94 protein-coding genes, 1 rRNA gene and 2 other RNA genes (1 of these 97 running past the window's edge) are annotated in these 115,343 nt (G+C 37.2%); 44 read left to right on the top strand and 53 right to left on the bottom strand.

The window, feature by feature from the left end:
• A protein-coding gene (locus AC3E9U_RS00485; protein WP_488744943.1) for a T9SS type A sorting domain-containing protein crosses the window boundary here: on the top strand, positions 1–597 show its end. It extends 942 nt beyond the left edge of the window; 597 of the gene's 1,539 nt are visible here — the last part of the coding sequence; the start codon falls outside the window, past its left edge; the stop codon is at positions 595–597.
• Positions 598–714: 117 nt separating this feature from the next.
• Here the strand turns inward: AC3E9U_RS00485 and AC3E9U_RS00480 are convergent, their stop codons facing one another.
• A complete protein-coding gene (locus AC3E9U_RS00480; RefSeq protein WP_488744942.1) occupies positions 715–1,881 on the bottom strand; it encodes a proline dehydrogenase family protein in 1,167 nt (388 codons plus the stop codon).
• Between the two features lie 98 nt (positions 1,882–1,979).
• Here AC3E9U_RS00480 and aroB point away from each other — a divergent pair, with 98 nt between their 5' ends.
• The 4 genes from aroB to AC3E9U_RS00460 all read left to right on the top strand — a co-directional run bounded on the left by aroB (position 1,980) and on the right by AC3E9U_RS00460 (position 6,180).
• Positions 1,980–3,047: a 3-dehydroquinate synthase gene (gene aroB, locus AC3E9U_RS00475; protein WP_488744941.1), complete on the top strand. Its 1,068-nt coding sequence runs from the start codon at positions 1,980–1,982 to the stop codon at positions 3,045–3,047.
• A 296-nt stretch (positions 3,048–3,343) separates the two neighbouring features.
• Positions 3,344–4,747: an arginine decarboxylase gene (locus AC3E9U_RS00470; protein WP_488744940.1), complete on the top strand. Its 1,404-nt coding sequence runs from the start codon at positions 3,344–3,346 to the stop codon at positions 4,745–4,747.
• 19 nt (positions 4,748–4,766) lie between these two features.
• Complete coding sequence (locus AC3E9U_RS00465; protein ID WP_488744939.1) at positions 4,767–5,741, top strand: deoxyhypusine synthase family protein; 975 nt, start codon at positions 4,767–4,769, stop codon at positions 5,739–5,741.
• 88 nt (positions 5,742–5,829) lie between these two features.
• Complete coding sequence (locus AC3E9U_RS00460; protein WP_488744938.1) at positions 5,830–6,180, top strand: hypothetical protein; 351 nt, start codon at positions 5,830–5,832, stop codon at positions 6,178–6,180.
• A 39-nt stretch (positions 6,181–6,219) separates the two neighbouring features.
• Here AC3E9U_RS00460 and AC3E9U_RS00455 read toward each other — a convergent pair whose 3' ends face one another.
• The 3 genes from AC3E9U_RS00455 to AC3E9U_RS00445 all read right to left on the bottom strand — a co-directional run bounded on the left by AC3E9U_RS00455 (position 6,220) and on the right by AC3E9U_RS00445 (position 8,535).
• Positions 6,220–6,744, bottom strand: a complete 525-nt coding sequence (locus AC3E9U_RS00455) for a DinB family protein (RefSeq protein WP_488744937.1) — start codon at positions 6,742–6,744, stop codon at positions 6,220–6,222.
• 76 nt (positions 6,745–6,820) lie between these two features.
• Positions 6,821–7,300 carry an Lrp/AsnC family transcriptional regulator gene (locus AC3E9U_RS00450; protein ID WP_023576701.1) on the bottom strand — a complete coding sequence of 160 codons (480 nt, stop codon included), beginning with the start codon at positions 7,298–7,300 and terminating at the stop codon, positions 6,821–6,823.
• Between the two features lie 80 nt (positions 7,301–7,380).
• A complete protein-coding gene (locus AC3E9U_RS00445; RefSeq protein WP_488744936.1) occupies positions 7,381–8,535 on the bottom strand; it encodes a M14 family metallopeptidase in 1,155 nt (384 codons plus the stop codon).
• 303 nt (positions 8,536–8,838) lie between these two features.
• Here AC3E9U_RS00445 and AC3E9U_RS00440 point away from each other — a divergent pair, with 303 nt between their 5' ends.
• On the top strand, positions 8,839–9,333 hold the full coding sequence (locus tag AC3E9U_RS00440; RefSeq protein WP_488744935.1) for a helix-turn-helix domain-containing protein: 495 nt from the start codon (positions 8,839–8,841) through the stop codon (positions 9,331–9,333).
• Here AC3E9U_RS00440 and AC3E9U_RS00435 read toward each other — a convergent pair whose 3' ends face one another.
• Positions 9,334–9,891, bottom strand: a complete 558-nt coding sequence (locus AC3E9U_RS00435; RefSeq protein WP_488744934.1) for a 1-acyl-sn-glycerol-3-phosphate acyltransferase — start codon at positions 9,889–9,891, stop codon at positions 9,334–9,336.
• A 57-nt stretch (positions 9,892–9,948) separates the two neighbouring features.
• On the opposite strand from AC3E9U_RS00435, the gene AC3E9U_RS00430 reads away from it, so the two are divergent.
• The gene (locus tag AC3E9U_RS00430) at positions 9,949–10,611 is read left to right on the top strand and encodes a spermidine synthase (RefSeq protein ID WP_488744933.1); all 663 of its coding nucleotides are present in this window, start codon (positions 9,949–9,951) and stop codon (positions 10,609–10,611) included.
• A 6-nt stretch (positions 10,612–10,617) separates the two neighbouring features.
• Here the strand turns inward: AC3E9U_RS00430 and AC3E9U_RS00425 are convergent, their stop codons facing one another.
• The 3 genes from AC3E9U_RS00425 to AC3E9U_RS00415 all read right to left on the bottom strand — a co-directional run bounded on the left by AC3E9U_RS00425 (position 10,618) and on the right by AC3E9U_RS00415 (position 13,413).
• Entirely contained in the window at positions 10,618–11,142 is a 525-nt protein-coding gene (locus AC3E9U_RS00425; protein WP_488744932.1) for a GNAT family N-acetyltransferase, read from the bottom strand.
• 2 nt (positions 11,143–11,144) lie between these two features.
• On the bottom strand, positions 11,145–11,870 hold the full coding sequence (kdsB, locus tag AC3E9U_RS00420; protein WP_488744931.1) for a 3-deoxy-manno-octulosonate cytidylyltransferase: 726 nt from the start codon (positions 11,868–11,870) through the stop codon (positions 11,145–11,147).
• Between the two features lie 121 nt (positions 11,871–11,991).
• The gene (locus AC3E9U_RS00415; protein WP_488744930.1) at positions 11,992–13,413 is read right to left on the bottom strand and encodes an ATP-dependent DNA helicase; all 1,422 of its coding nucleotides are present in this window, start codon (positions 13,411–13,413) and stop codon (positions 11,992–11,994) included.
• Positions 13,414–13,527: 114 nt separating this feature from the next.
• Here AC3E9U_RS00415 and AC3E9U_RS00410 point away from each other — a divergent pair, with 114 nt between their 5' ends.
• Together AC3E9U_RS00410 and rsmD are read left to right on the top strand one after the other, a co-directional pair.
• Positions 13,528–14,334: a DUF3822 family protein gene (locus tag AC3E9U_RS00410; protein ID WP_488744929.1), complete on the top strand. Its 807-nt coding sequence runs from the start codon at positions 13,528–13,530 to the stop codon at positions 14,332–14,334.
• Positions 14,331–14,921 carry a 16S rRNA (guanine(966)-N(2))-methyltransferase RsmD gene (gene rsmD / locus AC3E9U_RS00405; protein ID WP_488744928.1) on the top strand — a complete coding sequence of 197 codons (591 nt, stop codon included), beginning with the start codon at positions 14,331–14,333 and terminating at the stop codon, positions 14,919–14,921. Before AC3E9U_RS00410 ends, rsmD begins: the two co-directional genes overlap by 4 nt.
• A gap of 85 nt (positions 14,922–15,006) precedes the next feature.
• Here the strand turns inward: rsmD and rnpB are convergent.
• An RNA gene (gene rnpB, locus AC3E9U_RS00400) (RNase P RNA component class A) lies at positions 15,007–15,339 on the bottom strand.
• Positions 15,340–15,469: 130 nt separating this feature from the next.
• Between rnpB and AC3E9U_RS00395 the strand changes: the two genes are divergently transcribed.
• From AC3E9U_RS00395 to dnaX, 4 genes are all read left to right on the top strand, one after another.
• Positions 15,470–15,772, top strand: coding sequence for a hypothetical protein (locus AC3E9U_RS00395; RefSeq protein WP_488744927.1), 303 nt, complete (start codon positions 15,470–15,472; stop codon positions 15,770–15,772).
• A 99-nt stretch (positions 15,773–15,871) separates the two neighbouring features.
• The gene (locus AC3E9U_RS00390; RefSeq protein ID WP_488744926.1) at positions 15,872–16,183 is read left to right on the top strand and encodes a hypothetical protein; all 312 of its coding nucleotides are present in this window, start codon (positions 15,872–15,874) and stop codon (positions 16,181–16,183) included.
• Positions 16,184–16,195: 12 nt separating this feature from the next.
• Positions 16,196–17,269 (top strand): DNA topoisomerase IB, encoded by a 1,074-nt coding sequence (locus AC3E9U_RS00385; protein WP_488744925.1) that lies wholly within the window; start codon positions 16,196–16,198, stop codon positions 17,267–17,269.
• A 94-nt stretch (positions 17,270–17,363) separates the two neighbouring features.
• Positions 17,364–18,449: a DNA polymerase III subunit gamma/tau gene (gene dnaX, locus AC3E9U_RS00380; protein ID WP_488744924.1), complete on the top strand. Its 1,086-nt coding sequence runs from the start codon at positions 17,364–17,366 to the stop codon at positions 18,447–18,449.
• Positions 18,450–18,477: 28 nt separating this feature from the next.
• Here dnaX and AC3E9U_RS00375 read toward each other — a convergent pair whose 3' ends face one another.
• Positions 18,478–18,795, bottom strand: a complete 318-nt coding sequence (locus AC3E9U_RS00375) for a hypothetical protein (RefSeq protein WP_488744923.1) — start codon at positions 18,793–18,795, stop codon at positions 18,478–18,480.
• 10 nt (positions 18,796–18,805) lie between these two features.
• On the opposite strand from AC3E9U_RS00375, the gene AC3E9U_RS00370 reads away from it, so the two are divergent.
• Positions 18,806–19,144, top strand: coding sequence for a DNA polymerase III (locus tag AC3E9U_RS00370; RefSeq protein WP_488744922.1), 339 nt, complete (start codon positions 18,806–18,808; stop codon positions 19,142–19,144).
• 11 nt (positions 19,145–19,155) lie between these two features.
• On the opposite strand, the gene AC3E9U_RS00365 is transcribed toward AC3E9U_RS00370, so the two are convergent.
• Genes AC3E9U_RS00365 through AC3E9U_RS00350 form a run of 4 tightly spaced genes read right to left on the bottom strand, consistent with a single transcriptional unit; the run spans position 19,156 to position 23,734 of the window.
• Positions 19,156–20,151: a hypothetical protein gene (locus tag AC3E9U_RS00365; protein ID WP_488744921.1), complete on the bottom strand. Its 996-nt coding sequence runs from the start codon at positions 20,149–20,151 to the stop codon at positions 19,156–19,158.
• Between the two features lie 41 nt (positions 20,152–20,192).
• Complete coding sequence (locus AC3E9U_RS00360; RefSeq protein WP_488744920.1) at positions 20,193–21,083, bottom strand: Ppx/GppA phosphatase family protein; 891 nt, start codon at positions 21,081–21,083, stop codon at positions 20,193–20,195.
• A 51-nt stretch (positions 21,084–21,134) separates the two neighbouring features.
• Positions 21,135–23,249, bottom strand: coding sequence for a polyphosphate kinase 1 (gene ppk1, locus AC3E9U_RS00355; protein WP_488744919.1), 2,115 nt, complete (start codon positions 23,247–23,249; stop codon positions 21,135–21,137).
• Complete coding sequence (locus tag AC3E9U_RS00350; protein ID WP_488744918.1) at positions 23,246–23,734, bottom strand: SixA phosphatase family protein; 489 nt, start codon at positions 23,732–23,734, stop codon at positions 23,246–23,248. The genes ppk1 and AC3E9U_RS00350 overlap by 4 nt, the downstream gene beginning before the upstream one ends.
• Before the next feature lie 444 nt (positions 23,735–24,178).
• Here AC3E9U_RS00350 and AC3E9U_RS00345 point away from each other — a divergent pair, with 444 nt between their 5' ends.
• From AC3E9U_RS00345 to AC3E9U_RS00335, 3 genes are read left to right on the top strand one after another with little or no spacing between them, the layout of a single operon-like run.
• Positions 24,179–30,616 (top strand): HYR-like domain-containing protein, encoded by a 6,438-nt coding sequence (locus AC3E9U_RS00345; protein ID WP_488744917.1) that lies wholly within the window; start codon positions 24,179–24,181, stop codon positions 30,614–30,616.
• A 50-nt stretch (positions 30,617–30,666) separates the two neighbouring features.
• Positions 30,667–31,575 carry a PorP/SprF family type IX secretion system membrane protein gene (locus AC3E9U_RS00340; RefSeq protein WP_488744916.1) on the top strand — a complete coding sequence of 303 codons (909 nt, stop codon included), beginning with the start codon at positions 30,667–30,669 and terminating at the stop codon, positions 31,573–31,575.
• A gap of 11 nt (positions 31,576–31,586) precedes the next feature.
• Entirely contained in the window at positions 31,587–33,524 is a 1,938-nt protein-coding gene (locus AC3E9U_RS00335; protein ID WP_488744915.1) for an OmpA family protein, read from the top strand.
• 111 nt (positions 33,525–33,635) lie between these two features.
• On the opposite strand, the gene AC3E9U_RS00330 is transcribed toward AC3E9U_RS00335, so the two are convergent.
• The gene (locus tag AC3E9U_RS00330; RefSeq protein WP_488744914.1) at positions 33,636–34,145 is read right to left on the bottom strand and encodes a CAP domain-containing protein; all 510 of its coding nucleotides are present in this window, start codon (positions 34,143–34,145) and stop codon (positions 33,636–33,638) included.
• A gap of 747 nt (positions 34,146–34,892) precedes the next feature.
• Here AC3E9U_RS00330 and AC3E9U_RS00325 point away from each other — a divergent pair.
• Genes AC3E9U_RS00325 through AC3E9U_RS00315 form a run of 3 tightly spaced genes read left to right on the top strand, consistent with a single transcriptional unit; the run spans position 34,893 to position 42,101 of the window.
• On the top strand, positions 34,893–39,194 hold the full coding sequence (locus AC3E9U_RS00325) for an HYR-like domain-containing protein (RefSeq protein WP_488744913.1): 4,302 nt from the start codon (positions 34,893–34,895) through the stop codon (positions 39,192–39,194).
• 49 nt (positions 39,195–39,243) lie between these two features.
• A complete protein-coding gene (locus AC3E9U_RS00320; protein WP_488744912.1) occupies positions 39,244–40,152 on the top strand; it encodes a PorP/SprF family type IX secretion system membrane protein in 909 nt (302 codons plus the stop codon).
• Between the two features lie 11 nt (positions 40,153–40,163).
• Positions 40,164–42,101, top strand: coding sequence for an OmpA family protein (locus tag AC3E9U_RS00315; protein ID WP_488744911.1), 1,938 nt, complete (start codon positions 40,164–40,166; stop codon positions 42,099–42,101).
• A 119-nt stretch (positions 42,102–42,220) separates the two neighbouring features.
• On the opposite strand, the gene AC3E9U_RS00310 is transcribed toward AC3E9U_RS00315, so the two are convergent.
• The 7 genes from AC3E9U_RS00310 to AC3E9U_RS00280 all read right to left on the bottom strand — a co-directional run bounded on the left by AC3E9U_RS00310 (position 42,221) and on the right by AC3E9U_RS00280 (position 48,092).
• Positions 42,221–42,730 (bottom strand): CAP domain-containing protein, encoded by a 510-nt coding sequence (locus tag AC3E9U_RS00310; RefSeq protein WP_488744910.1) that lies wholly within the window; start codon positions 42,728–42,730, stop codon positions 42,221–42,223.
• A 154-nt stretch (positions 42,731–42,884) separates the two neighbouring features.
• Positions 42,885–43,529 (bottom strand): pyridoxamine 5'-phosphate oxidase, encoded by a 645-nt coding sequence (gene pdxH / locus AC3E9U_RS00305; protein WP_488744909.1) that lies wholly within the window; start codon positions 43,527–43,529, stop codon positions 42,885–42,887.
• A gap of 104 nt (positions 43,530–43,633) precedes the next feature.
• A complete protein-coding gene (locus AC3E9U_RS00300) occupies positions 43,634–44,539 on the bottom strand; it encodes a ribonuclease Z (RefSeq protein WP_488744908.1) in 906 nt (301 codons plus the stop codon).
• 77 nt (positions 44,540–44,616) lie between these two features.
• The gene (locus AC3E9U_RS00295) at positions 44,617–44,949 is read right to left on the bottom strand and encodes a ribonuclease Z (protein WP_488744907.1); all 333 of its coding nucleotides are present in this window, start codon (positions 44,947–44,949) and stop codon (positions 44,617–44,619) included.
• Between the two features lie 92 nt (positions 44,950–45,041).
• Positions 45,042–45,968 carry an aspartate carbamoyltransferase catalytic subunit gene (locus tag AC3E9U_RS00290; RefSeq protein ID WP_488744906.1) on the bottom strand — a complete coding sequence of 309 codons (927 nt, stop codon included), beginning with the start codon at positions 45,966–45,968 and terminating at the stop codon, positions 45,042–45,044.
• Positions 45,969–46,076: 108 nt separating this feature from the next.
• Positions 46,077–46,628 carry a bifunctional pyr operon transcriptional regulator/uracil phosphoribosyltransferase PyrR gene (gene pyrR / locus AC3E9U_RS00285; protein WP_488744905.1) on the bottom strand — a complete coding sequence of 184 codons (552 nt, stop codon included), beginning with the start codon at positions 46,626–46,628 and terminating at the stop codon, positions 46,077–46,079.
• Positions 46,629–46,754: 126 nt separating this feature from the next.
• On the bottom strand, positions 46,755–48,092 hold the full coding sequence (locus AC3E9U_RS00280) for a T9SS type A sorting domain-containing protein (protein WP_488744904.1): 1,338 nt from the start codon (positions 48,090–48,092) through the stop codon (positions 46,755–46,757).
• A 325-nt stretch (positions 48,093–48,417) separates the two neighbouring features.
• Here AC3E9U_RS00280 and AC3E9U_RS00275 point away from each other — a divergent pair, with 325 nt between their 5' ends.
• The 5 genes from AC3E9U_RS00275 (at position 48,418) to AC3E9U_RS00255 (ending at position 52,098) form a co-directional block, all read left to right on the top strand.
• Entirely contained in the window at positions 48,418–49,296 is an 879-nt protein-coding gene (locus AC3E9U_RS00275) for a pirin family protein (protein WP_488744903.1), read from the top strand.
• Between the two features lie 62 nt (positions 49,297–49,358).
• Positions 49,359–49,676 (top strand): GNAT family N-acetyltransferase, encoded by a 318-nt coding sequence (locus AC3E9U_RS00270; RefSeq protein WP_488744902.1) that lies wholly within the window; start codon positions 49,359–49,361, stop codon positions 49,674–49,676.
• Positions 49,677–49,700: 24 nt separating this feature from the next.
• Positions 49,701–50,315 carry a hydrolase gene (locus AC3E9U_RS00265; RefSeq protein WP_488744901.1) on the top strand — a complete coding sequence of 205 codons (615 nt, stop codon included), beginning with the start codon at positions 49,701–49,703 and terminating at the stop codon, positions 50,313–50,315.
• 3 nt (positions 50,316–50,318) lie between these two features.
• Positions 50,319–51,197 (top strand): pirin family protein, encoded by an 879-nt coding sequence (locus tag AC3E9U_RS00260; RefSeq protein WP_488744900.1) that lies wholly within the window; start codon positions 50,319–50,321, stop codon positions 51,195–51,197.
• A 124-nt stretch (positions 51,198–51,321) separates the two neighbouring features.
• Positions 51,322–52,098 (top strand): GH25 family lysozyme, encoded by a 777-nt coding sequence (locus AC3E9U_RS00255; RefSeq protein ID WP_488744899.1) that lies wholly within the window; start codon positions 51,322–51,324, stop codon positions 52,096–52,098.
• Positions 52,099–52,163: 65 nt separating this feature from the next.
• Here AC3E9U_RS00255 and AC3E9U_RS00250 read toward each other — a convergent pair whose 3' ends face one another.
• Positions 52,164–53,780 (bottom strand): ABC-F family ATP-binding cassette domain-containing protein, encoded by a 1,617-nt coding sequence (locus AC3E9U_RS00250; RefSeq protein WP_488744898.1) that lies wholly within the window; start codon positions 53,778–53,780, stop codon positions 52,164–52,166.
• Between the two features lie 157 nt (positions 53,781–53,937).
• On the opposite strand from AC3E9U_RS00250, the gene AC3E9U_RS00245 reads away from it, so the two are divergent.
• Entirely contained in the window at positions 53,938–55,347 is a 1,410-nt protein-coding gene (locus tag AC3E9U_RS00245) for a thioredoxin family protein (RefSeq protein ID WP_488744897.1), read from the top strand.
• A gap of 183 nt (positions 55,348–55,530) precedes the next feature.
• On the opposite strand, the gene fsa is transcribed toward AC3E9U_RS00245, so the two are convergent.
• From fsa to ffs, 5 genes are all read right to left on the bottom strand, one after another.
• Positions 55,531–56,187 (bottom strand): fructose-6-phosphate aldolase, encoded by a 657-nt coding sequence (gene fsa, locus AC3E9U_RS00240; RefSeq protein ID WP_488744896.1) that lies wholly within the window; start codon positions 56,185–56,187, stop codon positions 55,531–55,533.
• A gap of 180 nt (positions 56,188–56,367) precedes the next feature.
• Positions 56,368–57,069, bottom strand: coding sequence for a hypothetical protein (locus tag AC3E9U_RS00235; RefSeq protein WP_488744895.1), 702 nt, complete (start codon positions 57,067–57,069; stop codon positions 56,368–56,370).
• A gap of 2 nt (positions 57,070–57,071) precedes the next feature.
• Positions 57,072–57,878 carry an SDR family oxidoreductase gene (locus AC3E9U_RS00230; RefSeq protein ID WP_488744894.1) on the bottom strand — a complete coding sequence of 269 codons (807 nt, stop codon included), beginning with the start codon at positions 57,876–57,878 and terminating at the stop codon, positions 57,072–57,074.
• A gap of 173 nt (positions 57,879–58,051) precedes the next feature.
• Entirely contained in the window at positions 58,052–59,050 is a 999-nt protein-coding gene (locus tag AC3E9U_RS00225) for an enolase C-terminal domain-like protein (RefSeq protein ID WP_488744893.1), read from the bottom strand.
• A gap of 66 nt (positions 59,051–59,116) precedes the next feature.
• An RNA gene (gene ffs, locus AC3E9U_RS00220) (signal recognition particle sRNA small type) lies at positions 59,117–59,215 on the bottom strand.
• An 88-nt stretch (positions 59,216–59,303) separates the two neighbouring features.
• Here ffs and AC3E9U_RS00215 point away from each other — a divergent pair.
• Positions 59,304–60,380 carry a glutaminyl-peptide cyclotransferase gene (locus AC3E9U_RS00215; protein ID WP_488744892.1) on the top strand — a complete coding sequence of 359 codons (1,077 nt, stop codon included), beginning with the start codon at positions 59,304–59,306 and terminating at the stop codon, positions 60,378–60,380.
• Positions 60,381–60,448: 68 nt separating this feature from the next.
• Here AC3E9U_RS00215 and holA read toward each other — a convergent pair whose 3' ends face one another.
• Entirely contained in the window at positions 60,449–61,453 is a 1,005-nt protein-coding gene (holA, locus tag AC3E9U_RS00210; RefSeq protein ID WP_488744891.1) for a DNA polymerase III subunit delta, read from the bottom strand.
• A 46-nt stretch (positions 61,454–61,499) separates the two neighbouring features.
• Between holA and AC3E9U_RS00205 the strand changes: the two genes are divergently transcribed.
• The 3 genes from AC3E9U_RS00205 to AC3E9U_RS00195 all read left to right on the top strand — a co-directional run bounded on the left by AC3E9U_RS00205 (position 61,500) and on the right by AC3E9U_RS00195 (position 63,873).
• Positions 61,500–61,949 (top strand): type I restriction enzyme HsdR N-terminal domain-containing protein, encoded by a 450-nt coding sequence (locus tag AC3E9U_RS00205; RefSeq protein WP_488744890.1) that lies wholly within the window; start codon positions 61,500–61,502, stop codon positions 61,947–61,949.
• An 18-nt stretch (positions 61,950–61,967) separates the two neighbouring features.
• Positions 61,968–62,963 (top strand): glycosyltransferase family 2 protein, encoded by a 996-nt coding sequence (locus AC3E9U_RS00200; protein ID WP_488744889.1) that lies wholly within the window; start codon positions 61,968–61,970, stop codon positions 62,961–62,963.
• A 76-nt stretch (positions 62,964–63,039) separates the two neighbouring features.
• Positions 63,040–63,873: an OmpA/MotB family protein gene (locus AC3E9U_RS00195; RefSeq protein ID WP_488744888.1), complete on the top strand. Its 834-nt coding sequence runs from the start codon at positions 63,040–63,042 to the stop codon at positions 63,871–63,873.
• Positions 63,874–64,013: 140 nt separating this feature from the next.
• On the opposite strand, the gene AC3E9U_RS00190 is transcribed toward AC3E9U_RS00195, so the two are convergent.
• The 8 genes from AC3E9U_RS00190 to AC3E9U_RS00155 all read right to left on the bottom strand — a co-directional run bounded on the left by AC3E9U_RS00190 (position 64,014) and on the right by AC3E9U_RS00155 (position 73,994).
• Complete coding sequence (locus AC3E9U_RS00190; RefSeq protein WP_488744887.1) at positions 64,014–65,054, bottom strand: methyltransferase; 1,041 nt, start codon at positions 65,052–65,054, stop codon at positions 64,014–64,016.
• A 47-nt stretch (positions 65,055–65,101) separates the two neighbouring features.
• Positions 65,102–66,550, bottom strand: coding sequence for a DUF1214 domain-containing protein (locus AC3E9U_RS00185; RefSeq protein ID WP_488744886.1), 1,449 nt, complete (start codon positions 66,548–66,550; stop codon positions 65,102–65,104).
• Positions 66,551–66,648: 98 nt separating this feature from the next.
• Entirely contained in the window at positions 66,649–68,130 is a 1,482-nt protein-coding gene (locus AC3E9U_RS00180) for a DUF1254 domain-containing protein (RefSeq protein ID WP_488744885.1), read from the bottom strand.
• A 300-nt stretch (positions 68,131–68,430) separates the two neighbouring features.
• A complete protein-coding gene (locus AC3E9U_RS00175) occupies positions 68,431–68,715 on the bottom strand; it encodes a hypothetical protein (RefSeq protein WP_488744884.1) in 285 nt (94 codons plus the stop codon).
• 368 nt (positions 68,716–69,083) lie between these two features.
• Complete coding sequence (locus AC3E9U_RS00170; protein WP_488744883.1) at positions 69,084–69,704, bottom strand: L-threonylcarbamoyladenylate synthase; 621 nt, start codon at positions 69,702–69,704, stop codon at positions 69,084–69,086.
• Positions 69,705–69,752: 48 nt separating this feature from the next.
• Positions 69,753–70,379 (bottom strand): hypothetical protein, encoded by a 627-nt coding sequence (locus AC3E9U_RS00165; protein WP_488744882.1) that lies wholly within the window; start codon positions 70,377–70,379, stop codon positions 69,753–69,755.
• The gene (locus AC3E9U_RS00160; protein ID WP_488744881.1) at positions 70,372–72,702 is read right to left on the bottom strand and encodes an ATP-dependent helicase; all 2,331 of its coding nucleotides are present in this window, start codon (positions 72,700–72,702) and stop codon (positions 70,372–70,374) included. The genes AC3E9U_RS00165 and AC3E9U_RS00160 overlap by 8 nt, the downstream gene beginning before the upstream one ends.
• Positions 72,703–72,821: 119 nt before the next feature.
• A complete protein-coding gene (locus tag AC3E9U_RS00155; protein WP_488744880.1) occupies positions 72,822–73,994 on the bottom strand; it encodes a carboxypeptidase-like regulatory domain-containing protein in 1,173 nt (390 codons plus the stop codon).
• 97 nt (positions 73,995–74,091) lie between these two features.
• Here AC3E9U_RS00155 and AC3E9U_RS00150 point away from each other — a divergent pair, with 97 nt between their 5' ends.
• A complete protein-coding gene (locus tag AC3E9U_RS00150; RefSeq protein WP_488744879.1) occupies positions 74,092–74,610 on the top strand; it encodes a DUF7935 family protein in 519 nt (172 codons plus the stop codon).
• Positions 74,611–74,644: 34 nt separating this feature from the next.
• Here AC3E9U_RS00150 and AC3E9U_RS00145 read toward each other — a convergent pair whose 3' ends face one another.
• From AC3E9U_RS00145 to AC3E9U_RS00135, 3 genes are all read right to left on the bottom strand, one after another.
• Entirely contained in the window at positions 74,645–76,390 is a 1,746-nt protein-coding gene (locus AC3E9U_RS00145) for a carboxypeptidase-like regulatory domain-containing protein (protein WP_488744878.1), read from the bottom strand.
• A 214-nt stretch (positions 76,391–76,604) separates the two neighbouring features.
• Positions 76,605–78,362 carry a hypothetical protein gene (locus AC3E9U_RS00140; RefSeq protein WP_488744877.1) on the bottom strand — a complete coding sequence of 586 codons (1,758 nt, stop codon included), beginning with the start codon at positions 78,360–78,362 and terminating at the stop codon, positions 76,605–76,607.
• 60 nt (positions 78,363–78,422) lie between these two features.
• Entirely contained in the window at positions 78,423–80,489 is a 2,067-nt protein-coding gene (locus tag AC3E9U_RS00135; RefSeq protein WP_488744876.1) for a M1 family metallopeptidase, read from the bottom strand.
• A 75-nt stretch (positions 80,490–80,564) separates the two neighbouring features.
• On the opposite strand from AC3E9U_RS00135, the gene AC3E9U_RS00130 reads away from it, so the two are divergent.
• The 7 genes from AC3E9U_RS00130 (at position 80,565) to AC3E9U_RS00100 (ending at position 87,412) form a co-directional block, all read left to right on the top strand.
• Positions 80,565–81,299, top strand: a complete 735-nt coding sequence (locus tag AC3E9U_RS00130) for a Dph6-related ATP pyrophosphatase (RefSeq protein WP_488744875.1) — start codon at positions 80,565–80,567, stop codon at positions 81,297–81,299.
• Between the two features lie 51 nt (positions 81,300–81,350).
• Positions 81,351–83,453, top strand: coding sequence for an ATP-dependent DNA helicase RecG (gene recG / locus AC3E9U_RS00125; RefSeq protein ID WP_488744874.1), 2,103 nt, complete (start codon positions 81,351–81,353; stop codon positions 83,451–83,453).
• A 161-nt stretch (positions 83,454–83,614) separates the two neighbouring features.
• Positions 83,615–84,478 (top strand): bestrophin family protein, encoded by an 864-nt coding sequence (locus AC3E9U_RS00120; RefSeq protein WP_488744873.1) that lies wholly within the window; start codon positions 83,615–83,617, stop codon positions 84,476–84,478.
• A 17-nt stretch (positions 84,479–84,495) separates the two neighbouring features.
• Positions 84,496–85,521 carry a proline iminopeptidase-family hydrolase gene (locus tag AC3E9U_RS00115; RefSeq protein ID WP_488744872.1) on the top strand — a complete coding sequence of 342 codons (1,026 nt, stop codon included), beginning with the start codon at positions 84,496–84,498 and terminating at the stop codon, positions 85,519–85,521.
• A 95-nt stretch (positions 85,522–85,616) separates the two neighbouring features.
• Positions 85,617–86,246, top strand: coding sequence for an NAD(P)-dependent oxidoreductase (locus tag AC3E9U_RS00110; protein WP_488744871.1), 630 nt, complete (start codon positions 85,617–85,619; stop codon positions 86,244–86,246).
• A 41-nt stretch (positions 86,247–86,287) separates the two neighbouring features.
• A complete protein-coding gene (locus tag AC3E9U_RS00105) occupies positions 86,288–86,851 on the top strand; it encodes a DUF4256 domain-containing protein (protein WP_488744870.1) in 564 nt (187 codons plus the stop codon).
• Positions 86,852–86,884: 33 nt separating this feature from the next.
• Positions 86,885–87,412, top strand: a complete 528-nt coding sequence (locus AC3E9U_RS00100) for a hypothetical protein (RefSeq protein ID WP_488744869.1) — start codon at positions 86,885–86,887, stop codon at positions 87,410–87,412.
• Positions 87,413–87,424: 12 nt separating this feature from the next.
• On the opposite strand, the gene AC3E9U_RS00095 is transcribed toward AC3E9U_RS00100, so the two are convergent.
• Together AC3E9U_RS00095 and AC3E9U_RS00090 are read right to left on the bottom strand one after the other, a co-directional pair.
• Positions 87,425–88,492: a ligand-binding sensor domain-containing protein gene (locus AC3E9U_RS00095; protein ID WP_488744868.1), complete on the bottom strand. Its 1,068-nt coding sequence runs from the start codon at positions 88,490–88,492 to the stop codon at positions 87,425–87,427.
• Between the two features lie 66 nt (positions 88,493–88,558).
• The gene (locus AC3E9U_RS00090) at positions 88,559–91,024 is read right to left on the bottom strand and encodes an AsmA family protein (RefSeq protein ID WP_488744867.1); all 2,466 of its coding nucleotides are present in this window, start codon (positions 91,022–91,024) and stop codon (positions 88,559–88,561) included.
• Positions 91,025–91,158: 134 nt separating this feature from the next.
• Here AC3E9U_RS00090 and pheT point away from each other — a divergent pair, with 134 nt between their 5' ends.
• A complete protein-coding gene (pheT, locus tag AC3E9U_RS00085; RefSeq protein WP_488744866.1) occupies positions 91,159–93,588 on the top strand; it encodes a phenylalanine--tRNA ligase subunit beta in 2,430 nt (809 codons plus the stop codon).
• Between the two features lie 135 nt (positions 93,589–93,723).
• Positions 93,724–94,440 (top strand): hypothetical protein, encoded by a 717-nt coding sequence (locus tag AC3E9U_RS00080; RefSeq protein ID WP_488744865.1) that lies wholly within the window; start codon positions 93,724–93,726, stop codon positions 94,438–94,440.
• A 52-nt stretch (positions 94,441–94,492) separates the two neighbouring features.
• Here AC3E9U_RS00080 and AC3E9U_RS00075 read toward each other — a convergent pair whose 3' ends face one another.
• The 10 genes from AC3E9U_RS00075 to AC3E9U_RS00030 all read right to left on the bottom strand — a co-directional run bounded on the left by AC3E9U_RS00075 (position 94,493) and on the right by AC3E9U_RS00030 (position 112,086).
• The gene (locus AC3E9U_RS00075; protein WP_488744864.1) at positions 94,493–97,522 is read right to left on the bottom strand and encodes a DUF7619 domain-containing protein; all 3,030 of its coding nucleotides are present in this window, start codon (positions 97,520–97,522) and stop codon (positions 94,493–94,495) included.
• A 153-nt stretch (positions 97,523–97,675) separates the two neighbouring features.
• On the bottom strand, positions 97,676–100,576 hold the full coding sequence (locus AC3E9U_RS00070) for a T9SS type A sorting domain-containing protein (RefSeq protein ID WP_488744863.1): 2,901 nt from the start codon (positions 100,574–100,576) through the stop codon (positions 97,676–97,678).
• Positions 100,577–101,182: 606 nt separating this feature from the next.
• Positions 101,183–102,946 (bottom strand): 30S ribosomal protein S1, encoded by a 1,764-nt coding sequence (rpsA, locus tag AC3E9U_RS00065; protein WP_488744862.1) that lies wholly within the window; start codon positions 102,944–102,946, stop codon positions 101,183–101,185.
• Between the two features lie 492 nt (positions 102,947–103,438).
• Positions 103,439–104,692 carry a nucleoside permease gene (locus tag AC3E9U_RS00060; RefSeq protein ID WP_488744861.1) on the bottom strand — a complete coding sequence of 418 codons (1,254 nt, stop codon included), beginning with the start codon at positions 104,690–104,692 and terminating at the stop codon, positions 103,439–103,441.
• A 133-nt stretch (positions 104,693–104,825) separates the two neighbouring features.
• Complete coding sequence (cmk, locus tag AC3E9U_RS00055) at positions 104,826–105,515, bottom strand: (d)CMP kinase (RefSeq protein ID WP_488744860.1); 690 nt, start codon at positions 105,513–105,515, stop codon at positions 104,826–104,828.
• Between the two features lie 10 nt (positions 105,516–105,525).
• Entirely contained in the window at positions 105,526–106,545 is a 1,020-nt protein-coding gene (porQ, locus tag AC3E9U_RS00050) for a type IX secretion system protein PorQ (RefSeq protein WP_488744859.1), read from the bottom strand.
• A gap of 114 nt (positions 106,546–106,659) precedes the next feature.
• The gene (gene lon / locus AC3E9U_RS00045) at positions 106,660–109,110 is read right to left on the bottom strand and encodes an endopeptidase La (RefSeq protein ID WP_488744858.1); all 2,451 of its coding nucleotides are present in this window, start codon (positions 109,108–109,110) and stop codon (positions 106,660–106,662) included.
• A 194-nt stretch (positions 109,111–109,304) separates the two neighbouring features.
• A complete protein-coding gene (locus AC3E9U_RS00040; protein ID WP_488744857.1) occupies positions 109,305–109,829 on the bottom strand; it encodes a lipocalin-like domain-containing protein in 525 nt (174 codons plus the stop codon).
• A gap of 61 nt (positions 109,830–109,890) precedes the next feature.
• A complete protein-coding gene (locus tag AC3E9U_RS00035) occupies positions 109,891–111,204 on the bottom strand; it encodes an MFS transporter (protein ID WP_488744856.1) in 1,314 nt (437 codons plus the stop codon).
• 66 nt (positions 111,205–111,270) lie between these two features.
• Positions 111,271–112,086, bottom strand: coding sequence for a M48 family metallopeptidase (locus AC3E9U_RS00030; RefSeq protein ID WP_488744855.1), 816 nt, complete (start codon positions 112,084–112,086; stop codon positions 111,271–111,273).
• 198 nt (positions 112,087–112,284) lie between these two features.
• Here AC3E9U_RS00030 and AC3E9U_RS00025 point away from each other — a divergent pair, with 198 nt between their 5' ends.
• The 4 genes from AC3E9U_RS00025 to AC3E9U_RS00010 all read left to right on the top strand — a co-directional run bounded on the left by AC3E9U_RS00025 (position 112,285) and on the right by AC3E9U_RS00010 (position 114,660).
• A complete protein-coding gene (locus AC3E9U_RS00025) occupies positions 112,285–113,139 on the top strand; it encodes an alpha/beta fold hydrolase (RefSeq protein ID WP_488744854.1) in 855 nt (284 codons plus the stop codon).
• A 70-nt stretch (positions 113,140–113,209) separates the two neighbouring features.
• Complete coding sequence (gene msrB, locus AC3E9U_RS00020; RefSeq protein WP_488745489.1) at positions 113,210–113,620, top strand: peptide-methionine (R)-S-oxide reductase MsrB; 411 nt, start codon at positions 113,210–113,212, stop codon at positions 113,618–113,620.
• On the top strand, positions 113,617–114,009 hold the full coding sequence (msrB, locus tag AC3E9U_RS00015; RefSeq protein ID WP_488744853.1) for a peptide-methionine (R)-S-oxide reductase MsrB: 393 nt from the start codon (positions 113,617–113,619) through the stop codon (positions 114,007–114,009). The genes msrB (AC3E9U_RS00020) and msrB (AC3E9U_RS00015) overlap by 4 nt, the downstream gene beginning before the upstream one ends.
• Positions 114,010–114,012: 3 nt before the next feature.
• Positions 114,013–114,660, top strand: a complete 648-nt coding sequence (locus AC3E9U_RS00010) for an endonuclease III domain-containing protein (protein WP_488744852.1) — start codon at positions 114,013–114,015, stop codon at positions 114,658–114,660.
• A gap of 406 nt (positions 114,661–115,066) precedes the next feature.
• Here the strand turns inward: AC3E9U_RS00010 and rrf are convergent.
• Positions 115,067–115,176, bottom strand: a 5S ribosomal RNA gene (gene rrf / locus AC3E9U_RS00005).
• Positions 115,177–115,343: the final 167 nt, after the last annotated feature.

Here is a 115,343-nt window from a genome sequence, read left to right as displayed (position 1 = left end):
TGTTTAGGAGGCACTCGTACAGAAATTGCAAGATCTATTCGACAAACTACAGATGGCGGTTATATTATTGCAGGCAATACTTCGAGCGCTTCTCCATATATAGCTTCCGATTTATTGCTGATAAAACTATCTAAATCAGGAAATGTACAGCAAGAGCAAACCTTTGGTACTGCCGCTGGTTATGATTTTGCGCATTCAATGGACGTTACGGCCGATGGAGGTTGTATAATTGCAGGAGTCTCCAGTTCAACGTATGAAAATGGTACCGGAACTCATGGAGGATGGGACGGTTGGATACTTAAATTGGGCACAATAGAAAGCAGATTAAATACAACACAATCCTTTACTGAAAAATCCATCCCGGATAGTTCGATCAGTATTTATCCCAACCCGGCAAGCAACGAAATCAAGGTAAATACAGTAGAAAACATGCGGGATCTGCCTTACATGGTCTATGACCAATCGGGTAAATTGGTGTTGAGTGGCAAACTCAATGAAAATCAGACGATCATAACAATCAGTAATTTTTCTAAAGGGATTTATATATTGAGTATAGGGGGCAACAATAAAATCAACAGAAAAATTATAAAGGAATAGTACTCATTTAAAAAACAGATAGCTTTTCACCAGCTGCATAAAAGACTCTACCACCAAAAAGTTTGTAAAAATAAAATGAAAGAGGCTGTTTCAAATCGAACAGCCTCTTTTAATTTCTTATAACTTTCTTCTTTTCTTTTCAGTTTCCAGAAGCATCAATTCTCTTCCGGTTTGTCCGGCCACTGAAGTATTTTCCTGAGCTCTGCGGATCAAATACGGCATGACGTCACGTACAGGCCCGAAAGGAAGGTATTTAGCCACATTGTATCCTTTTTCAGCTAAATTGTAGCTAATATTATCGCTCATCCCATATAACTGACCAAACCATACACGATTATCACTTTTTGATATCCCCCTCTGCTCCATCATTTCCATCAATTTGTACGAACTCAATTCGTTATGTGTTCCTGCGAAAATTGCCATAGTTTGGATATTGTCCATCATATAAGCAATACACTGATCATAATTATCGTCTGTTGCCTGTTTTGAAGGACAAATAGGATTTTTGTATCCTTTTGCTTGGGCTTTCTCGGCTTCTTTTTCCATATAAGCGCCGCGAACCACTTTCATTCCAATATGAAATCCTTCAGATTTTGACTGTTCATGAAGTCTTTTCAGATAATCCAAACGATCCCAACGGTACATTTGAAGCGTATTAAAAATCAAAGCTTTTTCTTTATTGTACTTGCGCATCATTTCTGTAACCAAATCATCAGCAGCATCCTGCATCCAACTTTCTTCTGCATCAATCAGCAACATTACATCTTTTTCATAAGCTGTTTTACAGATCGTTTCGACACGCGATACTACTTTGTTCCATTCTGCTTTTTCGGCATCGGTAAGCTCCTTCTTCTCTCCTACTTTCTCATAAAGATCGATGCGTCCCACTCCTGTAGGTTTAAATACGGCAAAAGGAATGGCATCTTTGGCTTTTGCAAATTCAATGGTTTTTAAGGTCATGTGTAAAGCAGCATCAAACTGAGCTTCTTCTTCTTTTCCTTCCACGGAATAATCCAAAACCGAAGACACTTTTTTAGTATACATTTTGTCGACCACTTTTAAGCAGTCTTCTTCACTAATGCCACCACAAAAATGATCAAAAACAGTACTGCGGATTAATCCTTCTACCGGAAGATGAAAATTTAAAGCAAAATTAGTTAGTGAAGTCCCTATTTTTACCAATGATGGATTTCCAATCATTTTAAAAAGAAAATGTGCTCTGTTTAATTCATTGTTGCTTTTCAGGGCAAAAGCAACCTCTGTATTATTGAATATTTTTTCCATTGTATTTTTATAAATCGGTTTACAAATATACACAGGGTTTGAGAATAATTGATAAAAATTGCCTTATTTTGCTTCATTATTAACAACTCTTTAAAAAAATGCAGACAATAAACGCAAACGGATATTCGGTCTTTTTTAATGATTTAATTTACAACTATTTAAGTTCAATTTTGGACAAAGACGTTTATTCCAAACTGTTTATTGTTGTTGATAGTAAAACCAGTGAATATTGTCTTCCAAATTTCATTGCTAATCTTGCTACGGAAGTTCCTATCGAAATTATCGAATTTGAATCCGGTGAACAGTTTAAAAACATTGAGACCTGTTTTGAAATCTGGTCAGCCTTAACTGAACTTGGTGCAGACCGAAAAAGCATCTTAATTAACTTGGGTGGCGGCGTTGTTACCGATTTAGGCGGATTTGTAGCTTCCACATTCAAAAGAGGTATTGAATATATTAATGTCCCCACTACTCTTTTGTCAATGGTTGATGCATCTATAGGCGGTAAAAACGGAGTCGATTTAGGTAGTCTTAAGAACCAAATCGGAACTATTACTAATCCTAAAGCCGTTTTGATCGACACAGGATTCTTATCGACCTTACCACAAAACGAAATGCGCTCCGGTTTGGCAGAAATGCTAAAACACGGATTGATTCAGGATAAAATTTATTGGACGAAATTTAAAAATTTAAGTGGTTTAAGTACAGATGATTTAGATGTTTTAATTCACGAATCAGTTCAGATAAAAAATAACATTGTTACACAGGATCCTACTGAAAACGGAATCCGAAAAGCCTTAAATTTTGGTCACACTTTAGGGCATGCCATCGAAAGTTATTTGCTGGAAAATGAAGAAAAAACTGCGTTACTTCACGGAGAAGCCATTGCTGTGGGAATGATTCTCGAGAGTTATATTTCAATGGAAAAATCATTGATTTCAAATGAAGAATACGCGGAAATTAAATCCGTAATCAGTGCTATTTTCGGTTTGGTTGAATTCTCCCAAAATGACATCGATGAGATCATAAAACTACTGATACACGATAAGAAAAATGAGTTCGGAAAAGTGCAATTTGCCCTTTTAAACGGAATCGGTGATATAAAAATCAATGAATCCGCTTCAAATGAGCTGATTTTTAAGGCTTTTGAAGATTATAAGTGCTAATCTTTTTTTATAAAATTCTTTTTTTAATCGCTGTAATATTTTTTTACATTTGTGCCAATGAAAAAAACACAGAATACACAATTTCGTACAGATAATAATAGCAGGCAAAACAGACTACTGTTGCGTTTGCAGCGGATTGTGTTTTCAGTGAAGAGTATTCAGAATTTTGATGTTTTTGAATTTGCTAACCCACTACATGATGAACTTCAGATAGTATATGCAAATATTAGAGTTTGAAAAGCAAGTTGTTTTAAATAAAAAATAGTAATTTTATAATCTAACAACTTATTATTCAAATGAATACAAAATATTTTGACTTAATCAATCAAACATTCTATTTTCCTCAGGAAGAATTCACTCTAAATAAAGACAATCTTCAGTTTCATGGCATCGACTTAATGAAATTGGTTGAGCAATACGGTACTCCTTTAAAATTCACTTATTTACCGAAAATTTCCCAGAACATTAACAAGGCCAAAATGTGGTTCCGAAATGCGATGGAGAAACATAATTATGAGGCAAAGTACTTTTACTGCTACTGTACCAAAAGTTCTCATTTTGAGTTTATTTTAAATGAAGCTTTAAAAAATAACATCCACATTGAAACTTCTTCTGCATTTGATATTGATATCGTAGAGCGATTGATGGAAGAAGGAAAAATAAACAAGAATACATTTGTTGTCTGCAACGGTTTCAAACGCGACCAGTATGTTATTAATATTGCACGTTTAATCAATAACGGACACAGAAATACAATCCCTGTAATCGATAATTTTGAAGAATTAGATTTGTTACAGGAGCAAATTGAAGGAAAATTCAAAATCGGAATTCGTATTGCCGCGGAAGAAGAGCCTAAATTTGAGTTCTATACTTCACGTTTAGGAATCGGATATAAAGACATCGTTCCTTTTTACCGTAAACAAATCCAGGACAATAAAAAAGTTGAGCTTAAGATGCTTCACTTCTTTATTAATGCCGGTATTCGTGATACAGCTTACTATTGGAACGAGCTTTTAAAGTGTATGAAAGTTTACATTGCACTGAAAAAAGAATGCCCTACCCTTGACAGTTTGAACATTGGAGGCGGATTCCCTATAAAAAGTTCATTAGCATTTGAATACGATTACCAGTACATGGTGGACGAAATTCTGAACCAGATTAAAATTGCGTGTGACGAAGCAGAAGTTCCGGTTCCACATATTTTTACAGAATTCGGTTCGTTCACAGTTGGTGAATCAGGTGGTGCTTTATATCAGGTTTTATACCAGAAGAAACAAAATGACCGTGAAAACTGGAACATGATCGATTCTTCTTTCATCACTACTTTACCGGATACCTGGGCAATCAACAAGCGATTTGTGATGCTGGCTGTTAACCGTTGGAATGACACTTATGAGCGCGTTCTTTTAGGTGGTTTGACCTGCGATGGTGATGATTATTACAATTCCGAACAACACATGAATGCCGTTTATCTTCCAAAATACAACAAAGAAAAACCGTTATACATCGGTTTCTTTAATACGGGAGCTTATCAGGAGACGATTGGCGGTTTCGGAGGTTTAAGTCATTGCATTTTACCCCAGCCGAAACACATTCTTATCGATAAGGATAAAAACGGAATCTTCGCCACTGAAGTTTTTTCAGAGCAACAAAGAGTTGAAGAAGTTTTAGAGATTTTAGGATACAACAAGAAAAAATAATTTCATAATAGAAACAAAAATGAGTAAAGGACCAATCAGTCAGTTTATTGAAAAACATTACCTTCATTTTAATGCTGCTGCACTTGTAGATGCTGCGAAAGGATATGAAGAACATTTATTAGATAACGGAAAAATGATGATTACGCTTGCAGGTGCGATGAGTACTGCCGAGCTTGGAAAATCATTAGCCGAAATGATTCGTCAGGACAAAGTACATATCATTTCATGTACGGGTGCAAATCTTGAAGAGGATATTATGAACCTTGTTGCTCATAATTCATATAAAAGAGTTCCAAACTACCGCGATTTGAGTCCGCAGGAAGAATGGGATCTATTGGAAAACCACTACAACCGTGTAACTGACACTTGTATTCCTGAGGAAGAAGCATTCCGTCGTTTACAACAACATTTATTTGATATCTGGAATAATGCTGATTCAAAAGGAGAAAGATATTTTCCACATGAATTCATGTATCAGATGATCAATTCAGGTGTATTGGAGCAATATTATGAAATCGATCCTAAAGATTCATGGATGGTAGCAGCAGCTGAGAAAAATTTACCAATTGTAGTTCCGGGATGGGAAGACAGTACAATGGGTAATATTTTTGCCTCTTACTGCATTAAAGGCGAGTTCAAAGCTACAACCATGAAAAGTGGTGTGGAATACATGATGTGGTTAGCAGATTGGTATACTAAAAACTGTGAAGGAAAAGGAATTGGTTTCTTCCAGATCGGTGGTGGTATTGCCGGTGACTTCCCTATTTGTGTGGTTCCGATGTTATATCAGGATATGGAAATGCATGACGTTCCTTTCTGGAGCTATTTCTGCCAGATCTCTGATTCAACAACAAGTTATGGTTCTTACTCGGGAGCGGTTCCTAATGAGAAAATCACTTGGGGTAAATTAGACATAACTACACCTAAATTCATTGTGGAATCAGATGCAACAATCGTGGCACCACTAATGTTTGCTTACGTTTTAGGGTGGTAATTTTTTGAAAAAAAAAAGAAACTTTTTATTTGAAAAATAGAATTTAGGTTATTACATTTGACCACATACAAAGATTAAAACACAACGAATGAAAAGAGTAATTGTAGATTACGCTAAGTTAACAAATGAGATCTTAACCTTATTGGTTGAGAAGTTTCCTGACGGATATGACGATTCTGACATTGTCCGTTTTAAAAATGCTAAAAATGAGACAATTGAAGCAGTAGAAGTACGTACAGAAGATACTATCTACTTAGTAAAGGTGAGCATGAAATTAGCAGATAGAATCGAGAATTATGATGACGAAGATGATGATATCGATACAGGAGAAGATTCATTGGATGCGTTGAAAGAGTTGGATATCGAAGACAATTCAGACGACGAAGAAGAACAAAAAGATGAACCGGTTGACGAAGAAGAAGATACCGATGAAGATTAAATAAAAAAAGGAACTCGAATTGAGTTCCTTTTTTGTTTACTATAAATAACGTTCTTTAAAAACATTTACGTGATGGTTTTGATGTCCGATAATAACAAAACCTGCTGCCCTAACCGACATTGGGTTATTAGAAGCAATTCCCTTTTTAAGCAAATCTTCTACAGTAAAACTTTTGAATAGCGCAATTGTTGCGTGACGGACAGCTGTAAATTCAGTGAGCAGGTCTTTTAAATGGCGCCTGTTTGCAATTGGATTAACTACCTCTGCAAACTTATTTTCATCAAAGCTCGGCAATGGCGTTGCATCGTTTCTTGAAAAGCGCAATGCACGGTAAGCAAAGACGCGTTCCGCATCAATTATATGCTGAATAATTTCTTTAATTGTCCATTTTCCCTCGGCATAGCGATAATCGAATTTATCCATTGGAATATCCTGAATAAAGTGAATCGTTTTATGCAGACTGATTTCCAATTCGTCTAACAAATCAGAATCTTGTCCTACCGCTTCAATATACGGTTGGTAGTGAGGAGCGTATTCGTCCGGTGTAAGTTGTTTCGGGCTCATGTATCAGAATTAAGTTAGGAGTAAATTTAAAATAAAAAACCCGAAGCGCTAACTTCGGGTTCTTATTTTTTACGGATTACATATCTTTAAAAATCGTATGCATCAAACGTTTTTTGTCATTAATGCTTTCTTCAAGAGAAATCATCGTTTCTGTTCTGTACACGCCGTCGATATCATCGATCATGTAAATTACTTCTTTAGCATGTTTAGTATCTCTGGCTCTGATCTTACAGAAAATATTAAATTTTCCTGTAGTAACATGAGCAACGGTAACAAACGGAATTTCATTGATTCGCTCTAATACAAATTTAGTTTGCGAAGTATTGTGAAGAAAAACACCCACATAAGCAATAAAAGAGTATCCAAGCTTTTCATAGTCCAATGTTAAAGAAGATCCCTGAATAATTCCCGCATCCTCCATTTTTTTAACACGTACGTGAACTGTACCCGCAGAAATCAACAATTTTTTTGCGATATCTGTAAAAGGAACTCTCGTGTTATCAATTAACATATCTAATATCTGATGATCTACTTCATCTAAACGAAACTTGCTCATAATAAGATTTATCTATTTGTTTTAAAAAGTCAAAATTAAGAATAAAAAATTAATTTTTTAGCAATAAAACTTTTAATTTTTTATTTTTTCAGCAATCCATTAACAATTTTATTGTCGATTCCTACAATAAAATTAGCTTCTGAATCCAACTTTGGTGAAATATCCTTTTGATTTTCAAATAATTGATTTTGGAAATCAAAAGTATAATGCCCGAAATTCTCATCCAACCCGTCTATTTGTCTGATTGTTGCTTTAAAAACAATAGTTTCATCTAAAAGGATTTCGTTGTAATGGGCTGCAAAATTAATACTTTTTTCAAGATTATCAAGTATTACTTTGACATTTTTATAAATAAAGTCATAAAAAATAGCTTTATTTTGAGGAATATTGAAATATTCTATTGTTTTATTAATAAGAATATCTTTTTCAGAAATTGCCTGTAAACCCGATAAATAGGATATAAAGATCATTTTTCGGGTCACCTCGCGCTGGTAATCGTCTTTAAAATGGCCTGCTTCAAATAAAATAGTTGGGACGCCTAAATATTGGAACATATCTCCAATACAATTGATATTGAACGAGTCATCGAAACGTCCTACCTGATTTGGAATGTGCTTTTGCAATTCCTCATTCATCGAAGCAATGATGTTTATTGCTTTTTGTCGCACATCATTTACTTCCCGCTGCTCATTATAAGAAGGCGCTAAAAAAGAAACCGTGGCGGGATTACTGGTATTTCCTGCTGCAAATATCGTACGTTGATCGTGCAGATTGAAACAAAAATCCGGCTGAAAACTCTCAAATAGCTGTCTAAGTAGTTTGCTTTCCGGTTGTGTCAGATCTTTTGAATCTCGATTTAAATCTATTTCATTGGCATTTACACGAGTATACGCCTCTGCTCCATCGGGATTTAATATTGGTATACATAAAAAGGTAAAAGTTCTTTTTAGATTTTGAGCAAGATCCGAATCAGAATTAAGCAGGTTTAAAAAATCAAACAACGCTTTAGTGGTCGTCGATTCGTTTCCGTGCATTTGCGACCACATATAAATTTTGATTTTACCGGTTCCAACTTTAACAGTATAGATCGGTTTTTCTTTAACTGATTTTCCTGCGATCGAAACTTCGAAATCCCGTGTCAGTTTTTCCAATAATGGTTTGATGTGCTTGTTGGTAACGTATCTACCAAAAAGATTTTGTTCTTTAAAAGTGTCAAATAAAATAGTGAAATCCATGGCTTACTTTTCGATTTACAAAAGTAAACATCTTATTTTTTACAATTGTAAACATAAAAAAACTGCGATTAATTTACAATTATAAACAGTCAAAGTAAAAGAACTTGACCGTTAGTAATAGAAGTATATTTAAAGAAACCGATTTGTTAAATAACAAATTAAAGTTATTTATTATCAAGTATTTGCATGCATCTATTTAAAGTTATTTAATAACAGAATAAGTGTTTTAACAATTGTAATTTTGGCAGATTGAAACCAATTGTTTACATTTGTAACTCTGCGGATAAATAATTAAAATTTACAATGGTAAACACTGATGATTTTGTAAAAAGACTTGAAACGGTACTGGATTATTATGGTTTATCCGCTTCCGGATTTGCTGATAAAATTGGTGTGCAACGTTCGAGTTTATCTCACCTACTCTCCGGTCGGAACAAACCTAGCCTTGATTTTATTATGAAAATAATTCAGGTTTTTCCTGAAGTGGATTTGTATTGGATTCTAAATGGAAAAGGAAATTTCCCTAAAAATGAATTCGAAGAGAAAATCATCAGAACGGAAACTCCAGCCACGCCATCTACCCTATTTTCAGAAAACCGATCCGAAGAAGTAAAAAATGAAATGAAACCCGATTTGTTTTCTGCTGAACCAGACATCGAAAAAAATCGCGTATTTGAAAATAAAAATAATTTTTTCTCAAATACGCGAAATTTGGATCTAGCACAAAACGATCAGGAAATTGACCGGATTGTGGTCTTTTACAAAAACGGAACTTTTAAAAGTTATATGCCTGAATAATTAGGCTTCCGGTTCAAAACTGTTTTGGGGTACCTTTCCTACTGCTCCTTTAAAATTACTTTGCAGAATTTTAAAATCGGCGTCCTTGTTACCGGTTGGCTGGAACGGTTCCAAAATTCGGACTTCCTTTTTACCCCAGTCAAAAGCTACCGGTACTATCGGAACATTTGCTTTTAAGGCTATGTAGTAAAAACCCGTTTTCCATTCGGTTACTTTCTTTCTTGTGCCTTCCGGAGCAATTGCTAATCTGAAAATTTCAGAACTCTCAAAGATTTCTGCAATAGCATCTACTTTATTTTCGGTTTTTTGTCTATCCAATGGAGCTCCGCCCATCCATCGGAAATAAGCTCCAAACGGAAAACGAAACAATTCTTTTTTGGCAACAAAGTTAATGTCTATTTGCAAAATCCCTCTTGTGAAAAGTCCGACGTAAAAGTCGTGCCAGCTGGTATGCGGCACTACTATCAGTACACATTTCTTAGCATTGGGCGGAATGATTCCTGTGATTTTCCATCCCATCAATCTGAAGAATATAAACTTGTAAAGAATTTGCTTCATTGAAAATAATTTGGTCCAAAAATAGCATTATATTTACGAATAGAAATGCGAAGCCTGATGATTAAAAAGATTCTGAGTTATTTTATACCTATAAATATATACCGAAAAAATTCCGAAATCAATAAAACACTTGAAGTAACCTGGACAAATGGTGAGTTAGTGCTCGATTCCAAAAACACCAATTATTCTTATGGGAGTTTGCAGCGTATCCTCAGAAAAGGGTTGCTTTTTATAGGTTTTGATCGTGTCCAAAAATTTGAGAACGTTCTGGTACTAGGTGTTGCAGCTGGCAGCGTGATCAAAACGCTTGTCGATGAAATTAAATTTAAAGGAAAAATTATTGGAGTTGAACTGGATCCGAACGTCCTTGAAATAGGCAATACTTTTTTTGGTCTGGATCAGATTCCGAATTTGAAAATTTTTAATGAAGATGCTTTTGAATTTGTACTGAAATCCAAAGACAAATACGACCTGATCATCATTGATATCTTTCAGGATACAAAAATGCCTAACTTTTTATTTGAGAGTTTTTTTATTGACAGAGTCAATTTCTTATTGAATGTCAATGGTTTCATCTTATTCAATACCATGACACTGAATAAAAAAGACAAGGAGCGAAATATCACTTACCGTACCCGATTTAATGAAGATTATTCGGTGAGAATGTACCCAAAAGTGGAAGATCACAACGAATTGTTTACCATTAAAAAACTCAGGTAATTGTAGTTATAGCGGTAATCTAAAACCGAAAACTTCCAAGTCGCCTTGTTTGAAATCCAGGTCTTCGGAACGCTTAAATCCTAAACCTTCATACATTTTCCATGCTGGTTTCATAGCGTTGGTCGTGTGGATTATCATTTGTTTTTGGTTCTGATTTTTTGCTTTATCCAAACAGGCTAAGGTCAGTAGTTTACCGATTCCTTTCCCTCTTGTAGTATTATCCACAGCCAGAAGTCGGAATCCCGCAGCATTTTTTTCCGCAGTTGCAGTCCCGCCGGAACCGTAATATTGCATATCTCCGAAATACACAACTGCGCCGGCAATACTTTCGTCTGATGAAACCGCTACCAAAATTTCAGTATCAGGTTTGCTTGTCAATTGACCGACATTCGCAAGAAACTCATAATATTTTGGTTGTTCATCTGGCTTTGGAAATCCTTCTAAAGAAGCATACACCTGAACCATCAGTTTACCAATAGATTCAAACTCCACAGGTCTGGCGTTTCGGATGCTGTATTCCGTATTACTCATAATTATACAAGTTTACGTGCTTTTTCAAGGTCTTCCAGCGTATCGATACCAATACTTCCGTGATCGGTTTCCACCATTCGGATTCGTTTACCATATTCCAGATAACGTAGTTGTTCCAGTTTTTCAGACGCTTCCAAAGACAACATCGGCAGTCGATAAAAATCCATTAAAGCTTCTTTTCGGAAAGCATAAATCCCGATGTGTTTCATATAGCGAACGCCTGCATTTTCCTCCCTTGGGTAAGGAATCACCGAACGTGAAAAATACAATGCAAATCCTTGTTGATCAACGATAACTTTTACATTATTAGGATTTTCAATTTCTGATTTATCCGTAATCTGAAACATAAGTGAAGCTAAATCCACTTTCTTTTCAAAATCACTTTTGAAGATTTCGATAACCTGTTCCAATGGTTTTTTGTTGATGAAAGGCTCATCGCCCTGAACATTGATCACAATGTCAACATCCATATTTTCAACGGCTTCCGCAATTCTGTCGCTTCCGGATTCGTGTTCCTTACTACTCATAATCGCTTTTCCTCCGTTATTCACAATTTCATTGTAAATCAAATCGGAATCGGTAACCACAAAAACATCATCAAATAATCTGGTTTCCAACGCAGCTTCATAGGTTCTCAAAATCACGGTTTTGCCTCCCAGATCCTGCATCAGTTTGGCAGGAAAACGGGTTGAAGCATATCGGGCTGGAATTACGGCTATTATTTTCATTTTCTAAAGTAGCTAAGTTGCAAAGTGGCTAAGTTACTGAGTTTTTTTAAAAAAAGTAACTGAGTGGCTAAGTTGCTAAGGTTCTGAGTCTTTCTTGTTTCTTGTTTCTTGACTCTATTTTCTAATCTTCAAAACAATCATCCTTAAAACCAATAAGATACAATTTGTCTTTCGCACGTGTAACGGCTGTGTATAGCCAACGAATATAATCCCTGTCAATGCCATCCGGTAAATACGGTTGTTCTATAAATACTGTATTCCACTGCCCTCCCTGCGATTTATGACATGTAATGGTGTATGAGAATTTCACCTGAAGCGCATTAAAATACTCGTTGTTTTTTATCTTCTGCAACATACGGTATTTACTGGTTTCATCCTCGTAATCCATCATTACTTCCTGATAAAGTCTGTTCGATTCTTCATAAGTTAAGGAGGGAGATTCACTGGTCAAAGTATCCAGAATCAAAACCGTTTCCAGCGGAATTTGGTCCGGATAATCAATCATTCTGATCTTTACTTTGGCAAATCTAAAACCGTACAATTCTACAAAACGGAAGATTTCCAATACCTCGATGATGTCACCATTAGCAATAAAATCTACCTGATCATTATCTTTCAGCCAGAAATAATTGTTTTTTACCACCATCAGAAAATCTCCCGCCGAAAGTTCACTTTCCTTGTCCAGAATTTTAAGTCGGATCTGCTGATTATACTGATTAGCACGTTTGTTCGAACGCACAATAAAACAAGTGTCTTCTATGCTGTAATTGGAGTATGCGTGATGGATAGCATCCTGAATATCATAGCCGTCAGTCAGTCGGATTACATCTTTAAAACCACGTAACTGAAACTGAAATGTGTCAATAAACTGTGATTTCAATACCTCACGCAATTCGGTTGCATTGTATAAAATACCCGATTTTTCAGACTGACGCATTACTTCATCCAATTCAATATGCGGTACTTCCATGTTGTAATTCATGGATAGTTTGTTGATGTCGAGCGCCGGACTCACATCCATTCCAACCGGAGGAAGCTGAGCAGTATCCCCTACTAAAATCATCTTGCAGTTATGGCCCGAATAAATGTACATTATCAGATCGTCCAGCAAGGAACCATTCTCGTACATGCTTGATTCAGTTGGCGAATCCGAAATCATCGATGCCTCATCCACAATAAAAATCGCATTTTTGAATTTATTGGGTTGCATCGTAAAAGTCACTCCGCCTCCACTCTTTTTCGGAAAATAAATGCGTTTGTGGATGGTATGCGCCGGTTTTTCAGAATAATTGGCGATTACTTTTGCTGCTCTACCAGTCGGGGCCAACAAAACATACTTTTTATTGATTTCTTTCAGCTGGTTTACAATGGTGGAAATCACCGTTGTCTTTCCTGTACCTGCATATCCTTTCAATACAAAAATCTCATCCTGATTCTCATTCGTAGCAAACGTAGCGATCTGCTGAAAAAAGATATCCTGCTTTGCTGTCGTTTGAAAAGGGAAATTTTGTTTGAGTAAGGAATAAAATTTGGCTGAAATCATTTGGTTCTTTTCACACCTATATAATGTGATGTGCCAAAGATAACAATGAATTTATAGTCAATCTTGGTTTCCGCATGAAAAAAAATGTAAATTTGCGCTAATCGGATCAAACGTATGACTACAGCTACAATCGCTTCCAAAAATTACAAAAAATTAGCACTTCAGGTTGCTTTAAACGGGCTTTCCTATTGTGTTTTTGATACTTTAAACGGAAGTGTACTCGACATACAGGAAGTGAAATTCAATTACACGCAATCGCTGGAGGACCAGTTATGGCGCACTTTTGTGGATTTTTCCAAGTTGACGAAACCTTACGACGAGATTGTAGTTTTGCACGACAACAGTTTCAGTACGTTTGTGCCAAAGCCTCTTTTTGACGAGGAATGCTTGGGCAGCTATCTTCAGTACAACACCAAGGTTTTTGAATCGGACTTTTTTGCTTATGACGAAATGGATACCTATGAAATGAACAATGTGCATGTTCCTTTTGTAAACGTAAACAACTTTCTGATTGATCAGTTTGGTTCGTTTGACTATAAAAACGTTAATACGGTTTTGGTTTCCAGATTGTTGGAATTATCAAAAAACAAAGAAGAAAGACAGGTTTATATTCATTTGCAGGAAACTCATTTTGAAATTGTTATCACGCATAACCTGAAGTTACTGTTGTATAATTCTTTCGAATATAAAACCCCGGAAGACTTTGTGTACTACCTGCTTTTTACTTTAGAACAAATGCAACTTAATCCTGAAACTGTTTCGGTATTTTTATTAGGTAAGATTTCAGAAGACAATCCTTGTTATGAAATCGCTTACCGATATATCCGTACTATTTCATTATTAGACGTTTCGAACTTAACAAACAATTACTCGCTGTCTCAACAGGACGCATTACAACATTATATTCTGCTTAATTCATGAGAATAATTTCCGGAAAATATAAAGGAAGACGCATCAGTCCGCCAAAAAACCTGCCTGTTCGTCCTACTACGGATATGTCGAAAGAAGCCTTGTTCAATATTCTGAATAACTATTTCAATTTCACCGAATTAAAAGTGTTGGATCTGTTTGCCGGGACCGGAAATATCAGTTATGAATTTGCTTCACGGGGTTGCGAGCCAATTACCAGTGTTGACGCAGATATGGGATGTATCAGCTTTATAAAAAAAACAGCGCAGGAATTCGAATTCGATATCACGGCCATTAAAAGCGATGTGTTTAAATTTCTGGAAAAAAGCAAAGCGAGTTACGATATCATTTTTGCCGATCCGCCCTACGGAATGGAGCAAAAGGAATTTGAAAAAATAATCGAATTAGTCTTCGAAAACGAACTTTTGGAAGAAGACGGAATGATGATTGTAGAACATTCCAAACATTCGAAACTGGATCATATGAAAAACCACGCTTTTGACCGAAATTATGGTGGTTCTGTATTCTCTTTCTTCGAATATGAACAAAACGAGGAAGAAATTGATGAGGAAGACGAAGATGATGAGTTTGAGAGTTGAGTAACTGAGTGACTACGTTTCTTAGTTCTTATATCAGTTATCAAGTGACAAAATAAAATTCTTTTACTTAGTTACTTAGTAACTGAAAAAAAGCAGACCTGTAAGCCGGATTCTGTATTCCGATAAATCGGAACCCTTATCATTTATCTAGCCCCGACATTGCTATCGAGATCAAGCTGCCTACCCTTCAGCATCGAACGAGCCGCTCTTATTCCGGAAAACCGGAAACTGCTGATATACTTGGCATTTCACCGCATAGAGTTTACCTGGTTTCACTACAGCATTACCTGTACATACTTTCTGTTGCACTTGTCCTCATCTTTCAATGGACGGGCGTTACCCGCTATGCTGCTCTATGGTGTCCGGACTTTCCTCCCTTCCGATTATTCATCGGAACGACGATAAGGCGGTCTGCGGTGCAAACTTACGATAAATAATCATCTGTTGATAGATTTTACAGAAGTACTTTAACATTAATTTCTAAAAGAATTGCATATAAAAATCGTACATTTAATCTTCATTACTAAGAAGCTAATTGTTCCAATATCATGGCACATACTTATAATTATGCAAGCGCTTCCACGGCTTTAAAAGAACTCAAAGAGCTCGGGTTTGACATTGATTTTAACATTCATAACAGTGAATTCAGAACCCATCCGCATGATTTTGAGATAGTGCATATTTATCGGTATGAGGGTGACTCAAATCCGGATGATGAAGCTACTGTATATGGAATAATATCCAAATCAGGCAAAAAAGGTGTTTTTGTATCTGGTTTTGCAGCAAATTCCGAATGTGATGCAGCTCGTTTCTTAATTGGCCTTTCCATTAAATCAAGAAAAGGACTTTAATGCCGGGAAGTTTGAATATAAATGACTTTTTGTATTCAAATTGATTAATAGTAATCATAAATTACACCCTGTAAAATGTTTAACTAAAATAGTTTGATTATGGCTCATACATATCATTACGCAACCGTGTCCGAAGCTTTGGATGAATTAAATGAAAATGGTTTTACCCACGATTTTAATAAGGACGAAAAGGATATCGTAGCACATCCCGAATATTATGAAATTGTTCATATTTATCGCTACGAAGGTGATTCAGATCCGGATGATGAAGCTACCGTCTATGGAATAAAATCCGTTAAAAACGGAAAAAAAGGAGTCTTTGTGGCAGGTTTTGCTGCGAATTCTGAAAACGATGCTGCCCGTATCCTTAGTAATCTGTCAATAAAAGCCAGAAAGGAAACAGGGAAATAAAAAGTATTCCCGATGAATCGGTTACAAGCGAAACTGGAGAAAATTGGCAGTGACCTGAAAAGCACTGCTAAATCAGTCGGTTTACGATATTCGCCCAATTCCGAAAAGGGTTTTTATCGAATCCGGAATAAAAATCATTTTTCATATCGTGATGAGAATAAGAAAGTAGTACGAGACAAAGAAATTTTGGATCGGATAAAAAGTCTTGTAATCCCTCCGGCCTGGGAAAATGTGTGGATTTCGCCATTTGACAACGGTCACCTGCAAGCCACCGGAAATGATGTGAAAGGCCGAAAACAATACCGCTATCATCCCTATTGGAGTAAAATCAGAAATCAATCAAAGTTTTACAGGTTGCGAAATTTTGCTTTGGCTTTGCCTGTCATTCGTAAAACCATTGATGCCGACTTAAATAAAAAAGGACTGCCTTATGAAAAGATCCTTGCTTTAGTGGTAAAACTCATTGAAATGACAAACATCCGGGTTGGCAATGATGCTTATAAAAAAATGTATGGTTCCTTCGGACTGACAACGCTTCAGGACAAACATGTGAAATTTGACAAGCAGCAACATCTTTATTTTGAATTTGTGGGAAAGAAAGGTATTAAGCATAAAATCAGGCTTCAAAGCAGAAAATTAGCTAATCTGGTTAAGAAATGTAAAGAAATACCGGGACAGGATTTATTTCAGTATTATGATCATGAGGGAAATAAAAGAGTTGTAGGTTCATCGGACATCAATAATTATCTCAGGGAAATTTCAGGTGAAGATTTTACAACAAAAGATTTCAGGGTTTGGGCTGGAAGTGTAAATGCATTATGCCTGTTTCTTGAAGCTGAAGTTCCTGAAAACCAATCACAATCGAATAAAAAAGTCATTGAAGTATTAAACAATGTTGCTTCGAAGTTAGGCAATACACGAGCGGTTTGCAAAAAATATTACGTTCATCCTACTGTAATCGCAGCCTATGAAAGAGGCTCGATCTGGAACTACAAACCCAGAAAAACAAAAGGAAGATTAACACCTGAAGAAAAAGCGCTGGTTAAATTATTAGAGAAGGAAACAATTGCTGAAGTAGTTGGCTAATTGTTGATAAAATCTCCAAAAACCGGCAATCTTTCATCCTTCAAATTTTCCATTATTTAAATTAAAAACTATATTTGCTATCCAATAAAACCCTATGGAACAATTTATAGTATCAGCCCGTAAATACAGACCCCAAACGTTTAAAGACGTAGTTGGACAACAGGCTATTACCAATACTTTGCTTAATGCCATAGAAAACAATCACCTGGCTCAGGCTCTACTTTTTACAGGCCCACGTGGTGTTGGAAAAACGACTTGCGCGCGTATTCTTGCCCGTAAAATCAATCAGGAAGGTTATGATGATCCGTATGAAGATTTTGCATTCAACGTATTTGAATTGGATGCTGCTTCAAACAACTCGGTTGATGATATCCGAAATCTGATCGATCAGGTTCGTATCCCGCCACAAACAGGAAAATTCAAAGTGTATATCATTGACGAGGTGCATATGTTGTCTCAGGCTGCTTTCAATGCCTTTCTTAAAACATTGGAAGAACCGCCACGTCATGCTATTTTCATTTTAGCTACTACTGAGAAACACAAGATCATACCGACGATTTTATCCCGTTGTCAGATATTTGATTTCAAACGAATTACCGTTAAAGATGCTAAAGAACATTTGGCTGAAGTAGCGGCAAGTCAGAATATTATTTTCGAAGACGACGCTTTACACATTATTGCGCAAAAAGCAGATGGTGCAATGCGTGATGCTTTATCGATTTTCGACCGTGTCGTTTCCTTCTGTGGAAGTAATCTTACACGTCAGGCGGTAACTGAGAATTTGAACGTACTTGATTTTGAATATTATATCAGAGTAACCGATTTGATTCTGGAGAATAAAATTCCGGAATTGTTATTGGCTTACAATGATATATTGGCGAAAGGTTTTGACGGACATCATTTTGTAGCTGGTTTAGCTTCTCATTTCAGGGATTTATGGGTTTGTAAAAATCCGGCGACTTTGATTTTACTGGAAGCTGGCGAACATGCACAGAATTTGTACCGTGAGCAATCCCAAAAAGCCTCACAGGAATTCCTTTTACAGGGAATTGAAATCGCCAATGATTGTGATTTAAAGTACAAAGCGTCACAAAACCAACGTCTTTTGGTTGAACTTTGCCTAATGCAGCTTGCCTCTATCACTTTTGATGGAGAAAAAAAAAAGCTGAGTCCTTTATAATTCCAGCTACTTATTACAGAAATTCTGCTTACTCCATTACTGAAGTTAAGCCTAAAGATGAAATTCCTGCTAATGATTCCCAAATTCCTACGCAGGAGGTAATTAAGGAAAAAGTCGAAGCATCGGAAGAGGTTTCAAACAATATTATTGCTGCTAATGCTGTACCAGTTGCAGAAACCGCAAAACCTGTACTTCCAGAAATTAAACCGGTAATTACTTCAGAACCGATAAATGGAACTAAAGTTTCCGCTTTATCATTGGCCAGTATCAGAGCGAAACGAGAATTGGAAGCTTCGCAGAAAGCTACGATTAAACACCATGACGAACTGCCAAAAGAGCCTTTCACAGAAACGGAAATGCTGCTGCAATGGAATAACTTCGCCCAAAAGCTGAGCGACAAAGGACAAAAGATCATGGCAACTTATATGCTTATCAATGATCCTACTTTGGAAGGTTTTACCATAAAACTGGAATTACCGAACGAAGGTTCTAAAGTGGATTTTGATGCCAGTAAAAATGAATTGTTGGGTTATTTACGCGGAAAATTGCACAATCACGACATTGTAATTGAAGTTCATGTAAACGAAGTAACAGAAACCAAATACGCCTTCACGCCTCTTGAAAAGTACGAAAAACTGAAAGCGATCAATCCGGCAATGGAGTTGTTACGAAGAACTTTTGATTTGGATATTTAGAGGTAAAAAGTTTACTCTATATTGTATAGGAACGTCACTTCAATTCTAATTATTCTTCGATTATTTAGTACAAAGAGAATATGGCCTTTACTATCGGCTAATTTAACCAGGCAATCATAATTTCCTTCACTATCCGGAAAATAAGTTTTTTGATTTTCTATAAATTTTGTCGAATTAGGGAATTTTTTGATTAATTTTTCTTCATTATCTCCAATTTTGATATCGTTTAACATGATGAAAGGCAGTTCATCAGGATATTGATTTCCCTCCTCGTTAATTTGTTTAATAATTATTTTATTAATCGGGTTGTCATCATTAAATTGGTACTCATTATAAGAATCCTGATTCGAATTATAACAAACATAAGAAACCTTCCAATTATCATATAAGGAAGACTCCGTTTCCATTGACCAAAAGCCACCTGCCAAACTATCAACCTGTTTTCTTGTTAGTCCATAAAATTCTTTATTATTGATTTTTAAATCATCAATATTTATAGAATCGACAGGACTATCATAGGTTTTTCGGAATATATCATCATAATCAATTTCAAAAAATCTACTTATCTCATTATTCTCTTTTAACAGCAAATTCAACTCGTCATTATCATCAGTGTACTCTTTATGATTTCTAAAGTCGATTATAGTTTTTTCCGATTTGTAATCATTAAAATAGAGCGTATCAATAAGCTTATTAAATTCAAGCACTATCATATTTTCAATTGATGAACAACCGATAAAACCTTCTTGACAGCACAATTCCGTATACTTCCTTGTTCTTAAATCATGTTTTAAATTCAAAAACTTTAATACTAAACTATCACAATCCGTAACTTTTTTAGATATTATTGAAGCACCTTCTTTATTAATAAATGAATTACATGGCCCATCATTCGGCTCATTATAAATTTTAGATACTGTTATGCTTGTTCTATTCTCAATTTTAATCTGTGAAAACAGATTGAGTGAAACAAGCATCATCGAAAAAACACTTAAGGATTTCAGCATAACTAAGCTTTTGATGTTTAAACGATAAGATGAAAATCTTATTATATCTTACCGTTATACATCGCTTTCACAACACCGTCTGAAAGTCCGATTTTCGGTACGTAAATATTTCTGGAGCCACTCCATTTCATTGCTTTTAAGTAAATGCGAAGCGCGTGGATAATAACGTCGGCACGGTCTGTGTTTAATCCTAATTCGGCAATACGTTCTTCATAGCTTAAAGCGTTCAGTTTTTGGTATTCGGCATTCAGATAAATATAGGAAAGTGGTTTGTCCTGCGCTTTACCCGATAATTTAAAGATCTTGTTGATGTTTCCTCCGGAACCTATAAGTGTTATATCATCATAAGGTTCTGTTTTAGCTTTAATCCATTTCTCGATTTCCTCCCAAACCACTTCGTTTACCATATTGTTAAGCAAACGTACGGTTCCGTTTTTGAAGGACTTTGAAGCAACCATTTTTCCTTCGGAGAACAATGAAAATTCGGTACTTCCACCTCCAACGTCTACATATAAATACGTCTGATCAGTTTTTATAAAATGATGTAAATCGGAAGAAGCAATAATGGCAGCTTCTTTTTTACCATCGATGATTTCAATTTTTATATCGGCTTTTTTCTTAACGATTTCAGTAACTTCTTTTCCGTTATATGCCTCACGCATAGCAGAAGTAGCACATGCCATATAACGTTCTACTTTATATACTTTCATCAGTAGTTTGAACGCTTTCATGGCATCAATCATACGATCGATATTCTCTTCCGTAATTTCTCCAACGGTGAACGCATCCTGCCCTAAACGAATCGGCACACGAATAAGTGCACTTTTATTAAACTGCGTTTCTTTACCGGCCTGTTCTACTATGTTCATTATCAGCAATCGCATCGCATTGGAACCGATGTCTATTGCCGCATATTTTTTTATTGAAATCATCTTAATTGATTCGGTTATTCGTTCATCAGAAATTAAACACTGAGAAATACATTAAATTTTTTCAGTAACCACTTCTAATTTATCGCAGTAATACTTATACATTTCCTGTTGGGCGCGGAACATTTTCTGATCCGGTTGTTTTCTGTACTTATTGTCAAGTTTTTCGGAATGCAGACGGGCCTTTACATTGGCTTTCCATCCTATTTCAAAAGTATCTAACAACTCCTGTTTAATATCCTGATCGTAAATCGGACAGGTTACTTCTACTCTGGCATCCAGATTACGCGTCATAAAATCTGCCGATGAAATATAAATCTGTGGGTTTCCGTCGTTTCCAAAAATATACAAACGGGAATGCTCCAGATAATTATCAACAATACTGATCGCTTCAATATTCTCACTCATCCCTGGAACGCCCGGAATCAGAGAACAAATACCTCTGATAATTAATTGGACTTTTACTCCCGCTCTACTCGCTTCGTACAATTTATCGATCATCTTCAGATCCGACAAACTGTTCATTTTCAATTTAATGTAAGCTTCTCTTCCGGCCAGCGCATGTAAAATCTCGGTATCAATCAGTTTATAGAATTTGGAGCGCGTATAATGTGGTGAAACGAGCAAATGCTTGTAACGATACACACGGTAATTCACATCAAAAAATTCAAATATCTTTGAAATATCACGCATGATCTGTACATGACTGGTAAACAAGGTAACATCTGTATAAACTTTTGCTGTGCTTTCATTGAAGTTTCCGGTAGAAACCAAACCGTATCGCTTGATCTTACCTTCTTCCATTCGTTCAATCACACAAATCTTACTGTGAACTTTCAAACCTTTTACCCCGAAAATCAATTCTATTCCTTCGGTTTGCATCATTTCTGCATAGGAAATATTACTGGCTTCATCAAAACGGGCCTGTAATTCAATCTGAACCACTACTTTTTTTCCGTTTTTAGCAGCATTGATAAGCGAACTGACAATTTGTGAATTTTTGGCCAGACGATAAAGTGTGATTTTAATCGAAACCACTTTCGGATCTAAAGCTGCCTCACGTAAGAACTTGATCACATATGAAAAAGACTGGTACGGCGCATTAATAAGGTAATCTTTGTGTTTGATTTTCTCCAGTATACTTCCTTCCAGATTTAACCCAACCACCGGTAATGGCGGATTTGGTTTCTTCAATAAATCATAGCGTCCCAAATTTGGAAAATCCATATAATCACGACGGTTGTGGTAACGGCCGCCCGGTATTAAACTATCGGTCGCATCAATTCCCATGCGTGTCAGGAAAAAAGCTAAAGTATCTTTTTCAATGGACTGATCGTAAACAAAGCGTACCGGCTCTCCTATTCGTCGGTCTTTTACACTCGACGAAATTTTCTCCATGAAACTTTTGTTAAGATCAGCATCGATATCTAATTCCGCATCACGGGTAATTTTGATCATATGTGCCGAAATACTTTCGTAATCAAAAATATTGAAGATATTATACAGATTATAACGGATTACGTCGTCAAGAAGAATAATATATTGTTTGTCTGAACTAGACGGAAGCACTACAAATCGGTTTATGGTTTTAGGGATTTCAATAACCGCATAACGCGTTTCCTTCTTTTGAACTATTTTGGAAAGAATTGTATTTTGCGCTTTTGGTTTCATAACCAACTTGACAGCCAAATAGCCTGATGTGTCTTTAAGTAAAGGGAATTCATCCAGATCATTAAGGATGATGGTGATTAATTCAGGGCTAACCTTTTGAATGAAAAAATCCTTGATAAAGTTCTGCTGTTCTTTATTGATTTCGTTTTCATTGATGATGAAGATGTTCTCTTTCTCCAGCATTTTTTCAATAACAGACAACGTCCTTAAACTTTCGGATTGTTGTTCAATTACGATTTCGGTAATTTCTTTAAGTAATTGCTCGGCGGAAATTCCTCCAAGGATCTTTTCTGCGGAAATACCTTCTGAGTTTAACCTGCGGATGGCAGCATAACGGACACGGAAAAATTCATCCAGATTGTTAGAAAAAATACCCAGAAAACGAAGTCTGTCTAATAACGGAACCGTTTCATCCGCTGCTTCCTGGAGTACTCTTGCGTTAAACGCTAACCAACTTTTCTCTCTGTCTATATATCTGTTTTCCTGCGTAATACTCATAATTTTAACTGACTCGGAAAGATCGTTTTTATGATTTTTCCTCTTTGTATATTTTTCCACTCTTCTTCTTCAAACTTTAAGGAGACAAATCCCGATGTGGGAACATTATCTATATAGGAATCTCCAAATTTATTAACAAAATTTGTTATTGCCTCATTATGTCCGAAAAGAATTAAGTTATCATATTTATTTTCGCAATTTTTTATAGTGTTTTCCAGACTTCTTTCATCGAAAGTGTATAAATCATCCTTGTACATTATAGTCTCCAATGGAATTGCGAGGTTCTGTGCATATATCATGGCGGTTTCTTTAGCCCTTTTTGCAGGACTGCTCCAAACTATAAAGGTTTTGGGTAAAAACTGATCGATTGCATGAGAAGTTAAATGGGCATCTCCTATACCTCTTTTAGACAATGGTCTGTCCATATCTTTTAATGGAGCATCCCAACTCGACTTCGCATGACGAATAAGAATTAAATTTTTCATAACTAGATGTTTAGCTTTATAAAGTAAGTCAAAAAAATCCAGAAAAGCCAGAGAAGAATTGTCAAATAATTGTTAATTCACGGATAAAACGCCCACTTTCATCGAAAATACATTCAATTGTTATCTAAGCAAGATTTATATTAAATAATTTAGACGTAACAAATTATCGAATTACATTTTGAATTGAAATACAAGGTTGTTTAAATCTTAATACCACACCAAGATTTACAATGACCTTCAAGTCAACTTGTGCTTTGTTTATATCAAACAGTGCGGGCATAATCATGCCCTAATTTTTCCAACAAATTTTTATTGCCGTGTAAATTTCAGGGTTCAGAGCCGTATGCTTCTTCGTTTGTCATGGAATGGAGGTTTCTGATCGCTGGAATTAGTGTTTTTTATTATTAGAAGATTTATTGGATTTCAATTATTAAACAAATGTCCATGAAACCAAAAATTACCTTACTAGTGTTATTTTTCCTTATCGGAATAAATAACATGTTTTCTCAGTTTACGCCTCAAAGACCAGACTTACGTTTATGTGGTTCTCCGCCTACTTATTATGAAGGGTACTTTAACTGTACTTCAAATAATTATACGTTGAACAACGTTTTCATCAGTCTTACCAATGTAAATGGGGTTCCTCTATCAAATACAACCTGTCAGCCGGGAGATACCGGACAAAGGTATGTAATGCTGAATTACACCTCAAATGCCAGCAGCACCATTTCACAAACGAGAGTTTTTGCCGACTTATCTATTGATGGAGTTATAATTCCTATAAACGCCTATCTTGGAGAAGTGACTCCTGGAGCCGGTCAACGACAGATTTATGGGCCATTCAACTGGACTTGTGGTCAACAGTTGAGATTATGCCGAATTTTGACAGTATGGCAAACAAGTGGTACCCCGGGTGATCCTGAGTATAGTTCATACAATTGTAATACCTACAGCAAATCGCAGTGTGAATTCGCCTCCTGTATGCTTGTGGCCGCGCCTTTAGCGGTTCGTTATACGTATTCGGGTTGTAATAACAATGGAAATCAGTCCGCTATATCATTCCAGGATCATACAACAGGAGGTATTGCTCCTTATACCTATTCATGGAATTTTGGAGATGGCACACCACTCTCAACGCAACAAAATCCCATACACAATTTTGCTTATCCGGGAGGTCCTTATACCGTTACTTTAACGATCACGGATTCAAACCTTCCGACACATCTTGTCAGTACTTACACCCAGGTTGTTACGCCAATGGGACCAATTACTATTACAGGAGATACGAATTCAGCAAGTTGTGCCAATCAAAGTAATGGCTCCATTGATGTATCGGTTTCCGGAGGAACAGCACCTTACACCTACTCGTGGAGCAATGGTGCAACTACCCAGGATCTGTCAGGACTTGCTCCCGGCGTTTATACCGTTACCATAACTGACGCTGTTGGATGTGTTAAAAGTCACAGTTTTACAATAAATAGTGGAGATACAAGCAATCCGGTTGTAACTGCTCCTAATGATGTTACAATTGAAGGTTGCGGAACAGGTGCTATTACAGGATTACCTTTTTCCAGCACTGAAACAACTATAACATTGGCTCAATTTACAACAGTCGGTGGTACATATACTGATGCCTCTTCATTAGCTACAATTACCTATCAGGATATTGCGTCAGGCAGTTGTCCAACTATAGTTACCAGAACTTTCAGATTAACTGACGTTTGTGGAAATACAGGTACCGATCAACAGATTATAACTATCAACGATACAACTCCGCCAGTAATTGCTGCATTACCGGCCGAATCAACCATCAACTGTCCTAATACGCCTCAATTTACAGTAGCTACAGCCTCTGATAATTGTTCTGTATCTACGCTGACATTTAATGATGTAACAACTCCGGGACAATGTGCCGGTTCATATTCTGTTACCAGAACCTGGACCGCTACAGATGTTTGCGGAAATTCATCTACAGCGTCACAAACAATTAATGTTCAGGATGTAACAGCTCCTGCAATTGCAGCACTTCCGGCTCCATCAACGATCAATTGTCCTAATACGCCTCAATTTGCACAGGCTACTGCAACTGATGGATGTAGTTCAGCTTTTACATTAACTTACAATGATGTGACAACGCCAGGATTATGTGCAGGATCTTATTCAGTAACAAGAACATGGACAGCACTAGATGCCTGCGGAAATTCAGCTACAGCATCTCAGACCATAAATGTTCAGGATATATCCGCTCCGGTTATTGCTGCTTTACCGACTCCGTCAACCATTAACTGTCCTAACACGCCTCAATTTGCACAAGCAACTGCAACTGACGGATGTAGTTCGGCATTTACATTGACTTATAATGATGTCACAACACCAGGACTTTGTGCCGGATCTTATTCTGTAACCAGAACCTGGACAGCATCAGATGCCTGCGGAAATTCGGCTACTGCATCACAAACCATCAATGTTCAGGATGTAACAGCTCCGGTTATTGCGGCCTTACCTGCTCCGTCAACCATTAACTGTCCAAACACACCGCAATTTGCACAGGCAACTGCAACTGACGGATGTGCCTCAACATTTACGCTAACATTTAACGATGTAACAACACCTGGACAATGTGCCGGATCTTATTCTGTTACCAGAACTTGGACTGCAAGAGATACCTGTGGAAATTCATCAACAGCATCACAAACTATAAATGTTCAGGATGTAACGGCTCCTGTAATTGCAGCTTTACCGGCTCCAACAACCATTAACTGTCCTAACACTCCTCAATTTGCGCAGGCAATTGCCAATGACGGATGTGGTTCAACATTCACATTAACTTATAATGATGTAACAACACCGGGACAATGTGCAGGATCTTATTCAGTAACAAGAACTTGGACTGCTACAGATACCTGTGGAAATGCATCTACGGCATCACAAACTATCAATGTTCAAGACGTCACAGCTCCTGTAATTGCAGCACTTCCGGCGCCATCAACCATTAACTGTCCTAATACACCTCAATTTGCACAGGCTACTGCAACTGATGGATGTGGTTCTGCTATTACATTAACTTATGATGATGTAACTACACCAGGACAATGTGACGGAGCTTATTCAGTGACCAGAACATGGACAGCACTTGATGCATGTGGAAATTCATCTACAAGATCACAAACTATAAATGTGCGAGACATTAGTGCTCCTGTAATTGCAGCTTTACCTGCTCCATCAACCATTGATTGCCCTGCAGTACCTCAATTTGCACAGGCTACTGCCACTGACGGATGTGGTTCTGCATTTACACTTACTTATAATGATGTGACAACTCCAGGACAATGTGCCGGAGCTTATTCTGTGACAAGAACATGGACAGCACTTGATGCCTGCGGGAACTCATCTACAAGATCACAAACTATAAATGTACGAGACATTAGTGCTCCTGTAATTGCAGCTTTACCGGCCCCTACAGCCATTAACTGTCCAAACACACCGCAATTTGCGCAGGCAACTGCTACTGATGGCTGTGGTTCTACATTTACGTTAACATTTAACGATGTAACAACACCTGGACAATGTGCCGGATCTTATTCTGTTACCAGAACTTGGACTGCAAGAGATACCTGTGGAAATTCATCAACAGCATCACAAACTATAAATGTTCAGGATGTAACGGCTCCTGTACTTGCAGCTTTACCTGCTCCAACAACCATTAACTGTCCTGCAGTACCTCAATTTGCACAGGCTACAGCTACTGACGGATGCGGTTCAACATTCACATTAACTTATAATGATGTAACAACACCGGGACAATGTGCCGGATCTTATTCAGTAACAAGAACATGGACAGCGCAAGATGCCTGCGGAAATTCAGCTACAGCATCACAAACGATCAATGTTCAGGATATTTCATCTCCGGTTATTGCAGCGTTACCGGCTCCGACAACTATTAATTGTCCTGCAGTACCGCAATTTGCCCAAGCTACAGCTACTGATAATTGTGGTTCCGTTTTCACGCTGACTTACAATGACGTTACTACTCCCGGAAGTTGTGCAGGTTTTTACTCTGTTACCAGAACATGGACAGCTACTGATGCTTGTGGTAATTCATCTACAAGCTCACAAACTATCAATGTACAGGATCTAACTGCTCCTGTTCCTCCTCAAGCTCCTGCCACTGTAACTGTTGGTTGTAGTGGTGATATTCCGCCTATGATTTCATTAACTGCCAATGATGCATGTGATGGAGCCATAACTGTGACAGGTACTGATGCTATAACCAGCGGAAATTGCTCCAGCAGTTTTACTGTAACAAGAACATGGACTTTTGTTGATGGTTGCGGAAATACATCTTCGGTTAGTCAGACAATTAATGTTTCTGACACATCAAATCCTGTTTTACCAACTCCTCCGGCAAACATTACTGTTTCCTGTGGTGATGAAGTTCCTCCAATGATTTCTTTGTCTGCCACAGATACATGTGCCGGCACAATTACAGTTGAAGGTGAGGATGTTACAACTACAAGAGACTGTCTGAATTCATACATAATCACACGTACCTGGATATTTGCAGATCCTTGCGGAAATACAGCTTCTGTATCGCAAACTATCACTGTTTCCGATACTACTAATCCAGTAATCACTGAGCTTCCGGCTCCTTCTACAATCAATTGTACTCAACAGCCGCAGTTTGCTCAGCCTACCGCATCAGACAACTGTACTGCGCCGGTAACATTAACTTATGCTGATGTAACAACACCTGGACAATGTCCCGGATCTTATTCAGTAACAAGAACATGGACTGCTGTGGATGTTTGTGGCAATTCATCAACTAGATCACAAATAATTAATGTACAAGATACTACGGCTCCTTTAATTGCAGATTTGCCCGGATTGACTAAAATTGATTGTACAGCAACAATTCAATTTCAACAAGCGACTGCAACTGACGATTGTAGTTTACCAATAGCACTGACATTTGTAGATGTGACAACTCCGGGCGATTGTCCAGGCTCTTATTCTGTAACAAGAACATGGACAGCTATGGATGCGTGTGGAAATTCTTCAACAGCTGCGCAAACAATCAATGTAGAGGATATAACTCCGCCTGTATTTGTAGCTTTACCTGTTCCAACAACTATTGATTGTACTGCGGCTCTTCAATTTGAACAAGCTGTTGCTAATGACAATTGCAGTGCACCAATAGCATTGACTTATGAAGATGTAACAACTCCTGGTCAATGTGCGGGTTCTTATTCAGTAACAAGAAACTGGACTGCTGTGGATGCGTGCGGAAATACATCCTTAGCTTCACAAACCATTAATGTTCAGGATACAAGTGCACCGGTATTCGAATTACTACCTGAGCCTACAACAATCAATTGTCCGACCCAGCCTGAGTTCGCCCAAGCAGTTGCAACTGACAATTGTAGTTTGCCAATCAGAATGACTTTTGCTGATGTTACTACCCAAGGTGATTGTGGCGGAGCTTACTCTGTAACAAGAACATGGACTGCCGTTGACGGTTGTGGAAATACTTCTCAAATTTCGCAGACCATAAATGTACAGGACGTAGATGCACCGGTTGCACCGCAAGCTCCTGCAGATATTACAGTTTCCTGTGGTTCTGGGATACCTACAATGCCATCTCTGACTGCCGAAGACAATTGTGTTGGAGGTATAACCGTAGAAGGTGTTGATGCAGTAACGCCTGGGGAATGTCCAAATTCATATACTGTAGTCAGAACATGGACATTTATAGATGCTTGTCATAATACATCTTCCGTTAGCCAGACAATTACAGTTTCAGACCTTGTACCACCAGCCCTTCCGCAAGCGCCTGCAGATTTACATCTGTCTTGTGCATCTGAAGTTCCGGCGCCTGTTTCTTTAACTGCAGTAGACAATTGCTCCGGAAACATTACCGCTGAAAGTGTAGATACAATTGTGCAGGGAGATTGTCCTAATTCCCTTGTGGTAACCAGAGAATGGACATTTATTGATCAGTGTGGTAATACTTCGCTTTTAACACAGATAATAAATGTTTCTGATGAGACTCCACCGACATTGACAACTAATATAAGTGATGTGATAACAGCTTCGTGTTCAAATATTCCGCTTCCTTTGGAACTTTCTTTCACAGATAATTGCGGCGGAACAGTAACTGTAACTTTCGAGGAACACATCGATCCTGCAACCCAAACAGAAGAAGCTTATGACATAATCAGAACCTGGACAGCTACAGACAGTTGCGGTAATGTAACCGTGATCACACAAACTGTTCATGTGAATGTTGGAGATTTCTTCAGTGCTGATAATCCGAATTTATGTAAAAACGATTCTGCGTATGCTACTTTCAATCTGATGTCGCTTCTTCCTCAGGGAACTGAACCTGGCGGTCAATGGGTTGGGCTTAACATACCGATAGCATTGTTCAATTTTGCTAATAACACTTTAGATGTTACAGGATTACAACCGGGGTATTATACACTGCAATATATACTTACAACCGATCAGACTACCTGTCCTAGAAAACTTGAATTCTATGTTCATGTGGTTAACGATTGTGGCGTATTAGCAGCTTGTACAATAAACGTTTACAACGGCTTCACTCCTAACGATGACGGTAACAATGATGTTCTTGTAATTGACGGATTAGAATGTTATCCGGAAAATAACATACAAATATTTAACCGATGGGGAATATTGGTATTCGAAAAAAGCGGTTATAATAATACAACGGTCGTTTTTGACGGAAAATCAGAAGGAAGAGCGACTCTTAACAAAGGCGAGCTATTGCCTGGCGGAACCTATTTCTATATCTTGAAATATAAAGATAACGAGACAGGGCAATGGAATGATAAATCTGGTTATTTATATTTAAGCAGATAATTCTCATACATCTATTAATTATTTTACTAAATTAATTTAAATTAGTGAACATGAAAACAAAATTAATAACACTCGTTTTAGGATTAATAGGTATGATGGGTTATGCGCAACAAGACTCACAGTATACACAATATATGTATAATACCATTACCATTAATCCTGCATATGCCGGTTCCCGAGAAGTTCTGAGTATCTTCGGATTGTACAGAGCCCAGTGGGTCGGTTTAGACGGTGCACCGACAACAAGTACATTTTCAGTAAACTCACCGATAAATGATTCAAGTTTTGGAGTTGGTTTATCCTTTGTGAATGATAAAATCGGACCAGCCACTGAAAGTAACATTTCGGCTGACCTATCCTATTATGTTAATCTTTCTGAAAATTACAAACTGGCATTCGGTTTAAAAGGGACAGCGAATCTTTTCAGTATTGACGTTAATAAACTGACAATCCAAAATCCGGATGATCCCCGTTTTCAAAACCTTGATAACGATTTTAGTCCGAATGTCGGAGCCGGAGTCTATCTGAATTCAGATAAATTCTATGCCGGTTTATCGGTTCCTAACTTCTTCGAAACTAACCATTACAAAGACAATTCTGTTTCGATTACAAAGGAAAAAATGCACTACTATTTCATAACCGGTTATGTTTTTGATGTTGGAAGCAACTTAAAAATCAAACCTTCAATTCTTATGAAAGCAGCCGAAGGAGCACCGATTCAGGGTGATGGTTCTTTAAACTTTTTGATTTATGACAAACTAACTCTGGGAGCAGCCTATCGATGGGATGCTGCCTGGAGTGCAATGGCCGGATTTCAAATATCGCCGTCTGTCTTCTTAGGATATGCGTATGATATGGAAACTACTGATTTACAGAATTACAATTCAGGTTCTCACGAGATATTTCTGAGATTTGAATTATTCAATAATTCTAAAATGTTAACTCCTCGTTTCTTCTAAATTGAATCGTTATGAAAATAAAAACACTACTTATAATTGCCATTTTCAGTATTGGTAATCTATATTCTCAAATTGGCAAAGAAGCAAAAGCCGACAAAAAGTATAACAATTATGCTTATATCGATGCAATTAAAATATACGAAAAAGTCGCGGAAAAAGGTCATAAATCAGTAAATCTCTTTGAAAAACTGGGCGATGCCTACTATTTTAACGGTGAATATGATAAAGCCGAAAAATGGTATTCGCAATTGTTTGCAATGCCTGAAGCTGCAGATGCTGCTCCTGAATATTATTTCAGATATGCACAGTCCTTAAAGTCTGTCGGTAACTACGCTAAAGCGGATGAATATCTGACGAAGTTTTTCCAGAAAACCAATAATCCTGTCGGTACAGAACTGATGAACAATAAAAATTACTTGGCTGAATTGCGAAAAGATTCAGACAGATATAAAGTTGAAAATGCCGGTGATATCAATACCGAATACTCGGATTACGGATCGATGTTCAAAGGAACGGATGTGATATTTACGTCCGCCCGAAAAAGCAAAGATGTATTCCAGAGAAAACACAGTTGGACAGGTCAGAATTTCACCAGACTTTTCACAGCTAAAGCAGCAGAAGACGGTAAACTCAGCGAGGCTAAGGAATTCTCGAAAGATATTGATTCAAAATTCCATGAAGCAACACCTGTTTTCACTAAAGACGGTAATACCGTTTATTTTACAAGAAATAACTATAATGACGGTAAAAAGAGAAAAAGTGATGATAAAGTCACCAAACTTAAAATCTATAAAGCCACTTTAAAAGACGGAAAATGGGGCGATATAAAAGAACTTCCGTTTAACAGTGATAATTACAGTGTAGCCCATCCTGCTTTGAGTGCGGACGGAAAAACATTGTACTTCTCCTCTGATATGCCTGGAACTTTAGGACAATCGGATATTTTTAAAGTAGCGATTAATGAGGACGGAACGTTTGGTACTCCTGAAAATTTAGGAGATAAAATCAACTCTCCGATGCGCGAAACATTCCCTTATCTGGATGATAAAAATGTCTTGTATTTCTCTTCCGATGATCATTTAGGCATTGGAGGTCTTGATGTTTTCGAATCTAAAATGAATAAAGATGGATCGTTTACAGTTATTAAAAATGTCGGAGCTCCGGTAAACAGCCAAAAAGATGATTTCGGATACATTGTAAATACGGAAAGCCATATCGGGTATTTTACATCAAACAGGGACGGCGGTGCAGGTTCTGACGATATTTATAAATTCAAAGAAAGCATTTGTGTTCAGGTAATAAAAGGAAAAGTAACGGATATAGCTACTTTCCAAGCTTTGGCTGGTGCGACAGTGGTATTAATGGATTCCAATATGCAGGTAATAAAAACTATAGATGCTGATGCGTCCGGAAACTTTGTCTTTGAAGAAGGTATTGAGTGTGATAAAAAATACTATCTAAGAGCTGGATATCCGGATTATGAAACTAAAGAATTTGGTGTAGCAACACCTCTTTTCAGCGGTGAAACAATAGCAGATATCGGTTTAGTGAAAAAAGCACCTCCCATTGTTGTAGGGACCGATCTTGCAAAACTACTGGATCTTGGCATTATTCTTTTCGATTTAGACAAATGGAATATTCGTCCTGACGCTGCTGTGGAATTAGAAAAAGTTATTGCGGTTATGAAGGAATATCCAAACATGAAAGTCGATATCCGAGCACATACCGACAGTCGTGCAACTGCTAAATATAACCTTAAACTTTCAACTAACAGAGCAAAATCAACTTTAGAATATATGGTTAAAAATGGTATCGATCGAAGCCGATTAACTTCGAAAGGATATGGAGAATCTAAACTGTTAAACCGATGTGCAGATGGCGTAAAATGTTCTGAAGAAGAGCATCAGAAAAACAGACGTAGTGAATTTATCGTGGTGAGTATGGAGTAATTCCATTCTTATATTACAATTCGTTTAATCAAAAAAAGCATTCACCTTGGTGAATGCTTTTTCATTTTGGATTATTTAAACCCAGAAACTAAACACATATTTTAACTTCGATTATTTTCTGATAAACATGTTGGTAAAATACATCTTGCCATCTGAATTAGTTCTGACAGAAATTCCGAAATGCGTATAATTACCTTCCATGTTAGCTTTATGACCCGGACTGTTCTTCCATGCATCCACCACAGATTGTGCGGTAGAATAATTGTAAGCCAGATTTTCACCAACAGCGACAGCTCCTAAAGTAGCTCTTAAATTCTCCTCTCTTTGGGCAAAAAGGGCGTGAGTTAACGTATTTATCGAAATCATATATTCGTCATGACTTTCGGAAACATTGGAAATATGATTTATTTTTTCAAGCGGGTTCAACCCTTTGCTTACTCTATATTGATTGATCAGATTGGCTACTTCCAATTCGATTGCACTATAATTATAATTGTTATTTGTTACGTATTCTGAAGGTGTGGTATTTTGAGGTGTTTCCTCCGCACTCTCAGCTGAGCAAGATGCAAAAAATACCGCAAGGGAAAGGACAAACAGGGGACGGAAAAAAGTCATCTTCATAAATCAAAATTTAAATGTAAAGCTCTGTTTTTGGAGTAATCAATTCTTGTAACTATTTGATTACCAGAGTAAAGTTACTTATTTATCGATTATCTACAAATAAAATCGACAAAATGCACTAATTTTTAACATTTAAATTATGTATAATGAAATTTTAAGGCGAAAGTCTTTCGATTTTCCAATCAAAACCATTTTTTAACTCATAACGTATGCGGTCATAATAACCTTTTTTAGGACAGCTTTTTTTTAGATATCTTGCAATTTTTTCAACAAATCTTGTTAACAAAAAAATAGCTAATTTTTTAATAACTAGACATTTATCTATAATAATCTAGTCAAAAAGAACATAAAAGTCAGAGAACAATTGTCAAAACATTGTTAATTAACGGATAAAAATCTTACTTTCATCGAAAATACCTTCAATTGTTATCTAATCAAGGCTTTTATTAAATAATTTAGATATAATAAATTATCGAATTACATTTTGAATTGAACTACAAGGTTGATTAAATCTTAATACCGCAAAAAGATTTACACTAAACCTTCAAATCAAATTGTGCTTTGTTCATAGCGAACAACGTGAGCAAAGTCATGTCTTTTATTTTCCAACAAATTTTTATTGCCGTGTAAATTTTAGGGTTCAGAGCCGTATGCTTCTTCATTTGTCATGGTATGAGGTTTCTGACTCCTGAAATTAGTTTTTTTCAACACCAGATTTATTGGATTTTAATTAATAAAGTAATGTCCATGAAACCAAAAATTACCTTAGTAGTGTTATTCTTCCTTATAGGAATAAATAACATATTTTCACAGTTTACGCTCCAAAAACCAGATTTACGCCTATGTGGTTCTCCTCCCAATTATTATGAAAGTTACTTTAACTGTACTTCTAATAATTATACGTTGAACAATGTTTTCATCAGTCTTACCAATGTTAATGGTGTTCCGTTATCAAACACAACCTGTCAGCCTGGTGATAGCGGGCAAAGATATGTGATGCTGAATTATACATCTAATGCGAGCAGCAACATTTCACAAACGAGAGTATTTGCTGACTTATCCATTGATGGGGTTATAATTCCGATAAACGCTTATCTTGGACAGGTGTCTCCTGGTTCCGGTCAGCGTCAGATTTATGGGCCATTCAATTGGACCTGTGGTCAAGAGTTGAGATTATGCAGAATTTTGACCGTCTGGCAAACAACCGGTAGTCCAAGTGATCCGGAACTAAGTTCATACAACTGTATGACTTACACAAAATCACAATGTGAATTTGCTTCATGTATGCTTGTAGCCGCACCTTTAGCGGTTAATTATACCTATTCAGGTTGTAATAACAACGGAAATCAGTCCGCTATAACATTCCAGAATCATACAACAGGAGGAATTGCTCCTTATACATATTCATGGAATTTTGGAGATGGCTCTCCGCTGTCGACCCAGCAGAATCCAGTACATAATTTTGCGTACCCGGGAGGACCTTATATCGTTACTTTAACAGTCACGGATTCAAATCTTCCGACACATCTTGTTGGTACTTATAGCCAGGTCATTACTCCAATGGGACCAATTACCATCACCGGAGCAGTAAATACAGCAAGTTGTGCCAATCAAAGTAATGGCTCCATTGATGTATCCGTTACAGGAGGAACAGCACCTTACTCCTACTCGTGGAGTAACGGGGCGACCACCCAGGATTTGTCAGGACTTGCTCCGGGAGTTTATACCGTTACCGTAACTGACGCTGTTGGATGTGTTAAAAATCAGAGTTTTACAATAAGTAACGGCGATACAAGCAATCCGGTTGTAACTGCTCCAAATGATGTTACTATTGAAGGTTGCGGACCGTCAGCTATTACAGGATTACTATATTCTGCTACTGCAGCCACTATTACTTTGGCACAATTTAATACTGCAGGAGGTTCTTATGCTGATGCATCTTCACTAGCTTCTATAACTTACCAGGATGTTGCTTCAGGAAGTTGTCCAACCATTGTTACCAGAACTTTCAGGTTAACAGATGTGTGTGGAAATGTTGGTACTGATCAGCAGATTATAACTATCGACGATACTACTCCTCCAGCAATAGCAGCATTACCGGCCGCATCAACCGTTAACTGTCCTAATACACCACAATTTGCAGTAGCTACAGCCACTGATAACTGTTCTGTGGCTACATTGACATTCAATGATGTGACAACACCGGGACAATGTGCTGGCGCTTATTCCGTGACAAGAACCTGGACTGCAACAGATGTTTGCGGAAATTCATCAACAGCATCACAAACGATTAATGTTCGAGATGTTACGGCTCCGGTAATTGCAGCACTTCCGTCTGCAACAACCATTAGTTGTCCTAATACACCTCAATTTGCGCAGGCTACTGCAACTGATGGATGTGGTTCATCGTTTACATTAACCTTTAATGATGTGACAACTCCGGGACAATGTGCAGGATCTTATTCTGTGACCAGAACATGGACAGCGCTTGATGCCTGCGGAAATTCGGCAACAGCATCTCAGACTATCAATGTTCAGGATGTAACTCCTCCTGTTATTTCACCGCTACCTGGTCCAACAACCATAAACTGTCCTGCCGTACCTGAATTTGTACAAGCTACAGCAACAGATGGATGTGGTTCCAGTATCAATTTGACTTATATTGATAAACACGTACCTGGTCAATGCGCGGGATCTTATACTTTAGTCAGAGTTTGGTTAGCGATCGACGGTTGCGGAAATTCATCTACTACCTCACAGATAATCACCGTACAAGACGTCTCCGCTCCTGTAATTGCAGCTTTACCGGCTCCGACAACCATTAACTGTCCTGCCGTACCACAATTTGCGCAGGCCACCGCTACCGATGCCTGCGGATCTGCATTTACACTGACCTATAATGACGTAAGAACACCTGGTAATTGTGCCGGATCTTACTCAATAACAAGAACATGGACTGCACTTGACGCGTGTGGAAATTCATCTACGGCATCACAGACAATAAATGTTCAGGATATCACTGCTCCGGTGATTGAAGCTTTACCGGCTCCAACAACAATTAACTGTCCGGCAGTACCCCAATTTGTACAAGCTACAGCATCAGATAATTGTGGTTCAGCTTTCACACTGACATTTAATGATGTAACTACTCCAGGAGAATGTACCGGTTCTTATTCCGTAACCCGAACTTGGACCGCAACAGATGCCTGCGGAAACTCATCAACAGCATCTCAAACTATTAATGTAAGAGATCTAACAGCGCCTGTCATTGCGGATTTACCGGCTGAATCAACCATTAGTTGTCCTGCAGTACCTCAATTTGCACAAGCTACTGCTACTGATAATTGCGGTTCAGCTTTTACGCTGACTTATAATGACGTTACTACTCCCGGAAGATGTGGAGGTTTTTACTCTGTTACCAGAACGTGGACCGCTACCGATGCCTGTGGTAATTCATCTACAGCATCTCAAACTATCAATGTTCAGGACATAGTAGCTCCGGTTATTCCACAAGCTCCTGCCGATGTAACTGTTGGTTGTAGTGGTGACATTCCTCCTATGATCTCATTAACTGCTGAGGATGCGTGTGAAGGACCTATAACCGTAACAGGTACGGATGCAATAACGGGCGGAAGCTGTACCAGTAGTTATACCGTAACAAGAACATGGACTTTTGCTGATGCTTGCGGAAATATGTCATCTGTTAGTCAAACAATTAATGTTTCTGATACGTCAAATCCTGTTTTACCGGCTCCACCAGCGGATATTACTGTTTCCTGTGCAGGTGAAGTTCCTCCAATGATTTCTTTGACTGCGACAGATACTTGTGCGGGAGAAATTGCTGTAATGGGAACGGATGTAATCGTGGAAGGAAATTGTCCAAATTCTTATGTGATTACACGTACATGGAGATTTTCTGACCCATGTGGAAATTCAAGTGAAGTATCGCAAACTATAACTGTACAAGATCTTACGGCTCCGGTTGTACCTGAAATACAGACAGTTTTAAATCTTTCTTGTGCATCTGAAGTTCCGGCGCCTGTTTCTTTAACTGCAATAGACAATTGTTCCGGAAACATTACAGCGGAAAGTGTAGACACCAGAGTTGAAGGTGATTGTCCAAATTCATTTGTTGTAACCAGAACATGGACATTCACAGATCAGTGTAATAATATTTCGGTTCTGACACAAACGATAAATGTTTCTGATGAGACTCCACCAGCGTTAAACGGAGATGTTCCTTTGGAAATTACAGCTTCATGTGGCGCCATTCCTCCTGCTGAACAACTTACGTTTACAGATAATTGCGGAGGTGATGTAACGGTTACTTTTGAAGAACATGTAGATCCTGCATCAGTAACGGAGCATTCATACAATATTATAAGAACCTGGACTGCCACAGACAGCTGTGGAAATGTGACCGTGTTTGTACAAACAGTTCATGTAAATGTTGGTGATACTTTCAGTGCGGATAACCCGGATTTGTGTAAAAACGATTCTGCGTATGCTACTTTCAATCTGATGTCGCTTCTTCCTCAGGGAACTGAACCTGGCGGTCAATGGGTTGGTGTTAACATACCGATAGCATTGTTCAACTTTGCGAACAACACATTAAATGTAACACAATTGCCGGTTGGTTATTATACATTGCAATATATACTTGCAACCGAAAATTCTACATGCCCGAGAAAATTGGAATTCTATGTTCATGTGGTTAACGATTGCGGAGTACTGGCAGCATGTGCGATTATCATTAACAATGGATTCTCTCCAAATAATGACGGTGACAATGATGTTCTTATAATTGACGGATTAGAATGTTATCCGGAAAATAAACTGCAGATTTATAACCGTTGGGGAATCCTGGTATTCGATAAAAGCGGTTATAACAATACAACGGTCGTTTTTGACGGAAAATCAGAAGGAAGAGCGACTCTTAATAAGGGTGAACTATTGCCTGGCGGAACTTATTTCTATATCATGAAATATAAAGATAACGAGACAGGGCAATGGAATGACAAATCTGGTTATTTGTATTTAAGCAGATAATTCTCATACATCTATTAATTATTTACTAAGTTAATTTAAATTAGTGAACATGAAAACAAAATTAATAATACTCGTTTTAGGATTAATAGGTATGATGGGTTATGCGCAACAAGACTCACAGTATACACAATACATGTATAATACCATTACCATTAATCCTGCATATGCCGGTTCCCGAGAAGTTCTGAGTATCTTCGGATTGTACAGAGCCCAGTGGGTAGGCTTAGACGGGGCACCAACAACAAGTACATTTTCAGTAAACTCACCGATAAATGATTCAAGTTTTGGAGTTGGTTTATCCTTTGTGAATGATAAAATCGGACCGGCCACTGAAAGTGCTATTTCAGCTGATCTGTCTTATTACATACAAGTTTCTGAAAATTATAAACTGGCATTCGGTTTAAAAGGGACAGCGAATCTTTTCAGCATTGACGTTAATAAACTGACAATCCAAAATCCGGATGATCCCCGTTTTCAAAACCTTGATAACGATTTTAGTCCGAATGTCGGAGCCGGAATCTATCTGAATAATGATAAATTCTACGCCGGTTTATCGGTTCCTAACTTTTTCGAAAACAATCATTATAAAGACAATTCTGTTTCGATTACAAAGGAAAAAATGCACTACTATTTCATAACCGGTTATGTTTTTGATGTTGGAAGCAACTTAAAAATCAAACCTTCAATTCTTATGAAAGCAGCCGAAGGAGCACCGATTCAGGGTGACGGTTCTTTAAACTTTTTGATTTATGACAAACTAACTCTGGGAGCAGCCTATCGATGGGATGCTGCCTGGAGTGCAATGGCCGGATTTCAAATATCGCCGTCTGTCTTCTTAGGATATGCGTATGATATGGAAACTACTGAGTTAAAGAACTATAATTCAGGTTCTCATGAGATATTCCTGAGATTCGAATTGTTCAATAATTCGAAAATACTAACTCCTCGTTTCTTCTAAAATGAATAGTTATGAAAATCAAAGCACTACTTATAATTGCCATTTTTAACATAGGTAACCTATATTCTCAATTTGGCAAAGAAGCAAAGGCTGACAAAAAATACAACAATTATGCTTACATCGATGCAATTGAAGTATATGAAAAAGTCGCCGAAAAAGGTCATAAATCAGTAAATCTCTTTGAAAAACTTGGAAACGCGTATTACTTTAACGGTGAATATGACAAAGCCGAAAAATGGTATTCGCAATTGTTTGCAATGCCTGAAGCAGCAAATTTGGCTCCCGAATATTATTTCAGGTATGCGCAGTCTCTGAAAGCTATTGGGAATAATGACAAAGCCGATGAATATCTGATTAAATTTTATCAGAAAACCAATAATACAGCAGGTGAAGAGTTGGCTGGCAATAAAGAATATCTGGCAGAACTAAGAAAAGGTTCCGACCGCTTTAAAGTTGAAAATGCCGGTGATATCAACACCGAATACTCGGATTACGGATCGATGTTCAAAGGAACGGATGTCATATTTACTTCGGCACGAAAAAGCAAAGATGTTTTCCAGAAAAAACACAGTTGGACCGGGCAATATTTTACACAACTTTATACTGCCAAAGCGGCTGAAGACGGAAAACTAAGTGACGCGCAGGAGTTTTCAAAAGATCTTGATTCGAAGTTCAATGAAGCTACTCCTGTTTTCACTAAAGACGGAAATACTGTTTATTTTACCAGAAACAACTATATTGATGGTAAAAAGAGAAAAAGTGATGATAAGGTAACTAAACTGAAGATTTACAAAGCTATTTTAAAAGACGGAAAATGGGAGGACATCAAAGAACTTCCGTTTAACAGTGATAATTACAGTGTGGCCCACCCTGCTTTAAGCGTGGATGAAAAAATGCTGTATTTCTCATCTGACATGCCGGGAACATTAGGTGAATCTGATATTTTCAGAGTTGCCATCAATAAAGACGGTTCATTTGGAAAACCGGAAAATTTGGGAAGTGGTGTTAATTCCCCCTTACGCGAAACGTTCCCTTACATAAATTCCAAGAACGTACTGTATTTCTCTTCGGATGATCATGTTGGAATTGGAGGTTTGGATGTTTTTGAATCAAAAATGAATAAAGACAGTACTTATACCGTAATTAAAAATATCGGAGCACCTGTCAACAGTCCGAAAGACGATTTTGGATACATCGTAAATGCTAAAACGCACGTTGGATATTTTACATCTAACCGTGAAGGCGGCGCAGGTTCTGATGATATTTATAAATTTAAGGAAAATGTCTGTGAGCAGATGCTGAGAGGATCCGTGTCCGATAAGTTGTCATTGGTTCGTTTACCGGCAGCTAAAGTATCAATCTTTGATGCGGATATGATGTTGCTTAAAACTGTTGACGCAAACGAAAAGGGAGAATTTGTATTTGAAGATAGTATAGAATGTGACAAAAAATACTATATCCGGGCTGAGCATCAGGATTATGAAACCAAAGAGATTCCCGTTTCAACACCTTTAGTTACAGGAGAAACAAAAGCGGATATTGGTCTTGACAAAAAACTGGTTCCTATTGTTCCGGGACTTGACCTTGGTAAAGTGCTTGATGTGAGTATCATCTATTTTGATTTGGATAAATACAATATCCGTGAAGATGCTGCGGCAGATTTACAAAAAGTCATTGCTGTAATGGAGAAATATCCTAATATGAAAATTGATATCCGTTCTCACACCGACAGCCGCCAGACACATAAATACAATGAAAAACTTTCTGACAACAGAGCAAAATCAACTTTAGAATACATGGTTAAAAATGGTATCAATCGAAGCAGGCTAACTGCTAAAGGATATGGAGAAACGCAATTGATTAACGGTTGTAAAGACGGAGTAAAATGCTCCGAAGAGGAACATCAGAAAAACCGCCGCAGTGAATTTATAGTTTTAAGTTTAGATTAATTATTTATTTCCTTCTTTTTTACAATTCGTTTAATCAAAAAAAAAGCATTCACCAAGGTGAATGCTTTTTCATTTTGGATTATTTAAACCCAGAAACTAAACACATATTTTAACTTCGATTATTTTCTGATAAACATGTTGGTAAAATACATCTTGCCATCTGAATTAGTTCTGACAGAAATTCCGAAATGCGTATAATTACCTTCCATGTTAGCTTTATGAGCCGGACTGTTCTTCCATGCATCCACCACAGATTGTGCGGTAGAATAATTGTAAGCCAGATTTTCACCAACAGCGACAGCTCCTAAAGTAGCTCTTAAATTCTCCTCTCTTTGGGCAAAAAGGGCGTGAGTTAACGTATTTATCGAAATCATATATTCGTCATGACTTTCGGAAACATTGGAAATATGATTTATTTTTTCAAGCGGGTTCAACCCTTTGCTTACTCTATATTGATTGATCAGATTGGCTACTTCCAATTCGATTGCACTATAATTATAATTGTTATTTGTTACGTATTCTGAAGGTGTGGTATTTTGAGGTGTTTCCTCTGCACTCTCAGCTGAGCAAGATGCAAAAAATACCGCAAGGGAAAGGACAAACAGGGGACGGAAAAAAGTCATCTTCATAAATCAAAATTTAAATGTAAAGCTCTGTTTTTGGAGTAATCAATTTTTGTAACTGTTTGATTACCAGAGTAAAGTTACTTATTTATCGATTATCTACAAATAAAATCGATAAAATGCACTAATTTTTAACATTTAAATTATGTATAATTAAATTTTAAGGCGAAAGTCTTTCGATTTTCCAATCAAAACCATCTTTTAACTGATAACGTATGCGGTCATGCAGGCGATTTGGTCTTCCTTGCCAGAATTCTACAGAAACAGGGCGTACCAAATAACCACCCCAATTCGTAGGACGGTGGATTTCTTTGTTGTGAAGTTCTTTTTCCAATTCCTTAAGATTTTCTTCCAGAAAAGCCCGTGAAGGGATCACATCGCTTTGAGGGGAAACAATAGCGCCTAACTTACTTCCTTCCGGTCGGCTGTCAAAGTAGTTATCAGAAACCGACTCTGATGTTTTTTCTGCTATTCCTTTTATAATTACTTGTCTTTCCATGGAATGCCAGAAAAAAGAAAGACATACATTTGGGTTCTTTTCAAGCGCTTTTCCTTTTTCGGAATTATAATTTGTGTAGAAAATAAAGCCCTCTTCATTGAACTTTTTAAGTAAAACTACTCTCGATTTGGGAAATCCGTCAAGACCAATGGTAGAAACGGTCATAGCATTCACCTCCTCTATTCCGCCTAAATCCTCGGTTTCATGAAACCATCTGTGGAATAAATTGATCGGATCTTCTGGAATATTGCTTTCCAAAAGTTCACTCTTCTCATATGATTTTCGGTAATTGCTTAAATCGGACATTTTAAAAAGTTGCTGAGTTACTTAGTTGCTAAGTTACTAAGTTTTTTTAAGTGAATATGAAAATGATTATGATCTAAAAACTATGTTACTCGGGAATTCACAAACTAAAATTCAAATTCTCTGCCATCATCACCCAGAAGAATATTTGGAAAAACGGTTTCGGCTTCTGTTTTAAAGCGCTCAATCGAATCATAACGGGTTGAGTAATGACCTAAAACCAATTGCTGGACGTTAGCTTTTTTTGCAATCAAAGCCGCTTGTTTAGCGGTACAGTGCATAGTTTTTTCTGCTAAATGTTCTTCTGAATCCAAAAAGGTACTTTCATGATATAAAACGGTCGCATCCTTTATAACAGGGATTATATTTTCATCGTAGACTGTATCTGAGCAAAATGCATAACTGCGTTCGGGATCCGGATCGAAAGTCAGCTTTTCGTTTGGAATGACCCTACCATCTTCTAAAGTAATATCACCTCCGTATTTTATTTTCTGATAGTAAACAGTTTCAATATCATGATTCAAAATAGCATCTATATTGAGCTTTCTTTCACGGTTTTTCTCCTGGAACAGAAATCCGTTTGTGTAGACTCTATGTTTAAGAGGGATAGTTTTTACAATGACTTTCTCATCTTCATAAATCACTTCACTTTCTTTGCTTTCCAATTCATGAAAATAAAGATTGTATCCTGTGTAAGAATTTGATAATCTGAGTTGTAGAAGGATTACCTCTTTAACTCCTTTAGGTCCGTAAACATGTAGATCGGTCTGACGGTTGAGGAGCATAAATGTAGATATCAGTCCTACTAAACCATAAAAATGATCACCATGAAGGTGTGAAATGAAGATATGTTCTATTCGGGAAAACTTGATCTTATTTTTACGTAGCTGCACTTGTGTCCCTTCTCCGCAATCAATAAGAAACATGCGGTTTTTTATTTCCAGAACCTGTGAAGTCGGATTAGTAATTGTTCTCGGTGTAGCTGCATAACAACCCAGGATTGTCAGTTTCATAGTTTACAGTGTTCAGTTGCAGTGTTCAGTTGCAGTGTTCTGTCGCAGTATTGCAAACTGTGACTCACCTACTGATTTTAGAATCCCAAATCACGTTCGATTTCTTCCATTTCAATCATATCATGCGCTTCCAAAAGTGTAGGTACAACCAACAAAGACGCGGGAACATCATTAAAATCAATATTATCAGCAACGATAACGAATGACTTTTTGGCTTTTTTGTGTTTCTTGGATAAATCCAAAAATGTTTTAATTGCTTTTACGTCAGCGGATTTGTCATGCGATACATCCAAAATGAGATTACGCTCTTTAAAGGATTCGTACTGCTCTGTTACTTTCTTCAGAAATTCAGAAATATTTCCTTCTGTATCCTTAAGTATTGTAGTGTGTATTTTATGATCTACTTTCATATAAAGCTGCTTAGTGACTGAGTTGCTAAGTTACTGAGAATTTTACGATCTGTAATAACTTTTCCCTTATCTCTTTTTCCTTGTTGCTCCAACTATTTAATCTTCTGAGCCAATAAGTAAATCACTGCCATACGAACAGCAACTCCGTTTTCCACCTGATTCAGGATAACCGATTGCGAGGAGTCCGCCACATCAGAAGTAATTTCCACTCCTCTGTTAATTGGCCCCGGGTGCATGATAACTATTTCTTTGCTCAAAGAATCCAATAATGCTTTGTCAACTCCGTATTGTTGTGCATATTCACGTGTTGAGGGGAAATAATTCACATCCAAACGCTCATTCTGCACACGTAACATGTTTGCTACATCACTCCATTCTAAGGCTTTACGTAAATTCGGTTCATACTTCACTCCCAATGACTCAATGTATCTCGGAATTAATGTTTTAGGTCCGCAAACCATTACTTCAGCACCTTGCATCTGTAAGGCAAAAATATTGGAAAGCGCTACACGGGAATGCAGAATATCTCCAACGATTACAACTTTCTTCCCTCCTACGTCACCTAATTTTTCACGGATGGAATAACTGTCCAATAACGCCTGAGTAGGATGCTCGTGTGCACCATCACCGGCATTTACAATACTTGCTTTCACATTCTGTGATAAGAAATGAGCCGCTCCCGGATTTTTATGACGCATTACAACCATGTCTACTTTCATTGAAAGAATGTTGTTCACGGTGTCGATTAACGTCTCTCCTTTTTTAACTGAAGATTGCGCTACGGAAAAACTCATCACATCTGCCGAAAGACGTTTTTGTGCCAATTCAAATGAAAGTTTGGTACGCGTACTGTCTTCAAAAAAGATATTAGCGATAGTGATGTGTTGTAATGAAGGTACTTTTTTAATCGGACGGTTGATTACTTCCTTGAACTGATCGGCAGTTTCGAAGATTAAATCAATATCGTTTTTGTTGATGTATTTTATTCCTAATAAATGATTGACGCTTAGTTCTTTCATCTGAAGATTATATTAAATTTTTGGACAGATGGAACGTTCATTGTTGCTATGTCATTTTGTATGGTCGTTAATGAACGTTTCATCGTTATTGTTGTGTTGTTGTAATTCTTAGTTGTTCGTTGTTTTAGCTACTAAAAGCACTTGATCTACTCCATCGTTTTCTTTCCAGTTTACCAGAACCCTTTCGTTATTGATGGCATCCACCTGTCTTCCGCGATAATCCGGCTGAATGGGTAAATCACGACTGAAACGTCTGTCAATTAGCGTTAAAAGTTCTATTCCGGATGGTCTTCCGAATGATTGGATTGCTGTTAATGCCGCACGAATACTTCTTCCTGTGTACAAAACATCGTCTATAAAAACCACTTTCTTATCTTCTACTAAAAAGTCGATTTGGGTTTTGTTAGCCTCCATAGGTTTTTCAGTTCTTCGGAAATCATCCCTGAAGAAAGTAATATCCAAAAAGCCAAGAGGAATGTCTTTAATGTTGTAGTCTTCTTCCAATATCTGCTTGATTCTCTCAGCAACATATTTACCGCGAGGCTGAATCCCGATAAGGATAGTGTTTGAAAAATCGAGATGTTTTTCGATTAACTGACAGGCCAAACGATGCAGGATGATATTGACTTCTTTTGAAGTGAGCAATACTTTTTGACTCATAAATGAAGTGTTGTGTTTGGTGTGTAAAAGTACAATTTTTTTGTTTATAAAAAATGCTTCGCTACAGAGTTTGCATAAAAAAAGACCGCTGTTGATGCGGTCTTTTAAAATTGTTTTTGAATGGAATTATTCTTTTATGAATCGTAATGTTCTTACAGAACCGTCTTTTGCGATTTTAATAAAATAAACACCCGCCTGATACTGAGACATATTAACTGCTAAATCCATTTCAGATGTAACTTTAACATCTTTGATTGTTTGTCCTAAGCTGTTGAATATTACGAAATTGTCCGGCAATTCAGAATTAGACAATGCGATATTAATGATCTCATTGGTAGGATTCGGATATAACTGAACTGAATTAAGCAAATCAAATTGCTGTGTGGAAAGCGGAGCCTGGCACGCATTTGATGTTTTCAATGATGCTCTTCTAAGAGAATTATTCATTACTGCTGTAACTCGGTCTTTCTGATTAATTGTAAATATATTCATGCATGAATCATCCGTATAGTCCATATAATTCTGAACCATTTCGTTTCCGGTACTTGTACAGTTTGTTACTGTAGGACATCCGAAATTAGAATCATGCGCTACCGGTGTATCTGCACAATAATCATCTCCACAAGCAGCATCTCCCCAAATATGCAACAATCCGAAACAATGTCCGATTTCATGGGTAGCTGTTCTTCCTAAATCATATCCAGTATAATAAGGTCCGGCCGCAATTGTTGCAGATCCGAAACATCTGTAATCAACTACCAAACCATCTGTAGTTCCGGGTCCTTCATCTGAATTTAACCCTGAAAGCCCTGACGTACTTGGAAATTGAGCATATCCTAAAGTACCGTACATTTCCTGATTGGAATTACTTGTAAAGTTCACGGTCCAAATGTTAAAATATTTTGTAGAATCCCAAATCGTAGCTGCTTTCATTGTCTCCGTAGCATTGAAAGTGTTATAAGTCGCACTGGTTCTCGTTACGCGATCAATACCGGTTGTTGCTGTACCGTCCGGTTTTCTTTGCGCAAGGCAAAATTCGATCTCGATATCAGCTCCGACAGGATTTGTGTTATACCCCGGAGTTCCCAACATTTTTCGGAAATCCTGATTTAAAACGGTGATTTGCGATAAAGCCTGAGCATTTGAAATGTTTTCGTTGGTACCGATTGCATCACCATTACTGATAATATGTATTACAACAGGTACCGTAATTACAGTTTTGGCTGTCGAACTTTCTCTGTTTCTCTTTACCTCTTCAATTTTAGGAGCCAACCAGTTTTCAAATTCCTTAGACGTAGCTCTGTTTGGATAGTTTTCTTGCAAAAGAGCTTCATACTCGGTAGTTGCACATCTGATATGCCCGGATGGTGTTCTTTTAGAAAACGTCGTTCTGTTCTGACTGAATCCTGTATAAGACACAAGCATACACACTGCTAATTTAAGTAGGGTAGTTTTTTTTCTCATTGATTATAAATTGTTTATTGGGTTAATCCTCTTATTCTCACAATGCTTAAAATAAAAGGGACGCAAATATATTGTTTTATTTGTGACAATTACCCTATTTTTTGTTGTAAATTTTATGTTATTTCAAACAAAACACTAATATTTAACAATTTGTAGTGGTTTTTTCCCATAAGACATTGATTTCGAATGTTCTGAAAATGATTTCATTCAAACCAACATAGAGAGCGAAATAGCTGGGTGCATTTAAATGATTTCTTAATCTAAATTAAGTGCTTTGACAACATTGTAAATTAACTTTGTTTATCAATTTAAATGAAATAGTACGATGGCAACAAAAAATATTGAATTAGTGTCTGCTCCAAAAACACCTCATTTTGTAGGTGATGGCTTTAGAGTACATAACTTCATTCCGAGTGGTTATCATTTGGATATGGAACGTATGAGCCCGTTTATTATGTTAGATTATAATTCCAAATACAACTTCCCTCCTTCTGAAATCCCAAAAGGTGTTGGTGTTCACCCGCACAGAGGTTTTGAAACCGTAACCATTGCCTACAAAGGAAAAGTAGCACATCATGACAGTGCCGGCGGTGGCGGAGTTATCGGCGAAGGTGATGTACAATGGATGACCGCAGCATCAGGTGTATTACATAAAGAATATCATGAGGAAGAATTCAGCAAAACCGGCGGCGAATTCCAAATGGTGCAATTATGGGTAAACCTTCCGGCGAAAGATAAAATGTCTACTCCAAAATATCAGGGAATTACAAATGACCAGATCAGCAAATTTGAACTTCCTGATAACGCAGGAGTTATTGAGGTAATCGCAGGAAATTATAAAGACGTAAAAGGCGCAGCATCAACGTTTACGCCTGTTCATCTGCAAAATGCAAAACTGAACGCAGGCGGAAAAGCTACTTTCTCATTTCCGGCGAATTACAATACCGGATTACTGGTTATAGAAGGAAATATAAAAGTTAACGGAGATGAAGTGGTTCCAACCGACCACTTTGTACTTTTCGAAAACGAAGGCGAGGAATTTACTATTGAAGCCTTGGAGAATGCTATCGTTTTGGTATTAAGCGGTGAACCGATCAACGAGCCGATTTTCCCGCACGGACCTTTCGTAATGAATACACGCGAAGAGATTATTCAGGCGATTGACGATTTCAACAACGGAAAGTTTGGTTTCTTGGCAGATTAAAGTCAAAAGATCCACCAAATAAGAAATATTTACACTAACTTTAAATTTTTCAATCAAAAAATATGAAACCGGAATTCCAAAATATCCCTCTTCAGAAGAACGAAGAAAATCATCGTTTTGAGATTACATTTGAAGGTCACAAAGCCTTTATCGATTATAAAGAACGACCGGGCAAAATCACTTTGATTCATACTGAAGTGGAACCGGAACTTGAAGGAAAAGGCGCTGCGACAGCCGTAATCGAAAAAACACTGGACTACATTGAACAAAACAATTATAAACTTGTTCCGCTCTGTCCGTTAGTATTTGCTTACATCAAAAGACATCCGGAGTGGAAACGCATAGTCGATGAAAATTTTGAAAGTTATAATTCATTATAATTCAACAATTTAATTTTTTTAATTATGAGCAGTATAGTGCCTATCCGCGATCCAAAAAGCGATCATTTGTTAAGTCCCGAAAATTCAGCTCTTATTATTATTGACTATCAACCGGTTCAGGTTTCTTCAATTAAATCGATGGATCGAACCTACTTAGTGGAACAGATTGTACGTCTTGCCAAAACCGCAAAAGTGTACAATATTCCGGTGATATTATCAACAGTAAATGTACAAACAGGCAGAAATCAGGACACTATTGCGCCATTAAGAGAAGTTTTGACAGACGATACTTCCTACGATCGTACCAGTATTAACGCTTGGGAAGACAAGGAATTTTACGAGGCTGTGAAAGCAACCGGCAGAAAAAAACTGATTATGGCAGCACTCTGGACGGAAGCTTGTCTAGCCTTTCCCGCATTAGATGCGTTAAAAGAAGATTTCGAAGTTTTTCCGGTGGTCGATGCCGTGGGTGGAACTTCATCTGAAGCACATGATACTGCGTTGAGAAGAATGGAGCAAGCCGGTGCTCAACTGATTTCAATAAATCAATTGCTTTGCGAATTGCAGCGTGATTGGAACCGCGAGGAAACCGTGCCGGGCTTTTTTCAGGTATTGTTTAAAGATGGAAAAATACATTAAGCTATGTCAAACATACAATTAATTATCGAAGAACGGGCTGCCGATATTGGAAACTTTATGGTGGGTCGTCTTTTGCCTTTTCGACAGAAAAGAGCTGTAGGTCCTTTTGTGTTTATTGATCACATGGGTCCGACCTATCTAAGTGATTTCGAGAATTTTGACGTAGCACCGCATCCGCATATAGGGCTTTCTACCCTAACCTATCTGTTCCGGGGACGAATCATGCACCGTGACAGTTTAGGTACCGAAATGGAAATCAAACCCGGTGCCGTAAACTGGATGACTGCCGGAAAAGGAATCGTTCATTCAGAACGAACGCCTCAGTACCTTCGGGGTTTTGAAAAAATGCTTCATGGCTTGCAAATTTGGGTAGCGCTTCCGAAAGAACTGGAGGAAATGGAACCGAATTTCACGCATATTGAAGAAAAGGACATTCCGGAATGGACGGAAAACGGATTAACATTTAAACTAATCGCAGGAGAAGCATTCGGGCGAAAATCGGGAGTACCGGTTTATAGTCCGCTTTACCTTATTGAAATAAAAAGTACACATCCGCAGAAAGTAAAAATCGGAGATGACTTGTTTGGTGAAAGTGCGCTGTATATCCTGGAAGGAACCATTAAAAGTGATGAAGTGGTTTTTGAATCCAAGCAGATTTTAATTGCCAAAGACACTAAGCTTTGCGAATTCGAAATGGGTGAAAACTCAACCGTTTATATTTTTGGAGGAGAAGCTTTCCCTGAAGAACGATTCATTTTCTGGAATTTTGTTTCTTCTGATAAAGATCGGATTGAAAAAGCAAAAACGGACTGGGAAAACCAAAATTTCCCGGCTGTCCCTGGAGAAACAGAATTTGTCCCTTTACCAAATCCGAATCCTTAAAGGAAATAATTCGCTGTAATTGTTAATAATATGAAATCCGCAGGTTTAAAAAACTGAGCGGATTTTTTATTTTTGTGATTAATTACTTACAAATAAATTAATCATTAAAAGCAATTCTAGAGATATGAAACAATCCTTATTAATCCTTTTTTTAGCATCAGCGTTCTTTTCCTGTGATTCTTTAACAAAAACAAACCCATCGGATTTAGCATATGCAGAAACAATGAGTCCGGAAATATCCAAACCCGATGTAGGAACGGTTATTGAGCAAAACACTCCGGTTTTTGGTATCGATATCTCACATTTTCAAGGTGATGAAGCAGATTATCTAAACAAAAATAGCGATCGGTTATCTTTCGTAATCTGCAAGGCCACGGAAGGCATAACCTACATTGATCCAGATTTTAAAAATAACTGGTCGATGATACAGCAAAAGGGTTTCACACGGGGTGCCTACCATTTTTACCATTGCGATGATGATCCGAAGCAACAGGCAGATTTTTTCCTGTCAGTCATAGGCAAACTTTCCACAACCGATTTTCCGCTTATAGTTGATTTTGAAGAAAACAGTATCGCCAAAGGATGCAATACTGTCGATATCCAAAAGAACTTATTATTATTCTTAACTATTCTGGAACAACGAACCGGAAGAAAACCGATTTTGTACACCGATGTCAATATCGGAAATTCACAAATAAATAATGCTGCTTTTTCAGAATACAGTTTATGGATAGCAGATTATGACACCGAATCAACACCAAGAATTCCGTCGGTATGGAAAAACAAAACATGGACGATCTGGCAAAAGAACCCAATCTATTCTATTGGAACTTATTCCGATGATTATGATATTTTCAATGGAAGCACCGCTGATTTTTCAAATTTTATAAAAGGAAATTAGTATCTAAAATCAATCAGATACAACTGCAAATAAAAAATCCCGCATCAAGCGGGATTTTCATTTATTTAAGAATACATTTTCTTTCTCATTTCCTGAATCTTATCATCTTCAAGATATTCATCGAAGGTCATATATCGGTCAATTACTCCGTTTGGTGTGATTTCCAAAACTCGATTGGCAACCGTTTGTGCGAACTCATGGTCATGTGTTGTAAACAATACGGTTCCTTTGAAGTTTTTCAATGAGTTGTTGAAAGCTGTAATCGATTCCAAATCCAAGTGGTTTGTTGGTTCGTCCAGCATTAATACGTTGGCTCTCATCATCATCATTCGTGATAACATACAACGAACTTTTTCACCTCCTGATAATACTCTTCCTGTTTTCAAAGCTTCTTCTCCGGAGAAAATCATTTTTCCTAAGAAACCGCGAACATACACTTCATCTCTTTCCGGTTCAGTTTTTGCCCATTGACGTAACCAGTCTACTAATGTTAAATCATTTTCAAAGAAACTGTGGTTGTCGTTTGGAAGGTATGATTGTGTGGTTGTAATCCCCCAGTCAAAACTACCGGTATCGGGTCTTAGGTTATTATTCAGAATTTCATAAAAAGCAGTTGTAGCACGGGCATCTTTAGAGAAAACAACTACTTTGTCTCCTTTTGCCATGTTTAGATCCACATTTTTGAATAAGATTTCACCGTCAATTGAAGCACTTAAATTCTGTACGTTCAAAATCTGATCTCCCGCTTCTCTCTCCTGTTCGAAAATAATTGCAGGGTAACGACGACTTGAAGGCTTGATTTCATCAAGGTTCAGTTTATCGATCATTTTTTTTCGGGAAGTAGCCTGTTTTGATTTTGCCACGTTCGCAGAGAAACGACGGATAAATTCTTCTAATTCGGCTTTTTTCTCCTCCGCTTTTTTGTTTTGCTGCGCTCTTTGTTTAGCGGCTAATTGAGAAGATTCATACCAGAAAGTATAGTTTCCTGAGTAATGGTTGATTTTTCCGAAGTCGATATCCGAAACATGCGTACAAACCGCATCCAGGAAGTGACGGTCGTGAGAAACCACCAATACAGTGTTATCATAATTTGCAAGGAAGTTTTCTAACCAACCAATTGTCTCGAAATCCAAATCGTTGGTAGGCTCATCCATGATCAGTACATCAGGGTTTCCGAATAGCGCCTGTGCCAATAACACACGTACTTTCATCTTTCCTTCCATGTCGCTCATCATCGTATAGTGAAATTCTGCACCAATGCCTAAGTTGGACAGCATGGTTGCAGCATCTGATTCTGCATTCCAGCCATTCATCTCATCAAACTGCAATTGCAACTCCCCGATTCTGTCAGCGTTTTTATCATCATAATCAGCATACAAATCGTCCATCTCCTTTTTAACAGTAAACAACGTTTTGTTCCCCATCATAACGGTTTCCAAAACAGTATGTTCGTCAAACATGTTGTGGTTCTGGTTTAAAACCGACATACGTTTGCCCGGCTCAAGAATTACACGCCCTGATGTAGGATCGATATCTCCCGATAATATTTTTAAGAAAGTAGACTTTCCTGCACCGTTTGCTCCTATAATTCCGTAGCAGTTCCCTTGTGTGAAGGTTACGTTTACTTCGTCGAACAAAATTCGCTTACCAAACTGAACTGATAAATTTGAAACTGTTAACATTGATTTTTTGATTTTTTATAAAAGTGTTGCAAAAGTAGAAAAAATAGCGGAGTTTTGACCCGTTATTGTGAGAATGTTCATTTTGTCATTTTAACTGTACATTAACAGCAAGTTAAGTCGTACACACCTATATTTGTTTTGAATTAATTTTGATTAAATGTTCGCCTATCTAAAAAATCTACTATTACCTATCTCGTCTGTCGTGCTATGCAGTCTTTGTTCTTGTAATAAAGAGTTCAAAGACGATAACTATACGGCTTATTTTGGTGGTGAAATAATCAATCCAAACAATCGCTATGTGCTTCTTTTGAAGGATAATGAAGTGATTGATTCTTTACTATTGGATGATAAAAACCGTTTTTTCAAGAAGTTCGATTCATTAGCGCCCGGAATGTATACTTTCAGACACGAACCGGAATACCAGTATGTCTATTTTGACAAAAACGACAGTATAATGCTTCGGTTAAACACAAAAGAATTCGACAATTCACTGGTGTTTTGCGGTCGCGGTGATCAAAAAAACAATTACCTGATCGAAATGTTCCTTAAAAACGAATCGGACAGAAGTTATGATGTTTTTGATAAAGACTATAAACCATTCGCAAAAACCATTGATTCTTCCTATGCAGCGAAAAAATCATTCTACTTAAGACGAAAAACCGAAATCGGCTGGAATGAAAAATTCGATGTTTTTGCAAAAGCCACTCTGGATTTAGATTATCTGGCAAAAAAAGAAATCTATCCGATCGCGCATAAAAGAAGAAACGGAGAAGACATCTGCAAAGCTTTACCAAAAAATTATTATGCTTTCAGAAAAGACATTGATTACAACAATGAAGATCTGACCACCTATGTGGATTTTGTACGCTATATCACGGCCATGCTTAATAACATCGCCTATAAAAACTGCACAACGGAAAGAGATTACGAACAAAGTGCCTTGGCATCGAACATAAAAAAGCTGAACATCACAGATACGCTTATCGAAAATCAGAAAATAAAAAATGGTGTTTTGAACAACATCGCCTTTATGTATCTTCTTGAAGATCAAAACATGGCAAACAACAAAAAGTTCTTAGACCGTTACTTCCAGCTTTCTACAGATAAAAGCAAGCACAATGAAATCCGAAAAATATCTAGTGCAGCACAACTTTTAAAACCGGGAAGTGTACTTCCGCCGCAAACCTTCTTCAACCCGAGTAATGAAAAGATCGATTTCAATTCAATTGCAAAAAACAAAGGAGAAACTATCGTTTTCTTCTGGACATTAAGCGCAAAATCACATTTGGAAGGTGTTCATAAAAAGGCACACGATTTAAAAATGAAGTATCCTGATCTGAACTTTATCGGTATCAACATGGATGACTCAAAAGAAGACTGGGTAAAAACGATCAATTCTTATAATTTTAATGACAGCGTTGAACTTCATGCAACGGATATACAAAAATTAAAAGAGGAATGGGTTATCACAAAAATCCATCGTGTATTACTCCTTAATCCGGACGGTACAATCAAAAATGCTTTCGTGAGCTTATTCGACGCTGACTTTGAAAAATACCTTAAGTAGCTTTCAGATTGCAGATTGCAGAAGGCAGTGGTCAGATAGCAGATTAAAAATATTATCCGCAAATAAAAAAAGGATTCAATTATTGAATCCTTTTTTTTTATACTAAAATAAACTATGCAATCTATCATTTGCATCCTGCGTCCGACTTCTTAAATCTGCCTTCTGCTTTCTGCCTTCTGACCACTATTTATTCCCTTTCTCGTAATCCGCAACAAACTGAGCGATTCCGATGTCTGTCAAAGGATGTTTCAATAATCCCAAAATAGACGATAACGGTCCTGTCATAACATCTGCTCCGATTTTAGCACAGTTCACAACGTGCATTGTATGACGCACAGAAGCCGCTAAAATCTGAGTTTCGAAAGCATAGTTGTCATAAATCTGACGGATTTCGTCGATAAGATTTAGACCATCTGTGGAAACATCATCCAAACGACCTAAAAACGGAGAAACATACGTAGCACCCGCTTTAGCCGCCAAAATCGCTTGACCTGCAGAGAATACTAATGTTACATTCGTTTTGATCCCGCGATCAGAGAAATATTTACAAGCTTTAATTCCTTCTTTTGTCATTGGTAATTTAACCACGATTTGCTCGTGTAAATCAGCCAACTCCTCCCCTTCTTTGATCATGCCTTCAAAATCCAAGGCGTTTACTTCAGCGCTAACATCGCCATCAACAATATTACAGATATCTACATAATGTTTAAGAATGTTGTTCTTTCCGGTAATTCCTTCTTTTGCCATTAACGACGGATTTGTCGTAACACCATCCAAAATACCTAATTCCTGTGCTTCTTTAATCTGCTCTAAATTAGCTGTATCAATAAAAAATTTCATATGTCTTTATTTTTAAATCGTTGTATTTTTAATTTGGGCGTAACCCTCCTCCATACTTCCGGAGGGTCAGGCTTTACGTTGCAATCTTTTTTGTTAGAACCTATGGTTTATAAATACGCCTTTGATTTTAAACAAAAAAGGATTTCCACTTCAATCCTTTACGCGATTACGAATTTACAACTAAAATTTAATTCTTGCTGCTATTGATAAATCTATTCTTGATAGACTCTCTTTTTCGTCTTCTGCAAGATCCAAATTTTCGTGATACCTGTTTGGTCCGTCTATTTCAGCTGAACTCAACTTTCCATAAAGTACACCTACTTTAGGACCGAAAGAAAAACCATCGGAAATCCTAAAATGATAACTTCCTGATGCGTAAGCTCCCAACGTTCCCCCTGTAATTTTATAGTCCTGAAGAAAAACTGCTTTGTCTTTATAATGTATGTATCCCAAACTAACATCAACGTTAAATTCATCTCTATTTACAGTTTCTTTACAGTACAAATACGAAATTCCGTAAAAAGCTATCGTAATATTATTAGAATAATCACCATATCCTTCCTGTCCGTTAGGTGCGTAAACATAAGCATCATCGACCACAATTCGCTTTTTAAAAGCATTGTGCTTGAAACCTATGAATGAGTTTTTATCTTCAATTAATCGGAAATACAAACTCACATCATAACTAAATCCGGACTTCAGGCTCTTCGCATATTGTTTATCCAGATAATCTTCCCCGGAAAGCTCACCAATACGTTCAGCAAAACCGGCAGTAATATCTAAAAAAACACCTCGTTTCCTGACCGTTGGGAGTTCTGTACTTTGCTGCGCATAAAGGAATACTGAACATAACAAAAAAAGTAGCGCATAAGCGTTTTTCATAACTATTTTAACTTATAATGATTCATTAACAATTTCTCATACATTTTGTCCGGAAGAACTCGCTTCAATACAATCGAAAACCTTTGCATGAACGCACCTACTTTATAATGAACGTTCGGCTTCGGCGATTGTATAATGGTATATATTGCCAATGCCATTTCATTGGGATTGCTACCACTGTCAACATGATCATCCATGGTCTTTAACGTATTTCCATAAGGAATCTCATAAGCAGAACCTTTAACCAGCGGCGCATGATAGCGACCCGCCGCGATATTTGTCGCAAAATCACCAGGTGCTACATTCGTAATATGAATTCCGAAAGATTTGGTTTCCATTCGCAAGGCTTCTGTAATTAACTCCAACGCCCCTTTTGACGCAGAATACACGCTTCTATAAGGCAATCCCATATAACCGGCAATCGACGTCACATTAATGATCAATCCCGATTTCTGAAGACGCATTTGTGGTAAAACAGCTTTCATTACTTCAATGGGGCCGAAAAGATTCGTTTCGAAATTGTTTTTGATTTCTTCGGCAGGAATTTCTTCAAGCGGACCTGTAATTCCCACTCCGGCATTATTGATAACAATATCCAATCGTCCGGATTTGGCAATCACTTCAGCAACAGCATTTTTAATACTTTCCGTATTTCTGACATCCAAAGCGACCAACGGAAAAACGGAATTTTCAACACGCTCCGGATTTCTGCTTGTGCCATAAACGATAAAACCTTTCTGATGCAGAAATTCGCCAACAGATTTCCCAATTCCGGATGAACCTCCGGTAATTAAAACTACTTTACTCATTTTTATAAGATTAAAGAATAAAGAGCAGAGATTAAAGAATAAAGAACAAAGATGATAAAATAGGGAGTAAAAGTTTTTTCTATTCTCCATTTTCTATTCTCTATGTTCTATTCTCTATATTCTATTCTCTTAATTTCTCGGGCGAAAATACATATTTTTTAAAAGTTTTCCGACTATAAAGCCTGAATACCCAATCCGGATTTTTCGGAAAGATGAATGATTCCGTTTACCACACTGCTTCCTTTGGCAATATCATTGGCAATTAAATTGGCGCCGTCCAAATCGGCAAAATCAACTAAAGGTGCTAAGGCAGCTCCGGCAGAAATCCCAATGGTAGATTCGGTCATGCAGCCAATCATTATTTTAAAATTCAATTCTCTGGCATTCTTAATCAGTTCCAACGCAGGTGTTAATCCGCCACATTTCACCAATTTGATATTTATGCTTCGGTAATGCGGCTGCAATGTTTTTAAATCGATGTTTTCCTGACAATCTTCATCCGCCATCCAATTTGGAAATCCATCAGATTTTAGGGTTGTAAAATTTTCTTCACCTGGTTTCATCGGTTGTTCAACATAGGTGAAATTCTTTGCTTCCTCAAGATTTTCCAGCCATAGGCATTGTTCACCCGTATAACTTCCATTTGCATCCAAAGCGACAGACTTCCCTGTTTGCAATAGCATCTTAATCTCCTTTTCATCAAAATGATTGCATTTTACTTTGAATTTACGCCACGAAGAATTTGCAATTTTATCAAGCTGGATTTCAATTGGTGCCGCACTTATTGTTATTGAAGATTGTGGAACAAAACCAATTTCCATAGCATTTAAGTCCAAAAAACTTTTGCTTTCCAGTTTCCCGAACAGATCCCAATACGCACAATCCAATGCTGAACGCAGAAAACTGGAAAGGTTTAATGATAGTAGGAAATTATAAAAACCAGTTGGGTGACTAATTTTTTGGGATTCGATTTTTTCTTTGATTTCATGCAGGTTTTTATCGAAATCAGGCAAACTAATATTGTAATAGTCAATTCCGGTGCATTCGCCGTAACCTTTTTCTCCATGCGAACTTAACACAACGACAAGCGCTTCCCTGAAAGCATAATTACCATAAGATATTGAGAAAGTTTCTTTTAGATTAAGTCGGACAATTTGCCAGGATAGCTTCATGGGTTGGATTTGTATGCCCTAAAAATAAAAAAATCTCCACAAAGGGAGATACATTATAAAAAGAAAAAAAGGCAAGCGACCTACATCGCACCGCTACAACCGCGTACCTTTGCTGCGTTCCCACCCTGGAGGAGTCTGCAGGAGCTGGTCGTGTAGGACTTGCCGGTGCAAATATACAATCTTTTTATTTTTTTCCAAGGCAATTCTAGATATAAAAATAAGATTGTATATTGCCTCTATCAATTTTAAAGCAATGAAAAAACTTAACTTATTAGCATTCATTTTATTAGGAACAGTAATTATTTCCTGCAACAGTGGAGGAAAACCTACAGAAAATTCATTTTCTTTTGATTCAAGTCAGTTTAAAGAGCAATATCAGCCTCAGGAATCACTTTCTTTGGCCTTAAAAAATCCTGAAAACAAGAAAATCGACTCTATTGTTTATTACATCAATGATAAAAAAATAGGAACTGCTAAAGGAAGCGATAAAATGAACTTTGCTTTTGCTGATCAGAAACTAGGCTATCAAAACATTAAAGCACTGGTTTATTCTGAAGGAGAAAACAGTGAAGTGACTGCACGCGTAGAATTAGTTTCTAATATTGAACCGAAAATATTAAAATACACGATCGTAAATACTTATCCTCACGACTTAAAGGCTTACACTCAAGGATTGGAATTCTATCGTGACACCCTAATCGAAAGTACAGGAAACGGTACCGGAAACGGAACAGGGTTAAAAGGAATCTCATCCCTACGCAAAACCGATTATAAAACTGGTAAAGTATATAAAATTGTAGAACTTCCGGAAAGTGTTTTTGGTGAAGGCTGCACGATTTTAAACAATAAGATTTACCAGATTACATGGCAAAACGGCGAAGGTTACGTTTATAATGCCGACACCTTTAAAAAAGAAAAAACATTCCCGTATTTCAAAAAAATGGAAGGTTGGGGATTAACTAATGACGGTAAGAACATTTTAATGTCTGACGGTTCTGAAAAAATCTATTTCGTAAATCCTGCTGATTTTACAGAAACAGATTATATCAATGTGTATACTGCCAGTTCAAAAATCAAAGCCGTAAATGAAATGGAATGGATCGACGGTAAAATCTACGCTAATATTTACACCATGGATGCTATAGCTATTATCAATCCTAAAAATGGCGCCATAGAAGCTGTGGTTAACTTGGCCGATCTAAAAACTAAAGTTACCCAACACCCTGATGTTGACGTATTAAACGGAATCGCATACAACCCAAAAACAAAAACCATTTTTGTTACCGGTAAAAACTGGGACAAAATGTTTGAGATCAAAATCAACGAATAACCTCTTAGTCAAGAATAAAAAAAAGTCCCGTCATTACAACGGGACTTTTCTTATCGAATAAATATTGTCTAATTAAAAATCTTCACTAACATTTCCTTCAGCAAATCGTGCTGGGGTATATTATTCGCTCCTACTCCTTTACTTTTAACGTCGATATCACGAAGGGTGCTCACAATACCACTCACTTTTTTCATGGGATAATTCTTCAAAGCCACATCGTAATCCTTAACGAAATATGGATTTATTTTCAGTGTTTTAGCCACATTCGCCGGACTTTTATCTTTTAGACCGTGATACTGTAATAACTGTGAAAAGAAACTGAACACTAATCCAATCGTCAGCACAATTGGATTGTCTTTTGGATTCTGGGCAAAATAATCGGCAATCTGATAGGCTTTTAATTGATTTCGTTCACCAATGGCTTTACGCAATTCGAATGGGTTAAAATCTTTGCTGAAACCAATATTCTTTTCAATGATTGCAGGTGTAATGGTTTCGCCCGGTTTTAATATAATGGCTAATTTGTCAATCTCATTAGCAATCCGACTCAAATCCGTCCCCAAAAAATCCACAAACATTGCTGCAGCTTTGGGTTCAATGCTGAGTTTCTTACCGGCTAAAACCCTTTTCAGCCAATCCCCTACCTGATTTTCATACAGTTTCTTGCTTTCGAAAACCACGCCAGCTTTATCAATTGCTTTGGTGACTTTCTTACGCTTGTCTAAAGTTTTGTATTTATAACAGATTACCAAAACCGTAGTAGGTTGCGGGTTTTCGACATAAGACTCCAATTTTTCGATGGTTCGGGACAGTTCCTGTGCTTCCTTTACGATAACCACCTGACGATCGGCCATCATCGGAAAACGTTTGGCATTCCCAACTACATCCTCAATTGTAACATCCCGACCATACAACACAGTCTGATTAAAATCACGTTCGTGTTCCTGTAAAATATTTTCTTCAATATATTCCGCCAATTTATCAATGTAATAAGGTTCTTCACCCATTAAAAAATAGATCGGCTTAATATTTCCGGCTTGTATGTCTTTGATGATTTTTAAAACTTCGTCCAAAATGCTTTGATTTGGTTATTTGGTTATTTGATGATAGCTTTGTCAAATGCAAAAACTGAATTTTCCTGCTTATACGTTTCGGTTCAAAAATAGTGAAAATAAACTCGCTGTGTTTGATGAAATCCGGAAAAAATTTGTAGCTCTGACTCCCGAAGAATGGGTCCGTCAGCACGTAGTCCAATTTTTACTGCAGCAGAAAAACTATCCGAAATCGTATGTAAACGTCGAAAAATCAATTAAAATAAATGGTTTAATTAAACGGTATGATACTGTTGTATTTCAGCCGGATGGAAAAATATTCCTTTTGGTGGAATGCAAAGCGCCGGAAGTACCAATTTCTCAGAACACTTTCGATCAGATTGCACGTTACAACATGATATTGGAAGCTAAATATTTAATGGTGACCAACGGACTAAATCATTATTTTTGTCAGATGGATTTTGAAAACGAAAAATATCAGTTTCTTCGGGAATTACCTGATTTCATTAGCCAATAACCAAATCCGAAATCAACCTTGAAAAAAATAGCAGTCGTTATCCTTAACTGGAACGGTGTTAAATTACTTGAACAGTTTTTACCATCCGTAATCCAATATTCGCCGGAAGCAAAAATATATGTAGCCGATAACGCTTCAAGTGATACTTCAGTCGCCTATCTAAAAACCAATTTTCCATCGGTTACCATTATCGAAAATAAAGCCAATTTCGGTTTCGCACAAGGTTACAACGAGGCTTTACAATTTGTTGAAGAGGAAATTTATGCTTTAGTCAATTCGGATATAGAGGTAACTGAAAACTGGCTGCAACCCATCATCAGTTTATTCGAAAATGAACCACATACAGCGATAATTCAACCGAAAATTTTGGATTATAAAAACAAAGCCAGTTTTGAATATGCAGGTGCAGCTGGCGGATTTATCGACAAATATGGTTTCCCGTTCTGTCGCGGACGTATTTTTGAAACAATTGAAAGTGATTTAGGCCAATACAACGATACGACAGAAATCTTCTGGGCGTCGGGTGCCTGCTTTTTTATCCGAAAAGAAATTTTCAGAGAATTAAAAGGTTTTGATCCTGATTTTTTTGCGCACCAGGAAGAAATTGACCTTTGCTGGCGCGCTTTCAATAAAGGCTATCGCGTCAAATACTGTGGGAAATCGACTGTTTACCACGTGGGCGGAGCTACGCTTGCATCCGGAAATCCAAGAAAAACATTGCTGAATTTCCGAAATTCGCTTTGGATGATGCTTAAAAATCTTCCTGCTTCAAAATTGTTTCCTGTAATTTTCATCCGTATGTGCCTTGACGGCGTTGCGGGTATACGTTTTCTTTTGCAGGGAAAACCAAAACATCTATGGGCCATTTTAGAAGCACATTATTACTTTTACGCTCACATCTCCAGGTTTTTAAGAAAGCGGGAAGGTCAACAATCTAGAAAATACTACAAAACGAAATCCATTATATACCGTTACTATTTAAAAAATGGTAAGATTTTTGATGTTAATCTTTAACATTTGTTTATCATTTCAAATTTTAAAACTTTTTTAATAAGAAGTAACTTTGTAAATATCCTAAAAATCATTAATCATGAAGAAACTACTCATTTTAATTTCTGTAGCCGCTCTTACCCTAACATCATGCGGATCAAAGAAGAAAATAGCGGAGTTGGAAGCCAAAAACAAAGAGATTCAGGATTTACTGAATACCTGTACCGTTAAACTAAACACTTGTCTTACCGAAAAAGACGCTTTAAACAGTCAAAACGAGTATTTAAAGAAAAACAACACCGATTTGATAAACAGTTCGAAAGAGATGACAGTTCTGACAACGAAGGGTGCACAGAATCTTGAAAAGTCTTTGGAGAGTCTGAAAGAAAAAGACCTTAAAATTTCTCGTCTTCAGGATGCTTTAACCAAAAAAGACAGCGTTACGTTGGCATTAGTTACCAGTTTAAAGCGTGAAGTAGGAATTGATGATCCGGATATCAATATTAATGTTGAAAAAGGAGTGGTAATGATTTCAATTGCCGATAACCTTTTATTCAAATCAGGAAGTTATGAAGTAAGCGACAAAGCCAAAGGTGTTTTGAGTAAAGTTGCCAAAGTAATCAACAGCAAGCCTGATTTTGAATGTATGGTGGAAGGACACACAGACAACGTGCCTATTAAAAACGCAGTATTACTGGACAATTGGGATTTATCTGTTAAAAGAGCTACGTCTATCGTGAGAGTATTGCAAAAAGACTTAGGTGTAAATCCGAAGCAGTTAATCCCTGCAGGAAGAAGCTCTTACATTCCGCTTGTTGAAAACGATACACCGGCTAACCGAGCTAAAAACAGAAGAACAAGAATCATCATCATGCCGAAAATAGACCAGTTCTATGACCTGCTTGAAAAAGAGATGAAGACTTTAGGTAAATAAATAGATCCTTAGTGAGATGTAATGATCTTAAAACTGGATTCAAAATAAAAAAAGGGTTTCAATCGAAACCCTTTTTTTATTTAATTGGATTTATGATATGACTCTTCAAATAATATCCGTCCAATTAAAAACACACTTTACTATTTGACCGCTATTGCTGCACTGGTCGGTCCTGCTAAAGGCATCATCGACGTCGATTTGAATCCGACTTGAGTTGCCCATTTATTGAAATCGGCAAGTGTGTAATCAAATCCTGTTCCTGTTTCTATCAGCATGTTAAGACTCATCATCAAACCGAAAGCGTTTTTATTTCTATCTTCGTCTATTACGTTTTCAACAGCTACAAAAACACCGCCTTCAGGTAAAGCTTCATACGCTTTTTTCATGAGCATAAGTTTGGTTTCCTCATCCCAGTCATGCAGAATATTACCCATCGTTACGATGTCCGCTTTCGGGAATTCATCCTTAAAGAAATCCCCTTGAGCTGTTTTAACACGATCCTGAAGCTGGAATTTCTGAATGGTTTGATCGGCAATTGGCGTAACAGCAGGTAAATCCCACGTAATACAACTCATGTTCGGCTGGTGTTTGGCCACCATCAACGATAATATTCCTGCCGAGCCCCCAACATCCACAAGTGTTTTGGATTTTGAAAAATCCAATTTCTGCGCCAAAGCCATGAATGCCCCCATCTGAACACCACTCATTGCATGAATAAATTCTTCCAACCTTGCTGGATCTGCGTACAGTTTATCAAAGAGATTTTCTCCATGAATTGCTTCATTTTGTGGATTTCCTGTTAACAATCCTTCTTCAAGATTTCCCCAAAAACCATACAGTCTGTTATTTAGCATTTCAAGCAATCCTCCTATATAGGAGGGTTTGTTTCTGTCCAGAAAAAAATCGGCATCGACACTATTGCTGTATTTCGCAGTTTCCAGTATCCCTTCACGATTTAAGAAACCAAAAGCCGTAAGCGCATCTAAAAAATCACATACATTCCTGTCGGAACATTTGAAACCTAAAAGCGATTTGATTTCGTGGGCCGACATGCTTTTTCGTTCGGCCAGCGTTGTGAAGATTTGAAATTTTACTGCGCTCAAAAGAATTTTTGAAGCCCAAAAGCCTGAGGCAATTTGAAGGATACTTTCAGGGGTCGGATGATTTTGTGTGTTACTCATTATTTCTATTTATTTGTTATTGATTATTCTGAGCGGTTTTCAGTTCACTATTTCACTTCCTCGATATCCCCCATCTTCCATGATTTATCGTACAAAGCTTTCTGAGGACCGTAAAAACGTGCGAGTACTTCGAATTGTCCTTTAGCATCCGTTGGAATCCAGTTTGACTCGCCACTTGACGGAGGAGTTGGTCCGAAGTAAATATCCACGGAACCATCGCTGTTTTTCTGAATACCGGGAGTTTGCGAAGAACGTGCCATCCATTTTGCATTGCGGATGAAGGTATGTGTATGTCGGTTATATACCGTCATTGACCAATATTGGGTCACCGGTACGTTCGCAGGTACAGTCAATTTATAATGTTTGCTGCCGTCGAACGGTTTTTCATCCTTATCTTGCAATGTCATCAAATAATATTGTGACTCACCAATATGTTTCGCACTAAAAAAAGCCATCGTATAAATCACCCCGCGATTATCTACCGGATACGAATCGGGAACTTTGAAATCGTTTATGATACTTTGATGTGTTTCTTCCGAGGCCGGAAAGAACCAATGAGCATCACCATAATATTTTGGCATCGACTCATAGTTAACATCGAGCCATGCTTTTGCTGATTTGATTGCATGATTTAAAATTTCTTCAGTTCGTGGGTTGGGATTAAAAGGTTTTCCTCTTTCAATACCAATTGTTTTTAAAAGATCAATCATCGCCTTATCACGCTCAAGCCACGGCTCCGCTTGAACCATAATATTGAGCGATTTAAAAAATCTGATATCATATGGGATGGAAGAATCATACACCACATTGCTTGCATCCAGAAAAGTAGTCTGCGGTGATTGGCTTGCCTGTGATAAAGGGTAAAGTTTGATTCGTTTTGAATATTCGATGGCTGCCGTAACATCAGCAGCGCTTCCGCTTTTAAGAACGGAACGGATCAGAGCATAACCCTGGTACGTATTAGAAGCAAGCGGGATATAACCTTTCGGAACCTTATTTACGTCATAATCCGGAGGGAGAAACAGATATTTTCCTCCTTTGCCTTTATCAACTCCGCCAGGTCCAACATCTTCAATAGCTGCCTGCCAATAGTTCATTACACTTCCGTTCAACACTCCCTTATCAGCAGGCGGAATTTCCAAAACAATAGGACCAACATCTTTTGTATTGAAAAAAGGCATGATATAGATGACATCGGGATTGGGCGTAAGTGTCTGATTTCTCCAATCCAAAAGTTTTGGCCAGATAACAATCTGATTAAAATTGCCTTTAAGCTTAGTTGCCATCTCCTGATACATAAGTTGGTAATTTACTACAGGCATACTCCATATCGCTGTTGTGAGGGCACGACTGTAAATCATTTCTTCCTGAATATTTTTGGGTTCGAATGTACCAACGGCTGAATGTGTCTTTTCTTCAGTATTTGATTGCTGCTGTTGCTTATTACAAGAACACAAAAACAGAATGGACAAAAATGATAGTAAGATATTTTTCATAGCAGTTTATTATGTATTGTATTATTTTTTAAAAAAACTAAAGACTAACTTCTCACCTCCCATCAGTTTCAAAAGGGTGCCACATTTACTTCATCAACTTATTTCACTTTTAATACAGCAGGCGGGTTCCAGCTATCATTTAATACACTTTCATCCGGCCAATAACATCTCACATATAATGAAAACGTTTCTTTAGGAGCAGGCAACCAATTACTCATTTTATCCTCGGTCGGCGGTGTACTTTGTACATACAGCGTCAAAGATCCGTCTGCATTGTATTTAAGGTTTTTATTTTTTGTACCGAGTGAATATCTGTTCAGCTGGTTCGGTACAAAAAAATGCTCCTTGCTGTACATGGTAAGCGACCAGAATCCTTTTACGGGCGGTATTTGATCTTTCGTAAAAGTCACAGTATACTTATCATTACCATTTAGTCTTGCACCTGTCTGATCCAAATCCTGATAAAAATATTTCGTTTCATTAGGTTTGTTCACGAAAATATTTGCTTTGGCACAAGACGCACGTGTGAGATAATCAAATCCAAACTGTGCTCCATTGCTTTGTGTATTCCAATTATTTTTTATGGGATATCCCACATTAACAAATTGAAATAAAGGTGAAATAAGATTTTTCTCTGCGTCTGTTGCTGCTGTTTTTGCTACCTCTTTCAATTTTGGATTCTTAGCTATTCCCTTGAGTAAACCGTCAATCTGAGCATACAATGCTTCTTCTCCCGCCAGGGGCGGCACTTCTTTGATGATAATGGGAAGCTGGTCGAAGAAAGTTCCCGGCAATACCCATTTTGTTTCTCCTCCTCCTGAATTGTCGGGCGGTGTGCTTTTAGTTTTTGTCCAGTCGGTTATTTTCATCTTTCCATCGAACTCACTAAGCGGGTACATGGTAATTTGATTGATTAATGGCTGAACCGCCTTTTTATCGGCAGGATCATCTGTTTGAAAAACGCGAGGGGCAACGAATCCCAATGCAGTTGAACATTTAAATACGTCCGTTATGCCATCAGGAATTTTACCATTCCAATCTGGACCCGTAAACAGGTAAAAGCCAGGTTTCGAATTGTACATTTTTCCGAGTTTGGCAAAACCATCCGTTCGCTGGTCTGCCACTTGGTATACCCAAAAACGGTCGCCAAAATCCGGTACCTGGATCACTACAGGTCCCTTGCGTAAATCCAGCGGACCTGCTCCATACACTACATCCTGGTTTGGACAGGCAACGACTCTTTGTTCCGCCTTCATGTAGTCGGTGAGCATGCAAATACGGTTTATTGGGCCTCCTGGCAAAACACCACCAATATACATAGGCTCTTTTAACTGTCTGAACATCGCCACCCTGTTATGTACATTGACCATGGGCCAGCCCCATAGGTATATAAGGTTGGTCATGCTTCTCACGTACTCTTCCGTCATCATGGTGTTAGGAACGATTCCCGAAGCCATCTTTCCTTCTGTTGAAACCACTTCTGCATCTGATGAATCTGATTTAGTCGTTTTATCCCGATCGTTACATGATGCATCTAGTAGCATTGCAGTGAATGCCATAATTATTAAATGTATTTTCATAATTAATGTTTTTGATAGCTACTTATAAATAAATATAGATTTGCATAAGTAAAATGCGCTCATTTACAATATTGATAGTCCAATTCACATCATAACGAGATACTATTTACTTCCTATTTTTCAATACATTACTGAAATATCATACAAATTTTTGTAATACTTTTTGTATTCAATAAATTAATCGTTGTAACAAATAAAAAAACCGACAAGTATTAATTGTCGGTTGTTGAGTTTTAAGAATGAATTTTGAATTTAAATACAATTCAGGATAGTTTTAGGTCAAACCTTCTTCCTTCTATTTTACGATCCTGCGAACGGTGTTCCGAAGATACCGACAGCCAATTCAATCCAAATAAGTGCAAGTACCACGAGAAGTGCTGTACATAGCGCTACTTTATGTTCCGTTTTACTCACCTTCCTCATTACAAGTTCGCACATGAGTCCGGTGCCGAGCAATAGAACACCAGCAACAATAAAATCAAATAGAGTCCAATTTACTTCCTCGGTAAACTGCATTGCTGTAAACGGAATCAACAATAAAATTGCTACCGTTAGCACAATTCCTAAAAGCCTTTTGTTTTGCATAATAATAAATTTATGTTTTTGCTAATTATCTTGGTATTAATCTATTCCGAAAGTCCATTTCTTTTATAAGTTTAAATGACTTACCTCCTTACCTCCAGAGTTCTATCACAAATATAATAAACTTTGAAATACAAAGTACTTTTAATATAGAAAATATTTTTTTTAATTAGGTCAGGTACTCTTTTACAAGAAAGAATTCGGTGGTTAGAAAAATATATTAATTTGCATCGGATGAACTCCTCGAGGATTAGAAGTCATTCTGAATGGTGCAGAGTCATTTATGCAGGCAGTTAGTTTACAGTCATGGTAAACAAAAAAAGCCTTGAAAATTCAAGGCGTTTTTTATATTAATCACTCTTCATTAATTCTTATAAAACATCCAAACTTCCTTTTCCTTCACGGACAACAACAGGTTCTCCTTCAGATAAGTCAATAATGGTGGAAGCTTCGTTATCACCATAACCACCGTCAATAACCAAATCGACAAGGTTTTGCCATTTTTCAAAGATTAATTCAGGATCAGTAGTATATTCAATAACTTCATCGTCGTCATGAATTGATGTAGAAACGATTGGATTTCCCAGTTGGCGGACAATTTCCAAAGCGATTTCATTATCAGGCACACGAATACCAACCGTCGTTTTCTTTTTAAATTCTTTCGGAAGATTATTGTTTCCCGGAAGAATAAAAGTATATGGCCCTGGTAAAGCTCTTTTCAGTATTTTAAATGTAGACGTGTCAATCTGCTTTACGTAATCGGAAATATTACTTAAATCATGACAAACGAACGAGAAATTGGCTTTTTCCAGCTTAACTCCTTTAATTTTAGCAATACGTTCCAGAGCTTTGGTATTGGTAATATCACATCCCAAACCGTAAACCGTATCCGTTGGATAAATGATTAAACCACCATCACGAAGTGTTTTTACCACTTTTGCGATTTCTTTTTCACTTGGGTTTTGCGGATATATTTTGATGAATTGTGCCATATTTTATCGGAATATACTGTAAAGATACTTGAAAAATCCGACATTTCCTTACTTCTTGATTAAATCCCAATCTTCAAACACATAATGATTCCAAACTCCTTTCCTTACTTTTAAAACAATAGTGTAATCATCAGGATCTTCCTCTAAGTACGGCTTTATTGTTTGATGTTTAAGAGGAATCGATTCAAGGTTATTTTTAAATCTAAAGTATATTCTATCACTGCCTTTTCCGCGACTTTCACTAAAGTCATATACTGGCAAATAAAATACCTCCACATTATTTATTTTAGATTCGGATAAATTTATGGTATTCCAGACTACCCGTGCTGTAAAACCGAATGTCAAATAGGAAAACACCAGGTTCATCAGTAAAAAGAAAATCGGATAATAAACCTTAAAAAAAATATTCTTTTCCTTTTTTAAGTCGGAGAACAATTCCTTCCAGCTGAGTTCAAAAACATTAAGTGCAGACACAGTAATGCACCCCAATATTATCGGAATCCAAAATATAGAAATATTATACCTGATGTCCTGTCCAAACAGCAAAGGTTCGAAGAAACAATAGTAAATTACATTAGCAATCGCGAATCCTATAAAAATCCTATACTTGATTTTTTCAGATTTTTTCTTCTGCTTTACATTTACTTTTGGTCTCTTTTTAACTGAATTACCCAATAACTTCCAGTTTTGCAAATCGAAGCAATAATTTCTTAATTCCGCCAACTTCAAATTTGATTTCGGCTTTTTTGTCTGCCCCTGCTCCTTCTAAATTAAGAATCTGTCCTTTTCCAAAACGTTCGTGCATTACGATGTTCCCTACTGCTAAATTACCGTCAAATAAATTGGCTTTACCACTTGGCACCGCGCCAGAAACAGGCTTTAATTTACGAATATTTAAGTCCGGTTTTGGCTCATTATCTGTAATATATTTCGGAGGTGTACCTGCAACCGGTTTTGACAATCGAAGTTTTGATTTATCCACATCCCCGAAAATATCCGTATTGATCATCGGTTTGTAACGATAATTGGTTTCCACCGGTGTCAGATATTCCAGATACTGTGGGTCGATTTCTTCTATAAAACGCGATGGTTCACTGTCAACCAGTTTTCCCCAACGATAACGGGATTGAGCGTAAGTCAAATACGCCTGATGTTCGGCACGAGTCAGGGCTACATAAAACAGTCGGCGTTCTTCTTCCAGTTCGCTTCGGGTATTCATACTCATTGCACTTGGGAACAAATCTTCCTCCATACCTACGATAAAAACCGTCGGGAACTCCAGTCCTTTTGCCAAGTGAATGGTCATTAATGCGACTCGGTCGTCATCACCTGTGTCGTTATCTAAATCCGTCGCCAAAGCCACATCTTCCAGGAATTCCGATAAAGCACCACGGGCACCGTCCACTTCTTTTTGCCCTTCGATGAAATCCTTGATACCACCCATCAGAACCTCAATGTTTTCAATACGGGCAATACCTTCCGGAGTGGCATCTTTTTTGAGTTCCTGAATTAAACCTGTTTTCTTGGTTACATGATCCGTCAGATAAAGAGCGTCCTGATTTTCATTGATCACCTGAAAACTCTTAACCATCATTACAAAATCCAGTAACTTATTTTTGGTCCCTGAATTTAGCTTTAAATCGATTTTTTCAATGTGTTCCATAACTTCGAAGATGGAACGCTTATAATGATTCGCGGCAACCGTTAATTTTTCAATCGTAGAATTACCAATTCCTCGTGCAGGATAATTGATTACACGGATTAAAGCTTCTTCGTCTTTTGGATTAATAACTAATCTCAAATAACACAAAACGTCCTTAATTTCTTTACGTTGGTAGAATGATAAACCTCCGTAAATTCGGTAAGGAATATCTCTTTTACGCAACGCATCCTCCATTGCTCGGGACTGTGCATTGGTACGATATAAAATAGCAAATTGTCCGTTCATCATCTGCTTTTGCATCTTCTCTTCGAAAATAGTGGAAGCTACAAAACGACCTTCTTCCCCATCAGTCAAACTGCGGTGGATCTTGATCTTCGGACCAAAATCATTAGCTGTCCAAACCACTTTGTCTAACTTGGTTTTATTCTTGTCGATGATGGTATTAGCGGCTTCTACAATATTTTTTGTCGAACGGTAATTCTGCTCCAATCGGTAGGTTTGAACGCCATCGTAATCTTTTTGGAAGTTTAGGATATTGTTGATATTCGCTCCGCGGAAAGCATAAATACTCTGCGCATCGTCACCTACTACACAGATATTCTGGAATCGGTCCGATAACGCACGAACAATCAGATACTGAGAATGATTGGTATCCTGGTACTCATCCACCAAAATGTAGCGGAAACGGTCCTGATACTTAGCCAATACATCTGGGAAACGATTCAATAATTCATTGGTTTTCAATAGTAAATCGTCAAAATCCATGGCGCCCGATTTAAAACAACGCTCCACATATTGCTGGTAAATTTCACCCATACGCGGTTTTTTACTCATCGCGTCGGCTTCTATCAGCTCCGGATTATTGAAATAAGCTTTAACGGTAATCAGGCTGTTTTTATAGGATGAAATTCGACCGAAAACCTGCTTTGGTTTATAGACATCCTTGTCCAACTGCATCTCTTTTATAATCTGTCCGATCAGACGCACGGAATCCTGAGCATCATAGATTGTGAAATTACTTGGATAGCCTAATTTATCCGCTTCAATACGCAAAATCTTGGCAAAAACCGAGTGAAAGGTTCCCATCCAAAGATTTTTGGCTTCCGGACCTACGATATCCGTAATACGTTTTTTCATCTCACGTGCCGCCTTGTTGGTAAACGTAAGCGATAAAATATTGAAGGCATCAACACCCTGGTGAATTAGATTGGCAATACGAACTGTAAGCACACGTGTTTTTCCGGAACCGGCACCCGCAATCACTATCATTGGTCCGTCTTTTTGCAGTACAGGCGCGCGTTGAGCTTCGTTAAGCTGATTTATTATCTTTTGCATTTTATTGGAATCACTGAGTTTCAAAACAACTGAGTTTCTTAGTTTTTGGAATTATAATCCACAAAAATAACTAATAAAAAAAGACATTCAAGTTTTGAATGCCTTAGATGTAAAGTTTTCTATAATTTGGAAGCTAAATTCTCAATAATTTGTTTCTCTTCTTCCGTCGGAGTTAAACCGGAATCGAATTCCCAGTAATTGGTCAAGATGGTATTTCGTTTATTGAATAAGGACTTTTCCTTGTAGACATCGCTTTTATCATATGGAACCGGCTTGGTACTGAAATTTGTGGTTACAAGGTAATTTTTCACTTCAATGCGCTCTTCTTCTTTCTTTTTGTTGGTTGTTTTGAAACCAATCTCTTCTTTGGAACTGGCTAAATAATAATTTTTACCTTCATATTTATACGTCGCATTGAAAACCGAATTAAATATCTTTCCCTTAATCACTAAGAAATCGGTCACGCCTTTAAATTCATAACGCTCTGTCAGTACCGAAGAATTGATTTCAATGATGATGTTTTTTTTATAATCATACACAACGAAGAAGTCAGGATAATAACCATCGACGTTTGGCAGTGGTCTGATCTTCATAATGTAGTAATCGTCGTTGTTGGGATAGGTTTTAATTTCGTAATCGTATTTTTTCTTTGAATAAGCTTCAACCACTTTACTCAGATATTTAAATTCGTAGTAATTGCCAATGATGTCATTTAGATTATAGCCTAGCGTACTTTCATCCACTTCGTCATTAATTAGTCCGTAGAAACGGTTCTGTTCCACCAATATATCCGTTTTGACATTTGTCGGCCTTCCCTGAATATAAAAATTCAAAAGGCCGTCATTAAAGGAAGTATACTTGTCATTTTTCTTAAAGAATTCGCGAACATAAATTTTGAGATTCACCGGAATCGTCAGTTTATCGCTTGAGTTCTGAACCAGTTTCTTTAAAATCTCCTGTGGGTGCTTTGTCGTAATGATGACCTCTTCCAAAGTTTTGGTATTGCGGTCCATATAAATTATATTTTCCTTCAGTTTTAAAGAAGCCGAATTGACAGTAATGGTCTTATACGACGCGTGAGAAATCTTAATTTTCGAAGGCTTGTCCAAAGAAAGTTTAAAAATTCCATCACTGTTACTTATAAGTCCCTGATTGGTGTTAAGTACCGTAATGGAAGCATCTTCAATGGGTAAATTGGTTTCATAGTCTTTTAGGGCTACTGTAATCTCCACATTTTGAGAAAAAACGCCTAAGTGGATAAAAAACATAAAAACCAGTAATAACTTTTTCATATTTTTACTGTCTTGTTAACAAAAATAAGGAAAAAGATGTCAAGGATACAACCTAAATTCTGTTATTCTTTTACTTTTGTAAAAATTAAACCCAAAAATGGATTACACTAAATTAATTGATATCGCAGCGTATACATTACCCTCAATAATAACAGGCGGTGTAGCGTATTACTTTTTTCAGTCTTATTTGAAAAACGAAGAAGGCCGTCGACGTTTTCTTTTACACAAAGAATCTCAGAAAACCGCGTTGCCATTGCGTTTACAAGCCTACGAGCGTATGGCTTTATTCCTTGAGCGAATCAACCCCGGAAAACTATTGGTGCGCATTGCTCCGCTTTCCAACGATAAAACGGATTATGAGTCTCTTTTGATTCGTCATATCGAGCAGGAATTTGAGCATAATTTGACGCAACAGGTTTATATTTCGGATGAATGCTGGAACATCATTCTTACTGCAAAAAACACCGTTATCCAAACCATCCGAAAAACAACATTGCAAGTTGAAAACGCTGATAAACTGCGTGAAAAACTTTTAACCGACTTAATGGAAAGCCAATCGCCAACCGTTTTGGCGCTGTCCTTCATAAAAAATGAAATCACTGAAATCCTAGGATAATATTTAAAGCCCTGTTAATTACAGGGCTTTTTTATTAATTGTCTCTTACCACGTGAACTACACCATTAATTGTGTGCGTTCCGGTCGTATCCGAATAAGTCCCGTTGAAAGTCATATCTATATACTCACCTATTGCTCCAAAATGACTTAAATTAAAAGATATCGTATTTGGAGTTCCGTTCCCTATAAAACCGACGAGTGAACCCTCGATAGAATAAATACTGGTTGTATAAATACCCGGAGTATTTGAATTTCCCCAGATATAAAGTCCAAACTGGTTTTGGTTTGTACCGCTTACCTGCAGATAATTAGGCTGGGCATTGGGACCAAGGCCTCCCTGTAAATTTTCGATTAATAGTAGTACATCGCCATTGTCGATTTGATAAGAAATGAATTCCGAAATCGTATTGCAGGCCGATACATTTCCAATAGTAGTCGTTGGAGTTACAAAATTATAATTTATGACCTCTGTCTCTTGAAGGTTGTCATAATCAACTCCTTTCAGTTGAAAACTTGTATCATTGTCACAGTATAGGATATGAAAACTAAAATCTCCATTAGAAACCGAAGCTACCATAGGAGAATGTCCGTCTCTTATAAGCATAACATATCCATTAGAAACATCTGTGCCGTCGCATTTTAATAAATTTCCAATTACTTCAGAAGTTAGAATCGAACTGCTAATAGTTATTGTTGGCAAAACGGTATCCATTGAAAACGGACCAATGGAAGAAGAATAAATAACACTTCCACCGCAAAGATCATTAACCTGAAGCGTTAGCACCTCATTTGACGGCACCAATCCGGATACCTGTCCAGCCTCATCTGTAATTCCGTGGGTTCCTATATTATTAGCTGTTCTTATGATTTGCACAGATACATTTGACAAAGGATTTCCATTTTGATCCACTATATTTACTGTCAGAGATATGGTTGGGAATTGCGCATCACAATTCCACCACGAAAAATGAGAAACCGTTCCAACGTAATTATTTCCAACTCTGGTGGCACTTCCTCCTTCTCTCCAATACCCGTTTAATTCATCAAAATGCCATAACGGAATCGTGTTTGGAGCTGTGCCCAATTGCGAACCATCAATGGGCATTGTTATTTGTGCGGTATGCCCGCTTTCAAGTTGTAGTGCCTGTCCTCCGGATCCTCTTAATTCCACATTCATCATCCCGAATGTTTCCAGAATTTTTTCGTTGCCACTTCTGTCTTCGGCATAGAGCATTCCAGGCATTAAACTGTTCAGATTTTCATTTGTCGGTTCTAAATGGAACACAGAAACCTGAACTGAGCCTGAATAACCGTTCCCGTTTTCATCTTTAAAAGCACCATCAAAATTTACTTTGGTCCCGTTTGGTAAGATCACCTCACTTGGTACTCCCGATTGAATGTTTTCCACAGGAGTATTTGGTATCATCATTATTTTTACATTATTCTTTCCGCTCGTGGGAACAAGGGCACGGGAACCGTCAATATAACCAGCTTTTTTTACAACAATGTAGGCAAACTGCTTATAAACACTTGCGCCATTAATCATAAAAACACCATTACTATCAGTTCGGGCAGTGGAATTCCCGATCTTTACTTCGGCATTCTGAATGGGATTTTGATTCATGTCAACTACCTGACCAATAAAATCCCTTGAAACCTGACTTCCGAAATTTTGAGAAAAATCATTTGCAGCAGATGAAACATTATCATCACAATCACTGCAACCCGTCAAAAATCCTAAAACCAGTAATCCTGCAAAAAACGATTTCACTTTTCCCATAAAATAACGCTTTTGATTTACATAAAGATAACTTTTTAATTGATTGGTTGTGCCAGAAAATAACGAAATAATTCGCACAGAAAACCTTTATATTTCATTTATGAAACCTTAAAATTAATTCCTTTAGTAATAGTATAGTGCTATTAATTCTTTCTTTACTGCAGACAATAAAAAAAGCCCTGAAAAATTCAGGGCTTATATAGAAAATTGATATTTACTGATTTCTAATAATATGCACCGTCCCTGTTATTAAGTGGGTTCCCGTTTGATTCGTGTATGTACCACTGAAAGTCATATCAATAAGCTCGTCAAAAGTTCCAAAATTAGTTAAATTAAAGTTTATCGTATTGGGAGACCCAATAGTTATATCACCTGTCTCAGTTCCTCTAATTTCATAACCTGACGAATTTGTTGTATGGATACCGGGAGTATTGCTATTACCGGAAATATTTAATTCTATATCTCCACCATTGTAGCCAGAGATATAAAATTGAGGCCCATATGGTTCCAGATCTCCCCCTCCTAAATTTTCGTATAAATATCTTACAGGACTATTGTCTATCTGGTATGAAATAAACTCGGTCATTGTAGTACAAGCCACAATAGTTCCAACATTCGTTATTGGGGCACTGAAATTATGATCTGTAATTGTCGTAGCCATATTATTGTCATAATCGATACCTTTTATGCGGAAAGCTGAATTATCATTACAATAAGACATATTGAAATTGAAATATCCAGTAGAAACCGAAGCTATCAAAGGAAGATATCCGTCTCTTATAAGCATAACATATCCATTAGAAACATTTGCCCCGTCGCATTTTATTAAATTTCCAATTACTTCGGAGGTTAGAATCGAACTGCTAATCGTTATTGTTGGCAAAACTGTATCTGCTGAAAACGGACCAATGGAAGAAGAATAAATAGCGCTTCCATTGCAAAGATCATGGACCTGAAGTGTTAACACCTCATTTGATGGGACCAATCCGGATACCTGTCCTGCATTATTGGTAGTTCCATAACTACCAACATTATTAACCGTTCTTATAATTTGTACAGATACATTTGACAAAGCATTTCCGCTATGGTCAATTATATTTACAGTTAAAGAAACAGTTGGGAATTGCTCATCACAATTCCACCACGAAAAATGTGAAACATTCCCAACATAGTTATTTCCAACTCTGGTGGCGCTTCCTTCTTCTATCCAATAGCCTTTCACCTCATCGAAATGCCATAGCGGAATCGTATTGGGAGCCGTTGCCAATTGTGTTTCATCAATAGCCATAGTAATTTGGGCTGTATGTCCATTAGCAATTTGCAGTTTCTGACCGTTGTCTCCTCTCAACTCTACATGCATCATTCCGTACGTTTCAAGTACTTTTTCTTCACCATTACTGTCTTTTGCATACAACATTCCCGGCATTAAACTGCTTAGATTTTCATTAGAAGCCTCTAAATGAAACGCCGCAACACTTACATTACCCGAATAAGTGTTACCGGATTCATCCTGAAATGCCCCGTCAAAATTAATTTGGGTTCCATTGGATAAAATAACTTCGGTTGCTTGACCAGATGAAAAATAATCATTGTGAACTTGACTACTGGACATCATCATGATTTTCACATTGTTCTTCCCTGTGGTAGGCACCATTGTTCTGGAACCATTAATATAACCGGCTTTTTTTGCGGTGATGTATGCAAAACGCTCATAAACAGCAGCGTTGTTTATTATAAAAACTCCATTAAAATCCGTTTGAGCAGTTTTTGATCCAATTTTTACCGTCACGCCTTTAAGAGGCTGGTTAGATTCATTAACTACCTGACCAATAAAATCACGGGTAACGGAATTACCGAAATTTTGAGTAAACGGATCATTTGAAGTAGTTCCTGAACCGTCGTCATTTGGATTACAACTTACCAGTAACAGTACCGTAAGCAAAGCTGCAAATAAAGCAAGATGTTTTTTCATAGTAAAAGATTATACTTACAAAGACGCAGAAAAAACACATTGGTTGCGTAAGAAAAATTGTTAAAAAAGTCGTTCCAGCTGAACCTTCTCATTCTCAGGTAATGACGGTAACAATTCCTTAAAATATTTTTTAAACGCATCCTGTTTTAGCATTTCCCTGATTTTTTCACGGCAGAATTTGGTAAACTGCCATTTAGGATGCGTCAATCCGTTTACAAGATTGGGCAGCACGTTTTGGTCAGCTTTGTTTAGGAATAACATATTCACGATGGCACTCTGTCTTGTAGTGGCTTCGAAATCAGGTGAAGTATAGGCCAATAATTCATCGTAAAACTTCACTTTATTTTCGGTTTGATAGTCTTTTGTGGCCAAAGCCAAGGTCAACCAGGTAATCCGCAAATTCTTATCACTGAAACCAACCCAGTCTTTGGTCTGATCTAATAATGAAAACCGATCTTCCGGAAATTGTGCCATTACATTTTTAAATGCAAGTTCTCTTGTGAAATAGGATTTATCATTCAGCAATGTTAGGTATTCCGTTTTAAAATCGACCGGAATTTGCGTTGTGGTAACCGCAATTGCCTGTCGCACTTTGATATCATTTGTCTGCATCGCTTTCACAAGCAGCTCTTTTTTCTCTTCAAAAGAAACTTCCTTCATCTGGTAAATCACTTCTTCTTTAATCGGATAAAAAGCATCCGAATTCAAAATGGCTTCAAAACGATTTTTCTTTTCTGCAAAAGGCACTTCCGATTGTTCTACCAACGTTAAATATTCAGAAATAAATTTATTTTTTTTCAAAATAGCCAACGCCTCCTTCACTTGAAATCCGGAAGCTTCCAGCCAGTTTCTTTTAAATGCATTAGTATCAAATTTGGAAACTTTTCTGATCTCAGACAGGAAATCATCCGTATTCACATTTTCGAAACCGTACTTCTTTAAATAGCGTTTAACGGCTTTTCGAAAATTCTTATCACCAATATTTTCTCTTAAATAATGCAGCGCCCACGCTCCTTTCTGATAAAATGACAGTGAACTTGCTTTTTCATTCAGAAGCGGAATCGTATCTGTTTTTGAAGCTCTCTGAAGTGTTTCTGCCATCTGATACAATTCGTAATTAAAATGATCTTCCCCAAAAAGTTCCTTTTCCGCCAACAAAGCATAATACGTGGCAAAACCTTCCTGCAGCCAATGATGTTTTCCGGTTTGGGCCGTTACCATATCGCCAAACCACTGATGCGCCAGTTCATGAGCATTGACGTTCACATAAGTACGATCGTTAAATCCAATTTCATCCACCACAAAATCCTGAGCAAAAATGGTTGAAGTAGTATTTTCCATTCCGGCATACAGAAAGTCCATTGCCGGAACCTGACGGTATATCTCCCATGGATACTTCACTCCTATTTCATGTTCAAAGAAATCGAATATCTTTTTTGAATGTTTATAGGTGGTTGAAAATTTGTCGTTATCCTCTTCCTTCAGATAAAACTCCAACGGTGTGCCTGATTCTGACGTTTCAGTTTTCTTCGTAAATTTTCCTATGGCGAACATTACAAGATAAGAACTCATTGGCTTTTGCATCTGATAGTTCCAGGTTTTGATGTTTCCTTTGCTGTTATAACCAGTGGATTTAAGTACTCCGTTTGAAAGCACTTCAAAGTCATTTCTGAAATTGATTGAAAGATTAAAAACCACTTTCTCGTTCACATCATCAAAACTTGGCAGCCAATGTGAAGTGTATTTCCCCTGACCTTGTGTCCAAATCTGACCTGAACCCGTTGAAAAATCCCCAACAAAATACATGGTTTGTTTTGGCTTAGCCGAATAAGAAAATTCCAATTTGTTCGTCCCTTTTTTAAAACCTTCGTAAAGATTCAGACTTTTTCCCGAGTTTTTGAATTTAACCGGATTTCCGTTGATTTTTACATCGCTGAATTCCATTCGGATCGCATCAATTTTTATGGTATCGATTTTTGATTTGACTTTAAATTCATACGTCACCTTTCCACTGATTGATTTTTCCAAAGCGTTTGGATTCAGATCAGCATGCAGCGATGTAAAATCGATTTTTTCGGTTTGTTGTGCAAAAGTAAATGAGGAAACGAGCAGGAATAAATATTTCATATTTTTCAAATCAGGAAACCAAAAATACAAAGGAATTTCGGACTTTTTAGTAAGTTTACGGTCAAATTAATTTCCGTGAAAAAGAAAGCCATTTTCAACTGGAGCAGCGGCAAAGATTCGGCTCTGGCATTATATAAAACACTTCAGAATCCTGATGTTGAAATCGTCTCGCTTCTGACAAGTGTAAACAAACAATACAACAGAATTTCCATGCATGGTGTACGCGCCGAACTCTTGGAACAACAAGCCGAGAGCATTGGTTTGCCACTCTATAAGATGGAAATCCCGGAAATGCCAACCATGGAAGTTTATGAGAATGTGATGAAAGACACGCTTACTTATTTTAAGGAAAAAGGTGTAACTCATTCCATTTTTGGGGATATTTTCCTTGAAGATTTGCGTAAATACCGTGAAGATAAATTAGCCGAAATGCAGTTAGAAGGTATTTTTCCGCTTTGGAAAATTGACACTAAAGATTTGATTCATGAGTTTTTGGATCTTGGTTTCAAAACAATAGTAACCTGTGTTAACGAGCGCAATCTGGACAAAAGTTTTGTGGGCCGGATTATAGACGAGCAATTCATAGCGGATTTACCGGAAAATGTTGATGTTTGCGGCGAGAACGGCGAATTCCACACTTTTACTTTTGACGGACCTATTTTCTCAAAACCAATCGATTTTGAAATTGGTGAAATCGTCTATCGTAAATATGAAAAACCAAAACAGGAAGCTTCAAATGACGCTTGTGATTCAAATGATTCGGATGCTTTTGATTACGGATTCTGGTATTGTGATTTGATTCCGAAATAGAAATCATTTCAAAATTAAGTTTTATATTCGCTTTACGATTTACAAGCCAAAATGAATAACTTACTCGACACTTCCATAGAATATCTAAAAGGCGTTGGCCCTCAGCGCGGGGATTTGTTGCGCAAGGAACTTAACATTCATCGTTACGGCGATCTACTTAATTTATATCCGAACCGATATATCGATCGTACCCGTTATTACAAAATCAATGAACTGCAAAACAGCAATTCCGAAGTACAGGTTGTCGGAAGAGTAATTCATATAAAATCGGTCGAACAGAAAAAAGGGAAACGTTTAGTAGCCACTTTTGTGGATGATACCGGCGAAATGGAACTTGTTTGGTTTCAGGGGCAGAAATGGATACGCGAAAGTCTGAAATTGAATACTGTGTATGTAATTTTCGGAAAAACCACTTCATTTAACGGCCAGTTCAATATGGCGCATCCGGAAATGGAATTGCTTGAAGAACACAAAGCTAATTTGCGTTCAGCCATGCAAGCGGTCTATCCGAGTACCGAAAAGTTAGCCAATAAAGGAATTTCGAACCGAGTCATTAGCAAAATGATGCAACAGCTTTTCATTGAAACGCATACTTTGTTTACTGAAACACTTCCTCCTTATTTGATGGAAGAATTAAAACTGATTCCGAAGAATGCGGCCTTGTTCAACATTCATTTTCCTAAAAGTCAGGAGCTTTTGACTAAGGCGCAATTCCGCTTAAAATTTGAAGAATTGTTCTTTATCCAATTGCAATTGATTACCAAAAACCTTATTCGCAAACATAAAATTAAGGGGCATCCGTTTGAAAAAGTAGGCGATTATTTTACCACTTTTTACAACAATCATCTTCCTTTCGATTTAACCAGTGCACAGAAAAAAGTGCTGAAAGAAATCCGAAATGATCTTGGCAGTAATGCGCAAATGAACCGACTGCTTCAGGGTGATGTTGGTTCCGGAAAAACGATTGTAGGATTAATGAGCATGCTTTTGGCAATTGATAATGGCTTTCAAGCCTGTTTAATGGCACCTACCGAAATTCTTGCTTCACAGCATTTTATCGGGATTACAGAATTAGCTAAACATTTAAATATCAATATAAAACTACTGACCGGTTCAACCAAAACTGCGGATAGAAAAATCATCCACGAAGAACTTGAAAACGGTTCTTTACATATCATAATCGGAACACACGCTTTATTGGAAGATAAAGTACAATTCCAAAATATTGGTCTCGCAATTATTGATGAACAGCATCGCTTTGGAGTAGAGCAACGCAGTAAATTGTGGAAGAAAAATGAAGTTCCGCCACACGTTTTGGTAATGACGGCTACTCCCATTCCGCGTACTTTGGCAATGAGTTTATATGGTGATCTGGATGTTTCCGTGATTGATGAATTACCGCCTGGAAGAAAACCGATCCAAACCGTTCATCGTTTTGACAGCAACCGACTGAAAGTATGGAAGTTCCTAAAAGATGAAATCGCGAAAGGAAGACAGATTTACATTGTTTATCCGCTGATTCAGGAATCTGAAAAGATGGATTACAAAGATCTGATGGATGGTTATGAAGGGATTTCACGTGATTTCCCTTTACCGCAATATTCCGTTTCCATTGTGCACGGACAAATGAAACCTTCCGAAAAAGACGCCGAAATGAAACGCTTCTCCGAAGGTAAAACTAATATCATGGTAGCCACTACGGTTATCGAAGTCGGTGTAAATGTCCCCAATGCCAGTGTGATGATCATTGAAAGTGCGGAACGTTTCGGATTATCGCAACTGCATCAGCTTCGCGGTCGTGTGGGACGTGGAGCGGAACAAAGTTACTGCATCCTAATGACCGGCCATAAATTAAGCAACGACACTAAAACCAGAATCGAAACCATGTGCGCGACCAATGACGGATTTGAAATTGCGGAAGTCGATCTAAAATTGCGCGGTCCAGGCGATATCATGGGGAAACAGCAAAGTGGTGTTTTAAATTTGCAAATAGCTGATTTAATTAAAGATAAAGATGTCCTACTATTAGCAAGGCATCATGCCATCAGATTACTTAAAGATGACGCAGCAATGGAGAAACCGGAACATCAGGCATTACGAAAGGCTTTCATCGAAATAAGCAAAAAGAAAACAATCTGGAATTATATTAGTTAGCAGTAAGCAGTAAGCAGTAAGCAGTAAGCAGTAAGCAGTAAGCAGTAAGCAGTAAGCAGTAAGCAAAATTAAATAATATTCGTAATACAAGAAATTTTAAACTTTTAAACCCAACAACTGAGTAACTTAGCTACTTAGAAACTCAGCAACTCTAAATAAACATGGTACAATACAACCCAAAAGACTGGATTACTTTCATTTTCAGATTTCACAAGGCAGATACTTTTAGGCTCTTATTGCCTCTAATGATTTTTATAGGCATTTATTCAGGCTTCATCGGATATTTAGAAGTCAGTTATTTAAATCTTCCGGAAAACAGTTATGTGAGAAATCTTGGGGCCATGCACGGAATGCTGGGTTTTGTAATTTCATTACTGTTGGTTTTCAGAACGAATACTGCTTACGACAGATGGTGGGAAGGCCGAAGAATGTGGGGCAGTTTAGTTAACAACAGTCGCAATTTTGCCATGAAACTATCTGTGATTTTAAAAGATGAGCACGACCGGGCTTATTTCAGAAAAGCCATTCCCGGTTATGCTTCAATTTTAAATAAACACTTGAAAAATGAAGAAACCAGTTTAATGCTTTTTGATGGTTTGGATTTAAAAATCGATCACGAAAAACACAGACCAAATCAGGTAGCTAAAATGATGTTCGAAAAGATCAATGATTTATACAACTCAGGTAAAATCACAGGGGATCAATTAATCATTCTGAATACAGAAATTCAGTCGTTTACAGAAATCTGCGGAGCATGCGAAAGAATTAAAAACACACCCATTCCCTACTCTTACAGCGCTTTCCTTAAAAAATTCATTTTCTTTTATGTGATGACTTTACCCTTCGGATATGCTTTCACGTTAGGCTATTATGTAGTTCCGGTTGTGGTTTTCATCTTTTATGTACTTGCAAGTTTGGAGCTTATTGCTGAAGAAATCGAAGATCCGTTCGGAAATGACGAGAATGATTTGCCAACTAAGAAAATATCGGAAAATATAAAAAAACATATCGTGGAAATTCTTTAATTTTATAAGAAAATACCATGAAAAAAAGTAGTCTGCTTATACTGTCTGTCTTACTATTATCTTCCTTGTTCTTCGGCTGTAAAGAATCTTCGGAAAAACAAATCACCGAAACCAATACGTACTTCCAAAAAAGCGATGCCGCAATCCAAACCGGAGGCATCACGATGGTCCCGATCGAAACACCGAAAGGAACATTCAAAGTCTGGACAAAACGCATCGGAAATAATCCGAAAATCAAAGTTCTATTACTGAACGGCGGACCGGGCGCTACGCACGAATATTTTGAATGTTTTGAGAGTTTCCTTCCGGCTGAAGGTATTGAGTTCATTTATTATGATCAGTTAGGTTGCGGGAATTCAGAAGATCCCAAAGATGTTGCTATGTGGGATTTACCCCGATATGTGGAAGAAGTGGAGCAGGTTCGAAAAGCGCTTCACCTCGATAAAGACAACTTCTATTTGTTGGGTCATTCCTGGGGAGGAATTCTGGCCATGGAATATGCCTTGAAGTATCAAAGCAATATGAAAGGATTAATCATTTCCAATATGATGGCTGATGCTGTCGCTTATGGTAAATATGCCGATGATATTCTGGCCAAACAAATGGATCCCGCAGTTTTAAAAGAACTTAGAGATATCGAATCAAAAAGCGACTTTGCCAATCCGCGCTATATGGAATTGCTTATGCCTAATTTTTATGAGAAGCATATTTTGCGAATGCCTTCAAAAGACTGGCCGGAACCGGTACAACGTTCTTTTTCAAAAATGAACCAATCCCTTTATGTTACCATGCAAGGGCCGAGTGAATTCGGAATTTCGGGCAAACTTGAAAAATGGAACCGTCTGTCTGATCTCAAAAACATCACAATCCCAACATTGGTAATTGGCGCCCGTTATGATACGATGGATCCGAAACATATGGAAGAAATGGCAAGAACTGTTAAAAATGGAACTTACCTGTTCTGTCCAAAGGGAAGTCATATGGATTTCTACGACGATCAGGATGTTTATTTTAAAGGATTGATTTCGTTTCTTAAAAAATAACAATCTTGATATACTCACTATATTTATAAGAAAAGGTTTACTATATTTGAAAACCTAATTGTTTTCAGGTAGTACTTCCATAAAAAACATAAATTATGAAAATATTACTTTTTGGCGCATCGGGGTTAACAGGATTATCCCTGACCCAACAGGCTTTAGATAAAGGACATAATGTCACTGCCTTTGTCAGAAGGCCTGAGAATTTTCATTGGCAACATCCCAACTTAACCATTTTTAAAGGTGATGTAACTGATAAAAACGCTGTGGAATTAGCTGTTGAGGGCCATGATGCGGTTATTTGCGTGTTAGGAGCCAAATCTCCTTTTAAGAATGATCCAAAACTCGTCGATGGTATTTCAAATATTGTGAAAGCGATGGAATCAAAATCGGTAAAAAGATTTGTTTATCTCTCCTTCGTTGGCGTGGATGAAAATAAAAAAGGACTAGGATTTATAGCAAATTGGATCATGCCGATTGTTCTGCAGAAAGTAATTGAAGATCATAAAGCTAAAGAGCAAATAATCCTCAGGAGCAATTTGGACTGGACAATTGTTCGAGCTCCGAAGTTAACCAATGGAAAATATACCGGTAACTATAAAGTGGGTGAATCTATTGTCCCAAATTCACCATTCTTTATGATTTCACGAAATGATTTAGCCGAATTCATGCTGACAGCGGCTGAAGATAATCAATATAGCATGAAGAAACCCCGAATTATGTATTAATCCCATTCTCTATTTTCTAACCAAAATCACACGTTACTACAATGGCAACTAAAAAACAATTATCGCAGGAACATCAAGAGGAACTATTCAAAATACTGAAAACCCGTTTCGATAAAAACATGAATCGTCATGAAGGTCTTGAATGGAATAAAGTACAGGCAAAACTGGAAGCCAATGCTGAAAAACTATGGTCGCTCGATGAAATGGAAGAAACCGGTGGCGAACCTGATGTTGTTGGTTTTGACGAGAAAACCGGTGAATATGTTTTTTATGATTGCGCAGCTGAAAGTCCTAAAGGAAGAAGGAGTCTTTGTTATGACCGAGACGCATGGAATTCGAGAAAAGAACACAAACCTGCAAATAATGCCCTTGATGTGGCCTCTGACATGGGTATTGAAATTTTAACCGAAGAGCAATACAGAGAACTGCAACAATTTGGAAAATTTGATACAAAAACATCCAGTTGGGTAAAAACTCCTTCCAATATCCGAAAACTTGGCGGTGCCGTTTTTTGTGATTTCCGTTATGATACCGTTTTCCTTTATCACAATGGTGCGGAATCGTATTATGCTGCGAGAGGGTTTCGTGGTTCTTTAAGGGTGTAATTATTTGATTGTTTAATTATTTAACTTGCATCTATGAAACAAAAATTCCTTATCATTCTGATTCTGTTTCTTTCGTTGAAAAGTTCCGCACAAAAATCTAAAGAGGAAAATAATTTCAAATTAGAGAACAAAACATTGATTGCTGAAATATCGCAAGAGAATAAAGTTGTTTTTTGGGCAGATAAAACCATTTTGCTGAATACCATCAACAAAATGCTCAATAGTAAAGATAAAAACTTCGACGAGATCAATATCCGATTCGGAAATCATCCTCAGGAAAATTTCCGATATTATTATCTTGAATTAAAATCCAAAACTTCTAACAGGACCTTCGTAAAATGGCTAAAGAACACTAACAACCAACTGTATTATGAAGATACTGAAGAAGATAAATATTCCAATCTGAATTTTTTCGTTATATGTGAAGGAAATGAAAAATGTTTCCCAAGGTTATTTTTTGACGGAAGTAAATATTTCTGGATATGTAGAGATACGCCTGTTTGTGTAACTAAGGAAGAAGCAATAAAAAACCCTTGCTCGCAAACGACTGGAATCTTTTAATAAACTGCGAATTTATTTTTCAGGAAATGAGAATTCCGTAAACGATTTCCCATTGAATTTGCAAATAGCTTCGCCGTTCGTCACAAACAGCAATTCTCCTTGGTTGTTTTTAAATATGCCCCAAATTGCATTACCTGTAAGTCCGTCTTTGGTAGTATAGTTCGTCAACTTAGTACCGTCATATTTCCATAGTCCGGCGTCTATCGTTCCGATCCAAAGATTTCCTTCCTCATCTTCATTTAGTGCCCAAACCCGTCCAATCGTACCAAGTTTATCAACTATTTTTTTGTCTTTTAAAAAATCAGCATTGCCCAAGCCTTTCTCATTAGAAAAATTGGTTAATTTTTTTCCATCATAACGAAACAAGCCTGCCCCATTATTACCAAACCACATATTTCCAAGTTTATCCTGAAAAATAGTACGTACGGCTGCCGTATCTAAACCTTCTTCAGTTAGAAAAGTAAATGATTTTCCGTCATAACGACAAACACCTTTTTCCTGTGTTCCAAACCATACAATCCCGGATCTGTCAACAAAAGTATAATAAACACTGTAAGGTCTGTTCATATTGGTTGGATCCGGTTTATAGGTAGCAGGATGAAATGCAAAATTAGTAAACGTTGTCCCGTCATAGTAACAAATTCCGTTTTGATGATTAAAGAACAAACCGTCTTTCTTATATTGAAAAGTTCCAAAAGGTGCCTGCTTTACAGCGTCTGTGAAATCGGTAAACGATCTTCCGTCAAAATAACAAACGCCGTCACGCGTCGAAAACCATAAATTACCATTTTTATCCTTCTGAATATTGTAAACGAAATCATTGCAGAAACCCTCTTTGTTATCGATATGAAACAGGTTTTTACGCTTATCGGTAAATAGAAATACACCTTCACCATTACTTGCAAACCAATAGTTATCCTTCTCGTCCTGTAAAATGTAGTCGATATTTTTACCAAGTTTTGTTACAGCATTCCCAATAGTATACTCTTCGTTTTTGGTTCTTTGTGCTTCTTGATTTTGACCTTTACAGGTCGTCATAAATGTCAGTAAACCCGAAAATAAAATTATTTTTATAGTCATTCCTATAAATTTAATTTTTAAATAGTTAATTGCTTTTACTTTAATATTTAGTTTCACTAACATAATTTATTTAAGATTAACGGTTCGGAGTTTCATTTTTACTTTTCCATCCGGACCGTCAATAGCCATTAAATGTACTGATAAACCTTCTTCCCTCCTTTTCTTTTTCATAAATTTAGGCTTCTTATCATTCTTGTCTTTTTGAGGGTCACGCAAATAAACATCTACCAAAAGATTCGTGCCTGTTTCAAGAGCATAAACTCCGCTCAGATCAAAATTTAAAACACTGGTGTTGACTTTCATCGGACTAATGTAAACCTTTCTGTTACTGATTTTAAAATTACCATTTAAATTCTCAAAAGTTACTTTTTTGAAATTTCGCTTTGGAAATACTTTTTGCCCTACATTCTCAATGGGCTTGAAATTGATAAAGGCACCGTTCTTCAATATGAAATTAAGATTTCCGTTCAATGAATTTCTTGCTATGCCTCCTTTATCTGTGAGGATACCATTAAGATTGGTGTTAAGATCAATGATGCCGGTGATGTTTTTATAGTTAATCGTAGATGATCCGAAATTATCAAATGAATACAGCAAATCCCTGATATCCAATTTCGATACGTTCACAGTCAGATTAAAATCATCATTTTTACCGGTGCGATCAATTATTCCGTTTAGGTTGATAGTCCCATTTCCTTTGCGAATAGCCACTTTCTCGATGTTTATATTGTCACTGGACGTTTTAATCTTAGCAATCGCATTCGTTGCCGTAAATTTTTTGTACGTCAGTTTATCTATATTCAGATTAAGATCCAGATTGCTTTTATAAATTGCTTTCTCCAAGAAATCGGATCGGCTCCTTGTTTTTACTGTTTTCTTTGCTGTTCCCTGCTTATTCTGCTTTAGCATAAAATTAAACTCAGATAAATCAATTAAAGGACAATTGATATCCAGATTCAAAACAATTTCTTCAGGGTTATCATAATACAAATTCATGAAATGGCCGGCAGAGCCTTTCATGTGGAACTCGCTGTTCTGAGTTTTAAAACCAAAATCTTTGATATCGAGCTTATCCTGAGTGAATTCCATTTTTATATTGCAGTCACTGATATTGACTTTATGACCATAATTAAAATTGGCATCAGAAACATTTACATTTCCCACAATAAAAGGCTTGGAAATTCTTAAATCAACCACATCCGCTTTAAACTTAACGGAAAAATCCGCTTTCCCGCTTGTAAACTTAAACAGGTCCTTTGAAAATACGCCGTTTAATGCCACTGCATCAAAATTGGTCTTTACGGATCCGGAAGCTGTTGGTTTTTTCAGATTGAAGATCATCATGTCCTTTGTAGTAAATGGGATTCCTTTGTAATTTCCCTTAAAATCGTGCAGAAACACAGCCGAATTAGGATCACCGAAGATTCCGGTCTTCACATAGTGGTTGATAAATTCCCCTTTAAAACTACAATTGTCAATGACTTCATTTTTTGTAATCAGCTTATTGTTTTTCATGTTAGCAACCACATGAATGGAAGGATTTCCTCTTACTTTAAGATTGCCTTTAAGAGTACATCGCACATCAAAAGGCTCTGATAAATTGAATTTATCCAATTTTGTTCTGACATTGTTAGCCAACAAAGATGAAGCTTCTCTCCATTGAATCGACGGACAAAAAAGCGTTATTTTGAAAAGCGAATTGGTCTTGGAAGTTCCAAACGTAGCTTTAACTTCGAAAGGATTTCCGCCGATAATAAGTTCCTTTGAATAAGCGCCTATTTGTTTTTTTTCACTGTTGTAAACAATACCTATATTCCCTTTAATGATTTTCTTTTCAGCATAACTGCCTTTTACGGTATTAAATGTCATACTGTTTACAAAGGTTTCCAAATCAACGGTTGCTTCCCACCCTATGTCATTACGGGAAATCTGCATCTCCAGATCCGATGTTTTGAAATTGAAATTTTTCTTCTTGATTTGATTCTCAGAAATGAATGCAACTTCTTTAAAGTCAATTTCATCAATATTTACTTCTAAAGCTGATTTTTCCTTTTCCTCCTCCTTTATCTCTTTCTTGAAATCCGTAAAAACAGACACATTGCTGTATCCATTTTCATCAACATAAATATCAATAACCGCATTTTTAATGGTCAGATTATCCACCAAAATTGTTTTCGTCAAGATCGCCCAAGGTGAAACTTTCGCATAAACATTATCTGCTTTGACAAGTGTTCTTTTATGAACATCCCACAAGCTGTCTTTTACAATTACATCTTTGATTTGAATGGTTAAGCTTGGAAATCCCTGAAATAAAGACACTTCCAAATCTCCTATTTTCATTTCTCCACTACTCTTCTCATTGATTAATTTGGTAAGATTGCTTTTGATTTTATCTTCATTAGCGGAAAGATAAATGTCTAATCCTAAGTAGGCCAGAGAAAACAAAAGTAGCAGTACGCCAAACCCTTTTAGCAGCATAAAAAGAACCTTATTCCTTTTAATCTTACTATATAAACCTTCTTTTGTTTCCAAAATGTAAGTGTTTACACAAATTTAAGAATTAATTGAGTCATAAAGCTTTAATTTTAGGGATAATTGCCTTTCATTTTGTAGCAAAAAATAGCAGACAATTACTATCTTTGCAACCTTATAAAAACGATACAGAAATGCGCATATCCTACAATTGGTTAAAACAATTCATAAAATTAGACTGGAACTCGGAAGATACTTCTGCACTTCTTACTGACTTAGGTCTGGAAGTGGAAAGTGTAGACAAATACGAAAGCCTTAAAGGCGGACTGGAAGGTGTTGTGGTTGGTCACGTGCTGACATGCATCCCACATCCGAATGCAGATAAATTAAGAATTACCACTGTTGATCTGGGCGATGGAAATCCGCCGGTTCAGATTGTATGTGGTGCGCCGAATGTAGCTGCAGGACAGAAAGTCCCGGTGGCGACTATCGGAACAAAATTGTATGACCAGGAAGGAAACGCTTTTGAAATCAAAAAAGGAAAAATCCGCGGAGAAGAAAGTCACGGAATGATTTGTGCCGAAGACGAATTAGGTCTTGGCGAATCGCATGACGGGATTATGATTCTTGCAGAAAATCTTGTGCCGGGAACTCCTGCTTCTAAAGTTTTCAATATCGAAACGGATGAGGTTTTTGAAATCGGATTGACACCAAACCGTGCCGATGCAATGAGCCACTTAGGTGTTGCCAGAGATTTGCGTGCAGGATTAGTCCAGAAAGGAATTAATCATTCTGAACTGATGACGCCTTCTGTAAGTAAATTTAAAGTTGAAAAGCGTACACTGAAAATTGACATAAAAGTTGAGGATACAAAACTGGCTCCGAGATATTGCGGAGTTACCATTTCCGGAATTACGGTTAAACCGTCTCCGTCTTGGTTACAAAACCGTTTAAAAGCCATCGGATTGGCTCCGAAAAATAACGTTGTTGATGTTACCAATTATGTTTTGCATGAATTGGGACAACCGTTGCACGCTTTTGACGCTGCTAAAATCAGAGGAAATAAAGTGATTGTAAAAACACTTCCCGCCGGCACAAAATTCACCACTCTTGATGAAGTTGAAAGAATTCTTCACGAAGAAGATTTGATGATTTGTGACGAAAGCGGACCAATGTGCATTGCAGGTGTTTTTGGAGGAAAAAATTCTGGCGTTACTGAAAACACAACAGCAATTTTCCTTGAAAGTGCCTATTTCAATCCGGTTTCGATTAGAAAAACTGCTAAAAGACATACATTAAGCACAGATGCTTCTTTCCGTTTCGAGAGAGGAATCGATCCTACCATTACGGAATATGCGATGAAACGTGCTGCTCTTTTAATTCAGGAAGTTGCAGGTGGTGAAATCACGTCGGACCCTATAGATATTTATCAGAAAAAAATTGAGGATTTCCCTATAGTGCTGAATTTTGCGAATGTAAATAAAATTATCGGACAGGAAATTCCGAAAGAAACCATCAAGAAAATATTAGTTTCTTTAGATATCAAGGTAAACAGTGTTTCTGACGCCGGTTTAGGATTGACAGTACCTGCTTACCGTGTGGATGTACAACGTGAAATCGACGTAATTGAAGAAATTTTGCGCGTTTACGGCTACAATAACATCAACTTTACAACTAAGTTGAATGCTTCAATTTCGAATTCATCACGTACTGAAGATTATAAAGTACAAAATGTAATCGCAAATCAATTAGCGTCACAGGGATTCAATGAAATGATGGCGAACTCGCTGACATCTCCTCAGTACGTTAGTTTATCTGAGAAATTGAGAGAAGAGTTTAATGTGATGATGCTGAATCCGTTGAGCAATGATTTGTCTGCTATGCGCCAGTCGTTGTTATTCAGTGGTTTAGAAGCAGTTTCTTATAATATCAACAGAAGAAAATCGGATCTTAAATTATTTGAATTCGGAAAATCGTATCATAAAATGCCTTCGGGTTACACAGAAATAAAGCATTTGACTTTGTTCGTAACCGGAAACCGTTTGATGGAGAGCTGGACAACCGCTGAAAAACCATCTGATTTCTTCCTTTTCAAAGGATATATAACAGCAATATTGTCCCGTTTGGGAATTGAAAAAACTACGACGCAGCCTTTAGAAAATGATGTTTTTGCAGAAGGTATTGCGCTTACGGTGGGTAAAGAAACGATTGTTGAATTCGGAACCGTTAAAAAATCGATTTTAAAACACTTCGACATCAAACAGGAAGTTTTATTTGCCGATTTCAACTGGGGTGAAGTTTTAAAACTTGTTTCGAACAAAATCAAATTTGTTGAAATTCCGAAATACCCTGAAGTACGAAGAGATTTGGCTTTGTTGATCGACAGTAACGTTCAGTTCGAACAAATCTATTCCATTGCAAAACAAACCGAAAAAGGATTGTTGAAAGATGTGAATTTATTCGACGTTTATGAAGGAAACAAACTACCTGAAGGAAAGAAATCCTATGCGGTGAGTTTCACGCTTCAGGACACTTCAAAAACGCTTACGGATGCTCAAATCGATAAAATCATGAGTAAACTGCAGCAGAATTTCGAAAAAGAAGTTGGCGCAACCTTACGATAATCATTACTATCAAAATACTTCAAAATCCTGTAAGACATTGTTTTACAGGATTTTTTGTTTCTTAAAATTATCGCAACGACTTGATTATCAACTCATAAATCCCTAACTTAGAGTAAGTTTTGAAACAATCATGAGATGTTACTCAAAAGAACAAATATTCATGAAAAACTGATTTTAAGCAGAAAACAATCAGGTGAAATTGCAGATCAGATTGCATCTGTAAGGGAGATTTTGGCTAAAGAGGAACTACTGCGCCAATCGATCCGAAAACGATTAAAATCCCACTCGCCTACTTCAGAGAATGATTTCGTTTTTGACCTTTTGGAAACTGAGAATATTTTCCACATTGATCAGATAAAAGCAACCTGCATTGATTACCGCTTGCGATTTTTAGACAGTGAATTGTATAAAATTCCGTTTCCGGAAGAAGTGGTGACCAAAATCAAATATCTTGAAAAAGCGCATGACACCCAATTGAGTGGCTTTAAATTAATGGCACCATCTAAAGTCTTTCAGTTGAAGAAATACAACGACCCGATTTTATTTGCTCCCATCGGAAACGACTATTACTATCTGATCCATAAATGGGGCGATGATTTACAACCCATGAGAAAATGGCTCGTATTGCCTTTTAGAAATTTAGGAACATTGCTATTTACGATTCTACTGATTAGTTTGATCTGTTGCTTTATGGTACCGGAGAACTTTTACGGTAAAGCGGAAACTTCTACCATGCGATTGATTTCTTTTCTCTTCATATTTAAGTATTGGTGCGCAATCGCAATTTACCTTTTCGTCTGGAGAGGAAAAAACTTCAATTCCGCCATTTGGAACAGCAATTTTGGCGGATAAAAAATCCCGACCACAACCTGCAATCGGGATTTTAAAATATAAAAAATCTAAGTTACTGTTTGATAAACTTCGTATTCGATGTTCCTTTATCCGAATTGACCTTGATGAAATAATTTCCGGAAGACAGAGTAGAAACATCCACTTTTGAAATATCCTCCGCATTCGGAACCACCAACACCAATTGTCCCAATTGATTGTAGATACTTACAGAATTCAATTTGATTTTCTGATAGGTTTCAATATTCAAAACATCTTTCACCGGATTTGGATATACGATAAAATAATCCGAAAAGCTGAAATCCTGAGCTTTTAGCGCCTCAATGGTTGTTGTTGCCGTATTGGTTACGATCGGGAAATTATAATCAAAGTATATACTGGCTGAATTACTGAACGTATCTCCGTTAGTCAGCGTAGGTTTCGTTTTGATTTTAAAAACAACATACCCATCATTATTGGCATCATCAAAAGGAAGGTTAACGTTTTCGAAGATGAATTCCACTTTATTTTCCTTGATGCTCGTATAAAAATCATGACTTCCTTTTACCGGAACCAAAGAGCTTACATCGAATTTTGCCGTATCAATCATATCTTTCACCACAATATTCTGAGCCTGATAAGTCCCGGTATTTTCGAAACGGATCATGTAATGGACATAATCCCCTACTTTGTCCGGGGAAATCGTTGCGCCTTCCAGACAGATTTTATCATTTGGATCCATTGAATTAACCACTGTCTGATTTAATTCAAAAGTATTATCTTCAGGAGTTTCATCAACCATTGGTGAAGAGATGGTTACCAGGTAATTCAACACATCGCCGGCATTTACCGGAGGTGTATCCGTTGGAGAATTAATTCCTGTTGAGAGGTATATTGCTCTGCTTTCAAGCGGTTTCAAATCCGTAAAGTTCAATGGCATACTGCCTATATTTGATGTTTCGTCAAAAAATATGGTAACCGTTCCGGATTGCGTATAATTTCCCTTATTTTTAAAAAGAACGATATATTGGGCAGAAAAACCGGGAACCGCTGCAGATGTAGGAATCATTGAAACTTCCAGATCATGATGGATACCATTTGGCGTATAGCAGAATGGTATGTTAAACGGACTTGACTGCGCCGGAAATGTAAAGGTTACTGCTGATGGTGATACATTGAAGTAAGCCGGATTTTCTAAAACCGGAGTGATTGTATACGTCCCTGCTTCTAATGAAAGATTATACTCCCCTGAAGCGTCACCAATGATTGTATTGGTCGTTGCACTATTTGCAATTGAAAATTTGGGATTGGCAAGTTCCATATCTGCTGCGTCACAGCCGTTGGCATTGAAATCAATTTTGTTATTTCCATGAATGGTATAAACTGTACCACCAGGGACGAATGAACAATAACTGTTTATGTTACAATTGGCAATATCACTCATGTTGACTGCCATCTCAACATCTGATAACTGAAAATCGTCGACACAAATAAATGCAAGTCCGGTGTTACCAAAAACTTCCAGTTCTTCGGCACTGCCATTTTTAATAAACAGCGAGGTTAGCTGATTGCCCGAAACATGTAGCACCGTTAAATTATGCAGGCTGTTAGCATCGAATGTAGTCAGTAAATTGTTTTCAATGTGCAGAACCTCCAGATTTGGAAAATCTGCTGCATTTAATGCTGTTAATTGATTATTGGAACAATGTAGTTCGCGCAGATTGGTGATTCCGTTTAAATCTAAAGATGTTAAGAAATTATTGGAACAACGCAGTTTCTGAAGATTTGTTAAACCGCCGATATTTAATACAGACAACAGATTTCCTCTGCAATTCAGGGATTGTAAATTAGTGAAACTTAAGATACCGTCCAGAGAAGCAATACCGGAAAGTTTTACATCTAAAGAACTTACCTGTTCTGCTTCGGATTGTTGAATTTCGGCATCGTTGTTTGCGTCGATGGCAAAATACTCGCCGGCCAGATTTTTAGCAATCAGATTTGAGGCATTGGATGCTAATAGCGTTGCTTTAAAACTGGCATCGGGTATGGCAACAACATCGGGATTACCAGACGTACAAAGCGCATCAACTACGCAAGTGACGTAACCGTAAGAAGTTGCCTGTGCCTGAACACTGGCAATCTGTGAAGCATCTGCACAAATATAGGTCAGACCCGGATTATCAGCAAATTCCAAATTTCCTTCATTGACCCCGTTTTTGATATATAGAGACGTTAATTGATTACCCGAACAGTTCAGATTCTGAAGACTGGATATCGCATTTACATTTAGGGTAGTCAGAAGATTATTTGTAATTTCCAGAGTGACAAGACTAGGCAAACCGTTTAAATTTAAGGACGTCAACTGATTTTGCGAACAATGGATTTGTTGTAATCCCACGTTATCTGAGCAATCCAATTCCTGTAAATGGGTTAATCCGGTCACATCAACGGCGGAAAGTACTGAATTTCCTGAGCAAACCAACGATTCGAGATTGGTCAAAGTGCTAACATTCAGCGTTGGCAGATTATTGAGTCGGCAATTTAATGTTTGCAGATTGGTCAAACCGCTTACATTTAAGCTTGATAATCCATTAAATAGACATATCAAAATCCTTAAATTGTTCAAACCGCTCACATTTAATGAACCGCCGAACTGATTCCCTGTTCCGGCAGTAATTAACTCTTGCAAATTTGTTAAACCTGTGAGATTGATCGATGCTAACTGATTTAATGAACAATCTAATTTAATAAGGCTCGCTAAACCATTTAGATTTAAAGAGATTAACTGATTATTTGCGCAATTTAATTCCTGCAGATTGGTAAAACTCAGAATCCCTTCCAAAGAAGTTATAAATGGGTTGGATGGGGAGGAGAAATCGTGTTGAACGTCTAGATAACTTACTTGCATTGCTTCGGAGATTTGAATCTCGGAATCGTTATTGGCATCTATCTTAAAAAAAATCCCACTTAGATCTTTGGCTATAGAATTACTTGGATCTGCTTCCAGTAATTTAGCTTTAAAATTCGCATCGGGGAAAACAACAACTTGTGATGAAACACATAAACATGTAAAAAGGGCGGCGAATAAATAGTATAACTTTCTCATATTCAATAAATTAAAAAGCAAAATTACTTAAAATAGCCCGATAAACCCTGCGATTGTGCTGTCCGTTGACCTTGGAATTAGGGACATTGTCGAGAAAACAAAAATCCCGACTACAAACTGCAATCGGGATTTTTAAAGTATGAAAATTGTAACTTATTGTTTGATAAACTTGGTATTTGATGTTCCTTTATCCGAATTGATTTTGATGAAATAATTTCCTGAGGATAAATTAGAAACATCAACCGATTTTGTTTGATTCGCATTGGGAATTACCAATACCAATTGTCCCAACTGATTATAGATATTGATGGAACTTAATTCGATAGTTTGCTTGGTTTCTATGTTTAAAACGTCTTTCACCGGATTCGGGTACAGCATAAAATAGCTTGAGAAACTAAAATCCTGATTGCTCAACGCAGCAATGGTAGTTGTAGCGGTATTGGTTACAATCGGGAAGTTATAATCGAAATAGATACTCGCTGAATTGCTGAATGTATTTCCTGCCGTTAATGTTGGTTTCGTTTTGATTTTAAACGCTACATACCCATCGTTATTGGCATTATCAAAAGGTAAATTGATGTTCTCGAAAATGAATTCCACTTTATTGCCTGAAGTTATATTGGTTACAAATGAATGGCTTCCTTTAATCGGCACTAAAGAATTGATATCAAACTTGTTCGTATCGATCATGTCTTTTACCACGATGTTTTGTGCATTGGCAGTACCATTATTTTCAAATCGGATCATGTAATGCACGTACTTCCCTACTTCACTTGGTGCAATTGTTGCGCCTTCCAGACAGGTTTTGTCGTTTGGATCGTACGAGTTGACTACAGTTTGATTAAACGCAAATATATTATCAGTCGGTGTTTCATCAGTAGCTGCAGAAGTAATTGTAGCAGTATAGTTTAAAATATCTCCGCTATTTACCGCCGGTGATTCCATTGGAGAGTTTAAGTTTAACGTTAAAGCGATTACCTTGGTCTCAAAGAGTTGTAAATTGATAAAATTCCAAGATAAATTATTAACGGCTTGGTTTGACACAACAGGATTTGCTGAAACAAGATCCAAAACTGCATCATTAAACGTTAAGTTAACCGAGCCTGTTTGAGCTTGATTACCTTTGTTTCTGTAAATTATTCTATATAAAGCATCCGATCCAGGTATTGCAGAATTAGCTGGCAATATAGAAACCTCTAAATCAGGATGAACCCCATTTGCAGATACGCAGAAAAATTGATTAAATGGACTTAATTGTGTTGGAAAAGAGACAGTGACAGTTGATGGCGAAACACTAAAATAGGTTGGATTTTCAAATACAGGAGTAATAGTGTGAGTTCCTGCCTGAACCGGGATTGAATAATTTCCAGTAGTATTTGAAATCATACTTTCTGAATTTGTGCCGTCTGTAATGTTGAATTTTAAATTTGGAAAATCTGAATCGAAAGCGTCGCAACCATTGTTCGTAGCATCAAATTTATTATTTCCCTGAATAGTGTAAAAAGTCCCCCCTGGAACAAAGGAACAATAAGAGTTTAAATTACAATTGGTATAACCATACTGAATTATCAAATTTTGAATAGAAGTAAACTGGCTTTCATCAGCACAGATATACTGCAAATTCGGATTGTCTGAAAATTGCAATTCTTCATTTCTTGAATTTTTTATATATAGAGAGCTAAGCTGATTATTACTGCAATCTAAAAAGTTCAGTCTATTATTAGAATTTAAATTAAGGGTAGAAAGCTGATTATTTCCACATGTAAGATACCTCAAATTGATGTTTTCAGACAAATCTATATTACTTATTAAATTATTTGAAAAAGAAAAAATATCTAAAACTACACTATTGCTAACATCAATGTTTGTTAAAAAATTAAATCCACAATTCAACGTGTCCAATAAGGAATTCTGACTTACATCTAAGAATGTTAATTGATTGTCCGAACAATTTACACTATTTAAAAGAACATTGTTGGTAAGATTAAGAATCACTAAATCATTGTAACTACAGTTTAATTCTTCTAATTGGGTATTTGTATTTAAATTGATGGAACTAATATTATTATTTTCAAAAGATAAAATTTTCAGTAAAGTATTAGTAGTCAAATTTAGGTTTGAAATTTGATTAAGACCACAAGCTAGTCTTAGTAACAAAGTATTATTAGTAAGATTCAATGATGTCAATTGATTTTCACTACAAACAAAATATTTAAGATTAATTAAATCAGCTGTATTAATATTTACAAGCAAATTACCACTAATATAGAAATCAGTCAAATTTGCCAAACCACTAACATCTATGGTAGGTAGTACATTTCCAGAACAATTTAAATATTTTAAATTCGTTGCTCCTTTAAGTGATAATGTTGATAAACTATTATTAAAACATTCAAGTCTTTCCAGATTAAACAAACCACCAACATTTAAAGTTGTCAATTGATTTTGATAACACTGGATATACTTTAAATTTAACAATCCACTGACATTTAAATTCAACAATTGATTGCTCTGGCATTCTAAATTTTGAAGGCTGCTTAAACCGCTGATGTTAACAGAACCCAGCCGATTATTATTACAAATTAAATTTTGTAATTGCAATAAACCTGATACATTTAAAGATGTCAATTGACTTTGACAGCAATTTAAATATTTTAAATTTGTAACACCTGAAACATCTAATGTTACTAATGGATTGCTGTAACAGGTAACCGATTGAAGATTTAACAGTCCGTTTAAGTTCAGTGAAGTCAAGTTATTTTGAACACAATTTAGCGAAGCGATATTACTAAAGCTTAAAATACCTTCAAAAGAGGTTGCTTGTGTATTGATTATATACAAATCTTTTACGTTTAAAGCCTCACTTACCTGAATTTCTCCATCATTGTTGGCATCGATTTTAAAATAATTTCCGCTTAAATTCTTGGCAATAATATTAGAAGGACTTGCTTCTAATAGTTTCGCCTTAAAATTAGCATCCGGAAAGTTAATAATCTGTGCCTGAGAAAATCCTATAAAGCAAAACAGCAGAAGAAAAGAATATAGATTTTTCATAAAAGTAATTTAGTCACGTAAAATTATTGAAAGAAAAGACTTAAAAAGTATTTTTCTTACGAATTTTTGTGATATTTCCAAAATAAAACCAATTCATGTAAGGAAATTACAACTTATTCCTCTGTGTAATAAATGGCGTTCCTAACATACTTTAATACGTCACCCAACGTATTAAAACTGGTTCCTGACATACTTTAATACGTCACCCAACGTATTAAAACTGGTTCCTGACATATTTTAATACGTCACCCTACGTATTAAAAGTTGTTCCTGACCTATTTTAATACGTTACCCAACGTATTAAAAGTGGTTCTCAACGTATTTTAATACGTCACCCTACGTATTAAAACTGGCTCTCAATGTATTTTAATACGTCACCCAACGTATTAAAAGTGGTTCCTGACGTATTTTAATACATCACCCAACGTATTAAAAGTGATTACAAACGTATTTTAATACGTCACCCAACGTATTAAAAGTGGTTCCTGACGTATTTTAATATGTTACCCAACGTATTAGAAGTGGTTACAAACGTATTTTAATACGACATAAAAAAAATCCCAACCATTACCGGTTGGGATTTTAAATTTATTTGAATCTAAAAGATTACTCTCCTTTATCCATTTTAGCTTTCAATTCAGCTAAAGCGTCTAAATCACCTAAAGTGGTTTTTTCAGCCTGAGTAGAAGTTGATTGTGTAGACTCAGAAGCTTTCACGTTTTTCTCTTCTTCTTCACGGAAGATAGCAGTGTGAGAAGCAACTACTCTTTTGAATTCTTTGTTGAACTCAATTACTTTGAAGTCTGCAGTTTCACCTTTTTTCAATTTCTTACCGTCTTCTTTTTCTAAGTGACGAGTAGGAATGAAAGCAACGATATCGTCACCGAATTCTACAGTAGCACCTTTGTCAACGATTTCAGAGATAGTTCCGTTATGAACAGTTCCAACTGCGAAAGCATCTTCGTATTTATCCCAAGGGTTAGCAGTAGTTTGTTTGTGACCTAAAGATAATTTACGTCCTTCTACGTCTAATTCTAATACGATAACATCTAATTTGTCACCTACGTTAACGAATTCAGATGGGTGTTTGATTTTCTTAGTCCAAGAAAGGTCAGAGATATATACTAAACCGTCGATTCCTTCTTCTAACTCAACGAAAATTCCGAAGTTAGTAAAGTTTCTAACGATACCAGTGTGTTTAGAACCTACAGGGTATTTAGAAGTAATATCAGTCCAAGGATCTTGAGATAATTGTTTGATACCTAAAGACATTTTACGGTCTTCTCTGTCTAAAGTTAAGATAACTGCCTCAACAGTATCACCAACTTTTACGAAATCCTGAGCACTTCTTAAGTGAGTTGACCAAGACATTTCAGAAACGTGGATCAAACCTTCTACTCCTTCAGCAACTTCGATAAATGCACCATAATCAGCGATTACAACTACTTTACCTTTAACTTTATCACCAACTTGTAAGTTAGCATCTAAAGCGTCCCATGGGTGAGCGTGTAATTGTTTTAAACCTAATTGGATTCTTGTTTTCTCATCATCGAAATCAAGGATTACCACGTTAAGTTTCTGGTCTAATTCAAGAACTTCAGATGGGTGGTTGATTCTTGACCAAGATAAGTCAGTGATGTGGATTAATCCGTCTACACCTCCTAAGTCAATGAACACACCGTAAGAAGTAATGTTTTTAACAACACCTTCTAATACTTGTCCTTTTTCTAATTGACCGATGATTTCTTTTTTCTGTACTTCAATATCAGCTTCGATAAGCGCTTTGTGAGAAACAACAACGTTTTTGAACTCATGGTTGATTTTCACAACTTTGAACTCCATAGTTTTGTTTACATATTGATCGTAATCACGGATAGGTTTAACATCGATTTGAGAACCTGGTAAGAAAGCCTCAATACCAAATACGTCAACGATCATACCACCTTTAGTTCTGCATTTTACGAAACCGTTAACGATTTCTCCAGACTCATTAGCAGCGATAACTCTATCCCAAGCTTTGATTGTACGTGCTTTTCTGTGAGATAATACTAACTGACCTGATTTGTCCTCACGAACGTCGATTAATACTTCTACTTTGTCTCCAACTTTCAAGTTCGGGTTGTAACGGAACTCGTTTAAAGAGATAACACCTTCAGATTTAGCGTTGATGTCAACGATTGCGTCTCTTTCAGTGATTCTAACAACTACACCTTCTACTACTTCTTCAGCATCTGTAGAGATGAACGTTTTAGCTACTAATTCTTCGAATTCCAGTAAGTTTTTTTGATCTACTGCATCAATACCTTCTTCGAAGTTGTGCCAGTTAAAATTCGCTAAAAACTCTTCTTGTGTTTTGTTTACTTCAGACATGTCTGATAAAAAATTTGTATGCCGTGCCTCTTGAGTTTCTTAATGTGATAGAAAACAACAGCAGTGTTTTACATAAATAGTTGATACCTAAAGGAAACTCTTATCCACCAAAAGGTGCGCAAAATTAACAATAATTATTTAATTACCAAAGTTTTATTGAGTGATTGTCAGACAGCTTAGATTATCGTGCTGATAAATTAGATAAACTGCATCAATAACCGAATTACCAAACGGTTAGAACTAAAACCCGTGAAATCTAAGTCGTTTTAAAATCAAGTTCAAACCAGGAAGGCTGAAAGGGAGCGAATGGCTCGGGCATTTTTGGAAACGCAATTCCCGCTTTCAGTCGCACACGGTGCTTCCTCCAAACACATAGTGTTCATTGAACACCAAAACAAATAAGCTACCGTGAAATAATCGGGGCTACGAGATAAACGTCCTGATTATCAGTAAACAAAAAACCCGATGTAGTTCATCGGGTTACTGTATATATTAATGTGTTACGCTTTCCACGTCTTTAGGATTGTGCTTGTGCTTGAACAACACTGCAAACGCAATTGCAATTATCAAAGCATAACCCGCAAAAGCTATCCAGATATTATGCCAGTCTCTTTGGCCGTTCACCGTAAAATAAGTATCGATAACATAACCACTGATGATTCCGCCGAAAAACGCACCGAAACCGTTCGACATCATCATGAATAATCCCTGAGCAGAAGAACGAATCTTGGAATCCGTTGTAGTTTCCACAAATAATGATCCGGAGATATTAAAGAAGTCAAATGCCATTCCGTAAACAATACACGATAATATGATCATCCATAATCCTCCCGCAGGATCGCCGTATGCAAATAGTCCGAAACGCAATACCCACGCCAGCATACTCATCAGCATCACATTTTTAATTCCGAAACGTTTAAGGAAAAATGGAATCGCCAAAATAAATAAGGTTTCAGAAATCTGGGAAATCGACATGATGATCGTGGAATATCTTACCACGAAAGAATCAGCATATTGAGGGATTTTTTCAAATTCAGATAAATACGTGTCTCCATACATATTTGTTAACTGCAATGCTCCTCCTAAGAACATCGAGAAAATGAAAAACAAGGCCATTTTATAATTCGCGAAAAGCTTGAAAGCATTCAGTCCCAATGACTGCATTAATGACGAATCTTTTGATGTTTTATTCTGAGGAACGCAAGCCGGCAATGTAAAGGAATAAATTCCCAAAACCACCGCAGCTAAAGCCGAAATATAAAACATATTTACTGAAGCTTTGTTTCCGGTTAAATTAGTGATCCACATGGCTACGATAAAACCAACAGTACCCCAAACACGGATCGGTGGAAAAACTTTTACGACATCAAAATTATTATTCTTAAGAATCGTATATCCGATTGAATTTGACAAAGAAATCGTTGGCATATAACACAGCATCGCGGCAAAAATCACCCAGTAAAAAGTCATCGGATCATTCACCTGAGGTAAATACGCTATAGCTAAACCTCCTAAAATATGTAATATACCATACAGTCTTTCGGCGTTAACCCAACGGTCGGCAATAATTCCCGTTAAGGCCGGCATTAAAATAGAGGAAAGTCCCAATGTCGAAAAGATAGCTCCAAACTCGGCACCGCTCCATTGTTTTGTTCCGAACCAATAATTCCCAACAGTAATCAGCCACGCTCCCCAAACAAAGAATTGGAGGAAACTCATTAAAACAAGGCGGTTTTTCATATTCATAGCTTCTCTTTTGTGATATTAGGTTCTTAATTTTTTAAAAAGCCGGTAAATCTAACACTAAAAACAAAAAATCCAAAATAATTTAAACCATTCTCGTAGTTCAAATCATTTTGGATCAATTTATAAGTCGTTGTTACGCTGTAACAATATCTTCAACTAAATTTAAAACCAACTGAAACTGTTCTTTCCTTGTCATTGCAGAATTATCAATTTCAACTGCATCAGCAGCTTTTACCAGAGGGGAGTCTTCACGATGAGTATCAATATAATCCCGTTCGTTTACATTTTCCAAAACATCCTGAAATGTAACTTTCTGCCCTAACTCAAGAAGTTCGTCATAACGTCTTTGTGCTCTTGTTTCAGGGCTGGCGGTCATGAAGATCTTCAATTCGGCATGGGGAAACACAACCGTTCCGATATCTCTTCCGTCCATAACTATCGCCTTGTTCTTTCCCATTTTCTGCTGTTGCTCGACCAATTTGGCTCTGACTTCCGAAATTTCAGCAATTTTACTTACCAGACGGGAAACATCCAACGTTCTGATATCCGTTTCAACATTTTTACCATTTAGAAACATTTCGGCAAAACCCAAGTCCGGGTTAAATTCAAAATGTAAATGCAGGTCCGGCAGACTCTCAACCAGTTTAATTCTGTCCAAATGATCTTCGGATACATAATGATGCTGCATGGCAAAAACGGTCACAGCACGATACATCGCGCCGGTATCGACATAAACATAACCCAGTTTCTTTGCCAATTGTTTAGCAAGGGTACTTTTTCCGGTCGACGAAAATCCGTCTATAGCTATGGTAATTTTTTTCAAAATCTAATCGTTATTGTAAATTTATAGTTAACCCGAATAAGCTCATATTAGCCGCCACAGTATATCTTGAATACGAATAGTCAAATTTAACTTTATTGAATCGCAATCCAAAACCTACAGAGATTCCCGAAAAGTTTCGTTGATCAACAATTTTCAACTCTTCGCCTCTTCTGAAATTATAACTCAATCTTATATTAAATGCTTTTTTCGGAAACAGTTCTGCTCCAAAAATCACGTGTCGGAAAGCATTGCTGAAAAAAGTCACTTTCTCTTCTTTAGCCTCACCGTCAATCGTTTCTTCTGCCCTGTTCGGATTACTGAAAGCGATATTCCATTGTTGAAGATTTTCTAAAGTCAGATGCCATCTAAGCGGCACATTTTCCAATTCCTGCGAAATTCCGGCAATTATTTCCATCGGCAGTTTCTCCCTGTCTCCGGCGTAAGTCGTGATTTGTGTTCCGACATTCCGTACTACAAGCCCAATGTTGATATCATTTTTATCGTCAACATAAACACCACCGATATCTGCAGCGACACCAAACGAACTGTAACTCTCCAACGTCGAAGAAATCAGTTTGACATTTGCACCTACGTAAATTGGCGTCCATGGAATATTATAGGCATATCCTCCGGAAAGCGCAATTTCACTGCCTGTAAAGTCACTTGTTTTTTCTCCGTTTTCGTCATATCCTTCAAACTGACCGTAATTTACATAATTTACGCCAACATGCAATGTCTGCACGTGACGATCCCAGGTATAAGCATACGCACCCGTACCATAAGCTACTTCTCCAAAATAACTACCATAATTTAATGAAAGATGATTATCCATTTCAGCATTAATGGTTGCCGGATTATAGATTCCCTGGTTTACATCCTGATCGTAAATGGTAACGGTTTTCCCTCCTAAGGCAGCCTGTCTTGGCGAAGTCACTAAACTCAGAAACTGATAAGTATATTTTCCACCTATCTGACTGTAACTCACAGTGCAAATCAGCAGTAAAAAGAAAGTCAGAAGTTTCTTGTACATTTATTGGTTCTCGTTTCTGGATGAATAACGCAATTGCGAAGATAAAATTATAAACGGGATTACACAAAAAAAGAAATTCCAACTTATTCTAAATTGGAATTTCCGCTTTGCAGTTTATAACTTTTTAGGGTTTTTCACTTTCTGATTTGTTATCGCGATATTCAGAACTTCTTCCATCGTATCGACATAATGGAATGTCAGTCCCTCAATGTATTCCGGTTTGATTTCATCAATGTCAAATTTGTTTTCCTGACAAAGGATAATTTCTTTAATATTAGCTCGTTTCGCAGCCAGGATCTTTTCTTTGATCCCTCCTACCGGCAATACTTTTCCTCGAAGTGTAATTTCCCCTGTCATTGCCAGGCTTTTCTTCACTCGCCTTTGCGTAAAGCTGGAAACCAAAGAGGTCAACATCGCCACACCGGCACTTGGTCCGTCTTTCGGAGTAGCACCTTCAGGTACGTGAATGTGAATATTGTATTTCTCCAAAACTTCAGAATTGATGCCTAATTTTTCAGCATTGGATTTAATGTACTCCAAAGCAATTGTTACGGATTCCTTCATAACCGTACCTAAGTTCCCGGTCATGGTCATCCCTCCTTTTCCTTTTGAAATGATGGATTCGATAAATAGGATATCGCCCCCAACACTGGTCCAAGCCAAACCTGTAACTACACCGGCCGTTTCATTATTTTCATATTTATCGCGCTCTAAACGTGGCGCTCCTAACACTTTAATGATATCTTCATCAGTTACTTTTATATTGTATTCTTCTTCCAAAGCAATGCTTTTAGCCGCGTTTCTGACTACCGATGCGATTTTTTTCTCAAGGGAACGAACCCCTGATTCTCTGGTATAGCCTACAACAATTTTTTCAAGTTGTTTTTTGCCGATCTGCAGGTTTTTTGAGGTTAAACCATGCTCTTTTAATTGTTTTGGCAACAAATGTTGTTTGGCAATCTCGATTTTCTCTTCAATGGTATAACCGGTCATATTAATAACTTCCATTCGGTCACGCAAAGCAGGTTGAATACTTGTCATACTGTTTGAAGTTGCAATGAACATCACTTTAGACAAATCGAAGCCCATTTCAAGGAAATTATCGTAGAAATCCGAGTTTTGTTCAGGATCCAATACTTCCAATAATGCTGATGACGGATCTCCGTTGAAACTGCTTGATAATTTATCGATCTCATCCAAAACGAATACCGGATTGGAAGTACCGGCTTTCTTCAGACTCTGAATGATTCGCCCTGGCATTGCTCCAATGTAAGTTTTTCTGTGACCTCTGATTTCAGCTTCATCGCGTAAACCTCCCAATGAAATACGCACATATTGCCTGCCCAAGGCTTCAGCAATTGACTTTCCGATAGACGTTTTTCCGACTCCCGGAGGCCCATACAAACAAAGAATCGGCGATTTCATGTCGTTACGTAATTTCAAAACAGCAAGATGTTCGATGATACGTTTTTTAACATCGTCTAAACCAAAATGATCCCGATCTAGTATTTTCTGAGCATTTTTTAAATCGAATTTATCAGCAGAGTATTCATTCCATGGTAATTCCAGAAACAATTCCAGATAATTTCGCTGGATGCCAAAATCCGGACTCTGTGGATTCATTCGCTGTAATTTTGAAATTTCCTTATCAAAATGTTTTGCTACTTTCTCTTCCCACTTTTTTGTTTTGGCTTTACTGCGCATTTCTTCAATTTCCTGATCGTGCGAAACACCACCCAATTCTTCCTGAATGGTTTTCATCTGTTGATGAAGGAAATATTCACGCTGCTGCTGATCTAAATCGAATCGTACTTTTGACTGAATATCATTTTTCAATTCCAGCTTCTGAAATTCAATATTCATATAGCGTAATGTCTCTAATGCTCTGTCTTTTAAATTATTAACAGACAGTAATTCTTGTTTTTCTTCAACTGAAAGATTCATGTTGGAAGAAACAAAATTGATCAGAAACGGATCGCTCTCTATATTTTTTATCGCAAACGTAGCTTCGGTCGGAATATTTGGACTTTCCTTAATAATCTCAATAGCCAGTTCCTTGATGGAATCTATTATGGCAGTAAATTCTTTATCCTTACTTTTAGGACGAATTTCTTCAACTTCTTTAACTTTAGCTTTAAGATAAGGTTCGTCAGTTGTAATGGAATCGATTTCAAAACGTTTTTTACCCTGCAAAATAACCGTTGTATTTCCGTCAGGCAGTTTTAAAACACGAAGAATCTTTGCAACAGTTCCCACCGAATGTATATCCGCAACCGTAGGCTCTTCTACATTTTCATCCCTCTGAGCAACAACACCAATGATTTTATCACCCATATTGGCATCATTGATAAGTTTAATGGATTTGTCTCTTCCGGCAGTAATTGGAATTACAACCCCCGGAAACAGTACAGTATTTCGCAAAGGTAATATCGGCAATTCACCGGGAAGGGTTTCATTATTCATCTCTTCTTCATCTTCGGGAGTTAACAACGGAATTAATTCTGCATCCGTGTCGATTTCCTGAAGTGACAGATTGTCAAGCGTAAGTATTTTTTGATGTGGCATAATATTTTTAGGACTTTTTGTCATTAAATAATAAGGAGTAGTTTTACATTTATACAGATGTATAAACGCTAACTTGTTGTATATATGTACAAATTTACGTTTTATTAAAATTCTTTCTTTGTATTAGTCAATCTTTATGCCAATAAAAAAAGCCTGAAAAATTTTTCAGGCTTTTTCATTCTTTATGTAAAGAATTATTGTTTTGTATAAATCATCGTTATACCTGAAGAAAGAAACTCCGGTGTATCAATAGGAATACCTACAATAGTTCCCATATCTTCTCTTATGATAAGTTGATTTCCTGATAATGTGTAACTATCAGTATAAGACACACCTGCATCTGTGTAAGTCAAAGTTACAGTACCTCCTGAGTAAGCCCAAGTCCCTGTAATCAAAGGATCAGTAAAACACTGAAGCGCATCAACAGTAGAAATATCAACACCTTTAGAATCAGCGGTAAAAGTATTATCATCATTCAATGTTAAAAACATATTGTTAAAACACGTTGTTTCATTCATCTGATTAGAAGAAGCTTCACCATCACGATTTAAATCAGTCTGAACATCCGTATTAAAAGCTGTCAATTTGTATCTTCCTGCGATTTCATCATCCGTAGTTCCTGTTAGCACAGCCGGATCAACGGGCTCCGTATCTCCACAAGATGTAAACAAAACAGCTGAAAACATTGTCATTGCTGCTAAAAGTGTAATTCTTTTCATAATTATTTTTTAGAGGTCTTTTGTAAATTTTTCCAAATATAATATAATTTTATTTTAATCATCATTTTTTAGGAACTCTTGTAAGCAAGAAAATCCCTGAGGCAAAAAACAGCGCTAAAAAAACAATTGAATTTCGCATACTTCCCGTTAACTGGTCAATCAGCCCATACAAAAACATTCCAATTACAATTCCTATTTTTTCAGATACGTCATAGAAACTGAAAAAAGAAGCTGTATCCTTAGTCTCAGGTAAAAATTTTGAATAGGTTGAACGGGACAACGACTGAATTCCGCCCATCACCAATCCCACAAAACCGGCAGTAATATAAAAATGAATGGGTAATTTTACAAAGAACGCACATATACAAACCGCCATCCAGATGGCGTTGATCGCAATTAATGTATTAATGTTTCCGAATTTCTCAGAAGCTCTTGAGGTAATTACGGCGCCTAAAACAGCAACCAGCTGAATTACCAATATACTTATGATTAATCCCATAGTTCTTTCCCCATCAGATGCCCAGGCAATTTCCTGTTCGCCAAAATAGGTCGCAGCAAGCATAACCGTCTGAACAGCCATACTATAAATGAAGAAACTTATAAGATATCTTTTTAAGCGAAGATCTTGTTCTAATAAAACCCACACTTTCTTCAATTCTTTAAAACCATTAAAAACAACGGCACTATGCATTTTTTTATCTCCGTTGGTTCCTTTTGGTAAATAACGGAAAGCGTACTGACTAAAAACAATCCACCAAACGCCAACCGATACGAAGGAATATTGCATCGCTTTTTTTGTAGCCTCACTTTCGTCACCTTCAATCCCAAACAAATTTGGTTTCATTACCATTACGAGATTAATGATCAATAAAATAACACTTCCCAGATATCCCATTGAATAACCACGGGCACTTACCCTATCCTGTTGCTCCGGAAAAGCTATATCGGGTAAATAGGAATTGTAAAATACAAGACTGCCCCAAAATCCAATCAGACCAAAGAAATAACAAGCCAAACTAAAGTAAATGTTATCCAAATCAAACCAACAAAGACCAATGGTCGATAATGCGCCCAAATAACAAAAAAAGCGCATAAAGGATTTCTTATTTCCCGCATAATCAGCAATACCGGAAAGAAGTGGTGAAAAAAAAGCAACCATTAAAAAAGCAACTGCTGTAGTAAAACTTATCAAAGCCGTACTTTTCAAAGTTGTTCCGAAAACTTCGATATAGAGCGTACCTTTTTCTTTAAATAGCAGGCCATAATAAATCGGAAAAATCGCAGAAGCAATTACCAGACTGTAAACTGAGTTTGCCCAATCATAAGACACCCACGCATTTAATAATTTTGAACTTCCTTTGTCAAGTTGCATCATAATACTTTTTTGAATAAAAAAAATCCCGACTTACATCGGGATTCGAATATACATATTTTTTCTTACTTAAAATTTAACACCAAATTTCGCTGCTTCTTCTTTTGCTTTTGGTACCAGTTTTTTCAGATTGGCAATTCTCGTTTCATCGGAAGGGTGCGTACTCATAAACTCCGGCGGCTTATTTCCACCTGCATTTGCCGACATTCGCTGCCAAAATTCAATAGCTTGATCCGGATTGTAACCCGCAACTGCCATAAGTGTTAAACCAATCATATCGGCTTCGCTTTCATGAGAACGGCTGAAAGGCATCATAGCACCATACTCAGTTCCAACTCCGTAAGCTGTCATAATAGCTGTTTGTGTTTCTTTACTTTGGCCACCAGCTGCAACACCTAATCCAACAGCCCCCAATTGCTGTAACATTCCGGCACTCATACGTTGTTGCCCGTGATTGGCCAAGGCGTGTGCAACCTCATGACCCATAACGGTAGCCATCCCGGCATCATCTTTACAGATTGGTAAGATTCCGGTATAAAAAACGATCTTTCCTCCCGGCATACACCAGGCATTAACTTCTTTACTGTCAACTAAATGATATTCCCATTGGTATCCATTCAGATAGCCCTCATTACCATTGGCTTTCAGCCATTTTTCAGCCGCTACTTTAATCTTCATTCCTACACTTTCAACACGTTCAGCATCTTTGGTTCCTTTAATTACCTTATTTTCTCCTAAAAACTGATTGTATTGTTGAAAAGATGATGGAAAAATTTGACTATTCGGCACTAAAGCCATAGTGTTTTTTCCGGTAAAGGGATTCTTTGCACAGGAAATTACAACTATTAGTGCGGCCATTACTATTATGCGGATTTTCATATTCATAATGTCAGAATTTTATAAAAACAAATTTAAAAAATTACCATGAAAAAACGTGTTAATTTCACCTCAAAATTAGCTTCTACTAAAATTACACGTAAAAGAAAGAACAGTAAAAACTCCTATTTTCTAACTATTTTTAAGAATAATTTATAACGGAATACACCATTAAAGAAGTAACTTGCAGTATATTCTTTACAGAAAATGAAAAAACCAAAACACCAGCAAACAATTAAAATTCCCAAGGTAATTCTTTATACTGCAAAGATATTGGAGAGCATTTCCCCGAATCTGGCAACAAATTTTGCTATAAGATTATTCACTACACCTATACGCCATGCACTGCCGAAAAGAGAAATGGAAATGGATGCAAAAAGTGAACAGCAATTAATTACTGTAAAAAAGATCAATAAACAGATAATGTTATATCGTTATGGTAATTCAGACAAGAAAATTCTCTTGGTCCACGGGTGGTCCGGAAGAGGAACACAGTTGGTAAAAATCGCTGATGAATTTATAAAACTCGGCTATTCAACCATCAGTTTTGACGCGCCGGCTCATGGAAAATCACCCGGAAAAACAAGTAATATGACCGAATTTATCGCCGCTGTTCTGCAACTTGAAAAAGATTTTGGTCCATTTGAATTTGCTGTTGGCCACTCTTTAGGAGGCATGACGATTATGAACGCAATTAAAAGAGGTTTAAATGTAAAAAAAGCTGTGATAATCGGATCTGGCGATGTGGTTCAGGATATAATGGACGATTTTGTACTAAAACTTGGTCTTAAACAGGAAACAAGCAACAAAATGCGGGCAATATTTGAAAATAAAATCGGGGAAACCATGAACAGTTATTCTACGTATATAGCTTCAAAAGAAGTTACTGTTCCTGTTTTGGTAATTCATGATGAAGACGACGATGATGTTCCCGTTTCAGCTGCACATCACATCCACAAAGAATTAGCAAAAGGTCAAATACTGATTACCAAAGAATTAGGACATAGAAAAATTTTAGGCGATGCGAAAGTAATCAGAAAAATTGTTTCATTTATTCAGTAAAAAGATGAAAAAAATAATTGTCATATTAGTAATTGGTATGTTTATTTCCTGTAGTGGTCAGGAAAAGAAAATGGAGACGAAAACGGTTTCCGTACCAACCGTGGAGGACCAATGGAAAGCCAAATTGACTCCCGAACAATACGAGGTTTTAAGGGAAAAAGGAACTGAGCGACCTTTCACCGGTAAATATTGGAAACATTTTGAAAAAGGTATTTACGTTTGTGCGGCCTGCGGAAATCCATTATTTACTTCCGATGCCAAATTCGATTCAGATTGCGGATGGCCATCTTTTGATCAGGCGATAAAAGGATCTGTAAAATACACAACCGACACCAGTTTCGGTATGGAACGAATAGAAGTTACCTGTGCCAAATGTGGCGGGCATCTAGGACATGTATTTGATGACGGTCCAGCCGAAACAACAGGAAAACGTTTTTGTACAAATTCAATTTCAATACAATTTATTCCCGCGAAGCAATGAAATATACTGTTGAAAAATCCGAAGCTGACTGGAGAAGTCAATTAGGAGAAGAGAAATATAGAATATTACGTCAAAAAGGAACCGAATATCCACACACCGGAGAATATAATCTCCTTTTTGAAAACGGAACCTACTGCTGCGGTGCATGCGGCGAACCACTTTTTGAAAGTGAAACCAAATTTGATGGGCATTGTGGCTGGCCTTCGTTTGATGAAGCCATCCCCGGAAAAGTGGAATATCTTAAAGATACATCTCACGGAATGTTGCGAACAGAAATTTTGTGCGCAAAATGTGGCAGCCATCTCGGACATGTTTTTAATGACGGACCAACAAAAACAGGAATACGTTATTGCGTAAATTCCCTATCTTTAGATTTCCATAAAAAATAAAGCATGAATTTATTCGAAGAACAAACCGATTGGGCTGTTAATTTAAAGCCATTAATTGAAAAATATAAAGGTAAAAAGCATCCTTTAGACTATCAAAATGTTTACCAACTAATGATTATGGTAATCCTTTCGGCGCAGGATTCGGACGCTAATATCAACAAGATTGCTCCTGCCCTTTTTGAAGTATATCCCAATCTTGAAAGTTTGGCCGTTTCAAATGTTGATGCTCTGATTCCGCATATCACTAAAGTCCGCAATTTTGGAACTAAAGCAAACTGGATCATTGAAATAGCACAGCTACTTAAGAAAGATAAAAATATTCCGTTGAATATGGAAGATTTAGTTGCGTTGAAAGGCATCGGAAGAAAGTCAGCTAATGTAATCATGAGGGAAGCCCATGTCCCTGCGGAAGGAATTATAGCAGATTTGCATGTAATCAGAGTAGCTCCGCGAATTGGATTAATCTCAGAATCCAAAGACGGGAATAAAGTAGAAAAGCAATTAATGCAAATACTACCGAAGGAAATTTGGGGCGAAATCGGTATGGCACTATCCTTTTTAGGTCGCGAAATTTGTCGTCCAACGAATCCGAAATGCGAGATTTGTCCTGTAAATCATTGCTGTGATTACTTTAGAAATTTAAAGAAGTAATTCATATAAAACACTTAAAAACAATTCATTACGGATTATTTTTTTGGCGTGTCCTTTCAGGCCGGGCTGTCCGCTGTATCTTTTTTGCCAAGACGTATCAGTTGATACTTAAATAATGCCATGGCAAAAAAGGATGCCGCTTCCATCCCTCACGCAAACTCCCATTAAAAAACAAAAAACCCTCATCACATAGTAATAAGGATCTCCTAAAGCAAAGCTGCAACATAGTCTGCCGCGGGTTAGCTCTGGTTTTACCTCTATTTTTCTTAAAATAAAACCGGTATAAAACAAAAAACCCTATCCGTTTGGATAGGGTTTTCAAAAGAAAGGCGGCGGATCGAGCCCAAAGGGCGACACGCTGCACCTATAAAAAAATAACCCCGGCTTTTCAGCCGGGGTTACTAAAGAAAGGCGGCGACATACTCTCCCACAGGTTTGCAGTACCATCTGCGCAGGCGGGCTTAACTTCTCTGTTCGGAATGGGAAGAGGTGAGCCCCGCCGCAATAACCACCTTAAGTCGTTTTTGCAAGGGTAATCAGCTTTTGCTAACTAACATTACACTAATATCTTAACATACTGAGATAAAAATCAGATTATTTTTAGAAAGTTTCCTGCGCCCGCACAAGGCGGACGCAAGCGTGTACATAAGCTTACGGGTTATTAGTACTACTCGGCTATGACA

Source organism: Flavobacterium sp. 21.1 (genome assembly GCF_057801535.1).
Note: the sequence above shows the minus strand (reverse complement) of the source record. Positions and strands in the feature narration are given on the sequence as shown.

What these genes read in the sequence shown, in the direction of transcription:
- AC3E9U_RS00480 (WP_488744942.1), bottom strand. Translation starts at nt 1,881, where the DNA reads ATGGAAAAAATATTCAATAATACAGAGGTTGCTTTTGCCCTGAAAAGC.
- aroB (WP_488744941.1), top strand. Translation starts at nt 1,980, where the DNA reads ATGCAGACAATAAACGCAAACGGATATTCGGTCTTTTTTAATGATTTA.
- AC3E9U_RS00470 (WP_488744940.1), top strand. Translation starts at nt 3,344, where the DNA reads ATGAATACAAAATATTTTGACTTAATCAATCAAACATTCTATTTTCCT.
- AC3E9U_RS00465 (WP_488744939.1), top strand. Translation starts at nt 4,767, where the DNA reads ATGAGTAAAGGACCAATCAGTCAGTTTATTGAAAAACATTACCTTCAT.
- AC3E9U_RS00460 (WP_488744938.1), top strand. Translation starts at nt 5,830, where the DNA reads ATGAAAAGAGTAATTGTAGATTACGCTAAGTTAACAAATGAGATCTTA.
- AC3E9U_RS00455 (WP_488744937.1), bottom strand. Translation starts at nt 6,744, where the DNA reads ATGAGCCCGAAACAACTTACACCGGACGAATACGCTCCTCACTACCAA.
- AC3E9U_RS00450 (WP_023576701.1), bottom strand. Translation starts at nt 7,300, where the DNA reads ATGAGCAAGTTTCGTTTAGATGAAGTAGATCATCAGATATTAGATATG.
- AC3E9U_RS00445 (WP_488744936.1), bottom strand. Translation starts at nt 8,535, where the DNA reads ATGGATTTCACTATTTTATTTGACACTTTTAAAGAACAAAATCTTTTT.
- AC3E9U_RS00440 (WP_488744935.1), top strand. Translation starts at nt 8,839, where the DNA reads ATGGTAAACACTGATGATTTTGTAAAAAGACTTGAAACGGTACTGGAT.
- AC3E9U_RS00435 (WP_488744934.1), bottom strand. Translation starts at nt 9,891, where the DNA reads ATGAAGCAAATTCTTTACAAGTTTATATTCTTCAGATTGATGGGATGG.
- AC3E9U_RS00430 (WP_488744933.1), top strand. Translation starts at nt 9,949, where the DNA reads ATGATTAAAAAGATTCTGAGTTATTTTATACCTATAAATATATACCGA.
- AC3E9U_RS00425 (WP_488744932.1), bottom strand. Translation starts at nt 11,142, where the DNA reads ATGAGTAATACGGAATACAGCATCCGAAACGCCAGACCTGTGGAGTTT.
- kdsB (WP_488744931.1), bottom strand. Translation starts at nt 11,870, where the DNA reads ATGAAAATAATAGCCGTAATTCCAGCCCGATATGCTTCAACCCGTTTT.
- AC3E9U_RS00415 (WP_488744930.1), bottom strand. Translation starts at nt 13,413, where the DNA reads ATGATTTCAGCCAAATTTTATTCCTTACTCAAACAAAATTTCCCTTTT.
- AC3E9U_RS00410 (WP_488744929.1), top strand. Translation starts at nt 13,528, where the DNA reads ATGACTACAGCTACAATCGCTTCCAAAAATTACAAAAAATTAGCACTT.
- rsmD (WP_488744928.1), top strand. Translation starts at nt 14,331, where the DNA reads ATGAGAATAATTTCCGGAAAATATAAAGGAAGACGCATCAGTCCGCCA.
- AC3E9U_RS00395 (WP_488744927.1), top strand. Translation starts at nt 15,470, where the DNA reads ATGGCACATACTTATAATTATGCAAGCGCTTCCACGGCTTTAAAAGAA.
- AC3E9U_RS00390 (WP_488744926.1), top strand. Translation starts at nt 15,872, where the DNA reads ATGGCTCATACATATCATTACGCAACCGTGTCCGAAGCTTTGGATGAA.
- AC3E9U_RS00385 (WP_488744925.1), top strand. Translation starts at nt 16,196, where the DNA reads ATGAATCGGTTACAAGCGAAACTGGAGAAAATTGGCAGTGACCTGAAA.
- dnaX (WP_488744924.1), top strand. Translation starts at nt 17,364, where the DNA reads ATGGAACAATTTATAGTATCAGCCCGTAAATACAGACCCCAAACGTTT.
- AC3E9U_RS00370 (WP_488744922.1), top strand. Translation starts at nt 18,806, where the DNA reads ATGCTGCTGCAATGGAATAACTTCGCCCAAAAGCTGAGCGACAAAGGA.
- AC3E9U_RS00365 (WP_488744921.1), bottom strand. Translation starts at nt 20,151, where the DNA reads ATGCTGAAATCCTTAAGTGTTTTTTCGATGATGCTTGTTTCACTCAAT.
- AC3E9U_RS00360 (WP_488744920.1), bottom strand. Translation starts at nt 21,083, where the DNA reads ATGATTTCAATAAAAAAATATGCGGCAATAGACATCGGTTCCAATGCG.
- ppk1 (WP_488744919.1), bottom strand. Translation starts at nt 23,249, where the DNA reads ATGAGTATTACGCAGGAAAACAGATATATAGACAGAGAGAAAAGTTGG.
- AC3E9U_RS00350 (WP_488744918.1), bottom strand. Translation starts at nt 23,734, where the DNA reads ATGAAAAATTTAATTCTTATTCGTCATGCGAAGTCGAGTTGGGATGCT.
- AC3E9U_RS00345 (WP_488744917.1), top strand. Translation starts at nt 24,179, where the DNA reads ATGAAACCAAAAATTACCTTACTAGTGTTATTTTTCCTTATCGGAATA.
- AC3E9U_RS00340 (WP_488744916.1), top strand. Translation starts at nt 30,667, where the DNA reads ATGAAAACAAAATTAATAACACTCGTTTTAGGATTAATAGGTATGATG.
- AC3E9U_RS00335 (WP_488744915.1), top strand. Translation starts at nt 31,587, where the DNA reads ATGAAAATAAAAACACTACTTATAATTGCCATTTTCAGTATTGGTAAT.
- AC3E9U_RS00330 (WP_488744914.1), bottom strand. Translation starts at nt 34,145, where the DNA reads ATGAAGATGACTTTTTTCCGTCCCCTGTTTGTCCTTTCCCTTGCGGTA.
- AC3E9U_RS00325 (WP_488744913.1), top strand. Translation starts at nt 34,893, where the DNA reads ATGAAACCAAAAATTACCTTAGTAGTGTTATTCTTCCTTATAGGAATA.
- AC3E9U_RS00320 (WP_488744912.1), top strand. Translation starts at nt 39,244, where the DNA reads ATGAAAACAAAATTAATAATACTCGTTTTAGGATTAATAGGTATGATG.
- AC3E9U_RS00315 (WP_488744911.1), top strand. Translation starts at nt 40,164, where the DNA reads ATGAAAATCAAAGCACTACTTATAATTGCCATTTTTAACATAGGTAAC.
- AC3E9U_RS00310 (WP_488744910.1), bottom strand. Translation starts at nt 42,730, where the DNA reads ATGAAGATGACTTTTTTCCGTCCCCTGTTTGTCCTTTCCCTTGCGGTA.
- pdxH (WP_488744909.1), bottom strand. Translation starts at nt 43,529, where the DNA reads ATGTCCGATTTAAGCAATTACCGAAAATCATATGAGAAGAGTGAACTT.
- AC3E9U_RS00300 (WP_488744908.1), bottom strand. Translation starts at nt 44,539, where the DNA reads ATGAAACTGACAATCCTGGGTTGTTATGCAGCTACACCGAGAACAATT.
- AC3E9U_RS00295 (WP_488744907.1), bottom strand. Translation starts at nt 44,949, where the DNA reads ATGAAAGTAGATCATAAAATACACACTACAATACTTAAGGATACAGAA.
- AC3E9U_RS00290 (WP_488744906.1), bottom strand. Translation starts at nt 45,968, where the DNA reads ATGAAAGAACTAAGCGTCAATCATTTATTAGGAATAAAATACATCAAC.
- pyrR (WP_488744905.1), bottom strand. Translation starts at nt 46,628, where the DNA reads ATGAGTCAAAAAGTATTGCTCACTTCAAAAGAAGTCAATATCATCCTG.
- AC3E9U_RS00280 (WP_488744904.1), bottom strand. Translation starts at nt 48,092, where the DNA reads ATGAGAAAAAAAACTACCCTACTTAAATTAGCAGTGTGTATGCTTGTG.
- AC3E9U_RS00275 (WP_488744903.1), top strand. Translation starts at nt 48,418, where the DNA reads ATGGCAACAAAAAATATTGAATTAGTGTCTGCTCCAAAAACACCTCAT.
- AC3E9U_RS00270 (WP_488744902.1), top strand. Translation starts at nt 49,359, where the DNA reads ATGAAACCGGAATTCCAAAATATCCCTCTTCAGAAGAACGAAGAAAAT.
- AC3E9U_RS00265 (WP_488744901.1), top strand. Translation starts at nt 49,701, where the DNA reads ATGAGCAGTATAGTGCCTATCCGCGATCCAAAAAGCGATCATTTGTTA.
- AC3E9U_RS00260 (WP_488744900.1), top strand. Translation starts at nt 50,319, where the DNA reads ATGTCAAACATACAATTAATTATCGAAGAACGGGCTGCCGATATTGGA.
- AC3E9U_RS00255 (WP_488744899.1), top strand. Translation starts at nt 51,322, where the DNA reads ATGAAACAATCCTTATTAATCCTTTTTTTAGCATCAGCGTTCTTTTCC.
- AC3E9U_RS00250 (WP_488744898.1), bottom strand. Translation starts at nt 53,780, where the DNA reads ATGTTAACAGTTTCAAATTTATCAGTTCAGTTTGGTAAGCGAATTTTG.
- AC3E9U_RS00245 (WP_488744897.1), top strand. Translation starts at nt 53,938, where the DNA reads ATGTTCGCCTATCTAAAAAATCTACTATTACCTATCTCGTCTGTCGTG.
- fsa (WP_488744896.1), bottom strand. Translation starts at nt 56,187, where the DNA reads ATGAAATTTTTTATTGATACAGCTAATTTAGAGCAGATTAAAGAAGCA.
- AC3E9U_RS00235 (WP_488744895.1), bottom strand. Translation starts at nt 57,069, where the DNA reads ATGAAAAACGCTTATGCGCTACTTTTTTTGTTATGTTCAGTATTCCTT.
- AC3E9U_RS00230 (WP_488744894.1), bottom strand. Translation starts at nt 57,878, where the DNA reads ATGAGTAAAGTAGTTTTAATTACCGGAGGTTCATCCGGAATTGGGAAA.
- AC3E9U_RS00225 (WP_488744893.1), bottom strand. Translation starts at nt 59,050, where the DNA reads ATGAAGCTATCCTGGCAAATTGTCCGACTTAATCTAAAAGAAACTTTC.
- AC3E9U_RS00215 (WP_488744892.1), top strand. Translation starts at nt 59,304, where the DNA reads ATGAAAAAACTTAACTTATTAGCATTCATTTTATTAGGAACAGTAATT.
- AC3E9U_RS00205 (WP_488744890.1), top strand. Translation starts at nt 61,500, where the DNA reads ATGCAAAAACTGAATTTTCCTGCTTATACGTTTCGGTTCAAAAATAGT.
- AC3E9U_RS00195 (WP_488744888.1), top strand. Translation starts at nt 63,040, where the DNA reads ATGAAGAAACTACTCATTTTAATTTCTGTAGCCGCTCTTACCCTAACA.
- AC3E9U_RS00190 (WP_488744887.1), bottom strand. Translation starts at nt 65,054, where the DNA reads ATGAGTAACACACAAAATCATCCGACCCCTGAAAGTATCCTTCAAATT.
- AC3E9U_RS00185 (WP_488744886.1), bottom strand. Translation starts at nt 66,550, where the DNA reads ATGAAAAATATCTTACTATCATTTTTGTCCATTCTGTTTTTGTGTTCT.
- AC3E9U_RS00180 (WP_488744885.1), bottom strand. Translation starts at nt 68,130, where the DNA reads ATGAAAATACATTTAATAATTATGGCATTCACTGCAATGCTACTAGAT.
- AC3E9U_RS00175 (WP_488744884.1), bottom strand. Translation starts at nt 68,715, where the DNA reads ATGCAAAACAAAAGGCTTTTAGGAATTGTGCTAACGGTAGCAATTTTA.
- AC3E9U_RS00170 (WP_488744883.1), bottom strand. Translation starts at nt 69,704, where the DNA reads ATGGCACAATTCATCAAAATATATCCGCAAAACCCAAGTGAAAAAGAA.
- AC3E9U_RS00160 (WP_488744881.1), bottom strand. Translation starts at nt 72,702, where the DNA reads ATGCAAAAGATAATAAATCAGCTTAACGAAGCTCAACGCGCGCCTGTA.
- AC3E9U_RS00155 (WP_488744880.1), bottom strand. Translation starts at nt 73,994, where the DNA reads ATGAAAAAGTTATTACTGGTTTTTATGTTTTTTATCCACTTAGGCGTT.
- AC3E9U_RS00150 (WP_488744879.1), top strand. Translation starts at nt 74,092, where the DNA reads ATGGATTACACTAAATTAATTGATATCGCAGCGTATACATTACCCTCA.
- AC3E9U_RS00145 (WP_488744878.1), bottom strand. Translation starts at nt 76,390, where the DNA reads ATGGGAAAAGTGAAATCGTTTTTTGCAGGATTACTGGTTTTAGGATTT.
- AC3E9U_RS00140 (WP_488744877.1), bottom strand. Translation starts at nt 78,362, where the DNA reads ATGAAAAAACATCTTGCTTTATTTGCAGCTTTGCTTACGGTACTGTTA.
- AC3E9U_RS00135 (WP_488744876.1), bottom strand. Translation starts at nt 80,489, where the DNA reads ATGAAATATTTATTCCTGCTCGTTTCCTCATTTACTTTTGCACAACAA.
- recG (WP_488744874.1), top strand. Translation starts at nt 81,351, where the DNA reads ATGAATAACTTACTCGACACTTCCATAGAATATCTAAAAGGCGTTGGC.
- AC3E9U_RS00120 (WP_488744873.1), top strand. Translation starts at nt 83,615, where the DNA reads ATGGTACAATACAACCCAAAAGACTGGATTACTTTCATTTTCAGATTT.
- AC3E9U_RS00115 (WP_488744872.1), top strand. Translation starts at nt 84,496, where the DNA reads ATGAAAAAAAGTAGTCTGCTTATACTGTCTGTCTTACTATTATCTTCC.
- AC3E9U_RS00110 (WP_488744871.1), top strand. Translation starts at nt 85,617, where the DNA reads ATGAAAATATTACTTTTTGGCGCATCGGGGTTAACAGGATTATCCCTG.
- AC3E9U_RS00105 (WP_488744870.1), top strand. Translation starts at nt 86,288, where the DNA reads ATGGCAACTAAAAAACAATTATCGCAGGAACATCAAGAGGAACTATTC.
- AC3E9U_RS00100 (WP_488744869.1), top strand. Translation starts at nt 86,885, where the DNA reads ATGAAACAAAAATTCCTTATCATTCTGATTCTGTTTCTTTCGTTGAAA.
- AC3E9U_RS00095 (WP_488744868.1), bottom strand. Translation starts at nt 88,492, where the DNA reads ATGACTATAAAAATAATTTTATTTTCGGGTTTACTGACATTTATGACG.
- pheT (WP_488744866.1), top strand. Translation starts at nt 91,159, where the DNA reads ATGCGCATATCCTACAATTGGTTAAAACAATTCATAAAATTAGACTGG.
- AC3E9U_RS00080 (WP_488744865.1), top strand. Translation starts at nt 93,724, where the DNA reads ATGTTACTCAAAAGAACAAATATTCATGAAAAACTGATTTTAAGCAGA.
- AC3E9U_RS00075 (WP_488744864.1), bottom strand. Translation starts at nt 97,522, where the DNA reads ATGAGAAAGTTATACTATTTATTCGCCGCCCTTTTTACATGTTTATGT.
- AC3E9U_RS00070 (WP_488744863.1), bottom strand. Translation starts at nt 100,576, where the DNA reads ATGAAAAATCTATATTCTTTTCTTCTGCTGTTTTGCTTTATAGGATTT.
- rpsA (WP_488744862.1), bottom strand. Translation starts at nt 102,946, where the DNA reads ATGTCTGAAGTAAACAAAACACAAGAAGAGTTTTTAGCGAATTTTAAC.
- AC3E9U_RS00060 (WP_488744861.1), bottom strand. Translation starts at nt 104,692, where the DNA reads ATGAATATGAAAAACCGCCTTGTTTTAATGAGTTTCCTCCAATTCTTT.
- porQ (WP_488744859.1), bottom strand. Translation starts at nt 106,545, where the DNA reads ATGTACAAGAAACTTCTGACTTTCTTTTTACTGCTGATTTGCACTGTG.
- lon (WP_488744858.1), bottom strand. Translation starts at nt 109,110, where the DNA reads ATGCCACATCAAAAAATACTTACGCTTGACAATCTGTCACTTCAGGAA.
- AC3E9U_RS00040 (WP_488744857.1), bottom strand. Translation starts at nt 109,829, where the DNA reads ATGAAAAGAATTACACTTTTAGCAGCAATGACAATGTTTTCAGCTGTT.
- AC3E9U_RS00035 (WP_488744856.1), bottom strand. Translation starts at nt 111,204, where the DNA reads ATGATGCAACTTGACAAAGGAAGTTCAAAATTATTAAATGCGTGGGTG.
- AC3E9U_RS00030 (WP_488744855.1), bottom strand. Translation starts at nt 112,086, where the DNA reads ATGAATATGAAAATCCGCATAATAGTAATGGCCGCACTAATAGTTGTA.
- AC3E9U_RS00025 (WP_488744854.1), top strand. Translation starts at nt 112,285, where the DNA reads ATGAAAAAACCAAAACACCAGCAAACAATTAAAATTCCCAAGGTAATT.
- msrB (WP_488745489.1), top strand. Translation starts at nt 113,210, where the DNA reads ATGGAGACGAAAACGGTTTCCGTACCAACCGTGGAGGACCAATGGAAA.
- msrB (WP_488744853.1), top strand. Translation starts at nt 113,617, where the DNA reads ATGAAATATACTGTTGAAAAATCCGAAGCTGACTGGAGAAGTCAATTA.
- AC3E9U_RS00010 (WP_488744852.1), top strand. Translation starts at nt 114,013, where the DNA reads ATGAATTTATTCGAAGAACAAACCGATTGGGCTGTTAATTTAAAGCCA.